General features: G+C 71.0%; 89 protein-coding genes and 2 pseudogenes (1 of these 91 running past the window's edge). 63 read left to right on the top strand and 28 right to left on the bottom strand.

The features are described from left to right. Both AB0L56_RS02620 and ppgK read left to right on the top strand, forming a co-directional pair. A protein-coding gene (locus tag AB0L56_RS02620; RefSeq protein ID WP_365418131.1) for a 4-hydroxy-3-methylbut-2-enyl diphosphate reductase crosses the window boundary here: on the top strand, positions 1 to 98 show its 3' end. The gene continues 928 nt to the left of window position 1, outside the view; only the last 98 of its 1,026 coding nucleotides appear in the window; its start codon lies off the left edge, out of view; the stop codon is at positions 96 to 98. Between the two features lie 75 nt (positions 99 to 173). Further along, positions 174 to 920, top strand: coding sequence for a polyphosphate--glucose phosphotransferase (gene ppgK, locus AB0L56_RS02625; protein WP_361022138.1), 747 nt, complete (start codon positions 174 to 176; stop codon positions 918 to 920). A gap of 4 nt (positions 921 to 924) precedes the next feature. On the opposite strand, the gene AB0L56_RS02630 is transcribed toward ppgK, so the two are convergent. Further along, positions 925 to 1,545 (bottom strand): DUF6542 domain-containing protein, encoded by a 621-nt coding sequence (locus AB0L56_RS02630; protein ID WP_365418134.1) that lies wholly within the window; start codon positions 1,543 to 1,545, stop codon positions 925 to 927. A gap of 182 nt (positions 1,546 to 1,727) precedes the next feature. Here AB0L56_RS02630 and ychF point away from each other — a divergent pair, with 182 nt between their 5' ends. Next, complete coding sequence (gene ychF, locus AB0L56_RS02635) at positions 1,728 to 2,816, top strand: redox-regulated ATPase YchF (protein ID WP_361022141.1); 1,089 nt, start codon at positions 1,728 to 1,730, stop codon at positions 2,814 to 2,816. A gap of 692 nt (positions 2,817 to 3,508) precedes the next feature. After that, a complete protein-coding gene (locus AB0L56_RS02640; RefSeq protein ID WP_365418138.1) occupies positions 3,509 to 5,503 on the top strand; it encodes an ATP-binding protein in 1,995 nt (664 codons plus the stop codon). Between the two features lie 76 nt (positions 5,504 to 5,579). Here the strand turns inward: AB0L56_RS02640 and AB0L56_RS02645 are convergent. Further along, positions 5,580 to 5,828, bottom strand: a pseudogene (locus AB0L56_RS02645) (LysR family transcriptional regulator); the annotation flags it as partial. On the opposite strand from AB0L56_RS02645, the gene AB0L56_RS02650 reads away from it, so the two are divergent. The 9 genes and pseudogenes from AB0L56_RS02650 to AB0L56_RS02690 form a co-directional block, all read left to right on the top strand. Continuing rightward, positions 5,827 to 6,657 carry an oxidoreductase gene (locus tag AB0L56_RS02650; RefSeq protein ID WP_361022167.1) on the top strand — a complete coding sequence of 277 codons (831 nt, stop codon included), beginning with the start codon at positions 5,827 to 5,829 and terminating at the stop codon, positions 6,655 to 6,657. The pseudogene AB0L56_RS02645 and the gene AB0L56_RS02650 sit on opposite strands and share 2 nt — an antisense overlap. A 266-nt stretch (positions 6,658 to 6,923) precedes the next feature. Continuing rightward, positions 6,924 to 8,504 carry a S8 family serine peptidase gene (locus tag AB0L56_RS02655; RefSeq protein ID WP_361022170.1) on the top strand — a complete coding sequence of 527 codons (1,581 nt, stop codon included), beginning with the start codon at positions 6,924 to 6,926 and terminating at the stop codon, positions 8,502 to 8,504. A gap of 363 nt (positions 8,505 to 8,867) precedes the next feature. Continuing rightward, positions 8,868 to 9,620: a GntR family transcriptional regulator gene (locus AB0L56_RS02660; protein ID WP_361022173.1), complete on the top strand. Its 753-nt coding sequence runs from the start codon at positions 8,868 to 8,870 to the stop codon at positions 9,618 to 9,620. 363 nt (positions 9,621 to 9,983) lie between these two features. Then, the gene (locus AB0L56_RS02665) at positions 9,984 to 10,172 is read left to right on the top strand and encodes an SPOR domain-containing protein (protein ID WP_361022176.1); all 189 of its coding nucleotides are present in this window, start codon (positions 9,984 to 9,986) and stop codon (positions 10,170 to 10,172) included. Between the two features lie 48 nt (positions 10,173 to 10,220). After that, a complete protein-coding gene (locus AB0L56_RS02670) occupies positions 10,221 to 10,634 on the top strand; it encodes an NUDIX domain-containing protein (RefSeq protein ID WP_361022179.1) in 414 nt (137 codons plus the stop codon). A 183-nt stretch (positions 10,635 to 10,817) separates the two neighbouring features. Further along, entirely contained in the window at positions 10,818 to 11,225 is a 408-nt protein-coding gene (locus AB0L56_RS02675) for an ATP-binding protein (protein WP_361022182.1), read from the top strand. A gap of 267 nt (positions 11,226 to 11,492) precedes the next feature. Further along, a complete protein-coding gene (locus tag AB0L56_RS02680) occupies positions 11,493 to 14,135 on the top strand; it encodes a SpoIIE family protein phosphatase (RefSeq protein WP_361022185.1) in 2,643 nt (880 codons plus the stop codon). A gap of 33 nt (positions 14,136 to 14,168) precedes the next feature. Next, on the top strand, positions 14,169 to 14,729 hold the full coding sequence (locus tag AB0L56_RS02685; protein ID WP_365418145.1) for a GNAT family N-acetyltransferase: 561 nt from the start codon (positions 14,169 to 14,171) through the stop codon (positions 14,727 to 14,729). A 603-nt stretch (positions 14,730 to 15,332) separates the two neighbouring features. Further along, positions 15,333 to 16,361, top strand: a pseudogene (locus tag AB0L56_RS02690) (hypothetical protein); the annotation flags it as partial. Here AB0L56_RS02690 and AB0L56_RS02695 read toward each other — a convergent pair. From AB0L56_RS02695 to AB0L56_RS02710, 4 genes are read right to left on the bottom strand one after another with little or no spacing between them, the layout of a single operon-like run. Further along, positions 16,348 to 17,112, bottom strand: a complete 765-nt coding sequence (locus AB0L56_RS02695) for a succinate dehydrogenase/fumarate reductase iron-sulfur subunit (RefSeq protein ID WP_365418148.1) — start codon at positions 17,110 to 17,112, stop codon at positions 16,348 to 16,350. The pseudogene AB0L56_RS02690 and the gene AB0L56_RS02695 sit on opposite strands and share 14 nt — an antisense overlap. Then, positions 17,109 to 19,082, bottom strand: coding sequence for a fumarate reductase/succinate dehydrogenase flavoprotein subunit (locus tag AB0L56_RS02700; protein ID WP_365418151.1), 1,974 nt, complete (start codon positions 19,080 to 19,082; stop codon positions 17,109 to 17,111). The genes AB0L56_RS02695 and AB0L56_RS02700 overlap by 4 nt, the downstream gene beginning before the upstream one ends. A 16-nt stretch (positions 19,083 to 19,098) precedes the next feature. Continuing rightward, positions 19,099 to 19,935, bottom strand: a complete 837-nt coding sequence (locus AB0L56_RS02705; protein ID WP_365418153.1) for a hypothetical protein — start codon at positions 19,933 to 19,935, stop codon at positions 19,099 to 19,101. 47 nt (positions 19,936 to 19,982) lie between these two features. Next, positions 19,983 to 20,276 (bottom strand): hypothetical protein, encoded by a 294-nt coding sequence (locus tag AB0L56_RS02710; protein WP_361022197.1) that lies wholly within the window; start codon positions 20,274 to 20,276, stop codon positions 19,983 to 19,985. A gap of 290 nt (positions 20,277 to 20,566) precedes the next feature. Between AB0L56_RS02710 and AB0L56_RS02715 the strand changes: the two genes are divergently transcribed. Next, positions 20,567 to 22,768, top strand: coding sequence for an ABC transporter family substrate-binding protein (locus AB0L56_RS02715; protein WP_365418156.1), 2,202 nt, complete (start codon positions 20,567 to 20,569; stop codon positions 22,766 to 22,768). A 73-nt stretch (positions 22,769 to 22,841) separates the two neighbouring features. Here AB0L56_RS02715 and typA read toward each other — a convergent pair whose 3' ends face one another. Beyond that, positions 22,842 to 24,758, bottom strand: coding sequence for a translational GTPase TypA (gene typA, locus AB0L56_RS02720; RefSeq protein WP_365418159.1), 1,917 nt, complete (start codon positions 24,756 to 24,758; stop codon positions 22,842 to 22,844). A gap of 449 nt (positions 24,759 to 25,207) precedes the next feature. Between typA and AB0L56_RS02725 the strand changes: the two genes are divergently transcribed. From AB0L56_RS02725 to AB0L56_RS02770, 10 genes are all read left to right on the top strand, one after another. Continuing rightward, positions 25,208 to 26,254 (top strand): ABC transporter permease, encoded by a 1,047-nt coding sequence (locus AB0L56_RS02725; protein WP_361022206.1) that lies wholly within the window; start codon positions 25,208 to 25,210, stop codon positions 26,252 to 26,254. Between the two features lie 100 nt (positions 26,255 to 26,354). After that, on the top strand, positions 26,355 to 28,154 hold the full coding sequence (locus AB0L56_RS02730) for an ABC transporter substrate-binding protein (RefSeq protein ID WP_365418162.1): 1,800 nt from the start codon (positions 26,355 to 26,357) through the stop codon (positions 28,152 to 28,154). A 103-nt stretch (positions 28,155 to 28,257) separates the two neighbouring features. Then, a complete protein-coding gene (locus AB0L56_RS02735) occupies positions 28,258 to 29,235 on the top strand; it encodes an ABC transporter permease (protein WP_365418165.1) in 978 nt (325 codons plus the stop codon). A gap of 10 nt (positions 29,236 to 29,245) precedes the next feature. Continuing rightward, positions 29,246 to 30,307 carry an ABC transporter ATP-binding protein gene (locus AB0L56_RS02740; RefSeq protein ID WP_365418168.1) on the top strand — a complete coding sequence of 354 codons (1,062 nt, stop codon included), beginning with the start codon at positions 29,246 to 29,248 and terminating at the stop codon, positions 30,305 to 30,307. 15 nt (positions 30,308 to 30,322) lie between these two features. Then, positions 30,323 to 31,471: a dipeptide ABC transporter ATP-binding protein gene (locus AB0L56_RS02745; RefSeq protein ID WP_365418171.1), complete on the top strand. Its 1,149-nt coding sequence runs from the start codon at positions 30,323 to 30,325 to the stop codon at positions 31,469 to 31,471. A gap of 189 nt (positions 31,472 to 31,660) precedes the next feature. Next, complete coding sequence (locus AB0L56_RS02750) at positions 31,661 to 33,286, top strand: ABC transporter substrate-binding protein (RefSeq protein WP_365418174.1); 1,626 nt, start codon at positions 31,661 to 31,663, stop codon at positions 33,284 to 33,286. 6 nt (positions 33,287 to 33,292) lie between these two features. After that, positions 33,293 to 34,216: an ABC transporter permease gene (locus AB0L56_RS02755; protein ID WP_365418176.1), complete on the top strand. Its 924-nt coding sequence runs from the start codon at positions 33,293 to 33,295 to the stop codon at positions 34,214 to 34,216. Further along, positions 34,209 to 35,192 carry an ABC transporter permease gene (locus AB0L56_RS02760; RefSeq protein WP_365418179.1) on the top strand — a complete coding sequence of 328 codons (984 nt, stop codon included), beginning with the start codon at positions 34,209 to 34,211 and terminating at the stop codon, positions 35,190 to 35,192. Before AB0L56_RS02755 ends, AB0L56_RS02760 begins: the two co-directional genes overlap by 8 nt. 6 nt (positions 35,193 to 35,198) lie before the next feature. Further along, a complete protein-coding gene (locus AB0L56_RS02765; protein ID WP_365418181.1) occupies positions 35,199 to 36,173 on the top strand; it encodes an ABC transporter ATP-binding protein in 975 nt (324 codons plus the stop codon). Next, positions 36,166 to 37,197 carry a dipeptide ABC transporter ATP-binding protein gene (locus tag AB0L56_RS02770; protein WP_365418184.1) on the top strand — a complete coding sequence of 344 codons (1,032 nt, stop codon included), beginning with the start codon at positions 36,166 to 36,168 and terminating at the stop codon, positions 37,195 to 37,197. The genes AB0L56_RS02765 and AB0L56_RS02770 overlap by 8 nt, the downstream gene beginning before the upstream one ends. A gap of 133 nt (positions 37,198 to 37,330) precedes the next feature. Here AB0L56_RS02770 and AB0L56_RS02775 read toward each other — a convergent pair whose 3' ends face one another. Further along, positions 37,331 to 39,469 carry a prolyl oligopeptidase family serine peptidase gene (locus AB0L56_RS02775; RefSeq protein ID WP_365418187.1) on the bottom strand — a complete coding sequence of 713 codons (2,139 nt, stop codon included), beginning with the start codon at positions 39,467 to 39,469 and terminating at the stop codon, positions 37,331 to 37,333. 174 nt (positions 39,470 to 39,643) lie between these two features. On the opposite strand from AB0L56_RS02775, the gene AB0L56_RS02780 reads away from it, so the two are divergent. Both AB0L56_RS02780 and AB0L56_RS02785 read left to right on the top strand, forming a co-directional pair. After that, positions 39,644 to 39,838: a hypothetical protein gene (locus AB0L56_RS02780; RefSeq protein WP_361022239.1), complete on the top strand. Its 195-nt coding sequence runs from the start codon at positions 39,644 to 39,646 to the stop codon at positions 39,836 to 39,838. A gap of 149 nt (positions 39,839 to 39,987) precedes the next feature. Beyond that, positions 39,988 to 41,376: an amidase gene (locus tag AB0L56_RS02785; protein WP_365418835.1), complete on the top strand. Its 1,389-nt coding sequence runs from the start codon at positions 39,988 to 39,990 to the stop codon at positions 41,374 to 41,376. Positions 41,377 to 41,382: 6 nt separating this feature from the next. Here AB0L56_RS02785 and AB0L56_RS02790 read toward each other — a convergent pair whose 3' ends face one another. Then, positions 41,383 to 42,045, bottom strand: a complete 663-nt coding sequence (locus tag AB0L56_RS02790; RefSeq protein WP_361022242.1) for a GntR family transcriptional regulator — start codon at positions 42,043 to 42,045, stop codon at positions 41,383 to 41,385. Between the two features lie 446 nt (positions 42,046 to 42,491). On the opposite strand from AB0L56_RS02790, the gene AB0L56_RS02795 reads away from it, so the two are divergent. The 16 genes from AB0L56_RS02795 (at position 42,492) to AB0L56_RS02870 (ending at position 61,158) form a co-directional block, all read left to right on the top strand. Then, entirely contained in the window at positions 42,492 to 43,367 is an 876-nt protein-coding gene (locus AB0L56_RS02795) for a xanthine dehydrogenase family protein subunit M (protein ID WP_365418192.1), read from the top strand. Further along, positions 43,364 to 45,649: a xanthine dehydrogenase family protein molybdopterin-binding subunit gene (locus AB0L56_RS02800; RefSeq protein ID WP_365418194.1), complete on the top strand. Its 2,286-nt coding sequence runs from the start codon at positions 43,364 to 43,366 to the stop codon at positions 45,647 to 45,649. The genes AB0L56_RS02795 and AB0L56_RS02800 overlap by 4 nt, the downstream gene beginning before the upstream one ends. Continuing rightward, positions 45,649 to 46,161, top strand: a complete 513-nt coding sequence (locus AB0L56_RS02805; RefSeq protein ID WP_361022251.1) for a 2Fe-2S iron-sulfur cluster-binding protein — start codon at positions 45,649 to 45,651, stop codon at positions 46,159 to 46,161. Before AB0L56_RS02800 ends, AB0L56_RS02805 begins: the two co-directional genes overlap by 1 nt. Further along, positions 46,158 to 47,129, top strand: coding sequence for a polysaccharide deacetylase family protein (locus AB0L56_RS02810; RefSeq protein WP_365418197.1), 972 nt, complete (start codon positions 46,158 to 46,160; stop codon positions 47,127 to 47,129). The genes AB0L56_RS02805 and AB0L56_RS02810 overlap by 4 nt, the downstream gene beginning before the upstream one ends. After that, on the top strand, positions 47,122 to 48,153 hold the full coding sequence (locus AB0L56_RS02815) for a hypothetical protein (RefSeq protein ID WP_365418200.1): 1,032 nt from the start codon (positions 47,122 to 47,124) through the stop codon (positions 48,151 to 48,153). Before AB0L56_RS02810 ends, AB0L56_RS02815 begins: the two co-directional genes overlap by 8 nt. Beyond that, complete coding sequence (locus tag AB0L56_RS02820; protein ID WP_361022260.1) at positions 48,150 to 49,151, top strand: asparaginase; 1,002 nt, start codon at positions 48,150 to 48,152, stop codon at positions 49,149 to 49,151. Before AB0L56_RS02815 ends, AB0L56_RS02820 begins: the two co-directional genes overlap by 4 nt. Positions 49,152 to 49,406: 255 nt before the next feature. Beyond that, the gene (locus AB0L56_RS02825) at positions 49,407 to 50,789 is read left to right on the top strand and encodes an MFS transporter (RefSeq protein ID WP_361022263.1); all 1,383 of its coding nucleotides are present in this window, start codon (positions 49,407 to 49,409) and stop codon (positions 50,787 to 50,789) included. Positions 50,790 to 50,872: 83 nt separating this feature from the next. Beyond that, positions 50,873 to 51,484, top strand: coding sequence for an SRPBCC family protein (locus tag AB0L56_RS02830; protein WP_361022266.1), 612 nt, complete (start codon positions 50,873 to 50,875; stop codon positions 51,482 to 51,484). Between the two features lie 88 nt (positions 51,485 to 51,572). Continuing rightward, positions 51,573 to 53,243: a class I adenylate-forming enzyme family protein gene (locus AB0L56_RS02835; protein WP_365418203.1), complete on the top strand. Its 1,671-nt coding sequence runs from the start codon at positions 51,573 to 51,575 to the stop codon at positions 53,241 to 53,243. After that, the gene (locus AB0L56_RS02840; protein ID WP_365418206.1) at positions 53,240 to 53,707 is read left to right on the top strand and encodes a PaaI family thioesterase; all 468 of its coding nucleotides are present in this window, start codon (positions 53,240 to 53,242) and stop codon (positions 53,705 to 53,707) included. Before AB0L56_RS02835 ends, AB0L56_RS02840 begins: the two co-directional genes overlap by 4 nt. Further along, entirely contained in the window at positions 53,695 to 54,690 is a 996-nt protein-coding gene (locus tag AB0L56_RS02845) for an NADPH:quinone oxidoreductase family protein (protein ID WP_365418209.1), read from the top strand. The genes AB0L56_RS02840 and AB0L56_RS02845 overlap by 13 nt, the downstream gene beginning before the upstream one ends. A gap of 95 nt (positions 54,691 to 54,785) precedes the next feature. After that, complete coding sequence (gene tcuA, locus AB0L56_RS02850; RefSeq protein ID WP_365418211.1) at positions 54,786 to 56,270, top strand: FAD-dependent tricarballylate dehydrogenase TcuA; 1,485 nt, start codon at positions 54,786 to 54,788, stop codon at positions 56,268 to 56,270. Between the two features lie 35 nt (positions 56,271 to 56,305). Beyond that, entirely contained in the window at positions 56,306 to 57,472 is a 1,167-nt protein-coding gene (locus AB0L56_RS02855; RefSeq protein ID WP_365418214.1) for an XdhC/CoxI family protein, read from the top strand. 10 nt (positions 57,473 to 57,482) lie between these two features. Further along, positions 57,483 to 58,346, top strand: a complete 864-nt coding sequence (mshB, locus tag AB0L56_RS02860; protein ID WP_365418217.1) for an N-acetyl-1-D-myo-inositol-2-amino-2-deoxy-alpha-D-glucopyranoside deacetylase — start codon at positions 57,483 to 57,485, stop codon at positions 58,344 to 58,346. A 20-nt stretch (positions 58,347 to 58,366) separates the two neighbouring features. Further along, positions 58,367 to 58,756: a DUF6113 family protein gene (locus AB0L56_RS02865; protein ID WP_365418838.1), complete on the top strand. Its 390-nt coding sequence runs from the start codon at positions 58,367 to 58,369 to the stop codon at positions 58,754 to 58,756. Between the two features lie 194 nt (positions 58,757 to 58,950). Continuing rightward, positions 58,951 to 61,158, top strand: a complete 2,208-nt coding sequence (locus AB0L56_RS02870) for a hypothetical protein (RefSeq protein ID WP_365418219.1) — start codon at positions 58,951 to 58,953, stop codon at positions 61,156 to 61,158. Positions 61,159 to 61,205: 47 nt separating this feature from the next. Here the strand turns inward: AB0L56_RS02870 and AB0L56_RS02875 are convergent, their stop codons facing one another. Together AB0L56_RS02875 and AB0L56_RS02880 are read right to left on the bottom strand one after the other, a co-directional pair. After that, entirely contained in the window at positions 61,206 to 62,066 is an 861-nt protein-coding gene (locus tag AB0L56_RS02875) for a transglutaminase-like domain-containing protein (protein ID WP_365418221.1), read from the bottom strand. Between the two features lie 30 nt (positions 62,067 to 62,096). Next, on the bottom strand, positions 62,097 to 63,116 hold the full coding sequence (locus AB0L56_RS02880; protein WP_365418224.1) for a GNAT family N-acetyltransferase: 1,020 nt from the start codon (positions 63,114 to 63,116) through the stop codon (positions 62,097 to 62,099). 140 nt (positions 63,117 to 63,256) lie between these two features. Here AB0L56_RS02880 and fdxA point away from each other — a divergent pair, with 140 nt between their 5' ends. Further along, the gene (gene fdxA, locus AB0L56_RS02885; protein WP_055572727.1) at positions 63,257 to 63,574 is read left to right on the top strand and encodes a ferredoxin; all 318 of its coding nucleotides are present in this window, start codon (positions 63,257 to 63,259) and stop codon (positions 63,572 to 63,574) included. 116 nt (positions 63,575 to 63,690) lie between these two features. Continuing rightward, complete coding sequence (locus tag AB0L56_RS02890) at positions 63,691 to 64,791, top strand: bifunctional succinyldiaminopimelate transaminase/glutamate-prephenate aminotransferase (protein ID WP_365418227.1); 1,101 nt, start codon at positions 63,691 to 63,693, stop codon at positions 64,789 to 64,791. Between the two features lie 333 nt (positions 64,792 to 65,124). On the opposite strand, the gene AB0L56_RS02895 is transcribed toward AB0L56_RS02890, so the two are convergent. Both AB0L56_RS02895 and AB0L56_RS02900 read right to left on the bottom strand, forming a co-directional pair. Continuing rightward, the gene (locus AB0L56_RS02895) at positions 65,125 to 65,460 is read right to left on the bottom strand and encodes an ATP-binding protein (RefSeq protein ID WP_361022297.1); all 336 of its coding nucleotides are present in this window, start codon (positions 65,458 to 65,460) and stop codon (positions 65,125 to 65,127) included. A gap of 126 nt (positions 65,461 to 65,586) precedes the next feature. Further along, the gene (locus AB0L56_RS02900) at positions 65,587 to 66,591 is read right to left on the bottom strand and encodes a heavy metal transporter (protein WP_365418230.1); all 1,005 of its coding nucleotides are present in this window, start codon (positions 66,589 to 66,591) and stop codon (positions 65,587 to 65,589) included. An 83-nt stretch (positions 66,592 to 66,674) separates the two neighbouring features. On the opposite strand from AB0L56_RS02900, the gene dapE reads away from it, so the two are divergent. Beyond that, on the top strand, positions 66,675 to 67,754 hold the full coding sequence (gene dapE, locus AB0L56_RS02905; RefSeq protein ID WP_365418233.1) for a succinyl-diaminopimelate desuccinylase: 1,080 nt from the start codon (positions 66,675 to 66,677) through the stop codon (positions 67,752 to 67,754). A gap of 119 nt (positions 67,755 to 67,873) precedes the next feature. Further along, positions 67,874 to 68,632 carry a TIGR00730 family Rossman fold protein gene (locus AB0L56_RS02910; protein ID WP_365418236.1) on the top strand — a complete coding sequence of 253 codons (759 nt, stop codon included), beginning with the start codon at positions 67,874 to 67,876 and terminating at the stop codon, positions 68,630 to 68,632. A gap of 135 nt (positions 68,633 to 68,767) precedes the next feature. Here AB0L56_RS02910 and folP read toward each other — a convergent pair whose 3' ends face one another. Further along, positions 68,768 to 69,628, bottom strand: a complete 861-nt coding sequence (gene folP, locus AB0L56_RS02915) for a dihydropteroate synthase (protein ID WP_361022310.1) — start codon at positions 69,626 to 69,628, stop codon at positions 68,768 to 68,770. A gap of 139 nt (positions 69,629 to 69,767) precedes the next feature. On the opposite strand from folP, the gene AB0L56_RS02920 reads away from it, so the two are divergent. Together AB0L56_RS02920 and AB0L56_RS02925 are read left to right on the top strand one after the other, a co-directional pair. Beyond that, complete coding sequence (locus tag AB0L56_RS02920) at positions 69,768 to 70,124, top strand: DivIVA domain-containing protein (protein WP_365418841.1); 357 nt, start codon at positions 69,768 to 69,770, stop codon at positions 70,122 to 70,124. Beyond that, a complete protein-coding gene (locus tag AB0L56_RS02925; protein WP_365418239.1) occupies positions 70,121 to 70,741 on the top strand; it encodes a DNA-3-methyladenine glycosylase I in 621 nt (206 codons plus the stop codon). The genes AB0L56_RS02920 and AB0L56_RS02925 overlap by 4 nt, the downstream gene beginning before the upstream one ends. An 8-nt stretch (positions 70,742 to 70,749) precedes the next feature. Here the strand turns inward: AB0L56_RS02925 and AB0L56_RS02930 are convergent, their stop codons facing one another. Further along, entirely contained in the window at positions 70,750 to 71,553 is an 804-nt protein-coding gene (locus AB0L56_RS02930) for an enoyl-CoA hydratase-related protein (RefSeq protein ID WP_365418242.1), read from the bottom strand. Positions 71,554 to 71,936: 383 nt separating this feature from the next. Here AB0L56_RS02930 and AB0L56_RS02935 point away from each other — a divergent pair, with 383 nt between their 5' ends. After that, a complete protein-coding gene (locus AB0L56_RS02935; protein WP_003966491.1) occupies positions 71,937 to 72,104 on the top strand; it encodes a DUF3117 domain-containing protein in 168 nt (55 codons plus the stop codon). A gap of 136 nt (positions 72,105 to 72,240) precedes the next feature. Here the strand turns inward: AB0L56_RS02935 and AB0L56_RS02940 are convergent, their stop codons facing one another. Beyond that, positions 72,241 to 72,939, bottom strand: coding sequence for an O-methyltransferase (locus tag AB0L56_RS02940; protein WP_361022442.1), 699 nt, complete (start codon positions 72,937 to 72,939; stop codon positions 72,241 to 72,243). 277 nt (positions 72,940 to 73,216) lie between these two features. Here AB0L56_RS02940 and sigE point away from each other — a divergent pair, with 277 nt between their 5' ends. From sigE to AB0L56_RS02965, 5 genes are all read left to right on the top strand, one after another. Continuing rightward, a complete protein-coding gene (gene sigE / locus AB0L56_RS02945) occupies positions 73,217 to 73,876 on the top strand; it encodes an RNA polymerase sigma factor SigE (protein ID WP_190161454.1) in 660 nt (219 codons plus the stop codon). Further along, positions 73,873 to 74,772 carry a zf-HC2 domain-containing protein gene (locus AB0L56_RS02950; protein WP_361022319.1) on the top strand — a complete coding sequence of 300 codons (900 nt, stop codon included), beginning with the start codon at positions 73,873 to 73,875 and terminating at the stop codon, positions 74,770 to 74,772. Before sigE ends, AB0L56_RS02950 begins: the two co-directional genes overlap by 4 nt. A 789-nt stretch (positions 74,773 to 75,561) precedes the next feature. Continuing rightward, positions 75,562 to 77,262 (top strand): trypsin-like peptidase domain-containing protein, encoded by a 1,701-nt coding sequence (locus AB0L56_RS02955; RefSeq protein WP_365418845.1) that lies wholly within the window; start codon positions 75,562 to 75,564, stop codon positions 77,260 to 77,262. A 130-nt stretch (positions 77,263 to 77,392) separates the two neighbouring features. Continuing rightward, positions 77,393 to 77,821: a sec-independent translocase gene (locus AB0L56_RS02960; RefSeq protein WP_365418246.1), complete on the top strand. Its 429-nt coding sequence runs from the start codon at positions 77,393 to 77,395 to the stop codon at positions 77,819 to 77,821. A 225-nt stretch (positions 77,822 to 78,046) separates the two neighbouring features. Then, positions 78,047 to 78,721: a hypothetical protein gene (locus AB0L56_RS02965; RefSeq protein WP_365418248.1), complete on the top strand. Its 675-nt coding sequence runs from the start codon at positions 78,047 to 78,049 to the stop codon at positions 78,719 to 78,721. Between the two features lie 66 nt (positions 78,722 to 78,787). On the opposite strand, the gene AB0L56_RS02970 is transcribed toward AB0L56_RS02965, so the two are convergent. From AB0L56_RS02970 to AB0L56_RS02980, 3 genes are read right to left on the bottom strand one after another with little or no spacing between them, the layout of a single operon-like run. Further along, entirely contained in the window at positions 78,788 to 79,921 is a 1,134-nt protein-coding gene (locus AB0L56_RS02970; protein WP_361022328.1) for an Mrp/NBP35 family ATP-binding protein, read from the bottom strand. Positions 79,922 to 79,964: 43 nt separating this feature from the next. After that, a complete protein-coding gene (locus tag AB0L56_RS02975; RefSeq protein WP_365418250.1) occupies positions 79,965 to 80,573 on the bottom strand; it encodes a DUF1003 domain-containing protein in 609 nt (202 codons plus the stop codon). Further along, positions 80,563 to 81,846 (bottom strand): CBS domain-containing protein, encoded by a 1,284-nt coding sequence (locus AB0L56_RS02980; RefSeq protein WP_361022334.1) that lies wholly within the window; start codon positions 81,844 to 81,846, stop codon positions 80,563 to 80,565. Before AB0L56_RS02980 ends, AB0L56_RS02975 begins: the two co-directional genes overlap by 11 nt. Positions 81,847 to 82,060: 214 nt before the next feature. Here AB0L56_RS02980 and AB0L56_RS02985 point away from each other — a divergent pair, with 214 nt between their 5' ends. Continuing rightward, positions 82,061 to 82,825: a hypothetical protein gene (locus tag AB0L56_RS02985; RefSeq protein WP_365418253.1), complete on the top strand. Its 765-nt coding sequence runs from the start codon at positions 82,061 to 82,063 to the stop codon at positions 82,823 to 82,825. A gap of 173 nt (positions 82,826 to 82,998) precedes the next feature. Here the strand turns inward: AB0L56_RS02985 and AB0L56_RS02990 are convergent, their stop codons facing one another. Both AB0L56_RS02990 and AB0L56_RS02995 read right to left on the bottom strand, forming a co-directional pair. Further along, positions 82,999 to 83,511 (bottom strand): hypothetical protein, encoded by a 513-nt coding sequence (locus tag AB0L56_RS02990; protein WP_361022340.1) that lies wholly within the window; start codon positions 83,509 to 83,511, stop codon positions 82,999 to 83,001. A 23-nt stretch (positions 83,512 to 83,534) separates the two neighbouring features. After that, positions 83,535 to 84,656, bottom strand: coding sequence for a magnesium and cobalt transport protein CorA (locus tag AB0L56_RS02995; protein ID WP_361022343.1), 1,122 nt, complete (start codon positions 84,654 to 84,656; stop codon positions 83,535 to 83,537). Between the two features lie 530 nt (positions 84,657 to 85,186). Here AB0L56_RS02995 and AB0L56_RS03000 point away from each other — a divergent pair. From AB0L56_RS03000 to AB0L56_RS03015, 4 genes are all read left to right on the top strand, one after another. Then, the gene (locus AB0L56_RS03000; RefSeq protein WP_365418257.1) at positions 85,187 to 85,771 is read left to right on the top strand and encodes a suppressor of fused domain protein; all 585 of its coding nucleotides are present in this window, start codon (positions 85,187 to 85,189) and stop codon (positions 85,769 to 85,771) included. Positions 85,772 to 85,885: 114 nt separating this feature from the next. Further along, a complete protein-coding gene (locus tag AB0L56_RS03005; protein WP_361022349.1) occupies positions 85,886 to 86,527 on the top strand; it encodes a DUF6758 family protein in 642 nt (213 codons plus the stop codon). 118 nt (positions 86,528 to 86,645) lie between these two features. Beyond that, on the top strand, positions 86,646 to 87,500 hold the full coding sequence (locus AB0L56_RS03010) for a PHP domain-containing protein (RefSeq protein ID WP_365418261.1): 855 nt from the start codon (positions 86,646 to 86,648) through the stop codon (positions 87,498 to 87,500). A 51-nt stretch (positions 87,501 to 87,551) separates the two neighbouring features. After that, a complete protein-coding gene (locus AB0L56_RS03015) occupies positions 87,552 to 88,157 on the top strand; it encodes a MarC family protein (protein ID WP_365418263.1) in 606 nt (201 codons plus the stop codon). 114 nt (positions 88,158 to 88,271) lie between these two features. On the opposite strand, the gene AB0L56_RS03020 is transcribed toward AB0L56_RS03015, so the two are convergent. Next, the gene (locus tag AB0L56_RS03020; protein WP_361022357.1) at positions 88,272 to 88,424 is read right to left on the bottom strand and encodes a hypothetical protein; all 153 of its coding nucleotides are present in this window, start codon (positions 88,422 to 88,424) and stop codon (positions 88,272 to 88,274) included. Between the two features lie 227 nt (positions 88,425 to 88,651). Here AB0L56_RS03020 and AB0L56_RS03025 point away from each other — a divergent pair, with 227 nt between their 5' ends. Further along, entirely contained in the window at positions 88,652 to 89,545 is an 894-nt protein-coding gene (locus tag AB0L56_RS03025) for an NYN domain-containing protein (RefSeq protein WP_361022360.1), read from the top strand. A 252-nt stretch (positions 89,546 to 89,797) separates the two neighbouring features. On the opposite strand, the gene AB0L56_RS03030 is transcribed toward AB0L56_RS03025, so the two are convergent. Then, complete coding sequence (locus tag AB0L56_RS03030) at positions 89,798 to 90,682, bottom strand: alpha/beta hydrolase (RefSeq protein ID WP_365418267.1); 885 nt, start codon at positions 90,680 to 90,682, stop codon at positions 89,798 to 89,800. Positions 90,683 to 90,759: 77 nt separating this feature from the next. Then, on the bottom strand, positions 90,760 to 93,183 hold the full coding sequence (locus tag AB0L56_RS03035; RefSeq protein WP_365418848.1) for a DEAD/DEAH box helicase: 2,424 nt from the start codon (positions 93,181 to 93,183) through the stop codon (positions 90,760 to 90,762). Between the two features lie 305 nt (positions 93,184 to 93,488). On the opposite strand from AB0L56_RS03035, the gene AB0L56_RS03040 reads away from it, so the two are divergent. Next, positions 93,489 to 94,244: a ferritin-like domain-containing protein gene (locus AB0L56_RS03040; protein ID WP_365418270.1), complete on the top strand. Its 756-nt coding sequence runs from the start codon at positions 93,489 to 93,491 to the stop codon at positions 94,242 to 94,244. 56 nt (positions 94,245 to 94,300) lie between these two features. Here the strand turns inward: AB0L56_RS03040 and AB0L56_RS03045 are convergent, their stop codons facing one another. From AB0L56_RS03045 to AB0L56_RS03060, 4 genes are all read right to left on the bottom strand, one after another. Beyond that, the gene (locus tag AB0L56_RS03045; RefSeq protein WP_361022369.1) at positions 94,301 to 94,567 is read right to left on the bottom strand and encodes a hypothetical protein; all 267 of its coding nucleotides are present in this window, start codon (positions 94,565 to 94,567) and stop codon (positions 94,301 to 94,303) included. Between the two features lie 231 nt (positions 94,568 to 94,798). Continuing rightward, the gene (locus AB0L56_RS03050) at positions 94,799 to 95,026 is read right to left on the bottom strand and encodes a DUF3107 domain-containing protein (RefSeq protein WP_361022371.1); all 228 of its coding nucleotides are present in this window, start codon (positions 95,024 to 95,026) and stop codon (positions 94,799 to 94,801) included. 140 nt (positions 95,027 to 95,166) lie between these two features. Continuing rightward, on the bottom strand, positions 95,167 to 95,811 hold the full coding sequence (locus tag AB0L56_RS03055; RefSeq protein WP_149547509.1) for a TetR/AcrR family transcriptional regulator: 645 nt from the start codon (positions 95,809 to 95,811) through the stop codon (positions 95,167 to 95,169). A 198-nt stretch (positions 95,812 to 96,009) separates the two neighbouring features. Further along, entirely contained in the window at positions 96,010 to 96,237 is a 228-nt protein-coding gene (locus AB0L56_RS03060) for a hypothetical protein (protein ID WP_361022375.1), read from the bottom strand. Between the two features lie 197 nt (positions 96,238 to 96,434). Here AB0L56_RS03060 and AB0L56_RS03065 point away from each other — a divergent pair, with 197 nt between their 5' ends. Then, the gene (locus AB0L56_RS03065) at positions 96,435 to 97,490 is read left to right on the top strand and encodes an alpha/beta hydrolase (protein ID WP_365418275.1); all 1,056 of its coding nucleotides are present in this window, start codon (positions 96,435 to 96,437) and stop codon (positions 97,488 to 97,490) included. Between the two features lie 8 nt (positions 97,491 to 97,498). Beyond that, complete coding sequence (locus AB0L56_RS03070; protein WP_361022381.1) at positions 97,499 to 98,926, top strand: DUF3152 domain-containing protein; 1,428 nt, start codon at positions 97,499 to 97,501, stop codon at positions 98,924 to 98,926. The last annotated feature ends 174 nt before the right edge of the window (positions 98,927 to 99,100 follow it).

Raw genomic sequence — 99,100 nt, forward strand, 5'->3', positions numbered from 1 at the left:
CCCTGCCGAAGGAGCTCCGCCGCGATCTGCGCGACGAGGCCGCCACCCTGGTGGCCGGGCGCGGCGGCACGGGAACCGGTGCCGGTTCCACCGAGTGACGGTGATGTGATGCCACGACGGCGGCCGCGCGGCCGCCTTTCGTGACGGTCCGTCGTTCGACGTAACGTGGGGACATGCAGATCTTCGGCGTGGACATCGGCGGATCCGGGATCAAGGGTGCCCCGGTCGACCTGGACAAGGGGGACCTGGCGCAGGAGCGCTTCAAGGTCCTCACCCCGCACCCCTCGACGCCGGACGCGGTGGCCGACGGGGTCAAGCAGGTCGTCGACCACTTCGGCTGGACCGGTCCGGTCGGCGTCACCTTCCCCGGCGTGGTCACCAACGGCGCCACCATCCGTACGGCGGCCAACGTCGACAAGGGCTGGGTCGACATCGACGCGCGCGTGCTGCTCGGTGACCGCCTGGGCGGCCTGCCGGTGACGGTGGTGAACGACGCGGACGCGGCGGGTGTCGCCGAGATGCACTTCGGCGCCGGGCGGCACCATCGAGGCACGGTGATCATGCTGACCTTCGGCACCGGCATCGGCAGCGCCCTCTTCGTGGACGGCGTCCTCGTCCCCAACACCGAGCTGGGCCATCTGGAGCTGAACGGCCACGACGCTGAGAAGCGGGCCTCCAGCAAGGCCAGGGAGGACCACGACCTGTCGTGGGAGGAGTGGGCGCACCGGGTGCAGAAGTACCTGGCCCACGTGGAGATGCTGTTCTCGCCGGAGCTGTTCGTCGTCGGCGGCGGCGTCAGCCGCAAGTCCCACAAGTTTCTGCCCCACATCAAGGGCATCAAGGCGGAGATCGTCCCCGCCCAGCTGCAGAACAACGCGGGCATCGTGGGCGCGGCGATGCGGGCGGCGACGGGCGTGTAGCCCCTTACGGACGGGGGCGGCTCCGCGCGAGGCGCCGGTTGACGGCGCGCACCCGGCGCACTCTGCGGACCAGCACGATCACGCACGCGGCGAGCGTGCCGCCGTAGAGCCACCCGGCCTGGGTGGCCAGGGCCGTCACCATGCCCATCAGCCGGTCCAGTGCGCCGCCCTCGCCCTCCTTGGCGACCGGGACCATCCCCACGGCGAAGGCGATCGGCACGACGACGGGCGCGATGAACAGGTTCCCCTCGCGCACCCACAGCGCGGTCAGCACGCACACCGGCAGGTACAGCACGCCGTACACCGTCTGGGACGCCCCGAAGAGTGCCTCGGTCAGCAGTCCGACGACCAGCATCACGGCCCCGCAGAACAGCCCGCTGCCCAGCCCGGTGAGCCGCGGGTTGGGCGGCCTGCGGACCGCGGACGGGGCAGCGGGCCGGCGCTGCGGCGCACGGGCGGGCCGGTCCGGCCGCGTCGACCGTGCGACCCCGCCCGCCGCCGTCCGCCCCGCCTGCGGCGGCAGCGGCGGCCTGACCGGCCGGGACGGCCTGGACGGTTTGGACGTCCCGGGCGCCGGGTCACGTCGCGGTCCGTACTGCGCGGGTCGCGTCCTGTGTTGCTCCACTGGACCAACTTAGGTCGTTTTATGTGCCGAACGGTCCATCAGACACGCCGGGAACCGGAGCTCGGCCGGACGTCCGACGCATCGCCCGGGCGAGTGCGGGCACGCCGTAGACTGGTGGATCGGTCCACACGGCCCCGAGGGCCGACCCTCATCCCCCATCCTCACGTACGGGAAGTCGCAACGTGTCGCTCACGATCGGAATCGTCGGTCTGCCGAATGTCGGCAAGTCGACCCTGTTCAACGCCCTGACCAAGAACGACGTGCTGGCGGCCAACTACCCGTTCGCCACGATCGAGCCGAACATCGGCGTGGTCGGCGTGCCCGACCCGCGCCTGACGAAGCTGGCGGAGATCTTCGGCTCCCAGCGCGTCCTTCCGGCCACGGTCGACTTCGTCGACATCGCGGGCATCGTGCGCGGCGCGTCGGAGGGCGAGGGCCTGGGCAACAAGTTCCTCGCGAACATCCGTGAGTCCGACGCGATCTGCCAGGTCATCCGCGCCTTCAAGGACGAGAACGTCGTCCACGTCGACGGCAAGGTCTCGCCGAAGGGCGACATCGAGACGATCAACACCGAGCTGATCCTCGCCGACCTCCAGACCATCGAGAAGGTGCTGCCCCGCCTCCAGAAGGAGTCGCGGATCAAGAAGGACATCGCGCCCAAGGTCAAGGCGGTAGAGGAGGCCAAGGAGATCCTGGAGAAGGGCGACACCCTCTTCGCCCACGGCGTCGTCCAGGGCAGCGAGCGCGCGGAGCTCCTCCACGACCTGCACCTCCTCACGACGAAGCCGTTCCTCTACGTCTTCAACGTCGACGAGGACGAGCTGATCGACGAGGACTTCAAGAACGAGCAGCGCGCCCTGGTCGCCCCCGCCGAGGCGATCTTCCTCGACGCCAAACTGGAGGCGGACCTCGCCGAGCTGGACGAGGACGAGGCCCTCGAGCTCCTCCAGTCCGTCGGCCAGGACGAGCCCGGCCTCGCCACCCTCGCCCACGTCGGCTTCCGGACCCTCGGCCTGCAGACCTACCTCACGGCCGGTCCCAAGGAGTCCCGCGCCTGGACCATCAAGAAGGGCGCCACCGCCCCCGAGGCCGCCGGAGTCATCCACACCGACTTCCAGAAGGGCTTCATCAAGGCCGAGGTGATCTCCTTCGCCGACCTGGTCGAAACCGGCTCGGTGGCCGAGGCCCGCGCCAAGGGCAAGGCGCGTATGGAGGGCAAGGACTACGTGATGCAGGACGGCGACGTGGTGGAGTTCCGCTTTAACGTGTAGCGGCTGATTCCTTGACCGGCTGAAGTGGCTAGTCGGGGCATGAATTCCCAGGTCAGGGGTCAGATCTTCGGGTCTGGCCCTTCCTGTTTTCTCCTGCGGATTCACCGGAGCACGGGACGAGGAGGCACCGTACGAGGCCTGGCCGCTCGGTTCTCCACCTTGTGCCTTCCACGGCCGCGAGCCTGTGGTGCTCATCTCCGACGAGAACGGCGCGTTCACCAGGCCGACGGTCGTCCCGACCCCGGGGGCGTAGACCACGGGCGAGGAGTTTGAGTACACGACGTATCGAAGCGTCGCCCTGGCCATGTCGGTGCCCTTCACCGATTGGGGGGAAGCACGGAGCAGCGTGAATCAGGCAGAACTCGGCGCCGCGCTGCGGGCGCTGCGGCAGGCGGCGTGAAGAGCCAGAGGTGAGAGCGGGGGTGGGGGTACGATCGCCTGAATGCCGCACCGCTCTCTGACCAGCCATGGACAGGGCGTTGAGTGCAGCGAGGACTACTTGTGTGAGGACGGGGCCTTCTCCGCGGCAACAGTCTTATCTCTGCCCTGAAGCCCAGAGACATAGTGGACGCAATCCCGTCGCTCGAAAATATCGAGTGACGTTTATCAGGTATCCGAGTTAAAGATCGGGGAGGCGTCCCGCTTCCCTCTTGGTCCCATCAGATGACGATGACGCGGAGGGTGCTGACCTCATGGCGAAGCTTCGGTTGACCGTCGGGCGGGGGCACGTCGAGGAGCTGGCACGCCTGCGTCATCCTGTGGGAGCCGTCGAGGAGCTGATCTGGAACTCTCTCGACGCGGACGCCGAGACTGTCACCGTGACACTTGAGCGCAACGACTTCGGTGGAGTCGACCGGGTCGCCGTGATCGACGACGGCACTGGTATCGCGGCGGAGAAGTGCAGCGACTACTTCGAGCAGATCGGTACGTCCTGGAAGAAGCGCACGCAGTTCAGCGAGGTCAAGAAACGCGTGCTGCACGGCAAGAATGGGCGAGGCCGAGTCGGGGCCTTCGCGCTCGGTAGCGAGGTTCGCTGGACCAGCGTGAGCGGGATGCAGGGGATCCGCCGGCGCGTGGTCATCGAGTCCGATCGCGACTCCATGGACGAGTTCGACGTCAGCGATCCCGAGCCGACGGCCGATGCGACGGGGACGATCTTCGAGGCGTTCGGCGGGGAGGACCTCCAGAAGCTGACCGAGGACGCCGCCCGTACCGCGCTCACTGCTGCCTTCGCGCTCCATCTGGAGGCGTATCCGGACATCTGCATCACGTACGACGGGACGCGGCTGGACCCGGCGTCGGAACAGGTTCACGTCGATACGTATGAGGTGGCGGCTCCGCCGGGCAGTTCTCACCCGGCGGCGCAGCTGAAGATCATCGAGTGGTCGCGTCCGTACTCCCGGGCTCTGTTCCTCTGCGACGGCCGAGGTATGTCCTTGGCGCAGCTGAAGCCGGAGATCCAGGCTCCGGGCTTCCACTTCACGGCTTACCTGTCCTGGTCGGGTTTCGAGGATGATTCGGTCGGCGACCTCGCCTTCGCCGATTGGACCCCGGAGGGGCCCGCTGCCGAGGTATTGGCCGAAGCCCGGGAGCGTATGCGTGAGCACTTCCGTTCCCGCGCCGACGAGCGCCGTCGTGAGCTTGTCGACTCGTGGCGCGCGGAGGGCTTCTACCCCTATACCGGCGAGCCCGCCAACGACCAGGAGCGCGCCGAGCGCGAGACCTTCGACGCCGTGGCGACCGCGGTCGTCCGGCACTTGCCGGCAAGCAAGAGGGCGCAGAAGGTGTCCTTCGCGCTTCTGCGTTCCGTCCTGACCCACGAGCCGGGCGAAGTGCTCCGTATCGCCGAGGAACTGTTCGCGCTCTCCAAGCAGGAGCAGGCGGAGCTAAGCCGGCTGCTGGACCGTACGCCGCTATCGGCCCTGATCAAGGCATCCACTGCGACGACTGGACGCCTCGACTTCTTGTCCGCTCTGGAGCACCTCGTTTTTGACCCCGTGGCCAAGGGGCGGGTCAAGGAACGCACCGAGCTGCACCGGATCCTGGAGAACGAGTGCTGGATCTTTGGTGAGGAGTACGCGCTGCACGTCAGCGACCGCAGTCTGAATGAGGTGCTGAGACAGCACTGTCGTCTTCTCGATCGGGACACACCTGCACCGGCCCCCGTTCTGAGAGAGGACGGGAGTCGGGGGATCGTCGACCTCATGCTGTCCCGTGCTGCCTGGCAGCGGAAAGGGGAGCGTCACCATCTCGTGATCGAACTCAAGAGGTCGAATGTCACGCTCAGCATGTCCGAGTTCACGCAGATCAACAGCTATGCGCAAGCGGTCATGAACGACGACAGGTTCCGGGACCCCAAAGTGACCTGGGACTTCTGGCTGGTGGGCAATGCCATGGACGACGGTCTTCGCCAACTCGCGCACCAGCAGGACCGGATGCCTGGATGTGCTGTCAACCAGCCCACGTACCGGATCAGGGTACGAACCTGGGGCGAGATCATCGAGGACGCGCAGGAGCGGCTCCGCTTCTACAGCGAGCAGCTTGAGTACCAGTCGTCGACCGAGCACGCCATGGACTATCTGATCAGGGAACACACTGACGCGGTCATGGAGCTGGTGAGTGACGGTACGGTGCCCGCGGCCAGGGCGGGGGACAGTGGAACGATCGGAGCTGCCGCCACCTCATGAGGCCCTATCCCTACGGCGGTGAAGTGCTGCGCTGCGCCGCCCGCGCCCGTCCCACCGCCGCGGACCCCTCCTCCTACGTCTCCAGCACGCGCCGGGCGTGCGGCAGCAGTTCCGTGCCGGTGGGGGTGAGCACCACGCCCTGCCGGTCGCGCCGGAACTCCAGCGCCCGGATCTACTTGCTCAGGGTCGGCTGGGAGACGTGCAGGCGCTCGGCCGCACGGGTGAAGTGCAGTTCCTCTGCCACGGCCAGGGAGTAGCGGAGATGCCGCGCGGCGGCAGGGTGGTTCTCGAGACGGAGGGCAGTCGAGGCGCGAGGAGCCGGGATGGACAAGGTGTGGCTGATCACGGGAGCCGGCAGTGGGTTCGGGCGGGCGATTGCCGAGGCGGCACTTGCCGACGGTGATGTGGTGGTCGGCGCGCTGCGGCGGCCCGAGGCGTTGGACGACCTGGTTGCGGCCCACCCCGACCAGGTGGAGGCGCTGCGGCTGGACGTCGCCGACGTCGAGGAGGACGAGGCCGTCGTGCGGGACGTCGTGGCGCGGCACGGGCGGATCGACGTACTGGTCAACAATGCGGGCCGGACGCATGTGGGGGCGTTCGAGGAGACCGCCGACGAGGAGTTGCGCGAGCTGTTCGATGTGCATGTCTTCGGGCCCGCCGCGCTTGTGCGGGCCGCGCTGCCGGGCATGCGGGAGCGGCGCTCCGGGGCGATCGTGCAGATGAGCAGCATGGGCGGGCAGATGTCCTTCGCCGGTTTCGGGGCGTACAGCGGAACCAAGTTCGCGCTGGAGGGCATGTCGGAGGCGCTCGCGGACGAGGTGCGGGAGTTCGGCATCAGGGTGCTGATCGTCGAGCCGGGTTCCTTCCGGACGTCGCTGTTCGACACCCGCAGGGCGGGGGTCAGCCCCGACAGCGGCGTGTACGCCAACGTCGGCGAGACCCGCGCGGCCGTCGCCGCCGGTGACGGCACCCAGCCCGGCGATCCCGCGAAGGCGGCGGCGCTCATCCTGGCCGCCCTGGAGGCGGAGGACGCGCCCCTGCGGCTGCCGCTCGGTGACGACGGTGTCGGCGCGGTCCTCGGCCATCTCGACCAGGTCCGGGAGGACGTCCTGGCCTGGGAGAAGCGCACCCGCGCCACGGCCTTCGACGACTGACGGCCGCTCCGGCGCGACCGGGCGGCCCGCCTCGCAGGGGCGGGCCGCCCGGTGTCGTGTTGTCGTCGCCCCGGCCCATCACATTGGTGCAGGGCCCTTGTGCAAGTCCTGTGGACCCCTCAATCTTTCGGCTGACGCACGGACTTGGTTGCTGATGTTGACATGATCCTGTCAGTGGCTGATTCGTTTCGCCACACGCGCGACACGTGCGCCGACCGCACCAGCCCCCACAGCACGCGCACCACCGACTGAGGAGGAACCCTCACATGACAGTGATGCGTCACCCCCGGCGAAGACTGGCCACCCTGGGCGCCGCGACCACGGCGGCCCTGGTCGCGAGCCTGGTCTCCGCTCTCCCCGTGGGCGCGGCTCCGGCCGCTCCCGAAGGCCGCATCCAGTACGCGGGCGCCGCCAACGCCGTCGCCGGCAGCTACATCGTGACCCTGAAGGCCGACGAGGCCCGCTCCGGCTCCGCCGAGGGCCGCGCCCTGGCCCAGAAGTACGGCGCCGACATCGAGCGCACCTACACCAAGGCGCTCAACGGCTACGAGGTCGAGGCCTCCGAGACCGAGGCGAAACGTCTTGCCGCCGACCCGGCCGTCGCCGCCGTGGTCCAGAACCGCACCTTCCATGTCACCGGAACCCAGCCCAACCCGCCCTCCTGGGGCCTGGACCGCATCGATCAGCGGAACCTTCCGCTCAACAACGCGTACACCTACCCGGATTCGGCCGGGCAGGGCGTGACGGCGTACGTCATCGACACCGGCGTCCGCATCACCCACAACGACTTCGGCGGCCGGGCGTCCTACGGCTACGACGCAATCGACAACGACAACACCGCCCAGGACGGCCACGGCCACGGCACGCACGTCGCCGGCACGGTCGCGGGCAGTTCCTACGGTGTGGCGAAGAAGGCGAAGGTGGTCGGCGTCCGGGTGCTGAACGACGCCGGCTCCGGCACCACGGCCCAAGTCGTCGCCGGCCTCGACTGGGTGGCGCGCAACGCGGTCAAGCCGGCCGTCGCCAACATGTCCCTCGGCGGCGGTGCGGACAGCGCCCTCGACGCGGCCGTCCGCAACGCCATCGCCTCCGGCGTCACCTTCGTCGTCGCGGCCGGCAACGAATCCACCAACGCCTCCACCAAGTCCCCGGCCCGGGTGACCGAGGCGATCACCGTCGGCGCCACCGCCTCCGGCGACGCACGCGCCGGCTACTCCAACTACGGTTCCGTCCTGGACCTCTTCGCTCCGGGCTCCTCCATCACCTCCGCCTGGCGCACCAGCGACACGGCCACCAACACCATCTCCGGTACGTCCATGGCGAGTCCGCACGTCGCCGGCGCCGCCGCCCTCCACCTGGCCGACCACCCCTCGGCCACCCCCGCCCAGGTCTCCTCCGCGCTGACCTCCGCCGCCACCACCGGCGTTGTCGGCAACCCGGGCAGCGGATCGCCCAACCGCCTGCTGTTCGTGGGCGAGGGGGACACCACCCCGCCCCCCACCGGTGACCGCTTCGAGAACACGAGCGACTACACCATCGCCGACAACTCCACCGTCGAGTCCCCGGTGACCGTCTCCGGCGTCTCCGGCAACGCGCCCTCGAACCTGGCCGTCGAGGTCGACATCACCCACACCTACATCGGCGACCTCCAGGTCCAGCTGATCGCCCCCGACGGCACGGCGTACACGCTGAAGCCGTACGGCACCGGCGGCAGCGCCAACGACATCCGTACCACCTACACCGTCGACGCCTCCGGTGAGCCGGCGAACGGCACCTGGAAGCTGCGCGTCAGCGACAACGCGTGGTGGGACAGCGGCCGGCTCAACGGCTGGGCCCTGCAGTTCTGACGCGCATCCGCCCGGCGAACGGGCACACCCTCGCCCCCGGGAAAGGTTCCCGGGGGCGAGGCGCGTCACCGCGCGCCCACACCGACGCGGGCCGGGACGTGACCGATCGCTTCCTCTCGGTCACCGCATGCAACGTTCCCGGTCCGACCGAGACGCCGGCCGCGTACGACGATGGGGGCGGGGCGCGAGGTGGAAAGCGCTGACATGGAGGTGTGACCGGCGCCATAGCGGGGAGAAAGTGCCTGGGTAAAGCCCTCCCGCAACAGATGTCATCACATCGAGTGATTCTCTGGCCTTTGCTTGCCTGGCAGAACCTACGGTTGCCACGCTGTAGCTGTCTGTACAAGCTGATGGGAGTGGCCCGTGACATTCGGTGAGCAGCCGGCGTACCTGCGCGTCGCGGGTGATCTCCGCAAGAAGATCGTCGACGGCCGACTGCCACCGCACACCAGGCTCCCCTCCCAGGCCAGGATCCGCGAGGAGTACGGCGTCTCGGACACGGTCGCGCTGGAGGCGCGCAAGGTGCTCATGGCGGAGGGACTCGTCGAGGGCCGTTCCGGGTCGGGGACGTATGTGCGGGAGCGTCCGGTGCCCCGGCGGGTGGCCCGCTCGGGGTTCCGTCCGGAGCGGGGGGCCACGCCCTTTCGTCAGGAGCAGGCCGACGCGGGTGCCCGCGGCACCTGGGAGTCCAGCAGCGAGCAGGCCGACGCCGGCACCGCCATCGCCGGCCGGCTCGCCATCGAGCCCGGTGACCGCGTGATGCGCACCAAGTACCTTTTCCGGGAGGCGGGCGAGCCGATGATGCTCTCCACCTCCTGGGAGCCGCTCGCCCTCACCGGCCGGACCCCGGTGATGCTCCCCGAGGAGGGGCCGCTGGGCGGCATGGGCGTCGTCGAGCGCATGCGCGCCATCGACGTGATCGTGGACAACGTCACCGAGGAGGTCGGCGCCCGTCCCGGCCTCGCCGAGGAACTGGCCCTGCTGGGCGGCGTCCCCGGGCATGTGGTCCTGGTCATCCAGCGCACGTATTTCGCCTCCGGCCGGCCGGTGGAGACGGCGGACGTGGTCATTCCCGCCGACCGTTACCGGGCCTCCTACCACCTTCCGGTGAAGTAGCGCCGTCCCGTCCCGCTCCCGCCCCACCACCCCCTCGCGCCCGTTCCGCGCCCCCGGCTCCGCGTCCGCCCCGGCGCGCGGCGCGGTGCACCGGGGCCCGCAGCCGTAGCAATCTGGCCGTTCTCGCAGGTCGCCCCCGGAGCGGGGCGCGCCGGGCGGTATGCCGCTGACCGGATGTGTCGGCCCTCGCGCACGGCGCAGTGAGCACCGTGCGCCCCCTGCGTACTGGCCGGTTGCGTGCCTCTTTGTGAAAAGGCGTATTCGCTCAGTGAAGGTAAGGCGTAGGCTCGGGCATATGCGGACTGCGGTTTCCTTACCGGGCGGGGCGCGGCACAGGCCGCGGGCGGGAAGTGGAGGGGAGCGATGAACGAGGGCACGGTGACACTTCCCTGGCTCGTCGTGCGTCAGGACGACAACGGCAATCGCTACCGGGTGGGCAGGTACGCGACCCGCGCCGAGGCGGAGAAGATCGCGGACAGCCTCGACGGGCGAGAACACAGGCAGCTCTACTGGGTCGAGCGGATCAGCCAGAACGGAAACTCCGCGGACTGACCCGGCCGTCGGCGGGTCCCGGCCCGTGTCTCCCGTAGGCTCCGGAGTATGAGTGAGCGGGTCGTGGTGGTCGGGGCGGCGTTGTGGCACGAGGGGCGGCTGCTTGCCGCCCGCCGGAGTGCGCCCGCCGAGCTGGCCGGGCGCTGGGAGTTGCCCGGGGGCAAGGTCGAACCGGGAGAGGCCCCGGACGCCGCCGTCGTACGGGAGTTGCGCGAGGAGCTCGGGGTCGACGCGGAGGCGGCCGAGCGGGTGCCGGGGGAGTGGGCGCTGCGGGAGCCGTATGTGCTGCAGGTGTGGACGGCGCGGCTGCGCCCCGGGTCCGCCGCTCCCGAACCCCTCCAGGACCACGACGAGCTGCGCTGGCTCACCCCCGGCCGGATCTGGGACGTCGACTGGCTCGACCACGATGTGCCGGCCGTCCGGGACACCCTCGCCCACCTCGGCCTGCGCGAGGGCGTGTGAAGCGTGACTCCGGCGTACGGACGCGGGGGTGACGGAGCGTGGGCGCCCTCCCGCGCCATACGTGCCACGATGCGCCGTCGACGGGGTACTCGGTCCGGGATATCGGGTATGTGCCCATTAACGCCATGAAACCGGACATGGGTGGGCCTCCTCACGGGACTCCCTCACTCCCTCGGCAGGGAAGTGATCCGCGTGACCGACAGCGACGGCGACTGGGCCGCGTGGACCTTCAACGCGGACCCGGGAGCCGTGCGCGCCGCCCGCTCCGCCGTCCGTGACCAGCTCCGGCTGTGGGGTCTCGACAGCGTGGGCGACCTGGCCGCCCTGCTGGTCAGCGAACTCGTCACCAACGCCCTGCGGTACGCCACCGGCCCCGTGGGCGTGCGCCTCGTCCGCCCCTCCGGCCCCGACGAAGTCCTCCGGGTGGAGGTCTCCGACCCGCTCCCCGACCCTCCGCACGAACGCGACGCCCTGCCCGATGACGAAGGCGGCCGGGGACTGCATCTCGTGGCCTCCGCCTCCCGCCGCTGGGGCACCCGGCCCGGCGGCGCCGGCAAGACCGTGTGGTTCGAACTGGCGGTGCCCGGATGAGACCTCGCACGGGCGTTCACTGATGTACGCGGCGCACCCTTCCGTCGAGTGACCGGTTCAGGCCTGTGGAGGATGTCGAAGAGGGGGGTTCGACGACGTGTCCGCTGGTTAGAAGACTGGGAGTGTTCTCACGGCGCGGACCGAAAAGCATCGGGACCGTGCTGTGATCGTGAACACCGTGTCGTGCGGCGCCGTAGTGCTGGATACTGCGGGCAGCCGCCCCCGGTGACCGGTGCCGGACGCGGTGAGCTGGAGGGGACGGTTCGCGTGAGCGAGATACCAGCGAAGGCCACGGAGTCCGAGGACTCGACGGGCGGCGCGAGGGGAAGGGCCGCCGACGGCCCTCTCCCCGGCGATGCCGCATCCGGCGACGGCATGTGGCAGAGCAGTCCGCCCGGCTCCATGTACGACTACATCAAGGTGGCCTCCTTCTCCATCGGCCCGGACGGTCTGGTCGACCAGTGGAGCCTGCGCGCCGAGCAGATCTTCGGTATCTCCGCGGAGCGCGCCGTCGGCGTGGACCCCATCGAGGCGTTCGTCGAACCCGTCCGGCGGGAGCGCAGCCAGCGCAAGATGGCCGAGATCCTCGACGGCCGCGAGTGGACCGGAGTGGTGCCATTCCGGCTGCCGGACACACTGGTGGCCGACGAGCGCGACCGGGAGGGCGTCGCCGAGGTCTACGTCATGCCGACGCGGACCGAGGAGGGTGAGAGGGCCGCCGTCTGCATCGTCGTCGACGTCCGCACCCTGCGCCGCATCGAGACCGACCTCGCCGCCTCGCAGGCCATATTCGGCCAATCTCCGTTCGGCTTCCTGCTCATCGACCCCGACCTGCGGGTACGCCGCGCCAACGAGCGGTTCGCGTCCATCTACGGCGGCACCCCCGACGACCACCGCGGCAAGGGCGTGTACGACTATCTGCCGCGCGGGGAGGCCGAGCGGGTCGAGGCGACCCTGCGCCGGGTCCTGGAAACCGGCAACTCCATCACGGACATGCACGTCACGGGCTTCGTCCCGGGCTCCGACGAGCGCCGCCACTGGTCCATCAACCTCTACCGCGTGCACAGCGGCAGCGGCCGGCCCATCGGCATCGCCTGGCTCGGAACCGACATCACGGCCCGCCGCGCCGCCGCCCGGGAGGCCGCCGCCGCGCGGCGCAATCTCGCCCTCCTCAACGAGGCGGGCGCCCGGATCGGCAATTCCCTCGACCTGGAGACCACCGCCCGCCAGCTCCTCGACGTGGTCGTCCCCGGCTTCTGCGACCTGGCCACCGTCGACCTCTACCAGGGCCTGCTGGCCGGCGACGAGACTCCGCCCGGGCTCGCCGACGGCAGCGCGGAGGTGCGCAGGGTCGCCTTCGCCAGCGCGGTCTCCGACGCGCCGTTCAGCGGGACCGGGGAGCCGGTCAAGCTCGGCGCCGTCCACCACTACGCGTTCAACTCGCCCTGCGCCGACGCCCTGCGCACCGCACGCCCGCAGACCGTCCCCGGCGAGGACGGCGGCCTGGTGCAGTCCACGCTCGCGGTGCCGATGGTCGCCCACGACACCGTGGTGGGCCTTGCCCAGTTCGCCCGCACCAAGGGCAGCGAACCGTTCGGCGACCGCGACCGCGACCTCGCGGTGGAACTCGCCGCGCGGGCCGCCGTCTGCATCGACAACGCCCGGCTGTACCGGCGCGAGCACGAACGCGCGTTGATACTGCAGCGCTCCCTGCTTCCGCCCGGCGACCCGGAGGCCTCCGGCCTCGACATCGCCTGCCGCTATCTGCCCGGCAACGTGGCCACCGGCCGGCCCAGCGAGGTCGGCGGCGACTGGTTCGACGTCATCGAACTGCCCGGGCACCGCACCGCGCTGGTCGTCGGCGACGTCATGGGACGCGGGCTGCGCGCGGCCGTGGCGATGGGCGAACTGCGCACCGCCGTACGCACCCTGGCCCAGCTCGACCTGGAACCCGCCGAGGTGCTCTCCCAGTTGGACGAGATCGCCCGGGGGCTCGGCGCCCCCGGCGGCCGCCCCTCCCAGGCCTTCGCCGGAGGCGTCCAGCAGGCCACCAGAGCCGCCCGCAGGCCCCGCGAGGCGGACCTGTCCGAGGTGTACCTGGCGACCTGCGTCTACGCCGTCTACGACTCGGTGACCCGGCGCTGCACCTTCGCCAACGCGGGCCATCTGCCGCCCGTCCTGGTCGAACCCGGCGAGTCCGCGCTGATGCTGGACGTGCCGCCCGGCATGCCGCTCGGCGTCGGCGGGGAGCCCTTCGAGGAGGTGGAGGTCGAACTACCCGAAGGCGCCCTGCTGGCGCTCTACACGGATGGACTGGTCGAAAGCCGCGATCACCCCCTCGACGAGGGCCTGCAGGCCTTCGTCGGCACCCTGACGGATCCCTCCGCACCCCTCGAGGACGTCTGCGACCACGTCCTCAACACCCTCGACACCCACCACGGCGAGGACGACATCGCCCTGCTGATGGCCCGCGTCCAGGGACTGCCCGCCGACTCCGTCGGCGACTGGACCCTGCCTCGTGAGCCCCGCAGCGTGGGCCGGGCCCGTGAGTACGCCCGGGCCCAGCTGATGGACTGGGACATGGAGCCGCTGGTCGACACCACGGAACTCCTGGTCAGCGAACTCGTCACCAACGCCCTGCGGTACGGCGAGGGAGAGATCAGACTCCGCCTCCTCCTCGACCGCACGCTGGTTTGCGAGGTCTGGGACGCCGGCCTGGTCCAGCCCCGCCGCCGAAGGGCCCGGGACACCGACGAGGGAGGCCGCGGCCTCCAGCTCGTGGGCCTGCTCAGCGCGGCCTGGGGCTCCCGCCGCACCCCCCGCGGCAAGACGGTGTGGTTCGAACTCCCCCTCCCCGGCACCGACACCACCCTCACCGACCCGGCGGAGGCCCTGCTGAGCCTGTTCTGACGAGACGCCGGCGGGGTGCGTACGCTGTGCGCCATGCACCTCACCCCGGCAACTCCGGTACGCCTGACGGCCGGCACCCTCGTGCTGCGTCCCTGGGCCCCGGAGGACGCGGCGGTCCTTGCCGAGCTGTACCAGGACGAGGCCCTGCGCCGCTGGGCGGCCGCGCCCGTGCACGACGAGCCGAGCGCGGCGCGTTGGGTGGCCGAGCAGCAGCGCGGCTGGGAGACCGGTGAGCGCTTCGCGTTCGCCGTGCAGGAGCCCCGGGCATCCGACGCCCGGCCGGCGGGCAACGTCGTCCTCAAGCGCCCTGCCACGCCCTCCTCCTCCGCCGAGGTCGGCTACTGGACGGCGGCCCATGCACGGGGCAAGGGAGTGGCCCCGCGCGCTCTCACGGCCCTGGCCGACTGGGCCTTCGGCGCCTTCGCGCACCAGGGCCTGACCCGCCTGGAGTTGCTGCACCAGGTCGACAACACGGCCTCCTGCCGCGTCGCAGAGAAGAGCGGCTTCGCGCTGTACGGTGTGCTCCCCGCCGCCCCGCCGGCCTTCCCCCTCGACGGCCACCAGCACATACGCCGGGCTCCCACCGCCGGGTGATCGCAACCGGAACAGCCGTTCCCCTCGTCCTCCCCCGCAACATCAACAACGCGACTGCCCCGGGGGAGTCGCCCGGGCGAGGGGTGATCCGGCATGGAACGCACAGAGCCACAGGAACCGGCGCCCCCGGCCCCGGAGCCGGGCCCCGACACGTCTGCCGAGCCGACTCCCGACGCTTCGGCCGAGCCGTCCCCCGGCGTTTCTGCTGAGCCGGGCCCTGACACCTCCCCGGAGCAGACCCGCAGCGTTTCTGCTGAGCCGGTCCCTGACGTTTGTGCCGAGCCGTCCCCCGGCGTCGAGCCAGCCCCTGAGGCCTCGCCGGAGCCGTCCCCTGACGTTCCCGCCGAGCCGGGCGCTGACGTCTTCCCGGAGCCGTCCCCTGACGTTCCCGCCGAGCCGGGCGCTGACGTCTTCCCGGAGCCGTCCCCTGGCGTTCCGGCCGAGCCGGGCCCTGCGGTCTCGCCGGAGCCGTCCCCCGACGTTCCCGCCGAGCCGGTCCCTGAGGCCTCCCCGGAGCCGACCCCCGGCGCTTCCGCCGAGCCAGGTCCCGGTGCCGCGCCGGAGTCGGTTGACGGTGACTCCGGCGGGCCGGCACCGGAACGGCGCCGTAGACCCTGGGTCCGTCGGGTCAGACGGGCCGCACTCGTCGTCGCCCTCGTGCTGCTCGTGCCGGTGCTTGCCGTCGGGGTGGCCCTGCGTGTCAATTACGTGGGTAACCCGGCGGAGGGGACGTACAGCCGGGGCCGGGACGCCATGTGGCTGGGGCATGCCTGGGTTGACGGGCGTAAGAAGGACGCCGGCGTCGGCGCGCTCGCTCGCCGCCTGGAGGGGACGGGGATTCGGGATCTCTACGTGCACACCGGCCCCTTGGAGCACGACGGGACCCTGCCGGAGTCGGCCTATCCGCGCGCCCGTTGGTTCATTGACGCCGTGCACCGGGAGCTGCCGGGCGTTCGTGTCCAGGCGTTCCTCGGGGACGTCCTCGCCAACGGCGGCCCCGAGGGCCTGCACCTGGACCGCGCCGCCACCCGCGCCGAGGTCGTCCGCAGCGCCGGCCAGGTCCTGGACGCCGGGTACGACGGCGTCCACCTCGACCTGGAACCCGTGCACTCCGGCGACCGGTGCTACCTCTCCCTCCTGGACGACCTGCGCGACGTCACCCGCGCCGAGGACGCCCAGCTGTCCGTCGCCGCCCACCAGATCGACCCGCTCCCGGCCCTGCACACCGTGGTCGGCGTGTTCGCCGACCACCCCAAGTGGTGGTCGCAGGAGTTCTTCGGCCAGGTTGCCCGGCGCGTCGACCAGATCGCCGTGATGACGTACGACACCGCGCAGCCGCTGGAGGGCACCTACGGCGGCTATGTCGCCCAGCAGACCTCCCTCGCCCTGGAGGTCACCCCGCCCACCACCCACCTGCTGATCGGTCTGCCGTTCTACTACGAGAGCAACTTCGGTCACTGGGGCCACGCCGAGACCGTCGCCGCCGCCGTCCGCGGCGCCCGCCTCGGCCTCTCCCGGACCGACCCCGGCCGGGAGCTCTTCGGCGTCGCCCCGTACATCGACTTCGCGGCGACGGAGACGAACTGGAAGGAGTACCGGGAGGGCTGGCTGCGCCGCCCTAACGCCTCCTGATCTTCGAACCCAGCCACACCAGCGGGTCGTACTTGCGGTCCACCGCCCGTTCCTTCAACGGGATCAGCGCGTTGTCCGTGATTTTGATGCCCTCGGGGCAGACCTCCGTGCAGCACTTGGTGATGTTGCAGTAGCCGAGGCCGTGTTCGTCCTGGGCCGTGCGCTTGCGGTCCAGGCCGGTGTCCTCCGCCGCGTCCAGCGGATGCATGTCGAGCTCCGCCACCCGCATCAGGAAGCGCGGCCCGGCGAACGCCTGCTTGTTCTCCTCGTGGTCCCGGATCACATGGCAGACGTCCTGGCACAGGAAGCACTCGATGCACTTGCGGAACTCCTGCGAACGCTCCACGTCCTCCTGCATCATCCGGTACTCGCCCGGACCGACCCCCTCCGGCGGCACGAAGGAGGGGACCTCCCGGGCCTTGGTGTAGTTGAAGCCGACGTCCGTCACCAGGTCCCGGATCACCGGGAAGGCCCGCAGCGGGGTCACGGTGACGGTCTCGTCCCGCTCGAACACCGACATCCGGGTCATGCACAGCAGCCGCGGGCGCCCGTTGATCTCCGCCGAGCACGATCCGCACTTGCCTGCCTTGCAGTTCCAGCGCACGGCGAGGTCGGGCGCCTGGGTGGCCTGGAGCCGGTGGATGATGTCGAGGACGACCTCGCCGTCGTTCACCTCGACCTGGAAGTCCTCCAGGCCGCCGCCCTGCGCGTCCCCCCGCCACACCTTGAAGCGGGCGTTGTAGCTGCTCACTCGTAGAGCTCCTCTTCGGCGAGGTACTTGACCAGCTCGTCCTTCTCGAAGAGGGCGAGCAGGTCGGGGCGGATGGGTTCGGTGGTCTCACGGGTGAGGGCGATCCGGCCGCGCGCCGCGCCGTCGGCCGCGGAACCGTCCGCGGTGTCGGCCAGCGCACACAGCAGATTGACGTTGCGCCAGGACCGGTCCATCTCCGCGTAGTCCTCGCGGGTGTGGCCGCCGCGCGACTCGGTGCGTTCCAGTGCCGCGCGGGCCACGCACTCGCTGACCAGCAGCATGTTCCTGAGGTCGAGGGCGAGGTGCCAGCCCGGGTTGAACTGCCGGTGCCCCTCGACCCCGGCCCGGCCCGCCCGTACCCGCAGCTCGGCGAGCTTCTCCAGGGCCCGCTTCATCTCGTGCTCACGGCGGATGATGCCGACCAGGTCGTTCATGGTCTGCTGGAGCTCCTGGTGCACGGTGTACGGGTTCTCCGGCGGGCCCTCGGCCGGTTCCCCGCCCTCCGCGGAGAACGGGCGCAGGGCCTCCGCGGCGGCCGTGTCGACCTGCACGTCGTGCACGCGGGGCCGCTCGGCCCCCGCGGCGCCCGCGTACTCGGCCGCGTGCCGGCCCGCCCGGCGCCCGAACACCAGCAGGTCCGAGAGGGAGTTGCCGCCCAGCCGGTTCGAGCCGTGCATCCCGCCGGCCACCTCACCGGCCGCGAACAGCCCCGGCACCCCGCGCGCCGCCGCCGAGTCGGAGTCGACGGCGATGCCGCCCATCACGTAGTGACAGGTCGGCCCGACCTCCATCGCCTCCGCCGTGATGTCCACGTCCGCCAGCTCCTTGAACTGGTGGTACATCGACGGCAGCCGCCGTTTGATCACCTCGGCCGGCATCCGCGTGGACACGTCCAGGAACACCCCGCCGTGCGGGGAGCCGCGGCCCGCCTTCACCTCGGCGTTGATCGCGCGGGCCACCTCGTCGCGGGGGAGCAGTTCGGGCGGGCGCCGGTTGTGGTCCGGGTCGTCGTACCAGCGGTCGCCCTCCTCCTCGGACTCGGCGTACTTGTCCTTGAAGACGTCCGGGATGTAGTCGAACATGAACCGCTTGCCCTCGGAGTTGCGCAGCACCCCGCCGTCCCCGCGCACCGACTCGGTGACCAGGATGCCCTTCACCGACGGCGGCCAGACCATCCCCGTCGGGTGGAACTGCACGAACTCCATGTTCAGCAGCGGGGCCCCGGCCAGCAGCGCCAGCGCGTGCCCGTCGCCGGTGTACTCCCACGAGTTCGACGTCACCTTGAACGACTTGCCGATCCCGCCGGTGGCGATCACCACGGCGGGCGCCTCCAGCACGAAGAACCGCCCGGATTCGCGCTCGTACCCGAAGACCCCGCTCACCCTCCCCCAGCCTTCGGCCGGGGGGACCCCCATCTCGCTTCGCTCGCCGTCCTTCAGCACGCGTGTGACCGTGCACTCCTGGAAGACCTTCAGCCGGGACTCGTGGTTCCCGGTCTCCCGGAAGTCCTCCTGCTGGAGCGAGACGATCTTCTGCTGGAGGGTGCGGATCAGCTCCAGGCCCGTACGGTCCCCGACGTGGGCGAGGCGCGGGTACTCGTGGCCGCCGAAGTTGCGCTGCGAGATCCGGCCGTCCTTCGTCCGGTCGAACAGCGCGCCCCAGGTCTCCAGCTCCCACACCCGCTGCGGGGCCTCCTGGGCGTGCAGCTCGGCCATCCGCCACTGGTTGAGGAACTTCCCGCCGCGCATGGTGTCGCGGAAGTGGACCTGCCAGTTGTCACCGGCGTTGACATTCCCCATCGCCGCCGCGATGCCGCCCTCGGCCATCACGGTGTGCGCCTTGCCGAACAGCGACTTGCAGATCACAGCCGTACGGGCGCCCCTCTCGCGCGCCTCGATCGCGGCGCGCAGACCGGCGCCGCCGGCCCCGACCACGACGACGTCCCACTCCTGTCGGTCGACCACGGACATCAGTGAAGGCCCCCAGCTAGAAGAAGCGCGGATCGTCGAAGACACCGGACGCGACGAGATACACATAGAGATCGGCGAGCGCCACGCTCACCAGCGACGCCCAGGCGAGCTGCATGTGCCGTGCGTTCAGCCGGCCCACCACCTGCCACATCCGGTAGCGCACCGGATGCCGGGAGAAGTGCTTCAGCTTCCCGCCGACGATGTGCCGGCAGGAGTGACAGGAGATGGTGTACGCCCAGATCAGCACGATGTTGACCAGGAAGACCAGGGTGCCGAGCCCCATGTGGCCCCAGTTGTAGTCCTCGTCGCGGAAGGCGAGCACGGTGTCGTAGGTCAGGATGCCGGCGACCAGGATCGCCGCGTAGAAGAAGTACCGGTGGGTGTTCTGCAGGATCAGCGGGAAGCCGGTCTCCCCGGTGTACCTGTCGTGCGGCTCGGCCACCGCGCAGGCCGGCGGGGACGCCCAGAAGCCCCGGTAGTAGGCCTTGCGGTAGTAGTAGCAGGTCAGCCGGAAACCGAGCGGGAAAATCAGGATGATGATCGCCGGCGAGATGCCCCACCAGCTCCCGAAGAGCTCCCAGTTCGGCCCCGCCTTCATCGGTTCGCAGTTCTCCGCCAGACAAGGCGAGTAGAACGGCGAGACATACGGCGCCGCGTAGTAGTCGGCGTTGGCGAAGGCCCGCCAGGTCGAGTAGACGATGAAGGCGAGCAGCCCGGCCGCGGTGGCGGCCGGGGCCAGCCACCAGCGGTCGGTCCGCAGGTGCGGGGCGGCGATCGCGGCGCGCGCACCGGTTCTCACGCCGCCGCTCGGGCGATGGGGTTCTGTGGCAGGGGGTTCCGTGCCAGTGGCCACTTGTCCACTCCGGTAGGGGTCAGGGGGGCGCCGCGATCGGCGGGGGGTCAGGGGGCGTGACGGTCGCGGGCGCCGAGACCCTCGTCGTCCGAGTCCACCCACAGCGAGGGGTCGTACGGCGTGTCGGGGATGGTCACGAGGTCGGGCCGCTTCTGCGGGGCCGCGGTGGCGGCGGCCGTCTCCCGCAGCAGCGCGACGCTCTCGCGCAGGTGATTGGTGTCGGCGCGGACGCGGCGCATCTCCAGGCCGCCGCTGCCCAGCTGCTTCTCCAGGCGCCCCACCGACCGGATCAGATCGTCGAGACAGCGCTGGACGGATGTCAGTTCGTCGTGCACGGACATGACTTGCCCTCACTTCCGCGGGTCCTTCTGGCCCAAGGCGGCAACGTTCATGCGCCTGAGAGTGTTGCGTGTCACACCTTGCGCTGTGAAGGGATGTGCATCGATTGGCCGAGCCGTAGGGGTGCACCGGATGGTGCGTTGCGCCGGGCGGGTGGGCTTGTCACCCATGGCCGCCGTGTCGCCCTGAGTTGCCGAACCCTTTCCTCTTCAGTGGGCCGCATAGATCGGATGAACTCCAAATACCAACAAATGTGATCGTAACGCCCGCGGCTTCCCGGAGGTACCCAGAGATGTCCCCTGACGGCATCGGCCCGCGCGCGGCTCTGCGCCCGGTCGCCTTCCTCACCGCCGGCATGCTCGCGGTGCCGGCGCTGGCCGGATGCGGGTCCGACGATCCCTCGGGCAAGCCGCCGGCCGGGGCGGACATCGCATCCGCCGACCGGGCGAAGATCACGGACGGGGGCACCCTGCGCTGGGCCGTGGACACCGTCCCGGCCACCCTGAACACCTTCCAGGCGGACGCCGACACCACCACCTCCCGGATCACCCAGGCCGTCCTGCCGTCCCTGTACCGGATGGACGAACGGGGCCGGGCGGTGCGCAACCCGGACTATCTGGAGTCCGCCGAGGTCGTCGACACCGAGCCCCGGCAGGTGGTCGTCTACAGGCTCAACCAGCAGGCCGTCTGGAGCGACGGCCGCGAGATCGGCGCCGCCGACTTCGCCGCCCAGTGGCGCGCCCTGTCCGGCAAGGACACCGCCTACTGGACCGCCCGCAACGCCGGCTACGACCGCATCGAGAAGGTCGAGCGGGGCAAGAACAACCTCGAGGTCAAGGTCACCTTCCGGCGCCCCTACGCCGACTGGAAGTCCCTGTTCACCCCGCTGTACCCCAAGGAGGTCATGGGCACGCCCGACTCCTTCAACGACGGGGCGCGCAAGAAGCTGAAGGTCACCGCGGGACCCTTCACGGTGCAGACGGTCGACACCAAGAAGGACGAGGTCACCCTCACCCGGAACACGCGCTGGTGGGGCGACCCGGCGAAGCTCTCGACGATCGTGCTGCGCTCCGTGCCCCACGAGAAGCGGATCTCCGCGCTCAGCGCCGGCACCCTCGATCTGGCCGAGATCGACCCCTCCGCCGCCCGCCGCATCACCGTCGCCGCCCTTCCGCAGAGCGAGAGCAGCCCCCTCGCGGGCCCCGGCGCCGACCGGACCGCCGCGGATGCCCTGCACTCCTGGGCGGTCGCCAAGGGCTCCGACGAGGAGGCCGCCGACGAGGAGATCTCCGCCCGCAAGAAGCTGCGCAAGAAGGCCGCCAAGTACGCCCGTCAGCAGAAGGCCCTCACCGGGTTCGAGGTGCGCAAGTCACTGGAGCCCGCCTACACCCAGCTCGCCCTCAACGGCGCCGACGGTCCCCTCGCCGACGAGCGGGTCCGCCGCGCCGTGGCCCGCGCCCTGGACCGCCGGGCCCTCGCCGAGGCGGCGCTGAAGCCGCTGGGCCTGCCCGCCCAGCCCGTCGGCAGCCACCTCGCGCTGGCCGGCCAGGCCGCCTACGCCGACAACAGCGGCGCCGTCGGCAAGCAGGACGCCAAGGAGGCGCGGGCCCTGCTCGCGGACGCCGGCTGGGTGCCGGGCGGTCCGGTCAAGAAGGAGAAGAAGAAGGACGACGGCGAGGAGGCGGCCGGCGCGGAGGGGAACTCCGGGAGCGAGTCGGAGGGCGGCGACGACGGCACGTACATCGTCGGCGAGGACAACAAGAGTGACGCGGGCGACGGCAGCGACGACAAGGCCCCGCGCGACTCCGGTACCGGCACCCAGCACCTGAAGCAGGGCGGCGCCCCCGGCGCCTACGCCCCCAAGGGCACCGCCGCCCCGGCCAAGGCCGAGAAGGCCCCCGTCGCCAAGGACGGCAAGGCGCTCACCCTCCGGTTCGTCCTGCCCACCGGACCGGGCTCGGACACGCTGGCCACCGTGGCCGACCGCATCGCGCGGATGCTGGAGAAGATCGGCATCCGCACCGACATCAGCAAGGTCGACCACGAGAGCTACTTCAAGGACCACATCGCCTCCGGCAAGTACGACCTCGCCCTGTACTCGTGGCCCGCGACCGCCTTCCCCGCCACCGACGCCCGCCCCATCTACTCCAAGCCCGTCCCGGCCGCCGACGGCTCCCTGAACGTGGAGCAGAACTGGACCCGCGTCGGCACCGACCAGGTCGACCAGCTCTTCGACCAGGCCATCGGCACCCTCGGCGACTCCGAGCGGCACGCCCTGATCCGCAAGGCGGACTCCCGCATCTGGGCGGCGGCCGCCTCGATCCCCCTCTACCAGCGCCCCCAGCTCACCGCGGCCCGCAAGAACCTCGCCAACGCCGGCGCCTTCGGTCTGCGCACGCCGGTGTACGAGGACATGGGCTTTTTGAAGAAGTCCGCCCAGGGCCCGTCGGGCTCGCCGGGCATCAGGAGTCCCGAGACGTCGGCCGGGGACTGACGCCTCGGGCACACACGGGAGCGGCCCACCCCCGCCCGGGGTGGGCCGCTCCCAGTTGTCCGTACCCGCCGGGTCAGCCGTGCTTGGCGCGGCTCGCGGCGCGGGCGCGCTCGCGGGCGTCCAGGTTCACCTTGCGGATGCGGATGGCCTCCGGGGTGACCTCCACGCACTCGTCGTCACGGCAGAACTCCAGGGACTGCTCGAGCGACAGCTTGCGCGGCGGAACGATCGACTCGGCCACATCGGCCGTGGACGACCGCATGTTGGTGAGCTTCTTCTCCTTGGTGATGTTGACGTCCATGTCGTCGGAGCGGGAGTTCTCGCCGACGATCATGCCCTCGTACACCTCGGTGCCGGGCTCGACGAACAGCACGCCGCGCTCCTGGAGGTTGGTCATCGCGAACGCGGTGACCGCGCCGGAGCGGTCGGCGACCAGCGAACCGTTGTTGCGCGTGGTCAGCGTGCCGAACCAGGGCTCGTGCCCCTCGTGGATGGAGTGGCCGATGCCCGTGCCGCGGGTCTGGGTCAGGAACTCCGTACGGAAGCCGATCAGACCGCGGGAGGGCACCACGAACTCCATGCGCACCCAGCCGGAGCCGTGGTTGGACATGTTGTCCATACGGCCCTTGCGGACGCCCATGAGCTGCGTGACCGCGCCCATGTGCTCCTCGGGGACGTCGATGGTCATGCGCTCGACGGGCTCGTACACCTTGCCGTCGACCTCCTTGGTGACCACCTGCGGCTTGCCGATGGTGAGCTCGAAGCCCTCACGGCGCATCTGCTCGACCAGGATGGCCAGCGCCAGCTCGCCGCGGCCCTGCACCTCCCAGGCGTCGGGGCGGTCGGTGTCCAGCACGCGGAGCGAGACATTGCCGATCAGCTCGCGGTCCAGACGGTCCTTGACCTGGCGGGCGGTGACCTTGCGGTCCTTGACGGCCGCCTTGTTGTCGGCGCCCTTGCCGGTGCCGCCGCGGCCGACCAGCGGGGAGGTGTTGGTGCCGATGGTCATGGAGATCGCCGGCTCGTCCACCGTGATCAGCGGCAGCGGCACCGGGTTCTCCGGGTCGGCCAGGGTCTCGCCGATCATGATGTCCGGGATGCCGGCGACGGCGCAGATGTCGCCGGGGCCGGCCTTCTCCGCGGGCTTGCGGGTGAGCGCCTCGGTCATCATCAGCTCGGAGATGCGCACGGTGGAGACGGAGCCGTCGCGCTTCATCCAGGCGACCGTCTGCCCCTTCTTCAGCTCGCCCTGGTGCACGCGGAGCAGGGCGATACGGCCGAGGAAGTTGTCGGCGTCGAGGTTGGTGACGTGGGCCTGGAGCGGGGCCTCCGCGTCATAGGTCGGCGCCGGGATGTAGTCCAGGATCGTCGAGAAGAACGGCTCCAGGCTGGTGGAGTCCGCCGGGACCGTGCCGTCCTCCGGCTTGGTCAGGGAGGCGACGCCGTCACGGCCGCAGGCGTAGACGATCGGGAACTCGATCTGCTCCTCGTCGGCGTCCAGGTCGAGGAAGAGGTCGTAGGTCTCGTTGACGACCTCGTCGATCCGGGCGTCCGGACGGTCCGTCTTGTTGATGCAGAGGATGATCGGCAGCCGCTGCTGCAGCGCCTTGCGCAGCACGAAGCGGGTCTGCGGCAGCGGGCCCTCGGAGGCGTCCACCAGCAGCACCACACCGTCGACCATCGACAGACCGCGCTCGACCTCGCCGCCGAAGTCGGCGTGGCCGGGGGTGTCGATGATGTTGATCGTGATGGGCTCCCCGCCGTCCTTGGGGTGGTACTTCACCGCCGTGTTCTTGGCGAGGATCGTGATGCCCTTCTCACGCTCCAGGTCGTTCGAGTCCATCATGCGGTCGTCGACCGAGTCGAGCTGATGGGCGGCGAAGGCGCCGGCCTGCTTGAGCATGCCGTCGACGATGGTGGTCTTGCCGTGATCGACGTGAGCGACGATGGCGACGTTGCGGATGTCGTGACGTGTTGCGGACGGAGCCATAAAAGGCGTACTCCCGGAGTGCTGAGGAATGCCCTGCACGAGCGTCTGTGGTGTGCGGGCCCTGCCGGGCTGCCGCCACGGCCTCACTCCATGGTACGGGCCCGGCGCGCGGTCCGGCGTCGCGCGCTCGTCCGCCCCCTTGACTCCCGGCTTGACTCCCGGGCAGCGGGAGGTCTCGTTCGGATATCGGTGTGCGTCCGAACACGTTTCGGACAAGTAAACAAAAAGGTGCACCTAAATGCCCGGATTGCCGGTTTGTCCGTGGGAATGTCAAGCGCGCGCAGATGTCAATCTTTGCAATTTTTGCTCAAAATATGGACGGTAGGGAGATCCCTATGTCTTCCGCCCTTGACGCGCGTTGACCGTCTTGGCGAAAGTTCCCCCAAACCACAGAACCTGCCGGTATCTGTGCTGCGCTCAACTCTCCAACCCCCCGGGGGACGAACACGATGACCAGTCCAATCAAGGCCGAGGACTCCGGGTCCGCGGCTGTCTTGGACCCTGAGCTCGCAGCGACCACCGAGAACACGGTCGCCAAGGGCGAGAAGCAGCCCGAGGGTCGTTCCCCCGGCCAGTTGATGTGGCAGCGCTTCAAGCGCGACCGTACCGGGGTCGTTTCCGCTTGCGTAGTGATTTTCTTCTTCGTGGTCTCCGCGTGTGCTCCGCTCATCGCGAAGGCCTACGGGAAGGATCCCTACACGCTGTACGCGCAGGAACCGGAGTACCCCTTCCTTCTGGACGACTTCGCCATGCCCACCGGTTCCTTCGGCGGCATGTCGGGCGAGTTCTGGTTCGGCGTCGAGCCGAAGCTGGGGCGTGACGTGTTCACGATGCTGCTGTACGGCATGCGGACCTCGCTGTACATGGCCGTGGTCGTCACCACACTCTGTGTGATCACCGGCGTGATCATCGGCATGGTCAGCGGGTACTTCGGCGGCCGGGTGGACTACTGGCTGGGACGGATCACGGACTTCTTCCTCGCCTTCCCCAGCCAGCTGTTCTTCATCGCCTTCATGCCCGTCGTCACCGCGCTGTTCGTCGACCCGCAGAACGAGACCCCCACCTATCTGCGGGCCCTGGCGATCGTCCTGGTGATGTGGTTCCTCGGCTGGATGGGCCTGGCCCGTCTGGTGCGCAGTTCCGTACTGTCGCTGGCGGACCGGGAGTTCGTGGAGGCGGCCAAGGTGTCCGGCGCTTCTCCCTGGCGCATCGTGCGCAAGGAGATCCTGCCGAACATCGTCACACCGATCCTGGTGCAGGCCACCTACATCCTCCCGAGCACGATCCTCACCATCGCCTTCCTCTCGTTCATCGGTGTCGGCTTCGTGGAGCCGACCCCCGACTGGGGCCGGATGTTCGCCGTCGGCGCCGACGTGTACGAGCAGGACCCGATGTTCATGTTCTTCCCTGGCGCGGCGCTGGTGATCTTCGTTCTCGCCTTCAACCTTCTCGGAGACTCCGTCCGGGACGCATTCGACCCCAAGACCGGACGGTAATCGTCCATTGGTGGTGGGGGAGCTGCCGCCCCCGTGCCGGGCTACCGGACCGCTAGGCAGCACTCGTGGACAACTATTGACAGGTAGGTGCATCGGCATCATGAAGCCCATCAGAACGCGTACCGCGCGTGCCATCGCCGTGGCCATCGTGGCCGGCTCGCTGGCGCTGACCGGCTGCTCCGGCGACAACGGCGGCAGCAAGGGCAAGGACAACTCAAAGAACCAGAAGGACGCTGCCGAGCAGCAGGATCCTGTCGCCTACGGTGACGCCGCCGCCTCCACCGGTCCCGCCGCGGAGGTCCCCGGAGCCAAGCCCGGCGGTTTCATCAACGTCTACATGCAGTCGGACCTGTCCCACATGGACCCGGCTCAGATCTACGTCAGCGACGCGGGCCAGTTCGCCAACCTGATCCACCGCGGTCTGACCAACTTCCAGGAGGACGACAAGGGTAACCTGACGGTCGTCGGTGACATCGCCACCGACTCCGGCAAGTCCTCCGACGGCGGCAAGACCTGGACGTACACGCTCAAGGACGGCGTCAAGGACGAGGATGGCAACGTCATCACCTCGGCCGACGTCCGCCACACCATCGAGCGCATGTACTCGAAGGTCATCTTCGACGGCCCGACCTACGTCCAGTCCTGGCTCTCGGGCAACGACTACCGCAAGGCGCTGCCGGACGGCCCCTACAAGGGCAAGCACCTGCCGGACTCCGTGCTGGAGACCCCGGACGACAAGACGGTCGTCTTCCACTTCGACAAGCCGCGCCCGGACCTCCCGCAGGCCCTGGCCATGGCCGGCTACGCCATCGTGCCCGAGAAGCAGGACACGAAGGAGAAGTACGACGACGCCCCGGCGGCGCTCGGCCCCTACAAGATCGCCGAGTACAAGGCCGGCAAGTCGATGAAGCTGGTCAAGAACGACCAGTGGGACGCGAAGACGGACTCGGTGCGCCACCAGTACGTCGACGGTTACAACTTCACCTCGACGATCGACCAGCCCAGCCAGACCAAGCGTCTGATCGCCGACCAGGGCGAGGCCAAGAACGCCATCCAGTTCACGGACTCGGTCGACCCGGCGCAGCTGTCCACGGTCATCGGCGACGCGTCGGCCAAGAAGCGCACGATCCAGGGCTACCAGCCCTACGTGTGGCAGCTGACCTTCAACCTGGACCGGGTCAAGGACAAGAAGGTCCGCGACGCGATCACCTACGCGATCCCGAACCAGTCGATGGTCCAGGCGGACGGTGGCCGCTACGGCGGTGAGGTCGCCGGCGGTCTGCTCGCCCCGACCCTGCCGAACTTCGACCCGACGTACGACCCGTTCGGCAAGCTGAAGAAGCCCAACGGCGACCTCGAGAAGGCCAAGCAGCTGCTGAAGGAGGCGGGTGTCAAGAAGGGCACGAAGCTCACCTACGCCTACTCCAACACGCCGCGCGGCCAGGCCCAGCAGGTCATCATCAAGGACGCCCTGGGCAAGATCGGCTTCGACGTCCAGGCCAAGGAGATCGACCGGGCCAGCTTCTACGAGCAGGTCGGCAAGCTGAAGAACCCGTACGACATCTACATGACCGGCTGGGGCCAGGACTGGCCGTCGGCGTCCACGGTCATCACCCCCGTGTACGACGGTGAGCTCATCCAGGACGGTGCGTCGAACTACTCGCACATCAACGACAAGCAGGTCAACGACCTCATCAAGAAGGCCCTGACGCAGGAGCCGGAAGAGGCCGCCAAGACCTGGGAGCAGGCCCACAAGCGCATCGTGGAGGAGATCAACCCGGCTGCCCCGGTCTACTACTCGAAGCAGATCCAGCTCTACGGATCGAACATCGGTGGCGCCAAGTACAGCACTGAGTCGAGCTACATCGACATCAACGACCTGTACCTGAAGCAGCCGTAACCGTCAGCTCGGCTGACCGCGGGGGTGTGCGCCAGGCGGAGTGCACCCCCGCGGACGGTTTCCCCCTCCTGCCGCCGCGTTTCGAAGAGAGCATTCACCCGCCATGCTTCAGTTCCTCATCCGCAGGCTGATCGGCGCCGTCGTCATCATGTTCCTGATCGGCGCCTTCACGTTCTTCCTGTTCTATACGATTCCACAGGATTTCGCTGCGCTGTCCTGCGGCAGAAACTGCTCGCCCGAGAACCTCGCGGTGATCCGGGAGAACCTCGGCCTGGACAAGCCCATCACCACACAGTTCTGGGAGTTCATGTCGGGCATCGTGGCCGGCCGGGACTTCCCGCAGGGCCACTGCTCCGCGCCGTGCCTGGGCGTCTCCTTCGACACCGGCGAGTTCGTCTGGGACTCCATCGTCGACCGCTTCCCGCTGACGCTGTCGCTGACCGTCGGCGGCCTGGTGATCTTCCTGTCCCTGGGCCTCGGCTCGGGTCTGCTCGCCGCCTGGAAGCGCGGCACCATGATCGACAAGCTCGTCTCCGGCGCCTCCATCGTGCTGAGCTCCTTCCAGATCTACCTGCTCGGACCGATCGTCCTCTACATCCTGGTCTACAGCTCCGGCATCATGGAGAACCCCAAGGAGTACGAATTCACCGAGAACCCGGGAGCCTGGGCTCTCGGACTGCTCATCCCCTGGGTCGTGATGGCCACCATCTTCACCGCCCAGTACACGCGTATGTCGCGCTCGACCATGATCGAGCAACTGCAGGAGGAGCATGTCCGCACCGCGCGCGCCAAGGGCATGTCGCAGCGGTACGTGTTCTTCCGCTACGCCTGGCGCGGCTCCCTCATCCCGATCGTCACCATCCTCGGCATCGACCTCAGCTCCCTGCTCGCGGGCGCGGTCGTCACGGAGTTCACCTTCGACCTGCCCGGCCTCGGCCGGCTCGCGGTCGACTCCTCGCTGACGAAGGACCTGCCCCTGACGATGGGCATCATGCTGTTCGGGGCGTTCTTCATCCTGGTCCTGAACATCATCGTCGACCTCGCGTACGCATACATCGACCCGCGCGTGCGGCTCAGCTAGGAGAAACACCGTGACCACACTGACCAAGACCGAAGGTGACAAGGCCCCGACCGGGCCCGGCTCCTTCCTCTCGGTCCGCGACCTGCGGGTGCGGTTCTCCACCGAGGACGGCATCGTCAAGGCGGTCGACGGACTGTCCTTCGACGTCGAGCGCGGCAAGACCCTCGGCATCGTGGGCGAGTCGGGCTCCGGCAAGTCCGTCACCAACCTGACGGTGCTCGGCCTGCACAACCCCAAGACCAGCACCGTCGAGGGCGAGATCCTCCTCGAGGGCCAGGACCTGGTGACCGCCTCCGAGAAGGAGATGGAGAAGCTTCGCGGCAACAAGGTCGCGATGATCTTCCAGGACCCGCTGACGGCGCTGTCGCCGTACTACACGGTGGGCCGGCAGATCGCCGAGCCGTACATGAAGCACACCGGTGCCTCCAAGAAGGAGGCCCGGCAGCGGGCGATCGAGATGCTGACCAAGGTCGGCATCCCGCAGCCCAAGACCCGGGTGGACGACTACCCGCACCAGTTCTCCGGCGGTATGCGCCAGCGCGCCATGATCGCCATGGCGCTGGTCTGCGACCCCGACCTGCTGATCGCCGACGAGCCGACCACGGCCCTCGACGTGACGGTCCAGGCGCAGATCCTCGACCTGCTCAAGGACCTCCAGCAGGAGTTCGGCTCCGCGATCATCTTCATCACGCACGACCTCGGCGTCATCTCCGACATGGCCGACGACCTGCTGGTGATGTACTCCGGCCGGGCCGTGGAGCGCGGCAGCGTCCGCGAGGTGCTGCGCGAGCCCAAGCACCCCTACACCTGGGGCCTGCTCAGCTCGATGCCGCGCCTCGGCGGCGACACCTCGCAGGCGCTCAACCCGATCCCCGGATCGCCGCCCAGCCTGCTGAACCCTCCCTCCGGCTGCCCCTTCCACCCGCGCTGTGCCTTCACGGACAAGGTGTCGGGCAACCGCTGCAGCACCGAGCGCCCGGCGCTCGGCGAGGGCCGTGCCGCTGCCTGCCACCTGACGGCGGAGCAGAAGCAGACCATATTCATCGACACGATCCAGCCCCGGCTGCGCTAGGGAGAGATCCGAGACATGAGCGACAAACTCACCCTCCCCGCACAGCAGGGCTCCACCGGCGCGTCCACCGAGGCGCTGCTGAAGGTGGAGGGCCTGACCAAGCACTTCCCGATCTACGGCGGCTTTCCGATCAAGCGGAAGGTCGGCGCCGTCCAGGCCGTCGACAAGGTGGACCTGACCGTCGGCGTCGGCGAGAGCGTCGGCCTGGTCGGCGAGTCGGGCTGCGGCAAGTCGACCACCGGCCGGCTCATCACCCGGCTCCTCGAGCCCACCGGCGGCAGGATCGAGTACGCGGGCCAGGACATCACGCACGCCTCGCGCAAGCGGCTGGCGCCCGTGCGGTCCGAGATCCAGATGATCTTCCAGGACCCGTACTCCTCGCTGAACCCGCGGCAGACCGTCGGCACCATCATCCGGTCGCCCATGGAGGTCAACGGGATCAACCCCGCGGGCGGCCGGGAGAAGAAGGTGCGCGAGCTGCTCGAGCTCGTCGGCCTCAACCCCGAGCACTACAACCGCTTCCCGCACGAGTTCTCCGGCGGCCAGCGGCAGCGCATCGGCGTGGCCCGCGCCCTCGCCCTGAACCCGAAGCTGATCGTCGCGGACGAGCCGGTCTCCGCGCTCGACGTGTCGATCCAGGCGCAGGTCGTCAACCTGCTGCAGAAGGTCCAGGAAGAACTGGGCATCGCCTTCCTGTTCATCGCCCACGACCTCGCGGTGGTCCGGCACTTCTCGCAGCGCGTGGCCGTGATGTACCTCGGCAAGGTGGTCGAGGTCGGCGACCGGGACTCCATCTACAACGCGCCCCGGCACCCGTACACCCACGCGCTGCTGTCGGCCGTGCCCGAGGTGGCGATGGACGACGAGGAGGAGAACCGGGAGCGCATCCGCCTCTACGGTGATGTGCCCTCGCCGATCATGCCGCCGTCCGGCTGCCGCTTCCGCACCCGCTGCTGGAAGGCGCAGGACAAGTGCGCCACCGAGGAGCCGCCGCTGGTGCGGCTCTCCGGCAACCGCGAGGGTCACCTGACGGCCTGCCACTTCCCGGAGGACCCGAGCACCGAGGCCCGTGACGAGGACGTCGTCCTCGACCCGGCGCTGAAGGCGCTGGAGGAGTCCATCGCGAAGGAATCCGTCACGAAGGAGTCCGTCACGAAGGAGTGACACCCCCGTCGCAGGCCACGGCCGCCGTTCGCCCCCCTGGAGGGCGGTCGGCGGCCGTTGCCCGTTCGGGGGCCTGTCGTACGTACATCCGGCTGGAGTCGACCCCGTACAGGTGCCCTACATGTGCGCCCTGCACCCCTTGCGCCGATATTGGCGTCAAGGATCGGCGCACGTACGAGGAGGCACCCCATGCGCGGAGCCACGCACGCCAGATGGGCCGTATGCGCCATGGCGGCCGCCCTCGCCGCGACCGCCTGCGGAGACGCGGACGGCAGCAGCGGCGACGCCGGCGCCGTGCTGAGCGCCTCCTGGGGCGACCCGCAGAACCCGCTGGAGCCGGCGAACACCAACGAGGTGCAGGGCGGCAAGGTCCTCGACATGATTTTCCGGGGGCTGAAGCGGTACCACCCGGAGACCGGCGAGGCCCAGGACATGCTCGCCGAGAAGATCGAGAGCTCCGACTCGCAGAACTTCACCATCACCGTCAAGGACGGCTGGACCTTCAGCGACGGCGAGAAGGTCACGGCCCGGTCCTTCGTCGACGCCTGGAACTACGGCGCGAGTCTGAAGAACAACCAGCGCAACTCGTACTTCTTCGGCTACATCCAGGGCTACGACCAGGTCCACCCCGAGGAGGGGAAGCAGACCGCCGACACCCTGTCCGGCCTGAAGGTCACCGGGGAGCGCACCTTCACCGTCGCGCTCACCCAGAAGTTCTCCACCTTCCCCGACACCCTGGGCTACAACGCCTTCGCCCCGCTGCCCCGTGCCTTCTTCGACGACCACGACGCCTGGGTGAGGAAGCCCGTCGGCAACGGCCCGTACCTGGTGGATTCCTACACCCGCGGCTCACAGATGTCGCTGCGCACCTGGGACGACTACCCCGGCCCCGACAAGGCGCGGAACGGCGGCGTCGACCTCAAGGTCTACACCGACAACAACACCGCCTACACCGACCTGCTCGCCGGCAACCTCGACCTGGTCGACGACGTCCCCGCCGCCCAGCTGAGGAACGTGCGCAACGACCTCGGCGACCGCTACCTCAACACCCCCGCCGGGATCATCCAGACCCTCGCCTTCCCCTTCTACGACGAGGACTGGAAGAAGGCCGGTTCGGAGAAGGTCCGCACGGGCCTGTCCATGGCCATCGACCGCAAGCAGATCACCGACACGATCTTCCACAAGACCCGCACCCCCGCCACCGACTGGACCTCACCCGTCCTCGGCGAGGACGGCGGCTTCAAGGCCGGCCTGTGCGGAAAGGGCTGCGCGTACGACCCCGACGGGGCGAAGAAGCTTATCGAGGAGGGCGGCGGCCTGCCCGGCGGCAAGGTGACGATCACCTTCAACGCGGACACCGGCTCCCACCGCGAATGGGTCAACGCCGTGTGCAACTCGATCAACAACGCGCTGGACAACGAGCGCGCCTGCACCGCCAACCCGGTCGGTACCTTCGCCGACTTCCGCAGCGAGATCACCGACCGGAAGATGACGGCCCCGTTCCGGGCGGGCTGGCAGATGGACTACCCGCTCATCCAGAACTTCCTCCAGCCGCTGTACTACACCAACGCCTCCTCCAACGACGGCAAGTGGTCCAACAAGAAGTTCGACGACCTCGTCGACCGCGCCAACCAGGAGACCGACAGCGCCAAGGCCATCGGCCTGTTCCAGCAGGCCGAGGAGGTCGTCCGCGACAACATGGCCGCCATCCCGCTCTGGTACCAGAACGGCAGCGCCGGCTGGTCGGAGCGGCTGACCGAGGTCAAGCTCAACCCCTTCAGCGTCCCCGTGTACGACCAGATCAAGGTGAGCTGATCCGCCATGGGGCGCTATGTCGTCCGGCGGCTGCTCCAGATGATCCCGGTGTTCATCGGGGCCACGCTGCTGATCTTCCTCATGGTCAATGTGATGGGCGACCCCATCGCCGGGCTGTGCGGCGAACGCCGGTGCGATCCGGCGACCGCCGCCCGGCTGGAGCAGGAGTTCGGCCTCGACCAGCCCCTCTGGCGGCAATACCTGACCTACATGGGCAATGTCTTCACCGGCGACTTCGGCACGGCCTTCAACGGCCAGGAGGTCACCGAGCTGATGTCGACGGCCTTCCCCGTCACCATCCGGCTCACCCTGATCGCGATCCTCTTCGAGATCGTCATCGGCGTCACCCTCGGCGTGGTCACCGGACTGCGCCGGGGCCGCCCCGTCGACACCGGTGTCCTGCTGATCACCCTCGTCGTCATCTCGGTGCCCACCTTCGTCACGGGACTGCTGCTCCAGCTGCTGCTCGGCGTGAGGTGGGGCTGGATCCGGCCCTCGGTCTCCTCCGGGGCGACCTTCGAGGAACTGGTACTGCCCGGCCTGGTGCTGGCCTCGGTCTCCCTCGCCTACGTCACCCGGCTCACCCGCACCTCCCTCGCGGAGAACCACCGCTCCGACTATGTCCGCACCGCCGTCGCCAAGGGCCTGCCCCGGCACCGGGTGGTGATCCGGCACCTGCTGCGCAACTCGCTGATCCCCGTGGTCACCTTCATCGGGGCCGACATCGGCTTCCTCATGGGCGGCGCCATCGTCACCGAGCGGATCTTCAACATCCACGGCGTCGGCTACCAGCTCTACCAGGGCATCCTCCGGCAGAACACCCAGACCGTCGTCGGCTTCGTCACCGTGCTGGTGCTGGTGTTCCTGGTCGCCAACCTCGTCGTCGACCTGCTCTACGCCCTGCTCGACCCGAGGATCCGCTATGTCTGACCACCGCTACGAAGCCGAGGGCGCCCTCGCCGGGACCGGACGGGGCGGCACCGTGGACCTGGGCGTGGACGAGGCGGAGATCCTGGAGAAGCGGCCGGAGGGCGGCCCGGACGGCACCGGACCGCGGGAACGGCCCCGCTCCCTGTGGTCCGACGCCTGGCGCGACCTGCGTCGCAACCCCGTCTTCATCGTCTCGGCCCTGGTCATCGTCTTCCTGGTCCTCATCTCCGTGTGGCCCTCGGCGATCGCCTCCGGCAGCCCCCTCGACTGTGACCTGTCCAAGGCCCAGCAGGGCCCCCAGGCCGGACACCCGTTCGGCTTCGACGGCCAGGGCTGCGACGTCTACACCCGCACCGTCCACGGCGCCCGTACCTCGGTGACGGTCGGCGTCCTCGCCACCCTCGGCGTCGCCGTCCTCGGCAGCGTCCTGGGCGCCCTCGCCGGGTTCTTCGGCGGCTTCTGGGACTCGGTCCTGTCCCGGATCACCGACGTCTTCTTCGCCATCCCGGTCGTCCTCGGCGGACTGGTGCTGCTGTCCGTCATCACCAGCAACACCATCTGGCCGGTCATCGGCTTCATCGTGCTGCTCGGCTGGCCGCAGATCTTCCGCATCGCCCGCGGCGCCGTCATCACCGCCCAACAGAACGACTACGTCCAGGCCGCGCGGGCGCTCGGCGCCTCCAACGCCCGCCTGGTGCTCCGGCACATCGCGCCCAACGCCGTCGCGCCGGTCATCGTCGTGGCGACCATCGCGCTCGGCACGTACATCGCGCTGGAGGCCACCCTGTCCTACCTCGGCGTCGGCCTGAAGCCGCCCAGCGTCTCCTGGGGCATCGATATCTCCGCCGCCTCCCCGTACATCCGCAACGCCCCGCACGCCCTGCTGTGGCCCTCCGGGGCCCTGGCGATCACCGTTCTGGCGTTCATCATGCTCGGCGACGCGGTGCGCGACGCCCTCGACCCGAAACTGAGGTGATCCGCCGTGCTGCTCGAAGTGCGGGACCTGCACGTGGAGTTCCACACCCGGGACGGGGTCGCGAAGGCCGTCAACGGGGTCAGCTACGGCGTGGAGGCCGGCGAGACACTGGCCGTGCTGGGCGAGTCCGGCTCCGGCAAGTCCGTGACCGCGCAGGCCGTCATGGGCATCCTCGACATGCCGCCCGGCCGGATCACCGGCGGCGAGGTCGTCTTCCGGGGGCGGGACCTGCTGCGGCTCAAGGAGGACGAACGCCGGCGCATCCGGGGCGCCGAGCTGGCGATGATCTTCCAGGACGCGCTGTCGTCCCTCAACCCCGTGCTCAGCGTGGGCGACCAGCTCGGTGAGATGTTCACCGTGCACCGGGGCATGTCCCGCAAGGAGGCGCGGGCCAAGGCGGTGGAGCTGATGGACCGGGTACGCATCCCCGCCGCCCGGGAGCGGGTCCGGCAGTACCCGCACCAGTTCTCCGGCGGCATGCGCCAGCGCATCATGATCGCGATGGCGCTGGCCCTGGAACCCGCCCTGATCATCGCCGACGAACCGACCACCGCCCTCGACGTCACCGTCCAGGCCCAGATCATGGACCTGCTCGCGGAACTCCGGCGCGAGTACCGCATGGGCCTCGTCCTGATCACCCACGACCTGGGCGTGGTCGCCGACGTCGCCGACCGCATCGCCGTGATGTACGCGGGCCGGATCGTCGAGTCGGCACCCGTGCACGACATCTACAAGGCCCCGGCGCACCCGTACACCCGGGGCCTGCTGGAATCCATCCCGCGCCTGGACCGCGAGGGTCAGGAGCTCTACGCCATCAGGGGCCTGCCGCCCAACCTCATGCACATCCCGCCGGGCTGTGCCTTCCACCCCCGCTGTCCGCTCGCCCGGGACATCTGCCGCACCCAGGAGCCCCCGCTGTACGAGGTCTCGGGGACGCGGGGGAGTGCCTGCCACTTCTGGACGGAGTGCCTCAATGGCTGAGACGGCTGAGACGGTCCTGGAAGCCGGCAACCTGGTCAAGCATTACCCGCTGACACGGGGCGTCGTCTTCCGCAAGCAGGTCGGCGCCGTGAAGGCGGTCGACGGCGTGGACTTCCGCCTCGGCCGGGGCGAGACGCTGGGCATCGTCGGCGAGTCCGGCTGCGGCAAGTCGACGGTCGCCAAGATGCTGGTCAACCTGGAGCGGCCGACGGCCGGTTCGATCCGCTACAAGGGCGAGGACATCACCAGGCTGTCCGGGCGCGCGCTGAAGGCCGTACGCCGCAACATCCAGATGGTGTTCCAGGACCCGTACAGCTCCCTCAACCCCCGGATGACGGTGGGCGACATCATCGGGGAGCCGTACGACATCCATCCCGAGGTGGCGCCCAAGGGCGACCGGCGCCGGAAGGTGCAGGAGCTGCTGGACGTCGTCGGCCTCAACCCGGAGCACATCAACCGCTATCCGCACCAGTTCTCCGGCGGCCAGCGGCAGCGCATCGGCATCGCGCGGGGGCTGGCGCTGCGCCCCGAGGTGATCGTCGCCGACGAACCGGTCTCCGCGCTGGACGTCTCGGTGCAGGCCCAGGTCATCAATCTGATGGGCCGGCTGCAGAGCGAGTTCCACCTCGCCTACATCTTCATCGCGCACGACCTGTCGATCGTGCGGCACATCTCGGACCGGATCGGGGTGATGTACCTCGGCCGGATCGTGGAGACCGGCACCGACACCGAGATCTACGACCATCCCACGCACCCCTACACGCAGGCGCTGCTCTCCGCCGTCCCCGTGCCGGACCCGGAGGCCAGGGAGCGCCGGGAGCGGATCATCCTCAGCGGCGACGTCCCGTCGCCCACGAACATCCCCTCCGGCTGCCGCTTCCGGACCCGCTGCTGGAAGGCGCGGGAGCGCTGTGCGCTGGAGGTCCCGGCGCTCGCGGTTCCCGCGTGGTTCGGGGCGGGCGGGGGGCCGGCGGCACACGCGTCGGCCTGTCACTTCGCCGCGGAGAGGCAGGTGGTGCCGTGAGGAGGGCGGGGAAACGGCGACGGGCCGGGATGACATGGCGCACCCCGGCCCGCTTACGGCACCCGCACGGCCGTACGCTGCTCAGCGTTCCGTGTCCGTATATCGGTACCGCTTCCGTGACGTTGCCTGTGTGTTAACGCGGTTCGTCCTCGTGTGCGATCCCCAGGGAGCGCTTGAGGAAGTCGAGTTGGAGGCGCAGCAGGTTCTCGGCGACCTCCTCCTGCGGGGTCATGTGCGTGACGCCGGACAGCGGCAGCACCTCGTGCGGGCGGCCGGCCGCCAGCAGCGCCGAGGACAGCCGCAGGGAGTGCGCGACGACCACGTTGTCGTCCGCCAGCCCGTGGATGATCATCATCGGCCGGTGCGGTTCGGCGGCGTCGACCAGGCCCGCGTCGTCGACCACCGAGTTGCGGCGGTAGACGTCCGGCTGCTCGTCCGGGTGGCCGACGTAGCGCTCCTGGTAGTGGGTGTCGTAGAGACGGAGGTCGGTGACCGGGGCGCCCACCACCGCCGCGTGGAAGACGTCCGGGCGGCGCAGGGCCGCGAGGGCCGCCAGATAGCCGCCGAAGGACCAGCCCCGGACGGCGACCCGGCCCAGGTCGAGCGGGAAGTCGCCGGCGAGCGCCTGGAGGGCGTCGACCTGGTCCTGGACGACGACCGCGGCGATGTCGTCCTTGACGGACTTCTCCCAGGCGGGCGAGCGGCCCGGGGTGCCGCGCCCGTCCGCGACGATCACGGCGAACCCCTGGTCGGCGAACCACTGCGAGGTCAGATGCGGGTTGTGGGCGGCGACCACCCGCTGCCCGTGCGGGCCACCATAGGGGTCCATGAGCACCGGCAGAAGGGTGTCACCGGCGTAGTCCCGAGGCATAAGCACGGCGCACGGAATGCGGCGTGCGCCCCCCTGGGTCAGGGTCACGCGGGGGGACATACCGGGGTCTTCGGCGTACGAGGGGACAGTCGCCATCGGTTTCCCGTCACGCAGCACCTGCGCCCGCGAACCTGGCCGATCCGGCGTCGCGGAGACGAGCACGGTCACGCCCCCGGCGCGCACCGCGGAGTGCACGCCGGGCTCCTGCGAGAGGCGCTCCACGCCCAGTTCGTTCACCCGGTACACATGCACCTCGCCGATCTCCGGATCGGCCGCCTCCTCGCCCGCCGACGCCGAGACCAGCACGTCGTCCTCGGAGACGTCGAGTACCGCACGGATGTGCAACTGGGGCCCGGTGAGCGGCCGTTCACCCACGACGAGTCGTCGCGCACCACCTTCGTCCGCGATCCGCACCAGCTGACCCGAGGGGCTCCAGCGGGGCACCCCAGGGAAAAGTTCCAGCCAAGTTGGATCTTCGTCGGCGTGCACCATCCGGGTCGCCCCTGTGTCCGCGTCCACGGCCAGGATCAGCGAGGCGCGCTGGTCGCGCGCCTGGACGAGGAGCAGCGGAGCTCCTGCCTCTGACCAGTGCACTTGCGCCAGATACGGATAGCGCGCGCGGTCCCAGGAGACCTCGGTGCGCGTACCGTCGAGGCCGATCACGAAGAGCCGGACGTCCGCGTTCGGCGTGCCCGCCGCCGGGTAGCGCACGGGGCTCGGCTCCCGTTCCGGGTGGGCGGGATCGGAGATCCACCACCGCTGCACCGGCGTGTCGTCCACGCGTGCCACCAGCATCCGGTCCGACTCCGGCGACCACCAGAAGCCCCGTGAACGCCCCATCTCCTCGGCCGCGATGAACTCCGCCAGGCCGTAAGTCACCTCCTCGGACTCGGGTGTTGCGAGCGCGCGGTCGTCCTCGCCCTCGGCCCCCGTCACCCGCAGCGCACCCCGGGCGACGTACGCGACGTGCCGTCCGTCGGGCGAGGGGCGGGGGTCGATCACCGGCCCCGGCGCGGGCAGTTCACGCGCCGTCCCGGCCCGCAGCTCGGCCGCGAAAAGCCGCCCTGACAAGGAGAAAGACGCCAGCTCGACGGCGGCGTCGGTGGCGTAGCCGACGATGCCGGCACCGCCCTCACGGCTCCGCTCGCGCCGCGCGCGCTCCTCGGCGGAGAGGTTTTCCAGGGCCCCGCCCAGCAGGGCGCGCGGGTCGGCCGCCACGCGCTCCCCGCCCCCTTCCGTGTCGAGGATCCAGAGTGAATGGGCCCGGTCCGTACCGGAACCCGAGCGCAGGAACACGACACGCGAACCGTCGGGAGCCACGGTGAACGAACGCGGCGCGCCGAGTGTGAAGCGCAGGGTGCGGGCGTGCCGTCGGGGGAAGGAGTCAGCCTCGGTCGTCATGCCCTGACCATATTGGCCATGCGCCCCCTTGTGCGGCAGTGCGCCGATCGATGCGCACGTACGGATAGTTATGATCGTTAGCGCATAGTGGGTATGAACCTGCTGGCTGCTGTGTGGATCTGTCTGCCCCCAATTCCTACCCCCGCGCCCTGGGATCCTTGGAGGTGAGCCGCCGTGGCACTCTCGATTTCGGCGGTGGTGCTGCTGGCGATCATCGTCTTCCTGCTGATCAAGAAGTCCGGCCTGAAGGCAGGGCACGCCGTCGTGTGCATGCTGCTCGGCTTCTACCTGGCCTCGTCGACGATGGCGCCCACGATCAGCGAGCTGACGAACAACATCGCGGGGATGATCGGCAGCATCAACTTCTGATCTCTTCCCGTGGAACCCTCGCGTGTTACTCGCCGGTAAGCAATGATGGCGGGGCAAGCATTCACGCGTTCAGGGCGGAGCCGACGGTGACGACTTCCGAGGAACAGAGCGAGGGACGCAGCGAGGGGCGGCGCGAGGCGCCGGCCGGGGTGCATGTCTTCCGGGACGACGCCCTGGGCGACCACGACGCGGTCGGCCTCGCACGGGCGATCCGCCGGGGCGAGGTCAGCGCCGAGGAAGCCGCCCGTGCCGCCGCGGCCAGGGTCAGGGCCGTCGAGGACCGGCTCAACGCCGTCCAGGTGCACCTCGACACCCCGGCACACGGCACCGAAACCAGCGGCGCCCTCGCCGGGGTGCCAACCTTCGTCAAGGACAACACCGACTATCTGGGTCTGCCCACGGGCCACGGGAGCGTCGCGTTCGCACCCCGCGCCGCCCGGCGGCACGCTCCGTTCGCGCGCCAGTTCCTGAGCACCGGGGTCACCGTGCTCGGCAAGACCCGGCTGCCGGAGTTCGGCTTCAACGCCACCACGGAGTACGAGACGGGCGAGCCCGTCCGCAACCCGTGGCACACGGGCCACTCGGCCGGCGGTTCGTCGGGCGGCAGCGCGGCCCTCGTCGCCGCCGGAGCCGTGCCCATCGCGCACGCCAACGACGGCGGCGGCTCCATCCGCATCCCCGCCGCCTGCTGCGGACTCGTCGGTCTGAAGCCGACCCGCGGCCGGATGGTGCTCAACGCGCAGAGCCGCCAACTGCCCATCGACATCGTCACCGACGGCGTGGTCACCCGCTCCGTACGCGACAGCGCCGCGTTCTTCGCCGCGGCGGAGCAGCACTGGCGCAACCCCAAGCTGCCGCCCGTGGGCCTGGTCGAGGGCCCCTCCGACCGGCGCCTGCGCATCGGGCTCCTGGTGGACTCCCCGAACGGGGTCCGCTCCGACGCCGACACCCGGGCGGCGGTCGAGGAGACGGCGCGGCGGCTGGAGCGGCTCGGCCACACCGTGGAACCCGTCGAGCTGGCCATCGACCCGCGCTTCACCGAGGACTTCCTCACCTACTGGGGCCTGCTGTCGTTCCTCATCGGCATCACTGGCCGCAGACTCGGCACCGACTTCGACCGCCGCCGCATGGACGGTCTGAGCCGGGGCCTGCGGGAGTCGTACGTCCGGGACTGGCGGACCACACCGGGCGTCCTGCGCCGGCTCAAGCGCACGCGCGAGGCGTACGCGGCCGGGTTCCGCGGCCTCGACCTGATCCTCTCCCCGGTCCTCGCCCACACCACGCCCCCGCTCGGCCACCTCAGCCCGACCGTCCCGTACGCGACTCTGATCCAACGTCTAGTGAGCTACGTGGCGTTCACCCCGGTGAACAACATCGTCGGCACCCCGTCCCTGTCCGTACCGGCGATGCGTACGACGGAGGACGGCCTCCCCATCGGCGTGATGTTCTCCGCCCGCCCGGGCACGGAACGCACCCTCCTGGAGCTGGCCTTCGAACTGGAGGCGGACCAGCCGTTCCGCCGCATCCAGGACGCCTGACGCGAGTCAGACGATGCTCTGTTCCCACAGCTTGAGCCGGATGTCGCGTGCCGCGCTGAAGTGTTCCCCGGCGATCTTCTGGGCCCTCGCCTCGTCCCGCGCGATGATCGCGGTGACCAGCTCCCGGTGCTCGCGCAGCGACTGCTGCCAACGACCGGGGGTGGTCAGGGTGGTGACGGGGTAGCGCAGCAGGTGCAGATTGATCCGGTCCAGGACGTCGATCAGTGTCTGGTTGTGGCTCGCGGCCCAGATGCCGCGATGGAATTCTCGATTCCGTTCGGCCAGGACGTCCCCCGGAGCGTCGTCACTCGTCTCGGTCAGCAGCGTCATGAGGCGTTCGAGGCGGATCTGGTCGATACGTGTGTGCCGTACCGCCGCGAGTCGGGCCGCCGTGACCTCGAGCGCGATGCGTACTTCGTAGATGTCGAGGATTTCCTCGGGGGTCCGCTCCCGCACGGCCATTCCGCGGTCGGTCTTGTTGACCACACCATCGCGTTCCAGTCGGCTCAGCGCTTCACGCACGGGCGTTCGACTGACGCCGCACCATTCCGCGAGCGCCGATTCCACAAGGGCGGAACCGGGTGCAAACGTACCGTCCAGAATCCCCCGCTTGATTTTCTCGTAAGGGGAATTCTCGTCCTTTGAGTCATTGGTCCTTTTTTTGGTCATGACGGCTCCCCCAGGAAAGTGACCATAATCAGGCACTCCGCTTCGACATCAGGGACACCTCGACGAAGCGCAAGAATGCAACGCCCGGCGCACAGTACCGATCGGTATGGCGGTACGCAACCACACGCAGTCGTATACGAAGCCCGCAACCCCGGCCGGCATGCGACAGCCATCTCCGCACCAGTCCGCCTCGGCCATGTCGGCGAGGCCGGACCGGGCTTCGCTCTCGAGGCGGCCCGGCGAACCCTCGGCGGCGCAACCGCCCCATCGTGGGCCACCATCGCTCACCTGGCCAGTCTCCCCCGGATCTCCACAGACTCGCGCCGGGGGACCCGGGCAGTCACCACCGCACACCCGCTCAACTGCGGATGAACCGCTTGCTGGACAGGGTCTTGCGTCATCCCTGCATACCTCTGTATACATCGGGGACCTGCGTGGGAGGTGACATGCGAGTCCATAAGCCGCAGTCCGTTGCGGCGACTCTCCAGCTGCTGGACGAAACCGGCGACGAATCCAAAGTGATCGCCGGTGGAACAGCACTGATGATCATGATGCGCAATGGCCTGCTGCTCCCGGAGCAGTTGATCGCCCTTGAGCGTCTGTCCGAACTGGACTACATACACGCCGATTCGGAAGGCGCGATCCGGCTCGGGGCGCTGACTTCACTGAAGAAGATGCAGAGCTGTCCCGAACTGCGCCGGTCACTGCCGACCCTGACCGCGACGCTCGGTCTCGTCGCGAACCACCGCGTCCGGCAGCGCGCCACCATCGGCGGAAACCTCAGCGAAAGCGACTACGCCTCGGACCCGCCGGCCGTGCTGACCACGCTCGGCTGCCGGGTGCATATCGCGAGCACCGGGTCGCAGCGGGTTCTGCCGTTGTCCGAATTCCTGGTCGACTACTACGAGAACGCGCTGGAACACAACGAGCTGGTGACCGAGGTGGAGATACCCCGCCCGTCGCCGACGGCGCGCACGACCTACCTCAAGTACGTCAGCCGAAGCGCCGAGGACCGGCCCTGCGTCGGCGTGGCGGCCTATGCCGACACCGACTCCTCGGGCCGTCTCACTGACGTCCGGGTGGCCGTCTCGGGCGCCACGCCCACACCCTTCACCCTGCCATCGGTGACCGACGACTGCCGGGGCGCGAAGCCCGACGGCGGCCTGTGGCAGGAGGTCGGCGCCGCCTACGGCGCGGCCATCGAGCCCATCGACGACGTCAGGGGATCGGCGGACTATCGCAAGCACCTCACCACGGTGCTCGTCCGCCGTGCCCTGGAGACGGTGTCCAGCAGCGGGGAGAACGGAGCGTCCAGACTATGAGCGGTACCACTGTGGGCCGGTCCGTCGACATGTTCGAGGCGAAGGCGCGGGTCACCGGCACGGTCGGCTACGCGCTCAACGCCGAAGTGCCCGGCATGGTCTTCGCCAAGCTGCTGCGCAGCACGGTCCCGCACGCCCGGATCCGCTCCGTGGACGTGTCGGCGGCGGAGAAGATGCCCGGCGTGATCGCGGTGCTGACGGCGGCCGACCTGGACCAGCCGGGCGGGCCGGCCGGCCACCACGGGCCGGTCATCCGCGACCAGCCCGTCCTCTGCCGCGACAAGGTGCGGTTCGTGGGCGACCCGGTGGCCGCGGTGGCGGCCGAGACCGAGGAGGCCGCGGCGGCCGCACTCGACATGATCGAGGTCGACTACGAAGAGCTGCCCTTCGTGACCACCGTGGACGAGGCCCTCGCCGAAGGGGCGGAGCGGGTCCACGACGCCCCGCCGCCGCCGCGCGAGCGCTCCTACTCGGACATCAACCTGGTCGGGCGCGAAGGCAACGTCTGCACCAAGTTCCAGCTGCGCACCGGCGACATCGAGGCCGGCTTCGCCACCGCCGACCTGATCATGGAGAACGTCTACGAGAGCCCGGCGGTCCAGCACGTCCCCATGGAACCGCACGTGGTCATCGCCTCCTTCAAGGACGGCCGGCTCCATGTGATCAGCTCGACGCAGGCGCCCTTCGCCGTCCGCGACAGCCTCAGCGAGATGTTCGGCCTGCCGGCCTCGGACGTCCGGGTGACCGTGCCTCCGCTGGGCGGCGGATACGGCGCCAAGACCTACGCCAAGTTCGAGCCGGTCACCGCCGCGCTGGCGTGGAAGGCCAAGCGTCCGGTGAAGCTCGTGCTGACGCGCGAGGAGGAGTTCATCTCCATCACCAAGCACGCCGCCCGCATCCATCTGCGCACCGGCGTCACCAAGGACGGGCGGCTGGTCGCCCGCGAGGTGAAGGCCTACTTCAACGGCGGCGCCTACGCCGACATCAGCCCGCGGCTGATCAAGAACGGCGGCTACAGCTGCGTCGGCCCGTACGCCATCCCCCACGTCCGGGTGGACTCCTACGCCGTGTACACCAACCTGCCGCCCGCCGGCGCCTACCGGGGCTACGGGGTGTCGCAGGCGGCGTGGGCGTACGAGCAGCAGATGGACGAGCTGGCCGACGCACTCGGCCTGGACCCGGTGGAGTTCCGCCGCCGGAACCTGCTGCGGGAGGGCGAGCGCTTCGCCACCGGCGAGGTGATGGAGGAGGCCACCTGGGAGGAGCTGCTCGACCGCAGCGCCTCCGCCATCAACTGGCCGGCCGACCGGCGCCGTGAGGTGGAGGGCAACCGCGTCCGGGGCAAGGGCCTGGCGGTGATCCTGAAGTCCACGATCACCCCGTCGACCTCCCACGCGTCGCTGCGCCTGGACGCCGACGGCAGCCTCCAGGTGCTGACCTCCTCCGTGGAGATGGGCCAGGGCGCGCACACCGTCCTGGCGCAGATCGCCGCCGGCCCGCTCGGCATCCCCATCGAGGCGGTCAACGTCACCGCACCGGACACCGACTACACCCCCTACGACCAGACCACCAGCTCCAGCCGCACCACCCGGGCCATGGGCGGTGCGCTGGTCCAGGCCGCGGAGATGATCCGCGAAAGACTGCTGGCGCTCGCGGCGGACCTGCTGGGGGCCGCTCCGGAGGACCTCGTCCTCAGCGAGGGCGCGGTGGCGCTCCGCTCGGACCCCGCCACCCGGCTCACCGTCCAGGAAGTCTTCTGGCGGACCCGCACCGGCAGCATCAGCGGCCACGGCGAGGTCCGGACGACCGGCGGACTGGACGCCGAGACGGGCCAGGGCGTCGCCAGCGACCACTGGCACCAGGGCGCGGCCGGCGCGGAGGTCGAGGTGGACCTCGACACCGGCAAGGTCTACGTCAAACACCTGCACGTGATCGCGCACGCCGGGCAGGTCGTCAACCCCAAGCTCGCCGACATGCAGATGCACGGCAGCGCGCTCTTCGGGATCGGCCACACCCTGTACGAGGAACTGGTCTACGACGACGGCGTCCTGACCAACCCGAACCTGTCCGACTACTCGATCCCGGCCATGGACGACCTGCCCGAGGTCCTGCAGATCGAGTACCTGGAGGACGACGCCCCGGGCAACATCCACGGCCTGGGCGAAACGGTTCTGCCCCCGGTGATCGCGGCCATCGGCAACGCGGTGAACGCGGCCGTCGGCGGCCGGGTGCGCTCCCTGCCCATCACCCCCGAACGAGTTCTGCGAGCGAGGAAGCCGTAATGGACGCCATGGACCAGAACAGCGACGAGATCTCCGTCACCTGCGTGGTGAACGGCGTCCAGACCGACCTCACCGGGGACCCCGCCGCCGCGCTGAGCACGGTCCTGCGGGCGAACGGCCTGTTCAGCGTGCGCGAGACCTGCGGTCTGGGGGTCTGCGGGACCTGCACCGCGCTGCTCGACGGCGAACCGGTGAGCACCTGCATCCTGCCGCTGTACGCGGTGGAGGGCCGCAGCGTGCAGACCGCGGAGGGGCTCGCCGACGAGGGCAGGCTGACCGAGCTGCAGCGGCAGTTCATCGAGAAGCAGGCGTTCCAGTGCTCGTTCTGCACCCCCGGTTTCCTGATGAGCGGCCACGCGCTGCTCGAGTCCGCCGGGGACCGGCAGCTCAGCGACCAGGAGATCGTGGACGGACTGCAGGGGCACCTGTGCCGCTGCGGCTGCTACGCCAGCATCAAGGAGGCGGTCAGCGCCTGCGGCGGCCGCGCGGGCGGTTGCCCGCAGCGCGCATGACCGCGGACGGGACCGGGACGGGCGCCGCGGCGGCGTACCCGCACGAACGCCCCTTCGACCCGGTCCACGACCGGCTGCCCTACGCGCCGATCGTGGACCGCCCGCCGATCGCCTGGCCCGGCGGGGCGCGGATCGCCGTCTGGGTCGTGCCCAACATCGAGCACTACGAGTACCTCCCGCCCGCCGGCGAGGTGGACCCGTACCCGCGCACTCCCCACCCGGACGTGCGCAAGTACGCCTACCACGACTACGGCAACCGGGTCGCGTTCTGGCGGATGGCCGAGGTCCTCGACCGCTACGAGGTCCCGGCCACCGTCTCGCTGAACGTCGCGGTCCTGGACCACTATCCGCAGATCGCGGAGGCGATGGCCGAGCGGTCGTGGGACCTGATGAGCCACGGCCTGTACAACACCCGCTATCTGACCGGCATGGACCGGGACCAGGAGCGGGAGTTCCTGGAATCGTGCAACCGGGCGCTGGAGCGGCACACCGGCCGCCGCTTCAGCGGCATGCTCGGCCCGAACATCACCGGCAACCGGCACACCCCGGACCTGATGGCCGAGGCCGGCATGCGCTACCACGCCGACTGGGTGCACGACGAACGGCCCTCGCCCCTGCTGACCGCCGGCGGCGGGCGGATGGTGGCGCTCCCCTACAGCTACGAACTCAACGACGCCCCGCTGCTGATGCGCTCCCACGTCGAGGGGAGCGCCTACGCCGACCGGTGCATCGCCCAGTTCGAGCGGCTGTACGGGGAGGAGGATGGCGCGGGCCGGATGATGTGCCTGCCGCTGCACCCCTTCACCATCGGCCAGCCGCACCGCATCGGGTACCTGGACCGGGTCCTGGCCCATCTGCGCGCCCGCGACGACGTGTGGATCGCGACGGCGAGCGACATCGTGGACCACTATCTGCGCCACCACTACGACGCGGATCTGAAGGAGAGTTGTGGGGGCCGCCATGAGTGAGCGGACAGCGACGGGGCGGGCGGCGGCCGAGCGGACGCCGAACGTTACGGATGCCACCGGCACCCGCGGTGCCGAACCCGGCTACGACCACGGCTGGTACTCCTGGCTGCCGCTGCCGGCCCGGCCCCCGCTCCGGTGGCCGGGCGGCGCGAAGGTGGCGGTCTGCGTCGTCCTGGATCTGCGGGCCGCGGAGTGGGACGACCCGCGGCACGCCACCCCGGTCCCGCCGCCCGGCGGACGCGGTGTGGCGCCGTACCCGGACTTCCCCCGCATGTCGCACCGGGAGTTCGGCCACCGGGTCGGGGTCTTCCGGCTGCTGCGGATCCTGGAGCGGCTGGGCATCGCGCCCGCCGTCGCCGTCGATGTGCTGACCGCCGAGGAGTACGGGCCGCTGATGGACCATCTGCGGCCCGCGGCGGCGGAGTTCCTCGCCGGCGGCCTCAGCGCCGGCCGGCCGCTCACCAGCCGGATGACCGAGCCGGAGGAGGCCCACTACATCCGGCTGACCCTGGACCGGCTGGAGGCCGCGCTCGGGGTGCGCCCGTCGGGCTGGCTCAGCCCCGAGCACAGCGAGTCGGCGCGCACCCCGGCGCTGCTGGCGGGGGAGGGTCTGGAGTACGTCGCCGACTGGGGCAACGACGAGCAGCCGTACCCGCTGCGCGGCACGGCCGACGGCCTGTGGGCGTTCCCGCTGTCGTGGGAGCTGAGCGATCTGGCCGCGATGTTCCTGCGCGAGGTCCCGCCCGCGGACTACGGCCGCGGGCTGCGGGAGGCGTACGACGTGCTGTGCCGGGACGCCGCGGCCTCGGGCCGGGTGCTCGCGCTGCATCTGCACCCCTGGGTCTCCGGTCAGGCGTTCCGGGCCGGCGCGGTCGAGGAGGCGCTGCGGCACATCGCCGCGGACGGCGGGGCGTGGCTGGCCACGCCCGGCGAAATCGTCCAGTGGTGCCGCACGGCCGAAAGCGCTCCGGGCGAGGGCGCTCCGGGCGAGGGCGCTCCGGGCGAGGGCGGGGTGGTCCGGTGACCGCCCGCCCCCGCGTCGCCCTCATCCAGACCGGCGGCACCATCGACTCGGTGGGCGCCTCCCGCCTGGATCTGGCCTGGTACTACGAGACCGGTGAGCGGCTGCCCGACGGCGGACTCGTCGGGTCCGTACCCGAGTCGGGCGAGTTCGCCGCGGTCGAGGAGAAACCGTTCCGGCGGCTGTCCAGCTCCGCGCTGACCACCCGGGACTGGCTGGAGCTCGCCCGGACGGTGGAGGCGCTGCTCGCCGGCGACGACTACGCCGGCGTCGTCCTCACCCATGGGACGAACACCCTGGAGGAGACGGCCTACTTCCTCCATCTCGTGCTGCGCTCGCCGAAGCCGGTGGTCCTGGTCGGCGCGATCCGGCCGCCCTCGGCGCTCAGCCCCGACGGCCCGCTCAACCTGCTGCGCGCCATCCAGGTGGCGGCGTCCCCGCAGGCGCGCGGCCACGGCGTGCTGGTGGTCGCCAACGACACGATCCACTCGGCGCGGGACGTCACCAAGACGGCGCCGTTCCGGGTGCAGGCCTTCCAGGCGCCCGATCTGGGGCCGCTGGGCTATGCCGACGCCGACGGCCGGGTGGTGTTCTACCACCGCCATCTGCGGGCCGGCCCGGACCGCCCGGGGTTCGACCTGGCGGGTCTCGACGATCTGCCGCGGGTCGATGTCGTCGCCTCCTATGTGGGAGCCGACGGCGCCCTCGTCGACGCGGCGGTGGCCGCGGGGGCGCGCGGCATCGTGAGCGCGGGCACCGGCGGCGGCCGGCCGACTCCCGCCGAGGACGCGGCGCTGGACCGGGCCGCCGCGGCCGGCGTCGTGGTGTGCCAGAGCTCCCGGGTGGGCTCCGGCCGCATCCCGCCGTCGCCCTCCCTGCGTGCCCGCGGGGCGGTGGCGGCGGACAGCCTGCAGCCCTGGAAGGCCAAGGTCCTGCTCTCGCTGGCGCTCACCCGGACCACCGATCCGGACGTGGTGCAGGACCTCTTCGACCGTCTCTGATTCCCCGCAAGATTGTCCGGAAGATTCTCTGGAACATCTCCGGAAGATTCTCCTCACCGAAGCATTGACCGCGCTGTATACCGCTGTATACAGTCACCACGAAATGGCCGCCGGACGACGTTTCATAAGACGGCTGCCGACCGTACCGCCCGAAATCAGCACCGCCCCCGGATCGCATGGCGAGGGGAAGAAGGCGGAATTCCGATCACAGGCCCGAAAGGCCGGACCAATCTCCAGGAGAGGTCGGGTGTACTTGTGCGTACCGGCGATGAAATCATTCAGGAACTGCCATGGAGATGGCGCGTTCACGGCAAGATCGCACTACTGGCCGGACTCGGCCTGCTCTTCGACGGATGGAACGTCGTCCTGGCCGGCTATGTCCTGCCGCTGCTGAAGGCCGACATGCTGCTCAGCGCCGCACAGCTCGGCCTGTTCGGCGCGGCAGGACTGGCCGGCATGGCGGTGGGCGCCTTCGCGTGGGGCACGGTCGCCGACGTGATCGGCCGCAAGCGGGTGTTCATGCTCACCGTGCTGGTCTACGGGTTCGCCTCGCTGGCCTGCGCACTCTCCCCGAACTACGAGATCCTGCTCCTCGCGCGCTTCATCGAGGGCACCGGCCTGGGCGGATGCCTGCCGGTGGACTACTCCCTGGTCTCGGAGTTCACCCCGCGCAAGGTCCGCGGCCGCGTCATGGCGCTGATGGGCATCGCGTTCCCGCTCGGCGCCACCCTGTGCGGCCTGATGTCCACCGTGATGCTGCCGCTGGAGGACTGGCGGCTCATGCTCGGCCTGATGGTCGTCCCCGCCATCCTGGCGGTGTGGATCCGCAGAGGAATTCCTGAATCGCCGCTCTTCCTGCTGCGGCGCAATCGGGAGGCCGAGGCACGCGCGGTCATCGATGATCTGGTGCGCCGCACCGGCGCTCCGGTCCAGGAATGGCGGAGCCCGCAGCTCAACGACGAATCGCGACTGTCCCCCATGGTGTTCGTCAGCCGGCTCGGCGACATCTGGAAATTCAGCTGGAAGAACACCATGCTGATCTGGGGGCTCTTCATCACCGTGTTCTTCCTCTACTACGGTGTGCTGAACTGGATGCCGTCCATTCTGGTCGGTGAGGGACTCGGCCGTTATGCGGCCTTCCTGAAGACCACCCTGATGACCGGCGCCGGCGTCATCGGCACCTTGCTCTCGGCGTGGCTGGTGGACGTCCTGGGCCGCAAGAGCGGGCTCCTGGTCGGCGGACTGGGCTCGGCGGGCGGGATCGTCATGTTCGCCCTGTGGCTGGACGTCGGCCACGACGCGGCGGTCTGGCTGGCCGTCTACGGCTTCTCCGTCCAGTTGCTGATCGCCACGCTCTACGTCTACGTCCCCGAGATCTACCCGACCCTGCTGCGGGCCACCGGGTTCGGCTGGGCCTCCGCGATCAGCCGGATCGCGGCCAGCCTCGCCCCCATCCTGCTCGGCAGCGTCCTGTGGCCCGTGCTCGGCCTGGTCGGCGCCTTCGGCGTCACCTCGGCCGTGGTCGGCCTGGTGCTGCTGCTCACCCTGATCCTCGGCCCGGAGACCAAGGGGCAGGGACTGACCCCGCACACCGAGCAGGCCGAGCACACCCCCGAACCCGGCATCCGGGTGCCCTGACCCGCCGGGCACCGCCCCACCCCCCCGACAGCCCGCCGCCCCGGCCGGCACCGACCCGCCTTGAGCACAGTGGAGGCAGACACATGCGCATCGAATCCGAATTCCACGTCAACGCGCCCGTGGAGAAGGTCTGGGAGTACCTGCTCAACGTCGAGGAGGTCGTCACCTGCGTCCCCGGCGCGGAGATCCTGGAGAAGATCTCGGACGACGAATACCTCGGCAAGGTGACGCTCAAGGTCGGCCCGCTCGGGCTCAACCTCCAGGGGACGGCGGTCATCGAGTCCCGCGACGAGGCGGCCAGAGCCATCACCATCTCCGGCAGCGCCAAGGACAAGCAGGGCAAGGGCGGGGCCAACGCGCAGGTCGTCGCCCGCCTCACGGACTCCCCCGAGGGTGGCACCCACGTGGCCATCGAGCAGGACCTGCGGGTGACCGGACGGATCGCCCAGTTCGGCCGGGGCGTCATGAAGGACGTCTCCCAGCGGCTCTCCCGCGACTTCGCCCAGCGGCTGGAGGCCAAGATCGCCGCCGACTCGGCGGCCGGACAGGGCGCCGCGGCGGACGCGCAGCCGGCCCCGCAGGACACCGCCGCCGCACCGGTCGGCGGGCTGTCCCTGCTGTTCTGGGCGGTGGCCAGGGCCTTCGGCCGGTTCCTCCGCCGCATCACCGGCCGCGAGTCCGCCACGGCACGGTGACATGACACCCCCGCCACCCCGCACCGGAGCCGAGCCGTCGGCTGCTCGGCACGACCCCCAGGACAGACAGAAGCCGGAGACACACCGCATGACCCCTACGATGCTGACCCTGCTGAGCGGAGAACGGCTGCGCGCCTTCTACGCGGCCGGGCACTGGCGGGACGACACGATCCACTCGCTGGTGCGGGCCCAGGCCGAGCTCCGGCCCGACGCGATCGCGATGCAGGAGCGCTTCCGCTCCGTCACCTACCGGGACCTGCTCGACGCGGCCGACCGCCTGGCCGGAGCGCTGGACGCGAGCGGCGTGCGGCCCGGCCAGCGCGTCGCGGTCTGGCTGCCCAGCCGCATCGAGACCGCGGTCGCCGTACTGGCCTGCTCGCGCAACGGCTATGTCGTCTCCCCGTCCCTGCACCGGGACCACACCGTCGCGGACATCGTCGAGGTGCTGCGGCGGATGCGGGCCTCCGCGCTGATAGCCGAGGACGGCTACGGGGCCGACGCCGACCGGCGCGACCTGTTCGGGCGGCTTGGCGAGGTCGACAGCCTGCGCTACGTACTGCGGCTGGAACCGCTCGGCGAGCACGCCGCCGGCCGCCCGGTGCTCGCCGAACTGCCCGCCCCCGCGGCGCCCAAGGAGGTCTGGCGCGACCCCGACTCGGTGGTCTACCTCGCCTTCACCTCCGGGACGGTGGGCCGGCCCAAGGGCGTGATGCACTCGGACAACACCCTGCTCGCCCCGGCGCGGGCGCTGGCCGAGGACTGGTCGCTGGACCAGGACATGGTGGTGTACTCGGCCTCCCCGCTGAGCCACAACCTCGGATTCGGTGCCATGATCCTGGCGCTGACCGGGGGCGGGCGGCTGGTGGTGCACGACCTGCCGCGCGGCGCGAGCATGCTGGACCGGCTGCGGGAGACCGGGGCGACCTTCCTGTTCGGCGTGCCCACCCACGCCATGGACCTGCTGGCGGAGCTGCGGCGGCCCGGGGCGCCCGGCCTCCCCGCCCTGAAGGGCTTCCGGGTCTCCGGGGCTGCCATGACCCCGGTGGTCGCCGAGGGACTGCTGGCGCACGGGATCGTGCCGCAGAGCGGATACGGCATGACGGAGGCGGGGTCGCACCACTACACCCGACCCGACGACGAGCCCCGGCTGATCGTCGAATCCTCCGGCCGGCCCTGCGCCGGACACGAGGCGCGGATCTTCTCCCGCGAGGACCCGGACCGGGAGCTGCCACCGGGCGAGGTCGGCCAGATCGGCGGCCGGGGCGCCTCCCTGATGCTCGGCTACTTCGACGACCAGGCGACGACCGAGGAGTCCTTCAACTCCTCCGGCTGGTTCATGACCGGCGACCTGGGCTGGGTCGACGAGGCGGGCTACATCAGGATCACCGGCCGCAAGAAGGACGTGATCATCCGGGGCGGCCACAACATCTTCCCGGCCCGGATCGAGAACCTGGTCACCCGGCATCCGGCCGTGGCCAAGGCGGCCGTCATCCCGGTGCCCGACGACCGGCTCGGCGAGAAGGTCTGCCTGGTCGTCACGGTGAAGCCCGGTCACGAGGCCGAGCCCGACGAGCTGCTGGTCCACCTGGACACCCTCGGGCTGTCCAAGTACGACATGCCGGAGTACTTCCTGCGGCTGACGGAGATCCCCCTGCTGCCGTCCGGCAAGGTCTCCAAGCGCGACCTGGTGGCGCAGGTGGAGGACGGGCGGGCAGTGCCGGCACCGGTCCGCTTCAGGGCACCGGCGGTGAACGCGTGACCGCCGCCGCCCTGGACCGGCTGGAGACCGAGCTGGCCCGCTGCCCCTACCACGACTTCCTGCTGCCCCAGGCCGTCGCGGCGGACGCGGACGAGGGCACGGTGGTCGTCCGGCTGCCGTACCGCCCCGAGTTCCGCCTCGCCCGGGACAGCGACTTCTTCCACGGCGGGGTCCTCGCGTCGCTCGTCGACATCACGGCGCACGCCGCTGTCGCCGTGCGCACCGGCCGGGTGTCCCCCACGGTCGATCTGCGGATCGACTACCTCAGGGCCGCCGCCGGCGGCCCGCTGACCGCCAGGGGGAAGGTGCTCCGGGCCGGCCGCTCCGTCGCCCGGGCCGATGTGGAGGTGCTCGACGCCTCCGGCGCGCTCGTCGCGGCCGGACGGGGCACCTTCAGCACCTTCGCCCCGCCCCGCGCCGAGCGCGGACCCGAGACCGGAGGTGAGGCCGTATGCGCGCGGTGATGGTCGACGAGCTGGGCCCGTCCTACAGCGCCGCCCTCCAGGAGACCCCAGACCCCGTCCCCGCGGCGGGCGAGGTGCTCGTGAGGATCGAGGCGGCGCCCGTCAACTACGTCGATCTGGTGACGCTGACCGGCGCGTACCAGTTCAAGCCGAAGCTCCCCTACACCCCGGGCAAGGGACCCGCCGGGGTCGTGGAAGCCCTCGGTGAGGGGGTGACCCATCTCGCCGTCGGCGACCGGGTCCTGGCGATGGCCGAGTACGGCGGGTACGCGGAGCTGGTGACAGCCGACCACCGGCAGGTGTACCGGCTGCCCGACGCGATGCCGTTCGCCGACGCCGCCGCGATCTCGCTGGCCTTCGACACCGCCTGGATGGCGCTGCGGGAGCGGGCGCGCATCCAGCCCGGCGAGTCGGTGCTGGTGCTGGGCGCCGGCGGGGCGGTCGGCGGGGCCGCGGTCCAGCTCGCCAAGGCGATGGGCGCGGGCCTGGTGCTGGCCGGGACGTCGTCGCCGGACGGTTCCGCCGCGGCACGCGCGGCCGGCGCCGACGGCGTGGTGGACCTGTCCCGGCCGGACCTCAGGGAGAGCGTCAGGGAACAGGTCCTCGCCGCCACCGACGGGGCCGGCGTGGACATCGTGATCGACCCGCTGGGCGGCGACCCGTTCGACGGCGCGATCCGCTCGATCGCCTGGCGGGGCCGACTGGTGGTCGTGGGTTTCGCCGCCGGGCGCATCCCGACCCTCAAGGTGAACTACACGCTGCTGAAGAACATCGAGGTGTCGGGGCTGCAGATCAGCGACTACCGCAGACGGCGCCCCGACCTGATGGCGGAGTGCTACCGCGAGCTGTTCGCGTTCTACACCGCCGGGGCCGTCAAGGCCCCGCCCAGCACCGCGCTGCCGCTCTCGCAGTGGCGGCGGGCACTGACGATGATCGCCCAGCGCGCGGCGCCCGGCCGGCTCGTCCTCGAGCCGCGGGAGTAGGCCCGCCGGCCCCGCATCGACAAACCCAGGTACTCACGGCCTCCGGTCCCGCCATGGACCCGTGCGGCCGTACGACATTCGTGGAGAGGGACATCATGGCCGAAGAGTGGGACGTCATCGTCGTGGGCAGCGGCAACGCCGGGTTCTCCGCGGCGCACTCGGCACGGCAGCAGGGCGCGCGCGTCCTGCTGCTGGAGAAGGCGCCGAAGCAGTGGGCCGGCGGCAACTCGTACTTCACCGCGGGCGCGGTCCGCACCACCCACGGCGGCCTCGCGGATCTGCGGCCGCTCCTGGACGACCCCGCGGAGCAGCGGCTCGACCGGGTCGACCTCGCCCCGTACTCCGCCGCCGACTTCCTCGACGACATGCAGCGGGTCACCCGCAACCGCACCGACCCGGTGCTCGCCCGGATCCTGGTCGACGAGTCCCGTGAGATCATGTCCTGGCTGCACGACCTCGGCCTCCGCTTCGAGCTGATGTTCCATCGGCAGGCCTACGAGAACGACGGCCGGTTCCGCTTCTGGGGCGGCCTCGCGCTCGGCGTGGTCGGCGGCGGCAAGGGCATGATCTCCCAGCACCAGGCCGCGGCCGACGCCGCCGGCATCGAGGTCCGCTACGACGCCAACGTCACCGGCCTGGTCACCGGCGACGACGGCGAGGTGCGCGGCGTGCTCGTCGCCGACGGCTCCACCGTCCGGGAGCTGCACGCCCGCAGCACCATCCTGACCTGCGGCGGCTTCGAGGCCAACCCGCAGATGCGGGCCGCCCACCTGGGCCCCGGCTGGGACATGGCGCTGGTGCGCGGCACCCCGTACAACACCGGCGACGGCCTCACCATGGCGCTCGACGCGGGCGCCCAGCCGTACGGCAACTGGAGCGGCTGCCACTCGGTGGCCTGGGACGCCGAGGCGCCGCCGACCGGCGACCTGGAGCGGACCAACCAGCTCACCCGCGGTGGTTACCCGTTCGGCATCGTGGTGAACACCGAGGGCCGGCGGTTCCTCGACGAGGGCGCGGACTTCCGCAACTACACCTACGCCAAGTACGGCGCCGAGATCCTCAAGCAGCCCGGCAGCACCGCGGTCCAGGTCTTCGACGCGAAGGCGGAGCCGCTGCTGCGCCCGGAGGAGTACCGCTCCGCCGGCGTCACCAAGGTCGAGGCCGACACGGTCGAGGACCTGGCCAAGGCGCTCGGCATCGACGAGGCCGAGTTCGTGCGCACGGTCGAGGAGTACAACGCGGCCGTCACCGGCAACGCCACCTTCAACCCCACCATCAAGGACGGCAGCGGCACCACCGGCATCACCCCGCCGAAGTCCAACTGGGCGCAGCGCCTGGACACGCCGCCCTACACGGCGTACCCGGTCACCTGCGGCATCACCTTCACCTTCGGCGGACTGCGGATCGACCCGCAGGCCCGGGTGCTGGACCGGGCCGGGCGCCCGATCAGCGGTCTGTACGCGGCCGGTGAGCTGGTCGGCGGTCTGTTCTACTTCAACTACCCCGGTGGTTCGGGCCTCACCTCGGGGGCCGTCTTCGGCCGCCGCGCGGGCTCTGCCGCCGTGGCCGACGCGGCGTAGCCGCACCGCTGACGGCGATCGGAGGACGAACCCCCATGCGTGACGTGCTGCCACAGTTGCTCCAGTGGCACGAGGAGGGAACCGCGTTCGCGCTGGCCACCGTGGTCGCGGTACGCGGCAGCGCGCCACGCCTCCCCGGGGCGGTGATGGCGGTGAACGGAGCGGGCGAGGCCGTGGGCAGCGTCTCCGGCGGCTGCGTCGAGGGCGCGGTCTACCAGGCCGCCACCGAGGTGCTGGAGACCGGGCAACCTCGGCTGGAGACCTACGGCATCGGCGACGAGGATGCCTTCTCGGTGGGCCTGACCTGCGGCGGCACCCTCGAGGTCCTGGTGCGGCGGGTCGGGCCGGACTCATCCCTCGGCGCGGTCCTCGGCTCGCTCGACCGGACGGAGCCCGTCGCGGTGGCCACGGTCACCGGCGGCGGCGCGCCGCTCGGGGCACAGCTGTACGTCTGGCCGGACCGCGCCGGCGCCACACTCGGTGACCCGGAGCTGGACGCGGCGGTCGCCGACGACGCCCGCAGCATGCTCACGCAGGGCGTGAGCGGCGCCAAGCACTACGGGGCACAAGGGCAGCGGCGGATGGACGAGGTGCAGGTCCTCGTGCAGTCCTTCGCCCCGCCCCCGCGGATGCTGGTGTTCGGCGCCATCGACTTCGCCGCCGCGCTCAGCCGGATCGGCGCCTATCTGGGCTACCACGTCACGGTGTGCGACGCCCGCCCGGTGTTCGCCACCCGCAAGCGGTTCCCGGACGCCCACGAGGTGGTGCGGGCGTGGCCGCACGACTACCTCGCCGCCACCGAGGTCGACGAGCGCACGGTGGTGTGCGTCCTCACCCACGACCCCAAGTTCGACATACCGCTGCTGCTCGCCGCGCTGCGCACGCCGGCCGGGTACATCGGCGTGATGGGCAGCCGGCGGACCCACGAGGACCGTTTCGACCGGCTGCGCGAGGCCGGTGTCACCGAGGCCGAACTGGCCCGGCTCGCCTCACCGATCGGCCTGGACCTCGGCGCCCGCACACCCGAGGAGACGGCACTGTCCATCGCCGCCGAGATCCTCGCCACCCGTACCGGAGCCACCGGGCGGAGGCTGGCCACCCTCACCGGGCCCATCCACGCGTCAGCCGCTCCGGTTCCGCGCTACCAGGACGACGAGGACGAGAGGCCCGGGGCGCGAGGAGTGACCGCACGCGCCTCATAGGGTGGACCCCATGACGGAACTGCCCTCCCGGCGTCTGATGCTGGTGCACGCCCACCCGGACGACGAGTCGATCAACAACGGCGCGACCATGGCGCGGTACGTCGCCGAGGGTGCCCATGTGACGCTGGTCACCTGCACGCTCGGTGAGCGGGGCGAGGTCATCCCGCCCGAGCTGCGGCACCTGAGCGGGGCCGCGCTCGGCGGGCACCGGCTCGGGGAGCTCAGGGAAGCGATGCGCGCGCTCGGCGTCACGGACTTCCGGCTGCTCGGCGGGGCCGGGCGGTACAGCGACTCCGGGATGATGGGGCTGCCCGACAACGACGACCCCGGCTGCTTCTGGCAGGCCGACGTCGACCAGGCCGCCGGGATGCTCGCCGAGGTGATCCTGGAGGTACGGCCGCAGGTTCTCGTCACGTACGACGAGAACGGGGGCTACGGGCACCCGGACCACATCCAGACCCACCGCGTCGCCATGCGCGCCGTCGAGCTCGCCGGCGGGGCCGGGTGGGACGTTCCCAAGGTCTACTGGAACCGCGTGCCCCGGAGCGTGGCCGAGGAGGCCTTCGCCCGGCTGCGCGAGGACCTCGCCGAGCTGCCCTTCGACAAGGCCGGCTCCGTGGCCGACGTACCGGGTGTGGTCGACGACGAACGGGTCACCACCGCCGTCGACGGCACCGCGTACGCGGCCGCCAAGGCCGCCGCCATGCGCGCGCACGCCACTCAGATCACCGTCACCGAGCCCTACTTCGCGCTGTCCAACGAGCTCGCGCAGCCGCTGTTCACCACCGAGTACTACGAGTTGGTACGCGGGGAACGTCCCGGAGGCCGGGAAAGCGATCTGTTCGCCGGCATCGGCGAAGGGGAGGCGTCGTGAGCGGGGAGCGGGCGCCCGTGATGGCGCAGCCGCTGCGGCCGCCCTCCGCCGGGCGGGTCGGCGCCTACCTGGGGCTGTTCGTGCTCGGGGCCGTGGTCGGTGTGGCCGGGACGCTCGTCCAGCCCGCGTGGTTCCCGGGCGGGCTGCTGCTGGCCCTCGCGGGCGAGGCCGGACTGGTGCTGGGGGCGGCGCGGGTGATGCGCAGCCGGGCCGGTGGTGTGGTGGCCGCGGCGGGCTGGATGCTGGTCGTCATCCTGCTCACCGCCAGCCGTCCGGAAGGCGACTTCCTGTTCGCGGCGAGCGCCGGCTCCTATCTCTTCCTGCTCGGCGGCATCGCGGTCGCTGTGATCTGCGCCACCCTCGGCGGCAGGCGGCAACCTGACGGCGACCCCGCCCGACTTGGCAAGTGACGTACCACTTCGCCGTGTCATGGGCGTGCGGGTCCGGTGTGAGTTTCCCCGGCGGTACTGGGATACGGGCCGGATGCGGCCAGTAAGGTGGTGCGCGCCGCCGAGCCTCCCTCGAACTCTCGGCTTCGCCCGAGCAGAGGGGACCCCCACCGTGAGGTCGTGACGGGCGGCGGAGCCAACCGGGAGAACCTGCCTTGAGTCGTGAAACTGACACTCCGTCCTCCGGGCCCAACGGGCACGGCGGAGCCGCCTACCCGTCGGGCACCCCGCCCTACGGAATCCCGGCGATTCCGGACGCGGGTACGGATGCGGGCCGTTCGGCCGCGCGGCCGGAGGAACGCAAGACCGAGACCACGCTGACGACCCGGGTCCGGATCAACATCCCCGGATCCCGGCCCATTCCGCCGGTCGTCGTGCGCAAGCCCGTCAAGAACGCGGGGAACAAGGGCCGTACCGATGCCGAGGCGTCGGCTCCGTCCCCGGCGTCGGCTCCGTCCCCCGCCGCGGTCGAGCCTCCCGGTCGGCCCGCCCCGTCGGCCCAGCCCGCCGCCCCGGCGGCCGAGGAGAAGCCGGCCAGCGACTGGTTCGCGCCCCGCAAGTCGGGCGCGGGCAAGGGCGGTACGGGTGGCGGGTCCGCCAACGGGGCCGGTGCGTCCAGTGGTTCGGGTCCCGCGACCGGTGGCGGTGCGCCGAGCGGTCCGGGTCCCGCCACGGGTGGCGGGGCGCCGGCGGGCCCGGCTGCGCCCGGTGGCGCGCGGCCCGGCGCCGGACGCCCCGGCGGTGTGGTCGGTTCCATGGGTGCGCCGGGCGGCCCCCGTTCCGGCGGCACGACGCGCCCCGGGCCCACCGGCGCGACCGGTGCGACCGGGGGGCCCGTGGCCCCCGGGCATGGTGGCGGCACCGGATCCTTCGACGTGACCGAGGTGCTGGCCGGCTCGCCGGCGGGCCCCGGCACCCGTCCGGGCGGGCACCCCGGTGGCGAGCCGCGCCGCGACGACCTGCCGTTCTTCACGGACGGACCCGGCGGCGCCCCCGGGCAGCGCGGTCCGGCCGGCGCGCCGGGGCAGGACACCCGGCCGCCCGGGTACGGCGGCCCGAAGGGCCCCGCCGGTCCTACCGGTGGCCCGGTGACCGGCGACGCCCCGACGATCCCGCCGGCGGGCGCTCCCGGCCCCGGCGGTGCACAGCAGGGCCGTCCCGGCGCCCAGGGCGCCCGCCTCAGCGACGACACGGCGATCCTCACGCCCCAGCCGCTCGCCGAACCGGGCACCGCGGGCTACGGTCCCCGCCACGACAACGTCTCCGGGCACACCGTCACCAGCGGCATCCCCGTGGTCCCGCCGAGCGCGGCCTTCGACGCGCCCGGCCGCCCCGGCACGGACGGCCCCCGTCCGCACACGCCGCCCAAGCTGCCCGATCGGGTCTCCCCGGCCGCGAGCTCCACGAAGGCGCCGAAGAAGAAGGGGCGCAACAAGCTCGTCCTGCTGGGCGGCGGTGTGTTCGTCCTCGCCGGTGTCGCCTACGGCGCCGGTCTGCTGATGAACAGCTCCGACGTGCCCAAGGGCACCACCGTGCTCGGCGTCGACATCGGCGGCGGCACGCGCGACGACGCGGTGAAGAAGCTGAACGCCGCCCTCGGTGACCGGCTGAACAAGCCGCTGAAGCTGTCGGTCGACGGCAAGACCGTCGAGCTGCAGCCGGACAACGCGGGCCTGCAGTTCGACGCCGACGCCACCGTCGGCGCGGCCGCCACGAGCGACTACAACCCGGTCAACGTGATCGGCTCCCTCTTCGGCCAACAGCGCGTCGTCGACCCGGCCATGCCCGTCGACGAGGAGAAGCTGCAGGCCGCCCTGGAGAACGCCTCGGGCGGCTCCGGCTCGGTCACCGAGGGCTCGATCACGTTCCAGTCGGGCAAGGCCGTCCCCGTGTATCCCAAGGCGGGCCAGGGCATCGACGTGGCCAAGGCGGGCGACGTGGTGACGGAGGCGTACCGCACGCTGGTGGAGACCGGCAGCTCGGACGCGGTGAAGGTGCCGACCGCCGTGCAGCAGCCCAAGGTCTCCAAGGCCGAGGTCGACCGGATGATGAAGGAGTTCGCCGAACCGGCGATGTCGGACATAGTGACGGTGCAGACCGATCCGGCACACGCGGTCGCGATGAGCCCCGAGAAGTCGCTCTGGAAGTTCCTCCGGGTGGTGCCCGTCAACGACAAGCTCGTCGACAAGCCCGACCTGAACGCCCTGAAGGAGCTGTACGGCCAGACGTTCGACGGTGTGCTCATCACCCGGGGCAACGGGAAGAAGACGGCCGTCACCCCCCAGGACGTGTACGTCGCCCTCCGCCAGGCCCTGATCAGCAAGACCGGCCGCGTCGCGACCATCGACACGAACCCCAGCTGACGCGACCCCGTGCGCGGGCACCCGGTCACCGGACCGGGTGCCCGCGTCTAGTTCAGCAGGGCTCTCGCCGCCCGGGCCTGTCCGCGCACCTGCTCCGCCGCCGGTTCGTCCACCACCGCCACCAGCTCCGCGTAGGCCTCCAGCTCCCGCGCGCCGTCCTGGAAGGCACCGCGCTGCACCAGGAGCTGCGCCCGCTCGTAGCGCAGCCGCGCAGCGTGGGAGGGCAGGAGCAGGGACAGCTCCACCGCCCACAGCGCCACGTCCGACCGCTCCGGACGGACCGCCGCCCACGCCCGTACGTTGTTCAGGATCCGCAGGACGACATCCAGCACCCCCGCGGGCGCCAGCATCGACGCGTCCAGCGGCGCCCCCGTCGCCCCCACGACCAGCAGCTCCGCATCGTCCCCGGTCAGCACCCGTCCCCCGTCGAACGGATCCGCCAGCACCTGCCCCGCCCCCGCGCCCGGCTCCCCGAACCCGACGACGAAATGCCCCGGCAGCGCTACCCCGTACACCGGAGCCCCCGCCCGCCGGGCCACCTCGATCCACACCACCGACAGCAGGATCGGCAGCCCGCGCCGCCGCCGCAGCACCTCGTGCAGCAGCGAGGACTCCAGCCGCCGGAAGTCGTCCGGGACGCCATGGAAGCCGTACCGCTCACCCAGCAGGTCCCGCAGCGCCAGCGCCCACGCGCGCGGCGAGCCGGGCCGGTAGGGCAGCTCACCGGCCAGCCGGTCCAGCTCCACCTCCACGGAGTCCATCCCGGCCTCGTCCAGCCTGCCGTCCGCCTCCGCGCCGACCAACAGGCACAGCGTGGACAGGCCGGGCCGCTCGCACCGGGCCTCCTCGGCGAATCGCTCGCGCAGTTCCGCGGAGCGTCCGGGCGGTGGGGGGTACGGGGAACGCATATCCGGTTCGTGCCCGCTCACGGCGCTCCGTCACCTCACCGGAGCCGATGATTCCGGTGAAGCGGGGCCGCGGTAATGGTGGTAGGCGTGGTGCGGGGCGAACCCCATGCGCTCGTACATCGCCCGCGCGCCCGCGTTGTCCTCCTCCACCTGGAGCCAGGCCGCCGAGGCGCCCTCGTCCAGCGCCCGCCGGGCCAGCGCTGCCATCACGGCGGTCGCCAGCCCCCGCCGCCGCTGCTCCGGGTCCACCTCGACCGCGGCGAACCCGGCCCACCGGCCGTCCACCACACACCGCCCGATGGCCGCGGGCGCCTCCCGGCCCGGCACCGTGGCGAACCACACCGACGCCCCGCTCCGCAGCACCCGCAGCGCCACCTCGCTCACCCCCTTGCGCTGGTACCGGGCCAGCCACGCCTCGTCGGCGTCCCGCGACAGCGTCACCCCGGACGGCTCACCGCCGAGGTCGGCGACCGGTGCCAGGGCGCCCACCCACAGCTCGGCGGTCACCTCCCGCACCCATCCCCGCCGCTCCAGCTCCGCGCAGAGCACCTCCTGCGTCCCCTCGGCGCCGGTGGCGGTCTGGACGTAGGCGGGCAGCCCACGGGCCGCGTACCAGCCGCGTACGGCCGTCAGCGCGTCGTCCAGCGGTGTGCCCGGGTCGCCGAGCGGCAGCACGGAGTTGGCCCGCCGCGTGAAGCCGCCCGTGCTTCTGAGCTCCCACGCGCCGAGCCGCTCGCTCTCCACGGGACGCCACGCCCGCGCGGAGACGCGCGCCAGCTCCTCGTACGACGCCGCGGGGCCACGCCGGCGCGCCGGGGCGGAGGGGATCACCTTGCCCGCGACCAGCGCGGACTCCGCGATGTGGACAGTTTCCCCGTTCTTTCTTGTGATCCGCAGCACACCGTTGTCCCATGATGTGAGAACGCCGACCGTGTCGGTGAACTTCTCACCCGTTGGACCATGTTCGATCAAGCTCCGTACGGAGACCCGTTTCCCCACGTCAGCAGTGGTGATACGGACCTCGAGGCGCCCGGCGGCAGAGATTTCCACAGGTCAGTTCACCCCTCCTGTTCGGATCATGCCCAGGAACGGAGATACTAGGGGCGGGCATCGACGACGCCGCGCTCCCGCGCGCGAGGCGGCGGAGCCTGAGGAGGCCCGCCAGCGCCCTATCGAGGAGGAACGACAGCGTGACCTACGTCATCGCGCAGCCTTGTGTCGACGTGAAGGACAAGGCGTGCATCGAGGAGTGCCCGGTCGACTGCATCTACGAGGGCCAGCGGTCCTTGTACATCCACCCGGACGAATGCGTCGACTGCGGCGCCTGTGAACCGGTCTGCCCGGTCGAGGCCATCTTCTACGAGGACGACACTCCCGAGGAGTGGAAGGACTACTACAAGGCGAACGTCGAGTTCTTCGACGATCTCGGCTCGCCCGGCGGCGCCAGCAAGCTGGGTCTGATCGAGCGGGACCACCCGTTCATCGCCGCGCTGCCGCCGCAGGCGTAGCCGTCCCGTAAGCGGCCCCCGCATCGACGTGCCGCCTTGGTCCCGTACGGCCCGGTCCCACCGGATCGCCGTACGGGGCCGAGGCGTTCGCCGCACCAGAAAGTGAGCCCCTTCCCGTGTCCGCAGTCTCCGACCGGTTGCCCACCTTCCCCTGGGACAAGCTGGAGCCGTACAAGAAGACGGCCGCCGCGCATCCCGACGGCATCGTCGACCTCTCGGTCGGCACGCCCGTCGACCCGGTGCCCGAGCCGATCCAGAAGGCCCTGATCGCCGCGGCGGACTCGCCGGGCTATCCCACCGTCTGGGGCACGCCGGAGCTGCGCGACGCGATCACCCGCTGGGTGGAGCACCGGCTGGGCGCCCGCGAGGTCACCCACCGGCACGTCCTGCCGGTCGTCGGCTCCAAGGAACTGGTCGCCTGGCTGCCCACCCAGCTCGGGCTCGGCCCCGGCGACAAGGTCGCCTACCCGCGCCTGGCCTACCCCACGTACGAGGTCGGGGCCCGCCTCGCCCGCGCGGACCATGTGTCGTACGACGATCCGACCGAGCTGGACCCGGCCGGTCTGAAGCTGCTGTGGCTGAACTCCCCGTCAAACCCGACGGGCCGGGTGCTGTCCAAGGAGGAGCTGACCCGGATCGTCGCCTGGGCCCGCGAGCACGGCGTCCTCGTCTTCTCCGACGAGTGCTACATCGAACTCGGCTGGGAGGCGGACCCGGTCTCGGTGCTGCACCCCGACGTCAACGGCGGCTCCTACGACGGCATCGTCTCCGTGCACTCGCTGTCCAAGCGGTCCAACCTCGCGGGCTACCGCGCGGCGTTCCTGGCCGGTGATCCGGCGGTTCTCGGTCCGCTGCTGGAGATCCGCAAGCACGGCGGGATGATGACCTCCGCGCCGACGCAGGCGGCGGTGGTGGCGGCGCTGGGGGACGACGAGCACGTGCGCGTTCAGCGGGAGCGTTACGCGGCTCGCCGCACCGTCCTGCGCGAGGCGCTGCTCGCCCATGGCTTCCGGATCGAGCACAGTGAGGCCAGCCTCTACCTGTGGGCCACCAGGGACGAGTCGTGCTGGGACACCGTCGCCCACCTGGCCGGCCTCGGCATCCTGGTCGCCCCGGGCGACTTCTACGGCCCCGCCGGCGCCCAGTTCATCCGCGTAGCCCTGACCGCCACAGACCCCCAAATCCAGGCCGCAGCCAACCGCCTGACCGCAACCTGATTCCGGCAGCCGGGCCCGTGTGCAGTGGCCGTGGTTTGAACGGTGCCCTGCGCCGGTGGCTGTGCCCACCCGTTCCGCCCTGCGGAACGACTGCCCACAGCCAGGCGGGCGCGGCTGCCCGCAGCCGGGCGTAGCTGCTCGCAGCCGGGCGGAACTGCGGGCAGTCGTGCCTCCCCCAGTGCCTTAAGGGCCTGGGAGGTACCCCCAGGGCGGCACGGGTGGGCGCAGCGGCACCCCGCTAGCGCCCGGCTGCGCAAACCACCCCCGGCGCAGACAGTGAACGGGGCCCGGGGAAACACCCCGGACCCCGTCGCCGTACGCCAGCGCAGCGATTCAGCCGAGCGGCAACCCCTTGACCGGCGCGGGCACGCCACCCTTGCCCACCGAGTCCGTCGGCAGCTCCTTCACCACCGGCACAGCCTTCTTCACGGTCTTACCCGCCGCCGGCGCCACCTCATCCGTCTCGGGCGCGGCCTTGCCAACACCCTTGGCCACATTGTCCACGGTGCTGCCCGGCGCCCCGTCAAGGGCGCTCAGCCCGAGGCCAGGGGCGGACGGCAGCGCCGGAGCGGCGGCGCTCGCGGTACCGGCCGCACCGACCCCGGCAGCCGCTCCCGCAGCGACGAGCAGCGCCGCACGGGCGATCCGACGAGTCAGGGGGAGGGACATGGTGCTCCTTCGACGGCAGACAACGATGAAAGTCCGTCCGTGCCGATCACCGGGCCCGGACTCAGTGACTACCGCTCGACCGCCGCGAAGGTTGCGGCGTGCCCCCGTAAAGAGTGAGCGCCCGTACTACTGCGCGGTCGTGATCCGCACCGCGCCCGCGCCCCAGTCGGTGTCCGCGGACCCCTTGCCGTCGGCCGGCCGCCACTGGCTGTCGGTGTGCCCGGCGGTCCACTCCCGCCCGGCGTAGGAGACCCGCTTTATGTGCAGCTCGGAGGCGTTGGCCACGGCCCAGTGCGCCAGTTGCCACCCCCGCGGCCCGGCACTCCTCCCGGCGTCGGCGCCGCTCCCGCCGGTGACCGGGACCGTCACGGTCCCCCCGTCGGAACCGCCGGTCCCGGAACCTCCCGCCTCCGCCGAGGACGCCGAGGCCCCCGAGGACCCCGAGGCGCCCACCTCCGCCCCGGCCGGTTCCAGCGCGTCCCGTCCGAAGTCCCGGACCAGCGCGGCCCGCACCGCCCCCGCACCCGCCGCCCGAGTCGCCGCGGGACGCCCCTCGCAGGTCAGCGTGGCCGCCGAGCGCCCGGTGAGCGCGGCGGCCAGCAGCGTGGCGTCCGGCTCGTGCTTGGCGTACGCCTGCGGGAAGCCGCTGCGCTGCACTTTCTGCGCGGCGACGGTGAGCGGCAGCCGGGTGTAGCCCGGCACCTCCTCCAGGTGCTCGTAGAACTTCCCCGCCGCGTACGCCGGGTCCATGATCTCCTTCGGCGTGCCCCACCCCTGCGAGGGACGCTGCTGGAACAGTCCCAGGGAGTCACGGTCGCCGTAGTCGATGTTGCGCAGCGCGGACTCCTGCAGCGCGGTCGCCAGCGCGATCGTCACGGCCCGCTCGGGCAGTTCGCGCGCCGTGCCCACGGCGGTGATGGTCGCCGCGTTCACCGCCTGCTCGGGCGTGAACTCGTAGGTCGCCCCGTCGTCCTTGCCGGAGACGACCTTGCAGCCGGGACCGCCTCTGCCCCCGGTGTCGTACTGGACCACGACGTAACCGGCGACCGCGGAAAGGACCGCGAGACCCGCACTCCAGCGGAGAAGACGACCGCGACGCGTGCGCTGGGAAGGAAGGGACGGCTCTGGCACGCGTACAAGGTACTGGAGAGTACTGTTCCATGTGGGCCAGGTGCGAACAGTGGTCCGAATGCCGGCGCGCTAGGGTCGAGAACATGGCCGACACCCCGCTTGACCTCACGCTGGACGCCGCCCGTCTGACCGCGCAGCTCGTCGACTTCCCCTCCGAGAGCGGCAGCGAGAAGCCGCTCGCGGACGCGATCGAGACCGCGCTGCGGACCCTGCCGCACCTCACCGTCGACCGGCACGGCAACAACGTCGTGGCCCGTACGCGGCTCGGGCGCGCGGAGCGGGTGATCCTCGCCGGGCACATCGACACGGTCCCGATCGCGGACAACGTCCCTTCCCGGCTCGACCCCGATGGCACGCTGTGGGGCTGCGGCACCTGCGACATGAAGGCGGGCGTGGCCGTCCAGCTGCGGATCGCGGCCACGGTCCCCGAACCCAACCGCGATCTGACCTTCGTCTTCTACGACAACGAGGAGGTCAGCGCCGACCTCAACGGCCTGGGGCATGTGGCCGAGGCCCACCCCGAATGGCTGGAAGGCGACTTCGCGGTGCTGCTCGAGCCGTCCGACGGGCAGGTGGAGGGCGGCTGCCAGGGCACGCTGCGGGTGCTGCTGAAGACCACCGGTGAGCGGGCCCATTCCGCACGAAGCTGGATGGGCTCCAACGCGATCCACGCCGCCGCCCCGATCCTGGCCCGCCTGGCCGCGTACCAGCCCCGCCACCCGGTCATCGACGGCCTGGAGTACCGGGAGGGTCTGAACGCGGTCGGCATCTCCGGGGGAGTGGCCGGCAACGTCATCCCCGACGAGTGCGTCGTCAGCGTCAACTTCCGCTACGCCCCGGACCGATCGGAGGAGGAGGCCCTGGCCCATGTCCGCGGGGTCTTCGCGGACTGCGGGGTGACGGATTTCGTCGTCGACGACCACAGCGGCGCGGCACTCCCCGGCCTGTCCCACCCGGCCGCGGCGGCCTTCATCGAGGCGGTGGGCGGCACACCGCAGCCGAAGTACGGCTGGACGGACGTCGCCCGCTTCTCGTCACTCGGCGTCCCGGCGGTCAACTACGGCCCGGGCAACCCCCATTTGGCGCACCGGCGGGACGAGCGCGTGGACACCGCGAAGATCCTCGCGGGGGAGGAGCGGCTGCGGTCCTGGCTGACGGCCTGAGCCCGCCACACGCCCGGCGGGTTTGGAACGCTCTCCCGTGGACATGCTGACGTCCCCCGTACGTAACCCGCGTAGATCTACGCTGAGGCGGTACGACCTGGCAATCGGAGGGAGCGCACATGGCTACGGGCAACCCGGTGGGGAAGCGGCAGCCGCCACCTGAGAAGCGTCTGGGGCCGGTCCTCCGCCGGCGGGGCCAGGTCCAGGCCAGCACCACCGACCAGCGGCTGCTGGACGAGCGCGCGCCCTCGGACTGGGTCCACACCGACCCCTGGCGGGTGCTGCGCATCCAGTCGGAGTTCATCGAGGGCTTCGGCTCCCTGGCCGAACTCCCGCCCGCGATCAGCGTCTTCGGCTCGGCGCGCACGCCGGCGCGCTCGCCGGAGTACGAGGCGGGCGTGCGGCTCGGCCGCGGCCTGGTCGAGGCGGGCTTCGCGGTGATCACCGGCGGCGGTCCGGGGGCCATGGAGGCGGCCAACAAGGGCGCCCTGGAGGCGAAGGGCCTCTCGGTCGGCCTGGGGATCGAGCTGCCCTTCGAGCAGGGGCTGAACCGCTACGTCGACATCGGTCTGAACTTCCGGTACTTCTTCGTCCGCAAGATGATGTTCGTGAAGTACGCCCAGGGCTTCGTGGTGCTGCCCGGCGGTCTGGGCACCCTGGACGAACTCTTCGAGGCGCTGACCCTCGTCCAGACCCAGAAGGTAACCCAGTTCCCCATCGTCCTGTTCGGCACGGACTACTGGGGCGGCCTGATCGACTGGCTCCGCAACACGGTCATCGACCAGGGCAAGGCGTCGGAGAAGGACCTGCTCCTGTTCCATGTCACGGACGACGTGGACGAGGCGGTCGCCCTGGTGTCGAAGGAGGCGGGGCGGTAGGGGTGTTTCTGACGGTGACCATTTGACCCACCGAGTCGGGCGGCGGACGGGCAGAGGCCGGGGGTCCGGGGGCGGAGCCCCCGGAGGACGGGACGGGAAGGGGCGGCGGGGGCGAAAACCCCCGAACGCCACCCCCTACGCCAGCCCCCTCCGCGCCACGGCCGGCTCCCGCTGCCCCGCGATGGACGACACCATGTCCAGCACCTGCCGGGTCTCGGCGACCTCGTGCACCCGGTACACCTGCGCCCCCAGCCACGCGGACACCGCGGTCGTCGCGAGCGTCCCGACCACCCGCTCCTTGACCGGCCGGTCCAACGTCTCACCGACGAAGTCCTTGTTCGACAGCGACACGAGGACCGGCCACCCGGTGGCCACCATCTCGTCCAGCCGTCGGGTCGCCTCCAGGCTGTGCCGCGTGTTCTTCCCGAAGTCGTGCCCCGGGTCGATCATCACCGACTCCCGCGGCACCCCCAGCGCCACCGCCCGCTCCGCCAGGCCCACGGTCACGTCGAGAATGTCGGCCATGACGTCGTCGTACGTCACCCGGTGCGGCCGGGTCCGCGGCTCCGAGCCGCCCGCGTGGGTGCACACCAGCCCCGCGCCGTACCGCGCGGCGACCTCCGCGAGCCGTGGGTCGACCCCGCCCCAGGCGTCGTTCAGCACGTCCGCGCCCGCCTCGCACACGGCCTCGCCGACCTCGTGCCGCCAGGTGTCCACGCTGATCACGACGTCGGGGAAGCGCCGCCGCACCTCGGCGACGAAACCGACCGTCCGCCGCACCTCCTCCTCGGCCGTGACCTCCTCGCCCGGCCCTGCCTTCACCCCGCCTATGTCGATGATCGCGGCGCCCTCGGCCACCGCCTGCTCCACGCGCGTGAGCGCGGGCTCGTCGCGGAACGTGGCGCCCTGGTCGTAGAAGGAGTCCGGGGTCCGGTTCACGATCGCCATGATCACCCGCTCGTGCGATGCGAATTCCCGACTGCCCAGCCTGAGCATCCCCTGTGACCTCTTCTCATGCGTCCGTCCGGACCGCCTCCGTCCGCCCGGCGGCTCCGACTGTCAGACTCGCATGGCACGATCGGAGTCACACATCCGACTCCGACTCAATCCGACCGTGGGGGCCCCGGCGATGGTTATGTTCCTGTTCCTGGTCGTCGCGCTCGCCGTCGTGGTCGCCGCGGTGACCCTCGCCGTGGTGGGCGGCGGCGACAAGGGCCCACTGCCCGACGCGGCCCCCGAGCGCCTGGTGGACTTTCTCCCGCCGGACCGCCCGCTCAGCCGCGCCGACGTGGACGGCCTGCGCTTCCCGCTCGCCGCCCGCGGCTACCGCATGGCGGACGTGGACGACGCCCTCGGCCGTCTCGGCGCCGAACTCGCCGAGCGCGACGCCCGCATCGCCGACCTGGAGTCCGCGCTGGCCGGCGCCCGGGCCGCCGCGGCCCACCTCTCCATGGACAAGGCGGCCCCGCACCGGGAGGACGAGCAGCAGTGAGCGACGCAGCAACCGCCGGGGTTGCGGCGGCCGCCCCGGCCGGGCCGGACGGCCTCCCGCGCTGCCCCTGGGCCCTGTCCACCCCGGACTACGTGACCTACCACGACGAGGAGTGGGGCCGCCCGGTCCACGGCGACGACGCCCTCTTCGAACGCCTCAGCCTGGAGGCCTTCCAGTCCGGCCTGTCCTGGATCACCATCCTGCGCCGCCGCCCCGGCTTCCGCGCCGCCTTCGCCGACTTCAAGATCGCCGCGGTCGCGGAGTTCACCGACACCGACCGCGAGCGCCTGCTCGCCGACACCGGCATCATCCGCAACCGCGCCAAGATCGACGCGACCCTCGCCAACGCACGCGTGCTGGCCGGGTGGGCGCCCGGCGACCTGGACGCCCTGATCTGGTCCCACGCCCCCGACCCGGCGGACCGGCCGGTGCCGAAGACCGTCGCCGACATTCCAGCGGTCACCCCGGGGTCGACGGCGCTGTCCAAGGCCCTGAAGAAGCGCGGCCTGCGCTTCATCGGCCCCACCACGGCGTACGCCCTGATGCAGGCCTGCGGGCTGGTGAACGACCACTTGGAAGCATGCGTGTCACGAAGCGCCCACCGAGGGGCGCCGTAGCCCCGGGCTCAGCGGCCCAGGTACTTCGGCCTCTCCTTGTTCACGAACGCCTGCACCGCGATCGCGTGGTCCTCCGACGCGCCGGCCCGGGTCTGCAGCTCGTCCTCCTTCTCCAGCGCCTCCTCCAGCGAGTGGCTCAGCCCGTATGCCACGGACTCCTTCAGCGCCGCGTACGCCACCGTCGGGCCCCCGGCCAGCGCGCGGGCCACCTTCTCCGCCTCCGCGCGCAACTCCGCCGCCGGGACCAGCCGGTTGGCGATGCCCAGCTCGTACGCCTCCTGGGCGGAGATGTTGCGCGGGAAGAGCAGCAGGTCGGTGGCGCGCCCGGTGCCGATCACCCGGGGCAGCGTCCAGGAGATCCCGGAGTCCGCGGTCAGCGCCACGCCGGCGAACGAGGTGTTGAACGCGGCCGTGTCCGCGACGATCCGGTAGTCCGCGGCCAGCGCGAAACCGAAGCCGGCGCCCGCCGCCACCCCGTTGACCGCCGCGACCACCGGCTTCGCGGCCCCGGCGATCGCCTTCACGATCGGGTTGTAGTGCTCGCGCACCGTGCTCATCGTCCCGCCCGAACCGTTCTCCCGGTCGGCGGCCAGCAGCATGATGTGCTCCTTGAGGTCCTGCCCGACGCAGAACGCCCTGTCACCCGCGGCCGTCAGCAGCACGGCCCGTACGGCGTCGTCGTCCGCGGCGGAGCGGACCGCGTCCCGGAGGGCGACCTTCGCGGCCACGTTCAGCGCGTTCATCGCCTCCGGGCGGTTCAGCGTGATCGTCGCGAGTCCGTCGCTCACCTCGTAGAGCACGGTGTCGGCCATGGCGTATCCCTCCGTGTCGCGGCTCGGGACCTACCAGCCGGTACGTCCCTGTCTGCAGGACAGCATGACGGAGATCACCGGCCCAGGAGCGCGGCCCGCGTGTGACCTGCGTCAAACAATTCTCGGCGGATTCCGGTCCATGGACGTGGGTGCGGTGGCGCAGTATCGCAGTCACATCGCCGAATTGAGTGGTTTTGCTCGCGCGCGTTGCCCAAGCGATGCCTACCGATGTTGGTCATCGGGTCCTGCGATGCGGGATAATGGCCTGGAAGCAATGTGTTCGATGCCGGTGGCGTGTGTCCTGCTGCTTCAGGGACCGCAGGTGCCCTTCAGTGGGCCGTCGGCTCAGACGGTTTAGCTGGGTTTCAGGAAGGGGAACGAGCATGGCGGCCATGAAGCCGCGGACGGGTGATGGCCCGCTCGAGGTGACCAAGGAGGGGCGGGGCATCGTCATGCGCGTTCCGCTCGAAGGCGGCGGTCGGCTCGTCGTCGAGCTGACCCCGGACGAGGCCGACGCCCTCGGCGACGCCCTCAAGAAGGTCGTCGGCTGAGGCGCGCAAGCGACCATACCCTTTCAGCCGCCCCGGCGCCGCACGCGGTGCCGGGGCGGCTGTTTGCGCGGGAGGCGGGGCATCGCCGGTGCCGGCCGTCCGGGCACCTCTCCGGTGGTCCGGTTCGGTGGTCCGGTCACCGCTTCACGGCGCACAGCAGCCCGTCCCCGACGGGCAGCAGCGACGACACCAGCTCCTGGCTCTCGCGCACGGTCCGCACCAGCTCGCGCAGCCGCAGCACCTCGGAGGGCTGCGGACCGGAGTCCACCGTGCGCCCGTTCGCGAACACGCCTTCGAAGGCGACCAGGCCCCCCGGGCGCAGCAGGCGCAACGATTCAGCGAGGTAGTCCTGGTACTCCTGCCGGTCGCCGTCGCAGAAGACGAGATCGTAACCGGCGTCCGCGAGGCGCGGCAGGACGTCCAGGGCGTGGCCCGGGATGAAGCGGGCCCGGTTGCCGGCGAAACCGGCGTCGCGGAACGCCTGCCGGGCGGACTGCTGGTGCTCCGGCTCCTGATCGACCGTGGTCAGCACCCCGTCCGGCCGCATCCCGTGCAGCAGATGGATCCCGGAGACCCCGCAGCCGGTGCCGATCTCCGCGACCGCCTTGGCGTCCACGCTGGCGGCGAGCAACCGCAGGGCCGCGCCCGTGCCGGGCGACACCGAGCGCAGGCCTGCGGCACGAGCCCGGTCCCGGGCCCAGTGCAGCGCCTCGTCCTCGGCGACATAGGCGTCGGCGAACGCCCAGCTCGTCTGCCGGTTGGCGGTAATGACCCTCTCCTGTCCCCGTGGTTGCCTGGGCGTGACTGTATCCGTTGGCGCCGGGAACCTGCTGATGGGACCGGTCGTTTAAAGGGGAAGAGCAAGTGGTGCGTGCCGTGACGGGGGTGGGTCGGTGGACGAGGACGCCGAGCAAGTGCAGACGCAGGCGTACGAGCCATGGCAGCCCAGATCAAATTCTCGTAAAACCGCTTATCCGGAGCTAACGGGCGAGGTGGCTATGGTAGGGGCTCCACTGGACACCACCAGAGCCGACAGGGGAGGTGCGGCTGCGCCTGTGGATCGCGGAGGAGTGCTGCGGCGCTTCCTCGGATCGGCGGGCAGGCCGAAATCCGTGAACGACACCGCTGCTGACCACCACCGCGCCGGCGACCCGGCCCAGACCGCGACCTTCTCCAGCGACGCGGACGGGCAGGCGTGGACTCCGCCCACCTGGGAGGAGATCGTCAGCATGCACAGCGGCCGGGTGTACCGGCTCGCCTACCGTCTCACCGGCAACCAGCACGACGCGGAGGACCTCACCCAGGAGGTCTTCGTCCGCGTCTTCCGCTCCCTGTCGACGTACACCCCCGGCACCTTCGAGGGGTGGCTGCACCGGATCACCACCAATCTCTTCCTGGACATGGTCCGCCGCAAGCAGCGGATCCGCTTCGACGCGCTGGGCGACGACGCGGCCGAGCGGCTGGCCAGCAAGGAGCCCACGCCGCAGCAGGTCTTCAACGACGCCCACTTCGACGCGGACGTCCAGCAGGCGCTGGACACGCTCGCCCCGGAGTTCCGCGCCGCCGTCGTCCTGTGCGACATCGAGGGCCTGTCGTACGAGGAGATCGCGGCCACCCTGGGCGTCAAGCTCGGCACCGTCCGGTCCCGGATCCACCGCGGCCGTTCCCAACTGCGCAAGGCCCTCGCGCACCGCTCGCCCCAGGCGCGTGCGGACCGCCGCTCCTTCATGCCGCGTGTCCCCGCACTGGGAGGAGGGGGCGCGAGCGCGTGAGCGGTTCACAGCCGAAGTCTTCCGAGGGACACCTCGCGGAGCAGCACCTGGGAGACCGACTCTCCGCCCTGGTGGACGGAGAGCTCGGTCATGACACGCGTGAGCGCGTACTGGCGCACGTCGCCACCTGCGCGAAGTGCAAGGCGGAGGTGGACGCGCAGCGCCGTCTGAAGAACGTCTTCGCGGAAGCCGCCCCGCCACCGCCCTCCGAGAGCTTCCTGGCCCGTCTCCAGGGGCTGCCGGCCGGGGGCGACCTCGGCGACGGCGGCTCACCGCTGGGCGGCGGAAGGCTGCCGGGCGGTGCCTCCGGGCGGTTCGGCTCCTCCGGCGTCTTCGGGAACAGGCGCGAGCGCTTCGAGTTCGCCTACACGCCCGTGCGGCGCCACGACCCGGCCCCGGCGGCCGGCCGCGGGTTCGCCGTCCACGACGTCAGCCGTCACGAGACCGACCGGCCGGCCTCGCGCGGGCTGCGGTTCGCCTTCGTCGCCGCCGGAGCGGTGTCGCTGGCCGCGATCGCCCTGGGCGGGGTCACCGCGACGGCGCCCGCCGATACGGAGGCGCGCGGCGCGGGAAAGGGCAGCAACGTGACGCCGATGCGCACCCAGGGCTCCGGCGCGGCGGCGGCGCCCGAATCGCGGCGCCGTGGGGCCGGACCGCTGCTGGGCCAGATGACGGGGCAGAGCATGCGGAAGGACACGCCCGTCGCCCCGGCGGGGGTCGCCGCACCACTGCTGCCCGGGGTTCCGCCGCCCTCCCAGGGGGGTGCCACGGCGGTGTCCCCGCTGATACGCCCGCTGGAATCCGCCCCGCCGCTCACCCTGACCGCCTGGGCCACCTCCGCCGGGCTCAGGGCCTCCGGCCTCGTCACCCCCACGTCCACCAGCACATCCCGCTGACCTGCCCACTGCGCAAGGGCGCGCGAACCTGATTGAATTCCGGGCGGCGCGCCCCTGCCCATGCGGACGGGCGCCGAGCCAGTGTCCAGCTGTGGGGAGAGCATGAACAACGGGAAGCCGGGCTCACCGGGGGAGGAGCCGACTGTGCGCTCGGAGGGACCCGAGGGGGACTTCGAACTGGCCGGCCCGGTCCGGGCACCGGCCACCACCGACCATGAGGGCGACTACGAACTGGACCGCCCCCAGCCCTCCCGGAACCCCGACGCCACGGCACCCCCCGCGCCGGCCGCTCAGCCCGCCACTCCGCCACCGCCGTCCGCCTCCGCCCCGCCGGCGGCGGAGGACACACCGGCGGCCTTCGGCCCACCCGCCGACGCCACGGCACCCCGGTCGGCCCCCGCGCCGGCCGGTCGGCCCGCCACTCCGCTGCCGCCGTCCGCCTCCGCCCCGCCGGCGGCGGACGACACATCGGCGGTGTTCGGCCCACCCGCCGACGCCACGGCACCCCGGTCCACCCCCGCGCCGGCCGGTCGGCCCGCCACTCCGCCACCGCCGTCCGTCTCCGCCCCGTCGGCGGTCGAGGACACACCGGCGGCCTTCGGCCCACCCGCCGACGCCACGGCACCCCGGTCGGCCCCCGCGCCGGCCGGTCGGCCCGCCACTCCGCCACCGCCGTCCGCCTCCGCCCCGCCGGCGGCCTTGGGCACACCCGCCGACGCCACGGGCCCCGCACCTGACAGCGCCGCCCCCGCCGCCGACCGCGGTGCCTCTGCCGAGACCGCGGACGCCGTGCCGGGCGCCCCGGCCGAGCCCGCCGTGTCCTCCGCTGTCCCGTCGTCCGGCACGGACCGGTCCGATGGCGCCGGGTTCGGCGTCCGGGGCGATGACCTGGCGGCCGGACCGGGCGGTTCCGGGGCCGGTGCCATCGCCGAGGGCCTTGGTGCGGCGCCCGGTGGGGCGCACATGGCCGGGGGTGGGCAGGTACGGCCGTTGCACGAGCCCGACGCCTACAGCACTCCGCCGTACGGCGAACCGGGCCCCTGGGCGCCCGCGCCGCCCGTGCAGCATCCCGCGAGTACTCCCGCGCACGGGATGGCGAGCGCCGCGCCTCCTGCGGTCACGGAGGGGGAACCGGGCCCCTGGGCGCCCGCGCCGCCCGTGCAGCATCCCGCGAGTACTCCCGCGCACGGGATGGCGAGCGCCGCACCTCCCGCCGTCACGGAGACGGCGGCCCTCCCCGTCCCCGCCCAGACGCGCCCCGACGTCGCGGACGCCCCGCCCGCCGACCCCTGGGGGCGCTACGACCCCTGGGCGGCGGCCGCGGCGGCAGCGCCGTTGCAGCAGGCCGGGCCCGCCACGCCGGACGGCACGCGGCGCCGCGGACGCGCCCGGCGGCTGATCGTCGGGGGCGCACTGCTGCTCGCGCTCGTGTCGGGCGGCATCGGCGGGATCGTCGGCGCATACCTGGAACGCAACGGCGGCGTGGGGACCGTGACCCTGCCGCAGGCGGAGAAGGAGACGACCGGGCGGGATCCCGGCAGCGTCGCCGGAATCGCCGCCCGCGCCCTGCCCAGCGTCGTCACCCTGCACGTCAGCGGCGCCGGATCGGCCGGCACCGGCACCGGCTTCGTGCTCGACGAACGCGGCCACATCCTGACCAACGACCACGTCGTCGAGCCCGCGGGGAAGAACGGCGAGATCACCGTCACCTTCCACAGCGGTGACACCGCCCGGGCCACCGTCGTGGGCCGGGACAGCGGCTACGACCTCGCCGTCGTGAAGGTGAAGGGCGTGCGCGGGCTCGCCCCCCTGCCCCTCGGCAACTCCGACAACGTGCGCGTCGGCGACCCCGTCGTCGCCATCGGCGCCCCCTTCGACCTGGCCGGCACGGTCACCTCCGGCATCATCAGCGCCCGGGAGCGGCCCATCACCGCCGGCGGCGAGAAGGGCGACGGCAGCGACGTGTCGTACGTCGACGCCCTGCAGACCGACGCGCCGATCAACCCCGGAAACTCCGGCGGCCCCCTGCTCGACGCCGAGGCCCGGGTGATCGGCATCAACTCCGCCATCCGGTCCGCCGGCGACGGCGCGGAACTCGACGACGGTCAGGCCGGTTCCATAGGGCTCGGCTTCGCCATCCCGATCAACCAGGGAAAGCGCGTCGCCGAGGAGCTGATCAGCACCGGGGAGGCGACCCACCCCGTGATCGGCATCACCCTCGACATGGACTACGGCGGCGACGGCGCCCGGGTCGCCGCCAAGGGCAGCGGCGGCGGCCCCCCGGTCAGCACCGGCGGCCCCGGAGCCAAGGCCGGGATCGAGGCCGGCGACGTCATCACCGAGGTCGACGGCAGGCGCGTCCACTCCGGCGAGGAACTCATCGTCAAGACCCGCGCCCACCGCCCCGGCGACCGCCTGGAGCTCACCCTGGAGCGGGACGGGAAGGAGCGGACGGTGTCGCTGGTGCTGGGCTCCTCGGACGGCGGCTGAGCGGGACGCGGGCGCCCGGGACAGTACCGGTCGTACGGGACGGCCGGGTACCGTGGACCCGGCCCGGACCACGGAAGACCACAGGCCGGCACCGAGGGCCGAGGACCGAAGGCATCGCGAGGAGCTTCAGGTGTTCAATGACATAGGACCACTCGAGCTGGTGACGCTCATCATCCTCGCCGTACTCGTCTTCGGTCCGGAGAAGCTCCCCAAGGTCATCCAGGACGTGACCCGCACGATCCGGAAGATCAGGGACTTCTCGGAGAACGCCAAGCAGGACATCCGGCAGGAACTCGGCCCGGAGTTCAAGGACTTCGAATTCGAGGACCTCAACCCCAAGACGTTCATCCGCAAGCAGCTGGACAACGACGATCTCGGGCTGAAGGAGATCCGCAACGGCTTCGACCTGAAGAAGGAGATGGCCGACGTCGCGGACGCCGTCCACGGCCGCGAGACGGAGGCGGCCACGCCCTCCTCCGGCGGCCGCGTCGACATGACGAAGAAGCCGGAGATCCCCGCGGCCGACGACCGTCCGCCCTTCGACGCGGACGCCACCTGAGCCCGGAGGCGCGGGGCGCGCGCCCCCGCGCACGTGACACGTTTCATACTCCACCCGGGCCCCGTACGGCCTGATACGGACCTCCGGGCGGCCCACGCGCCGGGCGGTGTCCCAGCCTGTGCCCCCAAGGTGGCTATGCTGCCGAGTTGTTGTGCGGAACGGACGAGAACGCCCGAAGGGGGGCGGGCCGCCCGGTCCGACGAGAGCGAGGAGGCGTCCGGGCACATGGAGACGACGAGTTCGGCAGTCGCGCAGGCGTCGGCCACGGAGGACGGACAACAGGTCCCCTCCGCCCGGCGTACCGTCGACGGCTACCTGCGCGCGCCCTTCCCGTGGTACGGCCTGGACGAGGCCTTCACGGGACCGCGCTGGCTGATGCAGGTCGGACTGGCGGCCGACGGGGCCGTCGAGCACGGATCGGTCGGGCACGGCGACGAGCCCTCCGTACGCAGCGAGTTCGCGGCCGGAGCCGACCAGGACGTCAAGGAGAAGTTCGCGGTCGTGGTGACCGTGGCCGCCAACCCGGTCCGCCGCAGCGCCGACGGCACCGGTCTGCTGGAGGCCACCTCGGTCTCCTCCGCCGCCTGGCTCGCCGGGGTGGGGCTGCTCTCCTTCACCTGGCCCGGCCAGATGGACCACACCCTGCGCGACGACTGGCTGGAGCAGCAGACGGAGACGGCCTGGGTCCTCGCCGACGACCTGGAGGGCGCGGACTGGTCGACGCTGTCCCTGCCGGTGGACGGGGCGCCCACCCCGTTCCACTACCGGGAGTCCGAGTTCGGCTGGGTGCTCGCCGGTTCCACCCGGGCGGGCGTGCACGTGGGCGCGTACGGCAGGGGCATGAGCGCCTACGGCCTCGGCTTCTCCGTGATCAAGGACATCGCCGCGTACGACGCCTGAGCGAACCTGAGCGAAGAGGTGCACGAAGGGCGCCGTCCGCACCGGACGGCGCCCTTCGTTGCGTGATCAGAACTTGTTGCGCGGGGTGATGCCAAGGGACATGCCCGACAGACCCCGCTGCCGCCCGCCCAGCTTGCCGGCGACCGAACGGAGTGCCGAGCCCGCCGGGGACTCCGGGTCGGACAGCACCACGGGCCGGCCCTCGTCGCCGCCCTCGCGCAGCCTGACGTCGATCGGGATGGCGCCGAGCACCGGGACGGTCGCACCGGTCGTCCGGGTCAGGCCGTCGGCGACCGTCTGGCCGCCGCCCGTGCCGAAGACGTCGACCATCTCGCCGCAGTGCGGGCAGGGCAGCCCGGACATGTTCTCGACCACGCCGACGATCTTCTGATGCGTCTGCACGGCGATGGACCCGGCCCGCTCCGCCACCTCGGCCGCCGCCTGCTGGGGCGTGGTGACGACGAGGATCTCGGCGTTCGGGACCAGCTGGGCGACGGAGATCGCGATGTCGCCCGTGCCGGGCGGCAGGTCGAGCAGCAGCACGTCCAGGTCGCCCCAGTACACGTCCGCGAGGAACTGCTGCAGCGCGCGGTGCAGCATCGGGCCGCGCCACACCACCGGCGCGTTGCCCGGGGTGAACATGCCGATGGAGATGACCTTCACGCCGTTCGCCGACGGCGGCATGATCATGTTCTCGACCTGGGTGGGACGCCCGTCGGCGCCCAGCATGCGCGGGACGGAGTGGCCGTAGATGTCGGCGTCCACGACACCGACCTTCAGCCCGTCGGCCGCCATCGCCGCCGCCAGGTTCACCGTCACCGACGACTTGCCGACGCCGCCCTTGCCGGACGCGACCGCGTACACCCGGGTCAGGCTGCCCGGCTTGGCGAAGGGCACCTCGCGCTCGGTCTGGCCGCCACGCAGGGCGTTCGCCAGCTCCTTGCGCTGCTCGTCGCTCATGACGTCCAGCGTCACGTCGACCCGGGTGACACCCTCGACCCGGGAGACCGCGTCCGTCACCCGCTGCGTGATCGTGTCCCGCATCGGACAGCCGGAAACCGTCAGGTACACGGTGACCGCGACCGCACCGTCCGCACCGATCTCCACCGACTTGACCATCCCCAGCTCGGTGATGGGCCGGTTGATCTCGGGGTCGTTCACCGTCGCCAGTGCTTCGCGCACCGCGTCTTCCGTAGCCATAAGGACGATGGTACGGCGCCGGGTACACCCGCGCGTAAGGACGTCAGCGGTCTTCTGCGTCACGTCCCGGCGGCCGTTCCGCCCGCATCGCCGGAAACGCTCCGTGATGGTCCTTGTGCCCGTTCTGCCGTCCCTCCAGCTCCTTGACCAGGTCCTGCAGCTCGGAGCGGATCCAGTCCCGGGTGGCCACCTCCCCGAGTCCCATCCGCAGCGCGGCGACCTCCCGGGTCAGATACTCGGTGTCCGCGATCGCCCGCTCGTTCTGCTTGCGGTCCTGCTCCAGGTTCACCCGGTCGCGGTCGTCCTGCCGGTTCTGCGCCAGCAGGATCAGCGGGGCAGCGTAGGAGGCCTGCAGGGACAGCACCAGCGTCAGGAAGATGAACGGGTACTCGTCGAACCGCAGCTCCTCCGGCGCGGACACGTTCCACAGCACCCACAGGATGATGACGACCGTCATCCAGACGAGGAACCGCCCGGTGCCGATGAAGCGCGCGATCCGCTCCGACAGCCGCCCGAAGGCGTCCGGGTCCCACTCCGGCAGCAACCGGCGCCGGGGAGGCCGCGGCTGGTCCAGCCGGGGCGCGCGCGGCCGCCCGGCGGCCGTGGCACCGGCCGGCTGCCGCTCGCGTGCGCCGTCGCGCTCAGGAGCCATCCGGCCCCACCTCCTCGTCGAGGTGGAACTCGGTCTCCCGCCAGTCGTCCGGCAGCATATGGTCCAGCACGTCGTCCACGGTCACCGCGCCCAGCAGCGCACCCGCCTCGTCGACCACCGGCGCCGCCACCATGTCGTACGTGGCGAAGAACCCGGCGACCACGGGCAGCTCCGCGTCCGGCTCCAGAGGCTGGAGATCGTCGTCCAGGAGGGAACCGACCAGCGTGTACGGGGGCTCGCGCAGCAGACGCTGGAAGTGCACGGTGCCCAGGTACTTGCCGGTGGGCGTCTCCTCGGGCGGGCGGCAGACGTAGATCTGCGCGGCGTGCGCGGGGGAGAGGTCGGGCTCGCGGATCCGGGCGAGGGCGTCCGCCACGGTCGCGTCGGGCCGCAGCACGATCGGCTCGGTCGTCATCAGCCCGCCCGCCGTGTCCTCCTCGTACGACATCAGGCGCCGCATGTCGGCCGCGTCGCTGGGCTGCATGAGGCTCAGCAGCCGCTCCTGGTCCGCCTCCGGCAGTTCACCGAGCAGGTCGGCCGCGTCGTCGGGGTCCATGGCCTCCAACACGTCGGCGGCCCGCTCCTCCGCCAGCACGCCGACGATCTCGACCTGGTCGTCCTCCGGCAGCTCCTCCAGTACGTCCGCGAGCCGGTCGTCGTCGAGCGCGGCGGCCACCTCCGCGCGCCGTTTGGGCGAGAGGTGGTGCAGTACGTTGGCGAGGTCGGCGGGGCGCAGCTGCTCGAAGGTGGCGAGCAGGTTCTCGGCGCCCTGCCCCTGCTCCTCCAGGGAGAACCCGGTCACCGCGGACCACTCGACGGTCAGCGCCTCGCCCTTGCCGCGCCGGAACGCCCCGACCTTCTTCCCCTTGCGCACGAAGACCCGGTCGATCTCCCAGTCGCGGCGGGCCGGCAGCTGGTGCACCGACAGATCGAGGACGGTGACCTCCTCGCCGGTCTCCACCAGTGTCACCCGACGGTCCAGCAGCTCACCGAAGACGAGCCGCTCGGTGGGCCGCTGCTCGAAGCGCCGCACATTGAGCACCCCGGTCGAGATGACCTGGCCGGCCTGCACGGACGTCACCCGGTTCATGGGCAGGAAGATGCGCCGGCGGGTGGGGAGCTCGACGACCAGCCCCAGCAGTCGCGGCGGACGCCGGCCGGGCCGCAGGATGACGACCAGATCGCGCACGCGCCCCACCTGGTCGCCGGCCGGATCGAAGACGGCGACACCGGAGAGGTGGGAGACGAAGAACCGGGGGGCACCTGCTGCCATGGCGGCGCCTCCTTTGCGTGCGGGGTCTTCGTGGCCGTGTACTGCCTGCTGCGTTCCTTTTCCGGATTGCCCGCTCGGATGGGCTTCAGGCTAGCCCGTCCCGATCGGCCGTGCGCCCGCGGCCGGTCCGGACGGACTGGCTCCGCCCGGCGCTCCGGGCCCCGGTACTCTGCCGTACGCCGTTCAGGTCCCCCGTCAGAGAGGCAGCCCACCTGTGATTCCGATCTCCCAGGGCCGTTCCCGCAGGGCCGTGCTGGCCGGCGCCGTGTGCGCACTGCTTGTGACGGGAACGGCGCTCACGGGATGTTCCGAGGATCCGAACGAGGGCACCAACGGTGTCGGGCGACTGCCCGCCGACCAGATCCAGAGCAGAGCGCAGCAGGCGGCCAAGTCGGTGGGCACGGTGCGGCTGCACGGCACCGTGGTCACCAGCGGACGCACGTACACGCTGGACATGCGGCTGAAGGAGAAGGGCGGCATCGGCTCGGTCAGCACCGAGGGGGAGACGTTTCGCCTGCTGCGGATCGACGACGAGCTCTATCTGAAGGCCGGGGCCGAGTTCTGGGGGCAGGGGGCCGGCGAGGGGAAGGGTGAAGACGGCGGCAAGGCGGACGCGGCGGCGGCCGGGAAGCTCGCCGAGAAGTATGTGAAGGTGCCGCAGGGCGATTCGTCGTACAAGAAGTTCATCGGCTTCACCGATAAGAGCGTGCTGCTCAGTGGTCTGCTGACCCTGCACGGCGAACTGGCCACGGACGGCCACCACGAGCAGTCGGGCCTGCGCACCATCCGCGTCACCAGCGACAAGGGCTCCGGCGGCACCCTGGACGTCTCGCTCGAGGGCAAGCCGTACCCGGTACGCCTGGTCCGGGCCGGAGAGGCCGGCACCCTCACCTTCTCGGACTGGGGCACCGACTTCCCCCTCAAGAAACCGGCCAAGGACGACACCCTCGACTACGGCAAACAGCTCCCGACGTCCTGACGAGGGCCTGTCCGGCGGATCAACTCGGGGAAAAGGGGCGGCGCCGTGCAACCCCTGTCAGCGGGGTCTGGTGCGTCCAGATGCAAGGCGGAGGAGGGAGTCGGCGACCGACGACAACGCGTCAGATGGGCGTGCCAGACCCCGCGTCCCCGGCATGATCCGCCGGACAGGCCCTAACCCCGACGTTTCCTCTTCCGCAGCAGTCTGGGCAGCCCCTCCGGGACCGGCCGGCGCGTCGTCGCCGGGGTCGGCAGCGGGGGTTCGGCCAGGGAGTGGTCGGGGAGCGGTGAGGTGGTCCCGGTCGGTTCCAGGCACAGCACCCGGCACTCGCGGGCCCAGCGCTCGGGCATCGTCTCGGCGTCCGGTGCGTTCAGCCGCTTGCCCTTGAGTTCGGCGACGGCCGCCTCCCAGGCCTCGGACCCCGGCGGGAGCTCCACCACCCTCGCGGACCAGGAGACCAGCCGGCCGCCCTTGTCCTTGCTGCGCACGGTGACCTCGGCGGGACCGCCGTCGAACAGCCCCGGCAGCGGCTGCTCACCGGGCCCGTCACCGACCACGCACGCGGCGCCCTCGTGCCACACGTGCCACAGCGGCCGGGCCGGAACCCCGGGCCCCTTGACCCAGATGAGGCCGGACTTCTTCGTGGCCTCCTCGACGAGGGCACGCTCCAGCAGCTCGCTTGTCATGCGCCCAGCCTATCCAGGCCTTTTCAGAGCCAGCCGTTGCGCTTGAGCGTCCGGTGGATGCCCAGACAGAGGGCCACCGTGACACCGAGGACCAGCGGGTAGCCGTACTTCCAGTGTGTCTCGGGCATGTAGTCGAAGTTCATCCCGTACACCCCGCACACCATCGTCGGCACGGCGATGATCGCGGCCCAGGAGGTGATCTTCCGCATGTCCTCGTTCTGCGCCACGGAGGCCTGGGCGAGGTTCGCCTGGAGGATGGAGTTCAGCAGTTCGTCGAAGCCGATGACCTGCTCCTGCACCCGCGTCACATGGTCGGCCACGTCCCGGAAGTACTTCTGGATGTCCGGGTCGATCAGCCGCATCGGACGCTCGCTCAGCAACTGCATCGGCCGCAGCAGCGGCGCCACGGCCCGCTTGAACTCCAGCACCTCGCGCTTGAGTTGGTAGATCTGCCCGGCGTCCGTGCCGCGCGGCGTGCCCTTGCGGCCCGGCGAGAACACCTGCGTCTCGACCTCGTCGATGTCGTCCTGCACCGCGTCGGCGACCGCGATGTAGCCGTCCACCACATGGTCGGCGATGGCGTGCAGCACGGCCGAGGGGCCTTTGGCCAGCAGTTCGGGGTCGTCCTGGAGCCGGTGCCTGAGCGCCCGCAGGGAACCCTGCCCGCCGTGCCGGACGGTGATGAAGAAGTCCCGGCCGGTGAAGCACATCACCTCGCCGGTCCGGACGACCTCACTGCTGGCGGTGAGCCGGTCGTGGTCGACGTAGTGGATGGTCTTGAAGACCGTGAACAGGGAGTCGTCGTAACGCTCCAGCTTGGGCCGCTGATGGGCCTGGACGGCGTCCTCCACGGCCAGCGGGTGCAGCCCGAACTCCGCGGCGATACCCGCGAATTCGGCCTCGTTCGGCTCGTGCAGGCCGATCCAGACGAAGCCCCCGTCGCGACGCACCAGGCGCATCGCCTCCTGGGGGGTGAGCTGGCCGCCCTCGGTCTCCAGTCGCCGGCCGTCGCGGTAGACGGCGCAGTCGACGACGGCGGTGGCCGTCACGGGGTCACGGGTGGTGTCGTACGGGCCGCTCTCCTTGCGCAGCGAGACACGGGAGGAGGGACGGACCACGGCGCGCAGGTCGCGGATCATCGACATGGCGGGCTCCTTCGCATACAGGCAACGAAAGGCGCCGGAACGACGGGTGGAACAACCCGGAATGAGGACGTCCTGGACTGCGGATGTTTGGCACGTCCACAAAGCGGGGAGCACCGCACCGTCGCGGTGGCGAGCTTCGTCGCTGATACAGCTACTGGGGCAGATCAGGCAGAACGAAACGAAGTGCTCTTCCGATGAAGACGCGCAGGCGAAAGGCGGCAGCCGGACAGGAAGCAGCTACATCAGCGGGCGGAAGAGCGGGTGATACTGCACGGTCGACTTCGATCCATGTCAGCCCCACCTCCTCCGGCCGGTCCCTCGTAAGGGACGATCCACAATCCCCTGAGGGGATTCCCCCATGAGCGGGGAGTGTCACACATGCGTTCGGAACCGTCCGACTCCCCCAGAGCCCTAAAGGCCTGGGCGGTGCCCCCATCTGCGTGCTGCCCGAACCACCGGCCAAGCGTATCAGCCGACCGGCATGTCAAGGCTCTGCTTTGCCCGGTACTGACGAGTTCTATGCTCGCCGCATGGCTGATGTTCTTCCTCTGGTCGAGGCCCGGTTGCGTACGGCACTGGGTGAACCGGACGCACGCGCGGCGGTCACCTTCGTGGGCACGGACCGCATCGAGGTGCTGCGCTTCCACGAGGGCGACATCGTGCGCTACGCCACCCTCGGTATGTCCGCGCAGCCCATGACCGACCCCACGGCGGTGATCGCGGACCAGGTCAGGGGCCCGCGTGTCGAACTGCTGCTGTCGGTGCGGGGCGGCGTCGCCGACACCGACAAGGTGCTCCGTCCGCTCGCCGTACTCGCTGCTTCCCCGCAGGTGGAGGGCGTGGTCGTGACCCCCGGCGCCTCCCTCGACGTGGGCGCACCGCTGTGGCCCGGGGCCCCGTTCACCTCCGTGCTGGTCGCCGAACCGGGCGGCCTGGTGGAGGACCTGGAGCTGGAAGAGCCCCTGGACCCCGTACGGTTCCTGCCGCTGCTGCCGATGACCCCGAACGAGGCCGCCTGGAAGCGTGTGCACGGCGCCCAGGCCCTTCAGGAACGCTGGCTGAACCAGGGCACGGACCTCAGGGACCCGTCCCGCAGGTCCGCTTCCCTGGACTGAGGCGTCCTGTCCGGAACTCGCCGGTGTGAACAACCTGCTCATTTCACAAGATGACTGCGCCGGGCGGGTGATCGTCCTTGACGTGACGCGCCCGAGCTAGGACCGTGGGGCCCTATGAGGGGCGAACCCAGTTGCCCGAAGTGCGGTGGCCGGGTCAGGGCTCCCGGCCTCTTCTCGGATGCCTGGCAATGCGATCTGCACGGCGCCGTGCACCCGCTGCAGCCCGTGATACCGCCGAGCGTCGAGGCCCTCGAAGTCGTCGTGCACCGCACCAGGGTGCCGGTGTGGATGCCGTGGCCGCTGCCGGTGGGCTGGCTCTTCACGGGGGTGGCCTGTGCGGGTGACGACCGCAGCGGGGGCCGGGCGACGGCCGTCGCGTGCACCGGTCCCGGACCGCTGGGCGGAATGGGTGAGCTGATCCTGGTCGCCGAGGAGCTCGGCGTCGGTCTCGGCGCGCGGTACGCGGGCATCGACGGACCGGACCCGGGGCCGTACATGAACGTCGAGAAGCCGCCGCAGGCAAAGGTGCTGGCCGCGGGCCGTCCCACCCCGCTCTGGCACGTCTCCAAGACACCGGACGACCGGGCCGTGTTCGCGGGCGAGGCGCTCGGCATGTGGCTGTGGGCCGTGGTGTGGCCGGAGCAGTCCGGTCTGCTGATGTACGACGAGCTGGTCCTCACCGATCTGCGGGACGCCGGGGCGGAGGTGGAGCTGGTGCCCTGCGGGGCCCTGTCGCCGCGCCTGCTGGAGGTGTGAGGACCGATCGGCGATCGGTAGGGGGCGCACGCCGGGTTCAGGTGTGACCGGCGTGGGCCGGACATCCGGTTATCCTGGAGCGTCCCCATCCGCCCGTCACCGCTTGGAGTAACGCGTCGTGCGCATCGATCTGCACACCCACTCCACCGCGTCCGACGGTACGGACACACCGGCCGAGCTGGTCCGCAAGGCCGCCGCCGGTCTCGACGTGGTGGCGCTGACGGACCACGACACCACCCGCGGACACGCCGACGCACTCTCGGCCCTGCCGAGGGGACTCACGCTGGTCACCGGCGCCGAACTCTCCTGCCGCCTCGACGGCATCAGCATGCACATGCTGGCCTATCTGTTCGACCCCGAGGAGCCCGCCCTGCTCGCCGAGCGCGAACTGGTCCGGGACGACCGGGTGCCGCGGGCCAAGAGCATGGTCGCCAAGCTGAACGACCTGGGCGTGCCGGTCACCTGGGAGCAGGTCCAGCGGATCGCCGGCGACGGATCCGTGGGCCGCCCGCACGTGGCCACCGCGCTCGTCGAACTGGGCGTGGTGCCGAGCGTGAGCGACGCCTTCACCCAGCAGTGGCTGGCCGACGGCGGCCGTGCGTACGTGGAGAAGCACGAGACCGATCCCTTCGAGGCCCTGCGGCTGGTCAAGAACGCGGGCGGTGTCGCCGTCTTCGCGCACCCCGCCGCGACCAAGCGGGGCAGGACCGTGCCGGAGTCCGCGATCGCCCGGCTGGCCGAGGCGGGACTCGACGGCCTCGAGGTCGACCACATGGACCACGACCCCGACACCCGGGCGCGGCTGCGCGGCCTGGCGAAGGAACTGGGTCTCCTGGTCACCGGGTCCAGCGACTACCACGGCAGCCGCAAGACCTGTGTCCTCGGCGAGTTCACGACGGACCCCGAGGTGTACGGCGAGATCACGCGGCGCGCGACCGGGGCGTTCCCGGTGCCGGGGGCCGGCGGAGTCTGAGACCCGCCCCCGACCCGCCCCAGTTCATTTAGCTTTTCCAGCAAGGCAGTCATGCTCGACGTCGCCGTTTTCGGCTCTCTCTTTCTGACCCTTTTCGTCATCATGGATCCCCCTGGGATCACCCCGATCTTCCTCGCCCTGACCGCCGGCCGGCCGGCGGTGGCGCAGAAGCGGATGGCCTTCCAGGCCGTCTGTGTGGCCGGCGGTGTGATCACCGTGTTCGGGCTGCTCGGTCACCAGATCCTCGCCTATCTGCACGTGTCGGTGCCCGCCCTGATGATCGCGGGCGGGCTGCTCCTGCTGCTGATCGCGCTCGATCTGCTCACCGGCAAGACCGACGAGCCCCAGCAGACCAAGGACGTCAACGTGGCACTGGTCCCGCTGGGCATGCCGCTGCTGGCGGGGCCGGGAGCCATCGTGTCGGTCATCCTCGCCGTGCAGAAGGCCGAGGGGGTTATCGGTCAGGTCTCGGTGTGGGCGGCGATCCTCGCCATCCATCTCGTGCTGTGGCTGGTCATGCGGTACTCGCTGCTGATCATCCGGGTCATCAAGGACGGCGGAGTGGTCCTGGTGACGCGTCTGGCGGGCATGATGCTCTCCGCGATCGCCGTGCAGCAGATCATCAACGGCGTCACCCAGGTGATCCGGGGCGGCTGACCGTCCCGCCTTCCCGTGGACGTCGCGGAGCCCCCGTACCGATGGCGGTACGGGGGCTCCGAAGCATGCGTGCGGGGATCCGGCCCGTGTGGCCGGTGTCCCGCGCGATCGGCGTTACGAGGCCGAACTGTCGGCCGGCCGGATCCACAGGCGCTGTCCGATGGCGGCGGCCTGCTGAACGATGCGGTTGACGGAGGCGGCGTCCACAACGGTCGTGTGCACGGGTGTGCCGTCGACGTCGTCGAGTCGCATGATTTCGAAGCGCATGGGCTTCTCCCTTCGTCTGGTCATCCTCCTGAAGGAGAACTGCTGGGTGGGCGATCCCGGGCCAGTCGGGCCCGCGGTCCATGAACGGTTCAACGGGATGCGCCATGCAAACATTCCCTACGCTAAAGAAATTTTTCGATCGGCTAAATACTGACCGGCAAGGGTTTGAAGCGAGACCGACCGGGACCGGTTGTGTTCACAGCGTGACCACCGGGACAATGGAAGAGATGAACGAAGACCTCGCGGGACTGCACGCCCGAATCGACCGCACGAACGAGCTGCTCCAGCGCATGCTCGCCGAGGTGGCGAAGACGCCCTCGACCCATGCGATCTTCGTCGACGCCGGCTATCTGTACGCCGCCGCGGGGCGGCTGGTGGCCGGGACGGAGGACCGCAGGGCCTTCGACCTCGACGCCGAGGGGCTCATCGACGCGCTCATCGACCGGGCCCGCACGATCTTCGCCGACAGCAGGCTGCTGCGCGTCTACTGGTACGACGGCGCCAGGCGCCGTATCCACACCGCCGAGCAGCAGACCATCGCCGAACTCCCCGACGTCAAGGTCCGCCTCGGCAACCTCAACGCCAACAACCAGCAGAAGGGCGTCGACTCCCTGATCCGCACCGATCTGGAGTCACTGGCCCGGCACCGGGCCATCAGCGACGCGGCCCTGCTCGGCGGTGACGAGGACCTCGTCTCGGCGGTCGAGGCCGCCCAGGGGTACGGCGCCCGCGTCCACCTCTGGGGCATCGAGGCGCCCGAGGGCCGCAACCAGGCGGAGCCGCTGCTCTGGGAGGTCGACAGCCAGCGCACCCTCGACCTCGACTTCTTCAAGCCCTACGTCTCCCGGCGCACGGCATCCGTGTACGAGGCCACCACGGGCCGGCCCACCCGCGAGGACGTCCGGTTCGTCGGTGCCCAGATCGCCGCGAAGTGGCTCGGCGCACGCGGCCGGGAGGCGATGGGGGAGCTCCTCCCCGGCCACCCCTACCTTCCCGGGTCCGTCGACCAGGACCTGCTGGTCGAGGCGGAAGGCCTCCTCCAGTACTCCCTGCGCGGCCAGGCGGACCTGCGCCGCGCCCTGCGCGACGGCTTCTGGGACCACCTGCAGGGGCAGTACTAGGGCCTGTCCGGCGGAGCAAGTCGGGGCAAAGGGGCGGCGCCGTGCAACCCGGGTGAGCGGGGTCTGGTGCGTCCAGATGCAAGGCGGCGGAGGGAGTTGACGCGATGGGGGCCCCGCTCATGGGGGTCCCCCCGCTCGAGCGAAGCCGAGAGTGGGGGGAGAAGCCGAGAGTGGGGGAGTCGGCGACCGACGCCAACGCCGCAGATGGGCGTGCCAGGCCCCGCGTCCCCGGCATGAGCCGCCGGTCAGGCCCTAAGAGGCTGCCCCGGCGGGAAGGGTGTCCCAGAAGTCGGCGAGGGCGCGGGCGGTCGGTGCGGGCCGGTCGGCGGCGGGGGAGTGTTCGGCGCCGCCGATGACGGTGCGGTGCGCCCCCAGCTGACGGGCCATCTCGTCGAGGTCGGGGACCGGCCAGGTGTCGTCGCGTTCGCCCGACAGGACGTGGAACGGCAGCGGCACGGCTGCCAGTTCGGCCACCCGGTCCGGCTCGGTGCACAACTGACGTCCTGTGGCGAGCAGTTGCGCCGGCTTCGTGCCCAGCCAGCGGTTCCGCAGCAGCTCCGGACCGCCGATTCCACGGGCCGGGCCCCCCACGTCCTCCGGCGGTCCCATGGCCAGGATCGCCTCCCAGCACTCCGCCATCGACATCACCGCGAGCGCGTCCCGGAGCAGTTTCACCCGCTGCTCCTGGGAGACGGAGATCCGGCCCGGCCCGGAGGACATCAGCGTGAGAGAACGGAAGGGGGTGTGGTCCAGGATGACGGCGGCACGGGCGATCTGGCCGCCGAGCGAGTGACCGACGAGATGCACGGGCGTACCGAGCGCGTCCGCCTGCGCGAGCACGTCCCGCGCCAACTCCTCGCGCGTGTACGCCGATTCGTCCTCGGCGGGCCCGTCCGACTCGTACTGCCCCCGCCCGTCCACGGCGACCGTGCGGTACCCGCGCGTGGCCAGCGGCTCGTGGACAAGGGCAAAGTCCTCCTTGCTGCCGGTGTATCCGGGCAGCAGCAGGACGACGCCCTTCGGGGTGGCTCCGGGGGCCGGGGGCACGTCCACGACGGCGAACTCACCGCGGGGGGTGCGCAGTCGGCGGGCGTGGGCGGCGCCGGGAGGCGGGGCGGAGGCGGAGTGGGCGGTCACAGGGTGAGCGTAGTGGGTGCGGACACGCCGACGGCCCGGCCCCCCGGTGGGGGGACCGGGCCGTCGGCGTGAGTGCCTCATCCCTCCGCGGGCTCCGGGGCGGCCGTGGCCTTGCGGGTGCGGCGGGCCTTGGGCTTCGCCCCGTCCGCGGCCTCCGGCTCCTGCGCGGCCGCAGCGGCCTTACGGGTCCGGCGCGGCTTGGCCTCGGCGGCCTCCGCGGCCTCCGGCTCCTGCGCGGTCTGCGCCGGGATCTCGGCGGCCTTGCGGGTGCGGCGGCGCGGCTTGGCCTCGGTGGCCTCGGCCGTGTCGAGGGCCTCGGTGGCGGTCGCGCTCTTGCGGGTGCGCCGGGGCTTGGTCTCGGCTGCTTCGGCGGTGTCGACGGCGGCCTCGGCCTTCTTGGCCGCGGTCTTCCGCGTCCGGCGCGGCTTGGTCTCCGCGACCTCGGCCTGCTCCGGCACCGTCTGCGCCGGGATGTCGGTGGCGACGTCCGGGGCCGGCTCGGCGGCCTTGCGGGTGCGGCGACGCGGGTTGGCCTCGGTGGCTTCCGCCGTGTCGACGGCGGCCTCGGTTTTGTTGGCCGCGGTCTTCCGGGTCCGGCGCGGCTTCGCCTCGCTGGCTTCCGCCGTGTCGATGGCGGCCTCCGCCTTGTCGGCCGCGGTCTTCCGCGCCCGGCGCGGCTTGGCCTCGGTGGCCTCCGCCGTGTCAAGCGCCTCGGTGGCCGCCACCGCGGACTCCTCGACCGGCGACTCGGTCACGACGGCCGCCGTGTCCACCGCCGCCTTCTCCGCCGACCTGCGGGTGCGGCGGCGGCGCGGCTTCGCGGGGGTCTCGTCGGTGTCCACCGCCGTGCCCTCGGCCGTGTCGACGGCGGACTCCACCGCCTCCACGGACTCCACCGCGGGGACTCCGCCGCGCATACGGCGACGACGGCGCGGAGTGCGCGCGGCCGTGCCGTCCTCCCCCTCGCCGGCGCCCTCGGCGGCCGGGCTCGCGGGCTGCTGCACCGCCTCGTCCAGCGGCGTACCGCCACGCGTGCGGCGGCGGCGCCGCGGCGTACGGGCCGAAGAGGACTCCCGCTCCTCGGAGCGGGAGTCACCGCGCCGGCCACCGCGGCCGCGCGGCCCGCCACGGCCGCCCGTCTCGCCCAGGTCCTCGAGCTCCTCCGCGTCCAGCCCGGCGCGCGTGCGCTCCGAGCGCGGCAGGATGCCCTTGGTCCCCTCGGGGATGCCCAGGTCCGTGAACAGGTGCGGGGAGGTGGAGTACGTCTCCGGCGGGTCGCCGAAGCCCAGGTCCAGCGCCTTGTTGATCAGCTGCCAGCGCGGGATGTCGTCCCAGTCGACCAGCGTGATCGCCGTACCCTTCGCACCCGCGCGGCCGGTGCGGCCGATGCGGTGCAGATACGTCTTTTCGTCCTCGGGGGACTGGTAGTTGATGACGTGGGTCACGCCCTCGACGTCGATGCCGCGGGCGGCGACGTCGGTGCAGACGAGCACGTCCACCTTGCCGTTGCGGAACGCGCGCAGCGCCTGCTCGCGGGCGCCCTGGCCGAGGTCGCCGTGGACCGCGCCGGAGGCGAAGCCGCGCTGCTTGAGCTGGTCGGCGAGATCGGCCGCGGTGCGCTTGGTGCGGCAGAAGACCATCACCAGACCGCGGCCGTCGGCCTGCAGTATCCGCGCGACCATCTCGGGCTTGTCCATGTTGTGCGCGCGGTAGACGAACTGCGTGGTGTTCGCCACCGTCGCGCCCTCGTCGTCCGGAGCCGTGGCGCGGATGTGCGTCGGCTGCGACATGTAGCGCCGGGCGAGACCGATCACGGCGCCCGGCATCGTGGCCGAGAACAGCATGGTCTGGCGCTTGACCGGAAGGAAGTTGATGATCTTCTCGACGTCGGGCAGGAAGCCCAGGTCGAGCATCTCGTCGGCCTCGTCGAGGACGAGGGCCCTCACATGCTTCAGGTTCAGCTTCTTCTGCCCGGCGAGGTCGAGCAGCCGGCCCGGGGTGCCGACGACCACGTCGACGCCCTTCTTCAGCGCCTCGACCTGGGGCTCGTAGGCCCGGCCGCCGTAGATGGCGGTGACGCGCACATTGCGCACCTTGCCGGCGGTGAGCAGATCGTTGGTGACCTGGGTGCACAGCTCGCGCGTGGGGACGACGACCAGCGCCTGCGGCGCGTCGGTGAGGTCCTCGGGCTTCGCCCGGCCGGCCTCCACGTCCGCGGGAACGGTGACACGCTCGAGGAGCGGAAGGCCGAAGCCCAGCGTCTTGCCGGTGCCGGTCTTGGCCTGGCCGATGACATCCGTGCCCGACAGGGCCACGGGGAGCGTCATCTCTTGGATGGGAAAGGGAGTGATGATGCCGACGGCCTCCAGGGCCTCGGCGGTCTCGGGAAGGATCCCGAGCTCTCGGAACGTCGTAGTCAGGGTGCTGCCTCTTCTGTGTACGCGGTGCGAGGCGAACGCGGGGGGTCGTGTAGGGACCGTGCCGGGGACGTCGGCTGCCATACGGGCGGAGCCGTAGAACACGGGACCACTGCCCACGCTCGAGCGTTCGTACCGCTGAGGTGTCCCTCCAGGTTCCGTACGCACTGTGGCGGACGGCGAGAGGGCTGTCGGGTCGGAGCCGATCGGGCCACCGACCGGGCATCCTCATACATACGGCCTGTCGAGTACGTCAGAGTGCTCAGCAGGCGCATTACCACCATACCCCGGATTCGCGCACATGCCATGGCCGATTTGGTCACGTAGTCGTCGTCACACTGATCGGCCAGAGACTTCCGGTGCGGGACAAGCGGGCTATTGTGCGCTTCATGACGAGCTCTGACAAGCCTGACAACGCCGCGGACACCCCCGACACCCCCGCCGGACACACCGGCGTCGCCGCCCTGGACTGGGCGGCCGCCTCCGCCGACCCCCAGTACCGTGCCGCTGTCGTGGATCTGCTCGGCGCGCTCGCGTACGGGGAACTGGCGGCGTTCGAGCGGCTCGCGGAGGACGCCAAGCTCGCGCCCACGCTGGCGGACAAGGCCGAGCTGGCGAAGATGGCCTCGGCCGAGTTCCACCACTTCGAGCGCCTGCGCGACCGGCTCGCCGAGATCGGTGAGGAGCCGACGCTCGCGATGGAGCCGTTCGTCGCCGCCTACGACGGTTTTCACAAGCAGACGGCGCCCTCCGACTGGCTGGAGGGCCTGGTCAAGGCCTATGTCGGCGACTCGATCGCCAGCGACTTCTACCGGGAGGTCGCGGCCCGGCTCGATTCCGACACCCGCGCCCTGGTGCTGGCCGTGCTCGACGACACGGGGCACGGCGGCTTCGCCGTGGAGAAGGTGCGCGCCGCCATCGACGCGGACCCGCGCGTGGGCGGGCGGCTCGCGCTGTGGGCGCGGCGGCTGATGGGGGAGGCACTGTCGCAGTCCCAGCGGGTGGTCGCCGACCGGGACGCGCTGTCGACGATGCTCGTGGGCGGTGTCGCGGACGGATTCGACCTCGCCGAGGTCGGCAGGATGTTCTCCCGGATCACCGAGGCGCACACCAAGCGGATGGCGGCCCTGGGGCTGGCGGCCTGACGGGCGCTCCGGGCCGCCCGGCCCGGTTCATCCCCTGCGCCGCCAACGGCGTCCGGTCAGGCGGTGGCCGACCGGCGGCGCAGTCTTCCCGCGGGGCGCAGCAGCAGCGACAGCGACGCCACGGACACGATCACCGCGCCGAGCAGGATCGTCAGCAGGTTGCCGTCCAGCGCGGTGTTCATGACGAAGGCGCCGAACAGGGCTCCGGCCACACCGGTCGGCAGGACGAGGGCGGGAGCGGGAAGACGGTGCGACAGGCGGTGATACGCCGCCCATGCCAGAGCCAGGCCGAGGATGGCGGAGCTGAGCGCTTCCAAGAGCATGTCGGGGTCCCTCCCACATGGCCGGCCTGCTCACATCGGTCGTAGCCGGGTCTACCCCTGACCTGCGGAATCCAATCCTCCCTGTGAAGGACCTGTGCTCCATCCGTGAGGGCGCGCAGGTCGGCCACAGGACAACCCCCGACGGCCCGGCGGGTGCCACCGGCAGCGGGAACAGGAGAAGGCCCGGCGGTACGGAACCGCCGGGCCCTCTCGCTGCTTTCCGGCCGCCGCCTACAGCGCGCCGAAGCCCACCTTGCGCGGGGCCGGCTCGCCGATCTCGACGTAGGCGAGACGGTCGGCCGGGACCAGGACCTTGCGGCCGTGCTCGTCCACGAGGCTCAGCAGCTGCGACTTCCCGGCCAGCGCATCGGCCACCACGCGCTCGACCTCTTCGGTGCTCTGACCGCTCTCCAGAACGATCTCGCGGGGCGCGTGCTGCACGCCGATCTTGACCTCCACGGCTATGTCCCTCCGACGGTCAGTGAAGTGCGCGACCTTCCGCGCCGTACCAGCACACATTAGCCCGGTGAGGGGACCCGCACGCCGCGCCCGGCCACGCCAGGAGCGAACAGCCGACGGGAACAAAGGGACCGGTGCGCTCAGTGGTGCTGTTCGTTGCCGTGCAGCGGGAATCCGGCGATGCCCCGCCAGGCCAGCGAGGTCAGCAACTGCACCGCCTGGTCGCGCGGCACGCTGCGGTCACTGTGCAGCCAGGACCGCGCCACCACCTGCGCTAGGCCGCCGAGCCCCGAAGCGAGCAGCATCGACTCCGCCCGCGACAGCCCGGTGTCCTCGGCGATGACGTCGCAGATCGCCTCCGCGCAGTCATTGGTCACCTTGTCGACGCGCTCGCGCACGGCGGGCTCGTTCGTCAGGTCCGACTCGAAGACCAGACGGAACGCGCCGCCGTCGTCCTCGACATAGGCGAAATACGCGTCCATGGTCGCCCGGACGCGCTGTTTGTTGTCCGTCGTCGACGCCAGCGCGTGGCGCACGGACTGGATCAGAGCCTCGCAATGCTGGTCCAGCAGTGCGAGATACAGGTCGAGCTTGCCCGGGAAGTGCTGGTACAGCACCGGCTTGCTGACACCCGCGCGCTCGGCGATGTCGTCCATCGCCGCCGCGTGGTAACCCTGCGCGACGAAGACCTCCTGGGCGGCGCCCAGCAACTGGTTCCGTCGGGCACGGCGCGGCAGGCGTGTACCCCTCGGGCGTACCGCGTCCGTCTGCTCGATGGCTGTCACGCCGCCTCCCATTGTCGTCCAAATGCGGTGTGAGCCGCGCCGCCATCGTACTTTTCGGTAACCGTGGTGTGCGCGGTGCGAGCGCAGAATTTCACGGACCGGACCGCGGCGAAAGCCGTACGGGCGGTTTCAAAAACCGTCAGAGCGGGCAAAATGGATCCCCCTCTCCGGGCGACGGGGCCCTGGACGGCGCATCCCTCACCGGTAGTCGTCCTCGTCGAGGGAGACGATCCGGGCCTGCTCCACCAGGTCGGCCTCGTTGGCGCGGTCGGGATCGACGCCGGTCAGCGGCTCGTCGCGGTCCGGCGCCACCTCCGCCTGCTGCTCGGCCGCGTCCACCACGGGCGCCTCGACGTCGTACTCCTCACCCTCGAGGACGTCCTCGTCCTCCTCGAACGTCTCCGGGTCGGTCGGGTCTACGGCCATGCTGGGCTCCCTTCCTGCGAACGTCCCTGATGAGTACAGGGGCCATATGCGGGTGCCCTCTGTACGAGACTAGGAGACACTCGATTCGGACGCTATGCGATGCGCGACGATGATGTGACAGACTGCGCATCCGGCCGGAGCGACTCTGTGACGCCGAACACATGAGCTGCCGTGTGATCGTCTCGTAACATTGCCCCATGTCTTCGACCGAGCTGCCGTCCGTGCCGCCCGCCAACGTGCTGCCCAAGGTGACGGCCGTCAGGGTTGCCGAGGGCGAGCGGCTCAGGTCGGTTCAGCTCCCGGGCGTCACGCTCTCCGTACGGTCGAGACCGCCCGCGCGGAAGGGACTGCCGCCCGCTCTCTACGTCCACGGGCTCGGCGGCTCCTCGCTGAACTGGTCGGCCCTCATGCCGCTGCTGCACGACGTGGTCGACAGCGAGGCCGTGGACCTGCCGGGCTTCGGCGACTCACCGCCGCCGGACGACGGCGACTACTCCATCACCGCGCACGCACGCGCGGTGATCCGCTATCTCGACGCCACCGGCCGCGGCCCGGTGCACCTCTTCGGCAACTCGCTCGGCGGCGCGGTCACCACCCGGGTCGCCGCCGTACGCCCCGACCTCGTGCGCACCCTCACCCTCGTGTCGCCGGCCCTGCCGGAGCTGCGGGTGCAGCGCACCGCCGTCCCCACGGGGCTGCTGGCGGTGCCCGGGATCGCAACCCTGTTCACCCGCATCACCCGCGAGTGGACGGCGGAGCAGCGGGTCCGCGGGGTGCTGCAGCTCTGCTACGGGGACCCCGGGCGGGTGTCGCCGGAAGGGTTCCGCAACGCGGTGCAGGAGATGGAGCGGCGGCTGAGGCTGCCGTACTTCTGGGACGCGATGGCACGCTCCGCGCGGGGGATCGTCAACGCCTACACCCTGGGTGGCCAGCAGGGACTGTGGCGCCAGGCCGAGCGGGTGCTCGCGCCGACCCTGCTCGTCTACGGCGGCCGGGACCAGCTCGTCGGCTTCCGCATGGCCCAGCGGGCGGCGCGCGCCTTCTGGCACTCCCGGCTGGTGACCATCCCCGACGCGGGGCACGTGGCGATGATGGAGTACCCCGACACCGTGGCCCTCGCCTTCCGTGAACTCCTCAGGGATGCACCGGATTCGGCCGATGAGGGGGATACTGGGGAACCGGGCGCACAGGGCGCTTCGGGTTCCTCCGCATCCACCGGTGGCGGAACCGCCGCCGACAACACGAGGGGCTGAGGCGCGACGTGGGACGCCACAGCCGCCGTGGACCCGCCCCCAAGGGCGACAGCGCGGACACCACCGCAGTACGCAACGGCCGGGACGGCCGGGACGGCCGCGAACCCCGCCGTACCTCCGCCGCTCCGCCGGCCCAGCAGCCACCCATGGGCGGAGACGGGCGCTACGGGGACCCGTACCTGTACCCGCCCGGGACTCCCGCGCACGGCGTGCCGCGCCTCCCGGACGGATGGCTGCCGGACGGCACGCCGGCGCACGGTGTGCCGCGGGCGCGTGGAGGACACCCTGAACAGCGCGAACCCGGCGGCGGCTGGGGCACGCTGAACGGCCGGACGACGGCCGGTGCCGGTTACGCCGGCACACCTCAAACCGGCCCCGGACCGATGAGCGCACCGGGACCGACGGCCGGACGGGGCGTCCCCTTCCCCCGGCAGCGGCAGGCACCCCCGGCCGGCCCGCGCCAGGAATACCTCGACGCCTTCGCCGAGGACACCGACCTCTTCACCCCGCGCACGCGGACCCCGGCACCGCACCCGCCGGCCTCCGTCCGCCCCGCCGACGCGTACGCCGCCGTCACCGACTGGAGCAGCGAACCGGTCGACCCACCGACCGAAGAGCCCGCGCAAGCCCGGGGCGGCAAGGGGCGGGCGTTCACCGGGATCGCGGCCGCCGCCGTCACCACGGTCCTGGCCGTCGTCGTGGCCGGCCAGGTCGCCGAGGAACGTGACGGCAACGGCGTACCTGGGCAGTCCGCCGGTGAGCAGGCGCGCGACGCCCGCGACCCCGCCTCGCGCGGTGACGACCGGGAGGCGCCCGCCGCGCCCTCCACCCAGCCGCTGACGTACCAGCAGAAGATGGACAGGACGTACCCACTCAGCCAGACCCGCGTCGGCACGGGGAAGTTCGAGGCGATCACCGGCATCGACAAGGCGCCCGGCAAGGGAGAGAAGATCACCTACCGCGTGGACGTCGAGCAGGGCCTCGGCCTCGACGGTGAGCTCTTCGCGGAGGCCGTGCACAGGACGCTCAACGACGACCGCAGCTGGGCGCACAACGGCGCCCGCACCTTCGAGCGCGTCCACTCCGGCAAGGTCGACTGGGTGATCACCCTCGCCAGCCCCGCGACGACCGCCGACTGGTGTGCCAAATCGGGCCTGGACACCACCGAGGACAACGTCTCCTGCGACTCCGCGGCCACCGAACGCGTGATGATCAACGCATACCGGTGGGCGCAGGGTTCCGAGACCTACGGCGACGAGATCCACGCCTACCGCCAGATGCTGATCAACCATGAGATCGGCCACCGCCTGGGCCACAACCACGTCACCTGCGACAAGGACGGTGACCTGGCGCCCGTGATGCAGCAGCAGACCAAGTTCCTCGACCACGACGGAATCAGCTGCCGCCCGAATCCATGGGCGTACCCGAACAGCTGATGATCGCCTAGCGGACCCAAACGCGCCCCCCAAGCGAAAGTTACGCCCGTTCACCCCTTTTGGTGGCGTGATGGACGGTTGTCCATCACTGGAGGTGGCGGGCCGCATCTCCTCCGCCCGCACCACCGAGTACGTCAAGGACCTGCTGCACCGTCTCGAGCCGTACGGCGACGA

Source organism: Streptomyces sp. NPDC052079, assembly GCF_040680275.1.
Lineage (GTDB): Bacteria > Actinomycetota > Actinomycetes > Streptomycetales > Streptomycetaceae > Streptomyces.

What these genes read in the sequence shown, in the direction of transcription:
- ppgK (WP_361022138.1), top strand. Translation starts at nt 174, where the DNA reads ATGCAGATCTTCGGCGTGGACATCGGCGGATCCGGGATCAAGGGTGCC.
- AB0L56_RS02640 (WP_365418138.1), top strand. Translation starts at nt 3,509, where the DNA reads ATGGCGAAGCTTCGGTTGACCGTCGGGCGGGGGCACGTCGAGGAGCTG.
- AB0L56_RS02650 (WP_361022167.1), top strand. Translation starts at nt 5,827, where the DNA reads ATGGACAAGGTGTGGCTGATCACGGGAGCCGGCAGTGGGTTCGGGCGG.
- AB0L56_RS02655 (WP_361022170.1), top strand. Translation starts at nt 6,924, where the DNA reads ATGACAGTGATGCGTCACCCCCGGCGAAGACTGGCCACCCTGGGCGCC.
- AB0L56_RS02665 (WP_361022176.1), top strand. Translation starts at nt 9,984, where the DNA reads ATGAACGAGGGCACGGTGACACTTCCCTGGCTCGTCGTGCGTCAGGAC.
- AB0L56_RS02670 (WP_361022179.1), top strand. Translation starts at nt 10,221, where the DNA reads ATGAGTGAGCGGGTCGTGGTGGTCGGGGCGGCGTTGTGGCACGAGGGG.
- AB0L56_RS02685 (WP_365418145.1), top strand. Translation starts at nt 14,169, where the DNA reads ATGCACCTCACCCCGGCAACTCCGGTACGCCTGACGGCCGGCACCCTC.
- AB0L56_RS02700 (WP_365418151.1), bottom strand. Translation starts at nt 19,082, where the DNA reads ATGTCCGTGGTCGACCGACAGGAGTGGGACGTCGTCGTGGTCGGGGCC.
- AB0L56_RS02710 (WP_361022197.1), bottom strand. Translation starts at nt 20,276, where the DNA reads ATGTCCGTGCACGACGAACTGACATCCGTCCAGCGCTGTCTCGACGAT.
- AB0L56_RS02715 (WP_365418156.1), top strand. Translation starts at nt 20,567, where the DNA reads ATGTCCCCTGACGGCATCGGCCCGCGCGCGGCTCTGCGCCCGGTCGCC.
- typA (WP_365418159.1), bottom strand. Translation starts at nt 24,758, where the DNA reads ATGGCTCCGTCCGCAACACGTCACGACATCCGCAACGTCGCCATCGTC.
- AB0L56_RS02725 (WP_361022206.1), top strand. Translation starts at nt 25,208, where the DNA reads ATGACCAGTCCAATCAAGGCCGAGGACTCCGGGTCCGCGGCTGTCTTG.
- AB0L56_RS02730 (WP_365418162.1), top strand. Translation starts at nt 26,355, where the DNA reads ATGAAGCCCATCAGAACGCGTACCGCGCGTGCCATCGCCGTGGCCATC.
- AB0L56_RS02735 (WP_365418165.1), top strand. Translation starts at nt 28,258, where the DNA reads ATGCTTCAGTTCCTCATCCGCAGGCTGATCGGCGCCGTCGTCATCATG.
- AB0L56_RS02745 (WP_365418171.1), top strand. Translation starts at nt 30,323, where the DNA reads ATGAGCGACAAACTCACCCTCCCCGCACAGCAGGGCTCCACCGGCGCG.
- AB0L56_RS02750 (WP_365418174.1), top strand. Translation starts at nt 31,661, where the DNA reads ATGCGCGGAGCCACGCACGCCAGATGGGCCGTATGCGCCATGGCGGCC.
- AB0L56_RS02755 (WP_365418176.1), top strand. Translation starts at nt 33,293, where the DNA reads ATGGGGCGCTATGTCGTCCGGCGGCTGCTCCAGATGATCCCGGTGTTC.
- AB0L56_RS02760 (WP_365418179.1), top strand. Translation starts at nt 34,209, where the DNA reads ATGTCTGACCACCGCTACGAAGCCGAGGGCGCCCTCGCCGGGACCGGA.
- AB0L56_RS02770 (WP_365418184.1), top strand. Translation starts at nt 36,166, where the DNA reads ATGGCTGAGACGGCTGAGACGGTCCTGGAAGCCGGCAACCTGGTCAAG.
- AB0L56_RS02775 (WP_365418187.1), bottom strand. Translation starts at nt 39,469, where the DNA reads ATGACGACCGAGGCTGACTCCTTCCCCCGACGGCACGCCCGCACCCTG.
- AB0L56_RS02790 (WP_361022242.1), bottom strand. Translation starts at nt 42,045, where the DNA reads ATGACCAAAAAAAGGACCAATGACTCAAAGGACGAGAATTCCCCTTAC.
- AB0L56_RS02795 (WP_365418192.1), top strand. Translation starts at nt 42,492, where the DNA reads ATGCGAGTCCATAAGCCGCAGTCCGTTGCGGCGACTCTCCAGCTGCTG.
- AB0L56_RS02800 (WP_365418194.1), top strand. Translation starts at nt 43,364, where the DNA reads ATGAGCGGTACCACTGTGGGCCGGTCCGTCGACATGTTCGAGGCGAAG.
- AB0L56_RS02805 (WP_361022251.1), top strand. Translation starts at nt 45,649, where the DNA reads ATGGACGCCATGGACCAGAACAGCGACGAGATCTCCGTCACCTGCGTG.
- AB0L56_RS02810 (WP_365418197.1), top strand. Translation starts at nt 46,158, where the DNA reads ATGACCGCGGACGGGACCGGGACGGGCGCCGCGGCGGCGTACCCGCAC.
- AB0L56_RS02815 (WP_365418200.1), top strand. Translation starts at nt 47,122, where the DNA reads ATGAGTGAGCGGACAGCGACGGGGCGGGCGGCGGCCGAGCGGACGCCG.
- AB0L56_RS02830 (WP_361022266.1), top strand. Translation starts at nt 50,873, where the DNA reads ATGCGCATCGAATCCGAATTCCACGTCAACGCGCCCGTGGAGAAGGTC.
- AB0L56_RS02835 (WP_365418203.1), top strand. Translation starts at nt 51,573, where the DNA reads ATGACCCCTACGATGCTGACCCTGCTGAGCGGAGAACGGCTGCGCGCC.
- AB0L56_RS02845 (WP_365418209.1), top strand. Translation starts at nt 53,695, where the DNA reads ATGCGCGCGGTGATGGTCGACGAGCTGGGCCCGTCCTACAGCGCCGCC.
- tcuA (WP_365418211.1), top strand. Translation starts at nt 54,786, where the DNA reads ATGGCCGAAGAGTGGGACGTCATCGTCGTGGGCAGCGGCAACGCCGGG.
- AB0L56_RS02855 (WP_365418214.1), top strand. Translation starts at nt 56,306, where the DNA reads ATGCGTGACGTGCTGCCACAGTTGCTCCAGTGGCACGAGGAGGGAACC.
- mshB (WP_365418217.1), top strand. Translation starts at nt 57,483, where the DNA reads ATGACGGAACTGCCCTCCCGGCGTCTGATGCTGGTGCACGCCCACCCG.
- AB0L56_RS02865 (WP_365418838.1), top strand. Translation starts at nt 58,367, where the DNA reads ATGGCGCAGCCGCTGCGGCCGCCCTCCGCCGGGCGGGTCGGCGCCTAC.
- AB0L56_RS02875 (WP_365418221.1), bottom strand. Translation starts at nt 62,066, where the DNA reads ATGCGTTCCCCGTACCCCCCACCGCCCGGACGCTCCGCGGAACTGCGC.
- AB0L56_RS02895 (WP_361022297.1), bottom strand. Translation starts at nt 65,460, where the DNA reads ATGTCCCTCCCCCTGACTCGTCGGATCGCCCGTGCGGCGCTGCTCGTC.
- dapE (WP_365418233.1), top strand. Translation starts at nt 66,675, where the DNA reads ATGGCCGACACCCCGCTTGACCTCACGCTGGACGCCGCCCGTCTGACC.
- AB0L56_RS02910 (WP_365418236.1), top strand. Translation starts at nt 67,874, where the DNA reads ATGGCTACGGGCAACCCGGTGGGGAAGCGGCAGCCGCCACCTGAGAAG.
- folP (WP_361022310.1), bottom strand. Translation starts at nt 69,628, where the DNA reads ATGCTCAGGCTGGGCAGTCGGGAATTCGCATCGCACGAGCGGGTGATC.
- AB0L56_RS02920 (WP_365418841.1), top strand. Translation starts at nt 69,768, where the DNA reads ATGTTCCTGTTCCTGGTCGTCGCGCTCGCCGTCGTGGTCGCCGCGGTG.
- AB0L56_RS02930 (WP_365418242.1), bottom strand. Translation starts at nt 71,553, where the DNA reads ATGGCCGACACCGTGCTCTACGAGGTGAGCGACGGACTCGCGACGATC.
- AB0L56_RS02935 (WP_003966491.1), top strand. Translation starts at nt 71,937, where the DNA reads ATGGCGGCCATGAAGCCGCGGACGGGTGATGGCCCGCTCGAGGTGACC.
- AB0L56_RS02965 (WP_365418248.1), top strand. Translation starts at nt 78,047, where the DNA reads ATGGAGACGACGAGTTCGGCAGTCGCGCAGGCGTCGGCCACGGAGGAC.
- AB0L56_RS02970 (WP_361022328.1), bottom strand. Translation starts at nt 79,921, where the DNA reads ATGGCTACGGAAGACGCGGTGCGCGAAGCACTGGCGACGGTGAACGAC.
- AB0L56_RS02975 (WP_365418250.1), bottom strand. Translation starts at nt 80,573, where the DNA reads ATGGCTCCTGAGCGCGACGGCGCACGCGAGCGGCAGCCGGCCGGTGCC.
- AB0L56_RS02980 (WP_361022334.1), bottom strand. Translation starts at nt 81,846, where the DNA reads ATGGCAGCAGGTGCCCCCCGGTTCTTCGTCTCCCACCTCTCCGGTGTC.
- AB0L56_RS02990 (WP_361022340.1), bottom strand. Translation starts at nt 83,511, where the DNA reads ATGACAAGCGAGCTGCTGGAGCGTGCCCTCGTCGAGGAGGCCACGAAG.
- AB0L56_RS02995 (WP_361022343.1), bottom strand. Translation starts at nt 84,656, where the DNA reads ATGTCGATGATCCGCGACCTGCGCGCCGTGGTCCGTCCCTCCTCCCGT.
- AB0L56_RS03000 (WP_365418257.1), top strand. Translation starts at nt 85,187, where the DNA reads ATGGCTGATGTTCTTCCTCTGGTCGAGGCCCGGTTGCGTACGGCACTG.
- AB0L56_RS03005 (WP_361022349.1), top strand. Translation starts at nt 85,886, where the DNA reads ATGAGGGGCGAACCCAGTTGCCCGAAGTGCGGTGGCCGGGTCAGGGCT.
- AB0L56_RS03015 (WP_365418263.1), top strand. Translation starts at nt 87,552, where the DNA reads ATGCTCGACGTCGCCGTTTTCGGCTCTCTCTTTCTGACCCTTTTCGTC.
- AB0L56_RS03020 (WP_361022357.1), bottom strand. Translation starts at nt 88,424, where the DNA reads ATGCGCTTCGAAATCATGCGACTCGACGACGTCGACGGCACACCCGTG.
- AB0L56_RS03025 (WP_361022360.1), top strand. Translation starts at nt 88,652, where the DNA reads ATGAACGAAGACCTCGCGGGACTGCACGCCCGAATCGACCGCACGAAC.
- AB0L56_RS03035 (WP_365418848.1), bottom strand. Translation starts at nt 93,183, where the DNA reads ATGGCAGCCGACGTCCCCGGCACGGTCCCTACACGACCCCCCGCGTTC.
- AB0L56_RS03040 (WP_365418270.1), top strand. Translation starts at nt 93,489, where the DNA reads ATGACGAGCTCTGACAAGCCTGACAACGCCGCGGACACCCCCGACACC.
- AB0L56_RS03045 (WP_361022369.1), bottom strand. Translation starts at nt 94,567, where the DNA reads ATGCTCTTGGAAGCGCTCAGCTCCGCCATCCTCGGCCTGGCTCTGGCA.
- AB0L56_RS03060 (WP_361022375.1), bottom strand. Translation starts at nt 96,237, where the DNA reads ATGGCCGTAGACCCGACCGACCCGGAGACGTTCGAGGAGGACGAGGAC.
- AB0L56_RS03065 (WP_365418275.1), top strand. Translation starts at nt 96,435, where the DNA reads ATGTCTTCGACCGAGCTGCCGTCCGTGCCGCCCGCCAACGTGCTGCCC.